Source organism: Arthrobacter sp. LFS091 (genome assembly GCF_047977885.1).
GTDB lineage: Bacteria > Actinomycetota > Actinomycetes > Actinomycetales > Micrococcaceae > Arthrobacter.
On the sequence record NZ_JBFPFP010000003.1, the window covers coordinates 445841 to 527861 of the forward strand.

The following is an 82021-nucleotide window of genomic DNA, read 5'->3' on the forward strand; positions in this document are numbered from 1 at the left end:
AGTGACTACGGAACCTGCTGCCGCGCCCGCTTTGATGACCGCCGCCGTCGAGGGTGGATTGTTTTCCCTGCGGCGCGCCCGCAAGGGCGATCTGCCCCAGATTCTCGCATTGCTCGCCGATGACCGGCTGGGCGCCGCCCGCGAAAGTGCCGACGATCCGGCGCCGTACGAGCGTGCCTTTGACGCGATCGACGCCGACCCTTCCCACCTTCTGGTAGTGGGCGAACTCCAAGGCGACGTCGTGGCCACTTTCCAGCTCAGCTTCCTCCCAGGGCTTTCGCGGAAGGGGTCGTGGCGGGCGCAGATCGAAGCGGTCCGGGTGTCTGATGTCCTGCGTGGCCAGGGTGTTGGTGCGTTGATGATCGAGTGGGCCATTGACCAGGCGCGGGAGCGTGGATGCTCGCTGGTCCAGCTCACCACGGACAAATCACGGGTCGATGCGCACCGTTTCTACGAGCGCCTGGGCTTCGTTGCGAGCCACGAAGGCATGAAGCTCGCGCTCTAGCCACTTGACTATTAGGTACCCTAACTATTAGGCTACCTAAATATGACGAGCACTTCGGATAACGCCCTTACCAACCTCGCGAAGGAATACCGCGAGGCCCTCCGTTTGGGCGTCTACATGTTCCGCCGCCTGGACCCGGAAGGCGAACTCACTGCCGCGCAGCTGAGCCTGCTCTCCATGATCCAGGACGCCGGCCTCAGGGTGGGCGACATCGCCAAGAACCTGGGGATCAAAGTCCCGAGCGCCACGGAGCAGATCATCAAGCTCGAGCGGGCAGGCCTGGTCACCCGCCAGCCCGACCCCGACGATTCCCGGGCCGTCCAAGTGGCCGTCACCCACGCCGGGAAAGCCGCCGTCGAGTCTGCCGACAAGCGGCGCAACGCCATGGTGGCCGAACTGCTACACGGCCTCAGCAGCCAAGAGATTGATCAGCTCGCGGCCGCCCTGCCCGTGATCGCCAAGCTCAACAGCTCATTCCAGAACTAACCAGAATCAACGCACCGACAAGGAGCCATTGAATGTCACGCCAGTTGGCTGACGCTTCAGCAAGCGCCGAAACAACCATCGAAAACACCCTCGAGGCTGAGAAAGCATCCCTCCTCAAACAGCCGAAGGCTGTATGGGCCACCGCGCTCGCGGCAGTTTTCGCGTTCATGGGCATCGGGCTCGTGGACCCGATCCTCCCGGCAATAGCCAAGAACCTCGAGGCGTCCACCAGCGAAGTCTCGTTGCTGTTCACCAGCTACTTCCTGGTGACCGCCGTGGCGATGCTGATCAGTGGTTTCGTGTCCTCCCGCATCGGCGGCAAGAAGACGCTGCTGATCGGTTTGGCGATCATCGTGGTGTTCGCGTCGCTCTCCGGTTTGTCCGGCAGTGTTGAACAGCTGGTGGGCTTCCGCGCCGGCTGGGGACTCGGCAACGCGTTGTTCGTGGCAACTGCCTTGGCTGTGATCGTGGGAGTGGCCAGCGGTGGAACCGGCACAGCCATTATCCTGTACGAAGCAGCCCTCGGCTTGGGCATCTCGCTTGGCCCGCTGCTCGGAGCACTCCTTGGCGGCTGGCAGTGGCGCGCGCCGTTCTTCGGCACGGCAGTCCTCATGGCTGCAGCCTTTATTGCCCTGCTGGCATTGCTGCCTAAAACACCAGCCCCGGCAAAGAAGTCCCGGCTCCGCGACCCGCTCCTGGCGCTTGGGCACAAAGGCCTCCGCACCACTGCGGCCAGCGCACTGTTCTACAACTACGGCTTCTTCACCATCCTGGCCTTCACGCCCTTCATCCTGGGCATGGACGCCTACGGGATCGGGGGAGTTTTCTTCGGGTGGGGCGTCGCTGTGGCCGTTTTCTCCGTGTTCGTTGCTCCGGTGTTGCAGAAGCGCTTCGGTGCCGTCAAGGTCCTGACCGGCACGCTGGCCGCCCTGATGCTCGACCTGATCGGGCTGGGACTGGCCGCGGGGCACTCGGTGACTGCCGTCGTCGTGCTTGTCATCGTGGCCGGTGCCCTGCTGGGCATCAACAACACGGTCTACACCGAGCTGGCCATGGGCGTCTCGGATTCGCCGCGTCCTGTCGCGTCAGCCGGCTACAACTTTGTTCGCTGGATGGGTGGAGCGCTGGCTCCGTTCGCGGCGGCCCAGCTGGGCGAGCACTTCGGCCCGCAGGTGCCGTTCTTCGCTGGGGCGGTGGCCATGGTGATCGCGATCCTCGTAGCCTTCGGAGGCCGCCGTTACCTCAGTTCGCACGAGCCGCACCTGGTGTAACGCTTCCCACCAAGACAACGAGCCCCTCGGTAATCCGCGGGGCTCGTTGTGCGTCTACTTGACTTCGTCCGAGGTGACCGGCAGCGGCGCTACCGGCGCCCCCTTGGGAACGAACAGTGTCTCGGCCTGCTCAAGGGACATGCCGTTCGTCTCGGGAACCTTGAACATCACAAAGAAGAACGACGCCGCCGCGAACGCTGCGTACATGGCGTACGTCAGGGGCAGCGAACCTGCCGCCATGATGGGGAAGCTGAGCGTGATGGCAAAGTTCGCGATCCATTGCGCGGCCGCGGCCAGGCCCAGGGCGCGGGCACGGATACGGGACGGGAAGATCTCGCCCAGCAGGACCCACACCAGCGGACCCCAGGAAGCCCCAAAGCTGACGACGAAGACGTTCGCAGCGACCAAGGCCACGGGTCCCCAAGCGCCGGGCAGCGAGATCTCGGAACCCGTTCCAGTCGCCGAGGAGAACGCCAACGCCATGACAGCCAAGGAGACGGCCATGCCGATCGAACCGGTCAGCAGGATGGGTCGGCGGCCGATGCGGTCCACCAGCGCGATCGCTACCAGTGTCACCAGGATGTTGGTGACTGAGGTAGCGACGGAGATGGTCAGGGAGTCCTTTTCCTGGAACCCGACTGCCTTCCAGAGCGTCGTTGAGTAGTAGAAGATCACGTTGATGCCCACGAACTGCTGCAGGACCGACAGGATGATGCCGATCCACACCACGGGGAGCAGGCCGAACCGGTTGCCGCGGAGGGAGCCCTTCTTGGTGGAAAGCTTTTCCTGCTGGATGGACTCGCGGATCTCACGGATGTGCCGTTCGATGTCGTCGCCCGGGATGAGCCGCTGGAAGATGCCGCGGGCCTGGTCTTCCTTGCCGTTAAGCACCAGGAAGTGCGGGGACTCGGGCAGGCGGAACGCGATCAAACCGTACACGGCAGCCGGGATGGCGCAGGCGATGAACATCCAGCGCCACGCTTCGATGCCCAGCCACAGCATTCCACCGGCACCGCCGGCTGTGTTGGCAAGGACAGCGTCGGACAGGAGAGCCGCGAAGATACCTGTGGTGATGGCCAGCTGCTGAAGTGAAGCGAGGCGCCCGCGCACGTGCCGCGGGGAGATCTCGGAAATGTATGCGGGAGCAATGACGGAGGCCAGTCCGATGCCCAACCCGCCAACCAGCCGCCAGAAGACGAGGTCCCACACGCTGAACGCCAGGCCGGTTCCCACAGCACTCACCAGGAAGAGGAGCGCACCGATTTTCATGGCGGGGATGCGGCCGTAGCGGTCGGCTACTTTGCCGGCCAGGTATGCACCCGCGGCACAGCCCAACAAGGCCACCGCGACTGCGAAGCCCGTTACTGCCTCGCTCATGACGAACTCGTCCGCCATTGCGTCCACGGCGCCGTTAACAACGGACGAATCGAAGCCGAAGAGGAAGCCGCCCACCGCGCCGGCAACGGCCAGGCCGATCACCTTCCGCGAAACTGGGGGTGCGCCTTCGGTGCTGGAACTGGACATGGGACTCCCTTGGGGAATGGTGGTGTGGGATCGCGGTGCGGGACGTCGTCGGCTGTTCCGACGGGGACGCCGGTGCACTCGCGCTACACAGTGTGGCACGGCCCGTCACGCAAGTTCCAGTCAAGGCCTGCCAGATGACCTGTGTTCACTTTCTTAACCCAATAGGGGCTGGCTGTGAGCTGGGTGTTCCCTGATAGCTCCAAAGGGCTTGTTTTCGGGGCTGGAAACTCCTTGTTGGGTCAACTAATTGAACACAAAGCGCGACGGCGGCCCTTGGGTCTGGTGCCAAACCCAAGGCCCGCCGCCGTGGAGAGCTGAATCCGGTGCTAGTGCGCCGGAACGGAATCCTTGGCCGCGGCCTTGGGATCCGTGAGCTTCTTGTTGGGCAATGCGAAGCTGATCAGGAACGCGATGATCATGAGCCCGGCCGCAGTCAGCATGACCACATCGATGGCTTGGGCAAATCCTTCGGTGATGGGCCGGGTGAGCGTGCTGTTGGCCGAATGCAACCAGCTGGTGTCGTTCAGCGAGTCGTTATTGGCGCCGTTCTTGAAGAAATCAAAAAGCTTGGCATTCGCAGGGTCTGAGGCCACGGCTGGATCCCGCATGACGGCTTGGTAGTCAGGGCTGGCCGCGGCCGTCTTCATGCCATCGGCGATCTTGTCAGCTGCCGTGCTGAACAGCATGGAGATGAACACTGCCGTGCCCACTGCGCCACCCATGGAGCGGAAGAACGCAGCCGTGGAAGTACCCACGCCCATATCCTTCGGCGGAACCGAGACCTGCATGGCAAGCGTGAGCGGCTGCATGCAGAAGCCCAAGCCGACACCGAAGAACACCGCAATCAATCCGGGAACCCACAGGCCTGTGTCGACTCCCAGTACGAAGCCCATGACGGTAGCCGCGGCTGCCAGGATCGCGGTTCCCAGGATGGGGAAGATCCGGTAAACGCCGGATGAGGAGATGGTCCGCCCTGCCGAAATGGAACCGAAGAGGATGCCGACGGTGAAAGTGATCATCATCAGGCCTGCCTCAGTGGGGGTGAGGCCCTTCACCAGCTGCAAGTACATGGGCAGCATGGCAATCGCACCGAACATGCCGATACCAATGATGAAGTTCAACAGCGAGGACAAGCCGAAGGTGGTGTTGCTGAAGAGGCGCAACGGGATCAGCGCGTAGTCGCCGGCACGCTTCTCAACCAGCAGGAATGCCACGATGCCGATGACGCCGAGGCCGTAGCAGAGCCACGACCCGCCCGAAGACCATCCCCACGTGCGCCCTTGTTCAGCAACCAGCAGCAACGGAACGATGGCCAAAGTGATGGCCGCCGCGCCCCAATAGTCGATCTTCTGCTTCACATGACGGGCAGGCAGGTGCAGGTACAGGAAGACCACCACAAGCGCAGCAAGGCCGATAGGCAGGTTGATGAAGAACACCCAGCGCCAGCCATCGAAGCCGAGGATGTTGGCTGAGCCGGCGAAAGCGCCACCAATTACTGGGCCAAGAACAGAGGAAATACCGAAGACGGACATGAAATAGCCCTGGTACTTTGCCCTGTCCTTCAGCGCAACGATGTCGCCGATGATGGTCAGCGCCAATGCCAGCAAGCCGCCGGCGCCAAGCCCCTGGATGCCACGGGCAATGGCGAGCTCAGTCATGGAGTGGACCGAGCCCGCGTACAGGGAGCCAGCCAGGAACACCAGGATGGCAGTGAGGTACAGCGGCCGACGGCCAAAGATGTCGCTGAGCTTGCCATAGAGCGGCGTGCTGACGGTCGACGTGATGAGGTAAGCAGTGGTGGCCCATGCCTGGAGGGACAAACCATCCAGGTCGTTGGCGATGGTGTAGATGGACGTGGACACGATGGTTTGGTCCAACGACGACAGGAACATGCCGAGCATGAGTCCCACCATGACGGTGAGCGTCTGACGATGCGTCAGCACCTCACCGGCGGCCCGCACGGGCGTGGATTTGGACATATCTTCTCCAGAGATGGCAGAAAAGGGATTAAGCAGGATAGTTGCTTTCAGTAACTATCCTAATGCCTGTTTGATTCCCGGAGTGAGAATATTTCCTGGGCAGGGTCCGTTGTTGACGGATCCTGCGGCATCAGCGCTCCACCAGGATGCCGTCCGGGTCGCAGTAAATCATCACCCCGGGTCGAACACGAACGCCATCGATGACAAGCTCGACATCTGCCTCGCCTGCACCGGTTTTGCTGCTCTTTCTAGGGTTGCTGCCGAGGGCCTTGACACCCAGGGGCAAACCGGAGATGGCCACGCGGTCCCGGACGGCGCCGTTGATGACCACGCCGGCCCATCCGTTGGCTACGGCGCTCTCAGCGATCATGTCGCCCATGAGTGCCGTTCGCAGGGATCCCTGGCCATCGATCACCAGGACGGCTCCCTCTCCTGGTGACCCGAGCACAGTCTTGACCAAGGCATTGTCCTCGAGGCACCGAATGGTCCGCACGGGCCCACTGAAGTTCGAGCGTCCGCCGAGGTCCAGGAACTGCAGGGATATGGACTCAAGTTCTTCGCCGCGTTCGTCGTAGAGGTCGGCGGTATTGGGGTGCTCGTTCACCATGTTGCTCCTTCGTCGGTTCATGCCACAGTAACCTCCCGCGTTCCCTCCCACCGCGCACTTTTCGGGCATATGTGGATAAAGGTCAGGATGGCGGTCCGGTGTCGTCCCGCCACGCTAGGCTGAATCCAAAGATTGATACGAGGGGGAATCGTCCATGAGCCTGTCCGACCTTCCGGGCCCGGTGCCGGACCCAACCGCCATCCACGGCGGCACCGCCACGGCACTCGCCGAGCCGGTTGATCGGGTCAGGCCGCTTTGGGTCACTGGCGTGGTGCTGGTCAACTTGGGCATCAACGCCGCGTTTTTTGGTCCCCTCCAGGTGCTTCTGGGTCAGCAGGCCGCGCACTTTGACGAGGGCCAGAAGGAAGCGATCCTTGCGCTGGTGACGGGGTGCGGTGCGGCCGTTTCGATGGTGGCCAACCCCTTGTTCGGCGCCTTCAGCGACCGGACTACCTCCCGCTTTGGGCGCCGTGTCCCATGGGTCCTCATGGGTGCCATTCTCGGCGCAGTCGCCCTTGTGGCCTTGGCAGGTGCTCCGAACGTTGCCGTGATGGCGTCCCTGTGGTGCTTGGTGCAGGCCGGCGCCAACGCCATGTACGCCGCAATAACGGCCGCTGTCCCGGACCGCGTTCCTGTGCCCCAGCGTGGAACGGTGGGCGGCCTGGCTGCCATGGGACAAACGGTAGGCATCCTCGTTGGTGCCGTGATCGCGGCCGTCGTGGCCGGAAACTTTGCCGCCGGTTACTGGGTGTGCGCAGCGGCGCTGTTGGCCGGCGTCGTGCTTTACCTGTTCAAGAGCGACGACCAACCACTGCCGCAGCAGGAGCGGCCGCCGTTCAGCCTGTGGCGGTTCGTCGGGGGCTTCTGGGTTTCGCCCAAACGCTATCCGGATTTCGCCTGGGCTTGGCTGACCCGGCTCCTGGTCAGCACCGGTAACCACATGGTCACGCTGTATCTGCTCTTTTTCCTCAGCGATGTCGTCCGGCTTAAGGAAACGGAGGGTATTGAGCCGGAATTTGGCGTGCTTGTCTTGACCGGCCTTTACGCGGTGACCGTCATCATCACCAGCGTTCTGGGCGGGCGCATAAGTGACCGGATGGGAAAGCGGAAGCCCTTGGTCATAGCGTCGTCGGTCATCATTGCCGCGGCATCTCTGATTCTTGCTTTTGCTCCGACGTGGATCGGCGGACTTGCCGGCGCGGCCGTGCTCGGAATCGGTTTTGGGGCCTACCTTGCGGTGGACTTCGCGCTCATTACCCAGGTACTGCCCACTGCTTTGGACCGCGGCCGGGACCTTGGCGTCATCAACATCGCGAATTCCCTTCCTCAAGTGCTCGCCCCGGCGATTGCCTTCCTGTTTGTTGACTCCTTGGGCGGCTACGTTTCGTTGTACATAGCCGCCGCAGTCATCGGGCTTCTGGGCGCCGTGTTCGTGGTGAAGATCAAGAGCGTTGACTAGGCCTGGAAGACAGCCGTTGCGCGGCGGCTCTCGGTGCGGGGTCCCACGAAGCGAAAACTAGAAGAGGTCCGTGAACCCGCCCCAGCCCCAACCAACCACTCCGGAGCCGTTCCAGCCGCCCTTGCCGTTTCCGTAGTAGGCCTTCAGCTGGCCTGATCCGTCGACGGCGAAGACGTCGAAGTTTCCGTCACCGTTGATGTCTCCGGCACTGCCAATTTTGCTCAAGCCGTTCCAACCCTGACCCACAACACTCATGCCGTTCCAGCCGCCGGCGCCGTTGCCGCGGTATAGCTTCAAGGATCCTGCGGAGTCGCGTGCCAGGACGTCGACGTTGGTGTCGCCGTCGAAATCGCCGGGAGTGATGATGGTATTCAGGGCGTTCCAGCCCTGCCCGGCTACGGAACGCGGCAACCACCCTCCATGCCCGTCGCCGGGGTAGAGATAGAGGACGCCGTTGGCATCGCGTGCGAGGACGTCGTTGGTGCCGTCGCTGTTGAAGTCCCCGGGGGAGACCAGCGCCGTGAAGATGTTCCAGCCGGTGCCCACTTTGCGCGGGCCCGTCCAGCCCCCGGCGCCGTCGCCGCTGTACAAGTAGAGGCCCCCGGCGGAGTCCCGGCCGAGCACGTCGTTGTTGCCGTCGCCGTCGAAATCACCCGGGGACAGGACCGTGGGGAAGATGTTCCAGCCGACGCCTACCGTACGTGCGGGCTCCCAGGTGTTGTTGATGCGCGGGTACATCATCAGTGCGCCATCCGAGCGGCGGGCCAGCAGCTCGAAGGCGCTCCGGCTGGTGAAGCCGCTGGGCCGGTGGGACGCGGAGATGGGGGCGGTCTCTTCGCTGGCCACCTCCATGTTTTCGCAGGGGTAGTTTGCGACCAGGTGGGCGGCTATGGTCTTGCCGCGGTCCTCTTCGCCAAGGACGTAGTTGGGCCATGTGGGGTGGTCTGTGGCTACCTCGCCGTCGCGGGTCCAGTAGATGCGTGTGTCGGGACCGGCTCCGGCGCCACAGCCCTTATAGGCGTACGGGTCCCATGAAACTGTGAGTGTCGATCCGACGTAAGGGGCTCCGGTGATAACCGGCGGCTCCGGATCCATGGTTGCCATGGCGGGAGCCGGCGCAAACGTTGCCATGGCAACGACGGCCGCCGCGATCCCAGCCAGTGCCCGGCGCACGCCGAACGCAGGGCGTGATGAAGCACTCATTGTGTCCTCCCCAGACTTTTATGTGGTTAATGGTACCGCGGCTGGGATGTTGCTAGAAGATCGCTGTAAACCACCCGAAGCCTGCGCCGACGGCCTCCGAACCCTTCCAGCCGCTGCGTCCATCGCTGTAGTAGGCAACCAGCCGCCCCTGCTGGTCCACGGCATAAACATCGGGGAAGCCGTCGCCGTTGAAGTCCCCCGCAGCTCCGATCGACTTCAACGCATTCCAGCCGACGCCGATCATCCAGGATCGGGTCCATCCTCCGGAGCCGTTTCCTCCATAGAAGTACAGGTACCCGTTGCGGTCCCGCGCCAGGACGTCCACGGTGCCGTCACCGTTGAAATCTCCCGGGGTCACCAGTGCATCCATCACGTTCCAGCCGGTCCCGACGGCGGTACGCGCCAACCAGCCGCCGGCACCGTTGCCGGGGTAGAGGTAGAGGGCTCCGCCGGGCTCGCGGGCGAGGATGTCGTTGTTCCCGTCGCCGTTGAAGTCGCCCGGGCTGACGATGGAATCGAAGACGTTCCACCCGTTGCCGATGCTTCGGGCGGGCTTCCAGCCACCGGCGCCGTCCCCGCTGAACAGGTAAAGCCCTCCAGCTGTGTCGCGGACGATCACATCGCTTTTGCCGTCCCCGTCGAAGTCGCCGGGGGAGAGGGCCAGGTTAAAGATGTTGAACCCCCAACCCACCGTTTTAGCGGGGTCCCATGCGCCGCCTTTCCGCCCGTACAGCAGCAGTGAGCCATCGTTTGCCCGGGTCAAAAGCTCGAAGCTCCGGCCAGTAAAGCCGGCTGCCCGGTTGACGTCCCCCACTGGCCTTGTCTCCGTACTGTGCAGGGACTCGCCACCGCACGCGGTTTTGCTGGCAGTGACATGCACCGCCATGCGCGCCCCGGTGTCGTCGGGCCCCAGGTCGTAGCTTCGCGCCGTTTCGCCTGCCACCAGGAAACCGTCCCGAGTCCAATAAACAGTGAAGTCCGGCCCCTTGCCGCCTCCGCACCCGTAAAACGTGTACGGGCCAATATCTGCGGTCAGCTTCTGCCCGACGAACGCTGCACCGTTGAGGATGGGATCGGGACCGCTGGGAGCTGCCGACGCCGGTATTGCGCCAAGTGCCATGGCCGCCACAGTGGCGGCCAGCAGAGCTGCTGCCACCCGACGTCGAAATCCCTGCATGTGTTTCCTCCCGTGTACCAGACCTGTTGAGAAGTGTATGTGGGGGCGGCCACAATACGGGGGATCGGCGTGCATGCCGCGGCCTCGGGCCAACTCTCAGGAAACGGTCATTTAGCTCCCGTATCATTGATGCGATCGGCCAGCCGTGGGTCTCAACCCAGCCGGCCGTTTCCTTGTCAGCCTGCCAAGAGATCGCCGGAAATGCCCGTATCAAATTCACTGGAACCGTACTCCCTTGACCTGACCACGGGGTTGCCCCGTATGGCTGCCGCGCCCACCACACCGCGGCAGCAGCTCCGCTATGCCCGGATCCTCAGGACAGCAGCCGGCTTTGCCCAGCGGCAGTTCGATACCTTGAGCCTTTCTGACGTCGCTGCGCGCGCGGACGTGCCACTGGGCACGCTGTACCGGTACTTTCCCTCGACGGCCCACCTCATGCTTGCTGTGTACCGGCAACAGCTGCGTGAGCTCCGGGAGGGCGTCCGGCGTCGGGAAGGCAAGGGGCACGCGCTCGCTGGTTTGATGATGGAGATTTTCCACTTGAGGGTCATGCAGCCCGGCGTGGAGCACTGCCTGATCCGTCCCGCAGGCAAGGATGAGGATACGGCGCAGCTGCTGCGTGAAATCGACGCCCTGTCCGAGGAAGTCGTTGGTTCGCTCAGCAAGGACACCGGTAAGGACACTGTGCGTGCCCGAATTCTGCTGCACCTGGTGAGTGGCCTCGTCCAGGCTGTCCGGTGCCGCCGGTTGTCCCTTTTTGAGGCAGAAAAGGACCTGAAGAAGGCCTGCACGCTGTTGACCGGCGATTAGCAAAGTCACCCGGTGGTCTAGACCGATCCCCTCCGAGAAGCCGCTTTATGGCATGACGTGGCTCACACTTTCGCCTGGTTGAACGTTTTACTCCTGAATCGTCTCTCTTGGTATTGAATCTTGTACCCTTCGCCGTTCCCTAGGCTGGAAGCACCGAAGCGGCTAGCAGCCCCCTTACCTGCAGAAGCAACGCCGGGCCAGCCACCCTTGGCCCGCACAGCAGTTCTGTTCCTGCCCTGACATCGTGCCGTGGGACCACGGCTAGCCTGAGGAGACAACGACGTGTCCATCGAGACAATTGCTACTGACAACGACGCCCTGGTACTGAGCGAAGAAGAGATCTTTGCAGCCCATGAGGGCGGCAAGCTGACCATCTCCAGCACCGTACCCCTGGACAACAAGCGCGATCTTTCCATCGCCTACACCCCCGGAGTTGCGCAGGTCAGCCGCGCAATCCATGCCAACCCGGAGCTCGCCCGCACGCACACCTGGGCAGAGCGCCTTGTTGTGGTTGTCAGCGATGGCACCGCAGTCCTCGGCCTCGGCAACATTGGGCCCAGCGCTTCCCTGCCCGTCATGGAGGGCAAGTCTGCCCTGTTCAAGTCCTTTGGCGATCTCGACTCCATTCCGTTGGTATTGAACACCACCAACGTCGATGAGATCATCGAGACCCTGGTCCGCCTCCGTCCGAGCTTCGGCGCAGTCAACCTCGAGGACATCTCGGCTCCCCGCTGCTTCGAGCTGGAAGAGCGCCTCATCGAAGCACTGGATTGCCCCGTCATGCACGATGACCAGCACGGCACCGCCGTCGTCGTCCTCGCAGCGTTGACCAACGCCGCCAAGGTGACCCAGCGCGAACTCGCCGGCCTCAAGGTGGTTGTTTCCGGCGCCGGTGCCGCAGGCATCGCCATCGCCGAAATCCTGCTGGCGGTTGGCATCAAGGACGTCATCCTGCTCGACTCCAAGGGTGTGGTGAACGCTGAGCGTGCCGACCTCGTGGCTGATCCCGGCAGTGTCAAAGCCCGGATGGCCGCACGCACCAACCCCCGTGGGGTCACGGGCGGCCCGGGCGAAGGCCTCACCGGCGCCGACGTTTTCGTCGGCGTCTCCTCCTCCAAGCTGGACGAAGAGCACCTGAAGCTCATGAACGATCAGTCGATCGTGTTCGCGCTGTCCAACCCGGATCCGGAAGTTCTCCCCGAGGTCGCCCAGCAGTATGCAGCCGTTGTTGCCACCGGCCGCAGCGACTTCCCCAACCAGATCAACAACGTCCTGGCCTTCCCCGGCATCTTCCGCGGCGCATTGGATGCCGGCGCCCGCAGGATCACTCCGGCCATGAAGATCGCCGCAGCCAACGCCATCGCTGAACTGGCCGCTGAGGACCTTTCCGCCGACTACATCGTGCCGAGCCCGCTGGATGCACGCGTGGCACCCGCCGTCACCGCGGCAGTTGCTGCCGCCGTAGCTGAGTAGCGTTCACCAACACAAGACCGACGACGGCGACGCCTCCCGTGCTGGGGAGCGTCGCCGTCGTTCTTTAAGTGGCAGGCTGGGCTGCCGGCCGCACCTAGACTGGGGCCATGAACGCCGAACTCATCGTGACCATCCTGTGCGGCCTGGCCATAGCAGTGGGCGTCGTTGGAACCATCATCCCCGTATTGCCGGGCAGCATCCTGATCGGTGCAAGCCTTTTGGCGTGGGCCATCTGGGGCGGCGCTGGTGGCATGGGATGGGTGATCTTTGCTGTGGGCATGCTGTTTGTGGTGTCCGGAATGGCGGCCAGTGCCGTGCTGACCGGCCGCAAAATGAAGCAGCACGGGATCCCCAACAGATCGGTGCTGATTGGCGTGCTGCTGGGTGTGGTGGGCATGTTCGTTATCCCCGTGGTGGGGCTCTTTGTGGGGTTCGCCCTGGGGCTTCTCCTCAGCGAGGTCCAACGCACGCGGAACTTCAAGACCGCGCTGCGGTCCAGTGGCGCCGCGCTGAAAGCCACCGGCATAGGGATGCTGGTGGAATTCGGACTCGCCTGCGCGGCGGCGACCACATGGATCATCGGGGTCTGGGCCGAGGCGGTCTACGGAGGCCCTTAGGACGGGCGTCTTAAACAGCCAATTCGACGGCTCGCTGCGCATTCGACGGCTCAAACCGTCTATATGGCAGCAAGCCGTCGAATCGGGAAAGCAAAGCCCTACTTCAGCACGATCGTCCTGTTCCCATTGAGGATGATCCGGCCCTCGCAGTGCCAGCGAACGGCGTTGCTGAGTGCCTTGCATTCGGTGTCCCGACCGGCGGCCACCAGGTCCTCGGGTCCAAACGTGTGGTCCACTTCCACCACCTGCTGGGCGATGATGGGCCCTTCGTCCAGCTCCCCGTTCACGTAGTGGGCCGTGGCACCGACGGTTTTCACACCGCGGGCGTAGGCCTGGTGGTATGGCTTGGCACCTTTGAAGCTGGGCAGGAACGAGTGGTGGATGTTGATGGCCCGGCCGTCGAGCTTGCGTGCCAGGTCATCGCTGAGCACCTGCATGTAACGGGCCAGGACAATGAGCTCCACGTCCAGCTCATCGATGATCTCCAACAGGCGACCCTCGGCCTCGGGCTTGGTGGCAGCCGTGACCGGAACGTGGAAGAACGGAATCCCGTGCCACTCCGCCAGGCCCTGGTGATCGGTGTGGTTGGACACCACGCCCACCACGTCGATGGGCAGCTCCCCGATCCTTGCCCGGAACAGCAGGTCGTTCAGGCAGTGCCCGAACTTGGAAACCATGATCAGCACGCGGCGTTTGTAACCCTGGCGTTCCAGCTGCCAGTTCATGGCGTACTTGTCGCCCACCGGCGCAAAAGCTTCCCGCAGGGCATCCACAGTGGAGGCATCGCCGTCGGACGCGAAGTGCACGCGCATGAAGAAGTGACCCTCGGCGCGATCGCCGAACTGTTTGTTGTCGATGATGTCGCAACCGTGTTCCAGCAGGAAGCCGGACACGGCGTGCACGATTCCCGGACCCTCGGGGCAGTCCAGGGTGAGGACGTGTTCCACGGTGGTCTCCGGGCCGGAAGGAACGGCGGTTTCAGCTTGAATGGCAGTCATGGCTAGCACTCCACTACGTTGACGGCGAGGCCCCCACGGGAGGTCTCTTTGTACTTGGATTTCATATCTGCGCCCGTTTCGCGCATGGTCTTGATGGCTTTGTCCAGCGATACCTTGTGGCTGCCATCGCCATGCAGTGCAAGGCGGGCTGCGTTGATCGCCTTGACGCTGGCAATGGCGTTGCGCTCGATGCAGGGGATCTGCACCAGCCCGCCCACGGGATCGCAGGTGAGCCCAAGGTTGTGCTCAATGCCCACCTCGGCCGCATTTTCCACTTGCTCCGGTGTTCCGCCCAGGACTTCGCAGAGCCCGGCAGCGGCCATGGAGCAGGCCGAACCTACCTCGCCCTGGCAGCCAACCTCGGCGCCGGAGATGGAGGCGTTGATCTTGAACAGGATTCCGACTGCGGCCGCCGCCAGCAGGAACCGAACGACACCGTCGTCGTTGGCTCCCGGAACAAACTTGGTGTAATAGTGCAGCACGGCCGGGACAATTCCGGCGGCACCGTTGGTGGGTGCAGTGACAATCCTGCCGCCCGCGGCGTTTTCCTCGTTCACGGCCAGGGCGAACAGGTTCACCCATTCCATGGCCAGGAGGGGGTCGGCTGAATTCGCGCCGTTCAGGTCGGCGTCGGTTTCGGAAAGCTTCTTGAACAACGACGGCGCCCGTCGCCTGACCTTCAGGCCTCCCGGCAGGATTCCCTCGGCAGAGCAGCCGTTGTCCACGCACTCCTGCATGACGGCCCAAATGCCCAGCAGCCGCTCACGAAGTTCGTCCTCGGAGCGCCACACCAGTTCGTTGGCCAACATGACGTCCGAAATGGACATGCCTTCGCGCTCGCAGATCTCCAGGAGTTGGTCCGCCGTGGTGAACGGGTAAGGGAGCACCGTATTGTCAGCCACCACTTTGTCGGCTCCGGAGACGTCGCCGTCCACCACGAAGCCGCCCCCGATGGAGTAGTAGCTGCGCTCCCGCAGGACCGTCCCGGTGTGGTCCAGGGCCCGGAACGTCATGCCGTTGGGATGGGCCGGCAGGGACTTACGGCGGTGCAGGACCACGTCCTCGTCCCAATTGAAGTCAACGCGGTGGTTCCCGCCCAGACGCAGCTCGGCGTCCAAGGCAGCGGCGGCCACCTGGTCATCCGCAGTGTGGGTATCCACAGTTTCGGGAGAGTGGCCCTGCAGTCCCAGCACCACGGCTTTGTCAGAGCCGTGGCCCCGGCCGGTGGCGCCCAGGGAGCCGAAAAGCTCAGCCTGGACGCGCACCGTGGCCGGAAGCTGGCCGGACGATTCAAGACCATCCGTGAACTGCTTTGCCGCACGCATCGGGCCCACCGTGTGTGAGGACGACGGTCCGATGCCAACAGAAAACAGGTCAAGCACACTCAGTGCCATCAGGGAACCTCAGGGGAGGCGTATTCCCTCATGGCGTCCAGGAGCCAACGGCCCAGGAAGTCGGCAAACGAGGCCCGGGGAAAGATCCGGTAGGAGTCCTCCGAAGTCTTCCACAGCATCACTGGGATGTGCGCCAGTTCCGTGGAAACAGCCGTGCCCGGCTTGAAAACGCGGGGGTGCAGGTCCAGTGAGCAGGTCTTCTCCAGGACTGCCCGGGCGTGGCTGCCGGAGAGCTCGAACGTGGTGCGGTTGGCGGACAGGTCCACCACCTGGCCGGCGTCGTTGCCCAAGGCAGTGGTCAGATCGCTGACCAGGGAGCCGCCCAGGGAATCGTGGGCTTCTTCGGGGGCCACCACCAGGAACTCGGTGGGGCCGAGCCACAGGGTGTTCACGGAATCCTTGCCCGTCACCTCGCCGCAAGCGGCAGGTAAGCCGCCGATGACGGACGCAACCCGTGCACCGGCGTCGGACTTTCGGTCAACCCGGATGCCCACCATGGCCTGGTACGGGATCTCGGTGAGCGTCACTGTGCCCGGAACTGAGCCGGACGTGAACGCCTCAGCCAGGTGCTGGGCCGGGCTGCGGCGTGCACGGCTCACGGTTTCTGCGGGGGTTGCTGTTTCAGCCATCTTTGCGGGTCCCTTCAGCATCGAAAAGTACGGTTTCGCCAACAACCACGTCCACCAATTGGTCTCCCAGCGAGGCCACCAGGGTCTCACCGATGCGGTTGCGGCCGTTTTGAATGAGAGCCAGGGCGAAGGAACGGCCCAGCGCGGCGCTGTGGTAGCTGGAGGTCACGAAGCCCTCCATGGGGACGGGTCCGTTGGCCGGGTTGACCGGGATGCCCTTTTCCACCAACTGCGTGCCTTCCGGCAAACGGAGCGAGTGGTCCACGGGGAGGACGCTCACCAGGTGCTTGCGGTCCTCGCGGCTTGCGTCCTGCCGAAGGTAGGAGCGCTTGCCGATGAAGTCCTTGGCTTTGGAAACGATCCAGTCCATGCCGGCGTCCTGCGGGGTGACCGTGCCGTCGGTGTCCTGCCCCACGATCGGGTAGCCCTTTTCGGCGCGGAGCACGTGCATGGTTTCCGTGCCGTACGGGGTGATGTTGAACTCGGCACCTGCGGCAGCAACTGCTTCCCAGGTGTTGAGTCCGTACCAGGACGGGATGTTGATTTCGTAGGCGAGTTCGCCGGAGAAGGAGATGCGGCAAACGCGTGCCTGCACTCCGGACGCCAGCGTGGTTTCGCGGAACGTCATGAACGGGAAGTTCTCGGCCTCCAGGCCACCGTTTTCGGCGAGCTGGGGTGCAACCTTGGCGATCACGGCGCGGGACTTCGGGCCCACGACGGCGATGGTGGTCCACTGCTCGGTGACAGAGGTGCACACCACGTCCAGCTCCGGCCACTCCGTTTGGTGCCACTCTTCCAGCCAGTCCAGCACTTTCGCGGCGCCGCCTGTCGTGGTGGTCATGAAGTAGCGGTCCTCGTCCAGGCGAAGGGTCACGCCGTCGTCGAAGATCATGCCGTCCAGGGTGCACATGACACCGTAGCGGGCGGATCCCGGGGCGAGCTTCTTGAATGCGTTGGTGTACACGCGGTTCAGGAATTCACCGGCGTCCTTTCCGCGGATTTCGATCTTGCCCAGCGTGGTGGCGTCCATGAAACCCACGGAATCGCGGACGGCTGCGCATTCACGCAGGACCGCGGTGTCCATGTCCTCGCTGCCTTGCGGGTAGTACCAAGGGCGCTTCCACTGTCCAACATCTTCAAACAATGCGCCCTGGGCAACGTGCCACGGGTGGATGGAGGTGACGCGGGCGGGGTCGAACAGCTCGCCGCGCTGGCGGCCTGCCAACGCTGCGAAGGCCACGGGTGTGAACGGTGCACGGTATGCGGTGGTGCCGATCTCGCCCACGCCGGGAATGCTCTCGGCGCCGCCGAACTTCAGCGCAGCGGCGATGACGCCGATCGCGTTGACGCCGGACGTCTTGCCCTGGTCGTTCGCGGTGCTGATGGAGGTGTACCGCTTGACGTGTTCTACGGACCGCATGCCGGCACCGGTGGAACGAAGGACGTCGGCCACCGACTGGTCGCGCTGGAAGTCCACGAAGTGGTGGTGCCATTCGCCCGGTTCACCGGTCTGTCCGGGAACCAGCCAGAGTTGGCGGCTCGGTGCGCTGGCCACGGGTTCCTGCAGTTCCACGGGGGTGGTTGCCGACTCGAAGCCGGCGGCAATGGACGCTGCTGCTCCCGCGGAAATGCCCTCAGCAAGGCAGTCCTCGAGTTCAAAGCTGCCACGGCCCGCACCCACCACCTGCTGGTCGCGGACCGGCTTGGTGGGAATGAAAGCTGCGAGCTTGTCGTCCCAACGCAGCTTGCCTTGGCGCTGGCTGTGGAGGTGGACCACCGGGCTCCAACCACCGGAGACTGCGAGCAGATCGGCAGCCAGCTGTTCGACGCCCGAGGTGAGTTCGCCGTCGTCGTTGATGCTGCGGACGGTGACGCCATTCAGGCGGCCGTTCTCATCCGCCGAGGTGTCCGCCACGGCGCTGCCGATCAGGACCCGGATACCGGACTCGACGGCGGCAGCGGCCTTCGCGCTGATCTGCGGACGAGCATCCACGACGGCGGCAATCGCCACGCCTGCTGCCTTCAGGTCCGCGGCAAGCGCGTAGGCGGAGTCGTTGGTGGTGCTGATGACCACCCGCGAACCGGCGGCGACGGCGTACCGGTTGAGGTACGTGCGTGCAGCGGAGGCAAGCATGATGCCCGGACGATCGTTGTTCTCGAAAACCAGGGGACGTTCGTGGGCACCGGGGGCCAGGACAACCTGCTTAGCACGGATGTGCCAAATACGCTGGCGGCTGACTCCCGGGGCTGCCGGAACGCTCAGGTGGTCCGTGCGGTTCTGGGCCGCGATGAAGTAGTTGGAATCGTAGGAGCCGAAAGCGGTGGTGCGGTTCAATACTGTGCATTCCGCGGCCGAGACCAGCTCCGTTTCAACGTCCGCAACCCATTCCAGGGCCGGCTTGCCCTCAACGGTGTCGGCCAGGCCTTCAGCGGTGGAACCCGAAAGCAAGGCGCCGCCGAGCTCGGGCTGGTCGTCGATGAGGATGACGCGGGCGCCGGTGCGGACGGCCTCGCGGGCAGCTGCCAGGCCGGCAATGCCGCCGCCAACTATCAGGACGTCCGTGTGGACGTACTTCTTGTCGTACTCGGCCTTGTCCTCGTTGGGATCAAGCTTGCCCAGGCCGGACAGGAGCTCAATGTTCATGCCGTCCACCAAAGACACTGCCGTGGCGGGAAGCATGGACTCGGCAACGTGGCCCGGGAAGCGCGGGGCGATCTTGACCAAGGCGTTGGACTCTTCCACGCCGGCGGCCATGATGCCGCGCGGGCGGTCCTCGTAAAGGGAGTTGCCGGCGTTGATGTGGCCGTTGGCCAGCAGCGCCGATGCGATGGTGTCACCCGGGTGGCCAGTGAATTCCTGGCCGTCCACGGTGAAGCGCCAGGAGATGCTGCGATCGATGCGTCCGCCGGTGGCGAGGCGTGCGTTCTTGCTGGTCACTTCTAGACTCCTTCCGAGGAGGTGGGTGCGGTGGTAGCGGCGCCGGGGGCCAACCCGGGTTCCTGGCCGAACTCGCCGGCCTGGCTGAACTCACTCGGTTTGTCTGCCTGGAGATCGGGGCGTTGCTGGCCCATCGCGTAGATCGAGTGGATGTCGTAGCTCACGGTGTCGCGGAGCATGTTGAACCACTGCCGGCATCCGGTGCTGTGGACCCAGCGCTCGGCGAAAGTGCCCTTGGTGTTCTCGCGGTAGAAGAGGTACTCGGCCCACTCGCGGTCCGTGAGGTCATTCGGGTTTTCCGGGTAGGCGATGTGCGCCTGTCCGCCGTAGTGGAATTCGGTTTCGTCGCGTGGCCCGCAGTTGGGGCAAGAAATGAGGAGCATGTCTGTCCTGTCCTGGCTAGTGGGCCACGGCTGCGGCGCCGTGTTCGTCGATCAAGGCGCCGGTCTCGAAGCGTTCCAGCGCGAACGGCTTGTTCAGCTTGTGCGGTGCGCCGGTGGCGATGGTGTGCGCGAAAGTCAGGCCGGCTGCAGGGGTTCCCTTGAAGCCACCGGTTCCCCAACCACAGTTGACGAACATGTTCTCCACGGGGGAGAGGCCCACAATCGGTGAGGCGTCCAGGGTGGTGTCCACAATGCCGCCCCAGGTCCGGAGCACGTGGGCCCTGGCGAAGATCGGGAATAGCTCCACGGCTGCTGCCATCTGCTCCTCGATCACGTGGAACGAGCCGCGCTGGCCGTAGCCGTTGTAGGAATCAACGCCGGCGCCCATCACCAGTTCGCCCTTGTGGGCCTGGGACACGTAGACGTGGACGTGGTTGGACATGACCACCGTGGGGTGGACTGGTTCGTGCAGTTCGGACACCAGTGCCTGGAGCGGGTGCGACTGGATCGGCAGGCGGAAACCGGCCATTTCCGCCAGGACCGAGCTGTGGCCAGCGGCGCAGAGGCCTACCTTTTCGGTATTAATGGTGCCGCGGGTGGTTTTGACGCCGGTGACGCGGTTGCCGTCCTTGATGAAGCCGGTGACTTCACAGTTCTGGATGATGTCTACGCCCAGCTCGTCGCACTTGCGGGCAAAGGCCCAGGCCACGTGGTCGTGCTTCGCGATGCCTGCGCGCGGCTGGTACGTGGCGCCCATAACGGGGTAGCGGATGTTGTCGCTGATGTTCAGGATGGGGCAGAGTTCCTTGACCTGCTGCGGGTCGAGCCACTCGGCATCCACGCCATTGAGCCTGTTGGCACCAACGCGGCGAACACTTTCACGGACATCGCCCAAGGTGTGGGCCAGGTTCATCACGCCGCGCTGGCTGAACAGGAAGTCGTACTCCAGCTCTTCCGGAAGGATTTCCCACAGCTTGAGGGCGTGCTCGTAAATGGCGGCGCTCTCGTCCCAGAGGTAGTTGGAACGGATGATCGTGGTGTTGCGGGCCATGTTGCCACCGGCCAGCCAGCCCTTTTCCAGGATGGCGATGTTGGTCATGCCGTGATTCTTGGCCAGGTAATAAGCCGTGGCCAGGCCGTGGCCGCCGCCGCCGACAATGACGGCGTCGTAGCTCTTCTTAGGGTCCGGGTTGCGCCAGAGGAAGTCCGGGTGTTCGGGGAGGTGGTCTGCACTCACTGGGCTGCTCCAATCAGTTCTGCTTCGAGGTTGGCCTTGGCGCCATTGCCGAGGTGTGGGTAAAGGGGAAACTTGTCGGCCAGCGCGGTGACGCGGTTGCGGAGTTCGACGGCGGTGGCATCGTCCAGGGCGACATCACCTTCGGTGCCTGCTTCGGTTCCTGCGGATGTGCCGCTCTTTGCCGCGGCGATCAACGCCGTCGCAATGATGTCCGAGACTTCAGTGAAGTCTTCGGCACCGAATCCGCGTGCGGCGAGGGCCGGGGTGCCGATGCGCAGGCCGGAGGAAACCATGGGCGGGCGGGGGTCGAACGGGACGGCGTTGCGGTTGACCGTGATGCCGATTCGGTGCAGCGTGTCTTCGGCCTGCTGGCCGTTCAGTACTGAGTGGCGGAGGTCTGCGAGCACCAGGTGGACGTCAGTTCCGCCGCTGACAACGGAGATGCCGGCTGCTGCAACGTCGTCCTGGAGGAGGCGCTGGGCAAGGATCTTGGAGCCTTCCAATACGCGGACCTGTCGCTCCTGGAACTCGGGCTCGGCGGCCATCTTGAAAGCTACGGCCTTGGCGGCGATGACGTGCTCCAGCGGGCCACCCTGCTGACCGGGGAACACGGCCGAGTTAACCTTCTTGGCGATGTCGGCGTCGTTGGTCAGAATCACGCCACCCCGCGGTCCGCCCAGAGTCTTGTGGGTGGTGCTGGTGACAATGTGGGCGTGTGGAACGGGGCTGGGGTGCAGTCCCGCTGCCACCAGTCCGGCGAAGTGGGCCATATCAACCATGAGGTAAGCGCCCACCAGATCGGCAATGCGGCGGAATTCAGCGAAATCCAGCTGCCGGGCGTAGGCGGACCAGCCGGCGACGATCAGCTTCGGCTTGTTTTCCAAGGCCAGGCGTTCAACGTCGGCCATGTCCACGGTGTGGGTATCCTCGCGGACGCCGTAGGGAACAACGTTGTACAACTTGCCGGAGAAGTTGATGCGCATGCCGTGGGTGAGGTGGCCGCCGTGGGCCAGGTTTAGGCCCATGATGGTGTCGCCCGGGGTGATGAGCGCGTGCATGGCGGAGGCGTTGGCCTGGGCGCCGGAGTGCGGCTGCACGTTCGCGTACTCGGCGCCGAACAAGGACTTCAAGCGGTCGATGGCCAGCTGTTCGATCACATCAACGTGTTCGCAGCCGCCGTAGTAGCGCTTGCCCGGGTAGCCCTCGGCGTACTTATTGGTCAGCACCGATCCCTGCGCCTGCATGACGGCGGTGGGAGCGAAGTTCTCGGAAGCAATCATTTCCAGCGTGGACTGCTGGCGGATGAGTTCCTGGGCGATCGCCTGATCGACCTCCGGGTCCGCCTGGGACAGCGGGCGGATCAAGGGTTCAACCATGGTGTTCTCCTTCAAAGCTTGTCTGGGTGCCGACTGTTAGGCAACTGATATATTAGAACTGTTGCAATAGTATGTTGGAGATCACATAGTCGTCAACAGGTCAGTGGTAATCCATCCGGCAGACTGGGAATGCGACTAACGGGAGAGAGCAATGAGCGCAGCACTGGAAGCACTGGAATCCGTTCCGCAGGGCACATCCCTCGCGGAGAACGCCTACCTGCTGCTGCGTGATCGACTCATCATGCTGGACATCAAGCCCGGCGACCCCATCAACGACGGGCAAGTCGCCGCCGAACTCGGCATCGGGCGCACCCCCGTCCGCGAAGCCATCAAGCGACTGGAAAGCGATCACCTGGTGGTGTCCTACCCCCGGCGTGGCACGTTTGCCACCGGAGTGGACATCACCCAGCTCGCCGAGGTTTCCGAGATCCGCGAGCTCCTGGAGCCCCTGGCCTCCCGGAAAGCCGCACGAATGGCTGGTCCTGCGATGCGGGAAGAGCTGCGCGCGGTTGCCGCTGCAATCAGCGCGCTGGACGGCCAGGACAATTCCTCGCAGGAGCTCATGCGCTACGACATCCAAGTGCACCGGCTGATCTACAAAGCCTCGGCCAACGCGCACCTGGAAGACGTCCTGATCCGCTACGACAACCTCGCCACCCGCATCTGGTGCCACATGCTGGAAAAAATGCCGTCCGTTTCGGGGCACATCTCCGAGCACGCCGAGCTCCTCACGGCCATTGCCGACGGCGATGAAGAACGCGCCGCCGAACTCGCCCTGCACCACGTCGTCAGCTTCGAAGAGACCATCCGCAAGGTCCTCTAGGGCTTCGCGCCCTGCGGCCCTCCCGCCTTCCGGCGGCGGGCTCATCCTCTGCGCGCTCGGTCGTTCCTCCCTTAGACGCGCGCTGCCGGATACCCCCCTCCCGACGCTCTCTCACATCCCTCCCGTTTGCGGCGGACCGTCTCTCACATCCCTCCCGTTTGCGCCGAACCCCCTCTCACGTCCCTCCCGTTTGGCCCGGACCCCCTCTCACGTTCCGGCGTTCCCCGCTGCTGCACGGCGTCCCCTGAAGAGCAGGCGCCGACGGCGGGTAGACGGTAGCCGCCGTCGTCACGCCTTTTGGGCGTCAGCGGTGAGTGAGGGTTGGGCTGAAGGGGGTGGGTTGTGAGTGAGGGTTGGGGTGAGGGGGGTGGGTTGTGAGTGACGGTTGGGCTTGGAATTCCGTTGATTGCAACCAGAACTCGCTGAGTGCAACAACATGAACAACCCCACCATGGACCTTCAAAAGCTCACCCAGCGCCGAAAAGCACCAATAATCCTTTCAAAAAAGACTCTTGACCGTGACCACCAACACACTTAGTCTGGTGCAACAGTGTTGCGTTGAATGCAACCCCAATGATTTTGGTGGACCATGAGCAATGAATCCTCAGTGGCAGCCGACCAAGGCAGCCCTTACCCCAGCCTCAACCGGACAACCAATCCCAACCATGGAGTCAGCAAGGACACTCGACGGCGAGTGGTCACGGCGAGCTTCATCGGCAACTTTGTCGAGTGGTTCGATTACGCGGTGTACGGATACCTGGCCGGCATCATTTCCTCTGTTTTCTTCCCCGAGTCGGACCGTCAGACGGCCCTGCTCGCAACCTTCGGCGTGTTTGCCATCAGCTTCTTTGTCCGGCCCCTGGGTGGTTTCATCTGGGGCCACATCGGGGACAAGCTGGGCCGCAAGCAAGCACTGAGCCTGTCAATCGTCCTCATGTCCGTGGCGACTTTCTGCATAGCCCTGATTCCCGGTTACGCCACCATTGGCGTGATGGCGCCGATCCTGCTCCTCCTGGTGCGCGTCATTCAGGGCTTCTCCGCAGCCGGGGAGTACGCCGGGGCGTCAGCTTTCCTGGTGGAGTACGCGCCGGCGAATCGACGCGGACTCTATGCCGCCGTCGTGCCTGCCAGTACCGCAGCGGGACTGCTGCTGGGCTCTTTGCTGGCCGCCCTGCTCAGTTCAGCGATGACCCCGGAGCAGCTCAGCGAGTGGGGCTGGCGCCTGCCGTTCCTGCTGGCTGCCCCCATGGGGTTGATCGGCCGGTACATCCGGACCAAGCTCGAGGACACGCCCGCGTTCCGGGAGCTCGCGGCCAAGGACAACGCAGTCAAGGCCCCCGCATTCGCCATGTTCAGGACCTACCGGAAGCAACTCATCATTGCCACCGGCGCAGTGTTGCTGAACGCGGTGGGCTTCTACGTGATCCTCAGCTACATGCCCACGTACCTGTCGGAGGAACTGGGCTTTGGCGCAACGGAGTCGTTCCTTGCCACGACCATCGCCCTGGCCAGCTACATCGGCTTCATCTTCCTGACCGGCATGGCGTCGGACAAGTTTGGCCGCAAGCGGATGCTCATCACGGCGTCGGTCCTTTTCGTGCTGCTGACGGTGCCGGCGTTCATGCTCCTGGATACGGGCAATTTCCTGGTGATCGTCCTGGTGCAGATACTGCTGGGCGGCATGCTCACCCTGAACGACGGAACGTTGCCGAGCTTCCTGGCCGAACTCTTCCCCACGAAGGTCCGCTACACCGGATTCGCAGTCAGCTTCAACCTCTCCAACGCTTTGTTCGGCGGCACCGCGCCGTTCATGGCCACCCTTCTTATCGGCATGACCCACAACCAACTGGCTCCCGGTTGGTACCTCGTGGCTGCCGCCCTGGTTTCCCTCATCGCGGTCCTGTTCGCCGCGGAGTCTTCCAAGAAGCCTCTGCTGCAGGACTAGAACAACCAACCCATCGAAAGGAAATGACCATGACCATCACGCAGAACGAGGCCGTCAACGATGTCGCCAAGCTCGAGCGCACCAAGGTCCTCAACAACGGCGAAAAGGTCTCGCTGACCTTCTCCGACGCGGAATTCGAACGCCGCCTAGCCGGACTCCGGAGCATCATGGCGGAGAAGGAACTCGACGCCGTCATTCTCACCAGCTACCACTCCATCAAGTACTACTCCGATTTCCTCTTCACGTACTTCGGCAGGTCTTACGGGATGGTGGTCACCAAGGATGACGCCGTCACCGTTACGGCAAATATCGACGCCGGTATGCCTTGGCGCCGCAGCTACGGCGAGAACCTCGTGTACACGGACTGGCGCCGTGACAACTACATCCACGCAATCCAGGAGGTCCTTCGGACCCGGGGCATCAACCCGCGGCGCATCGGCGTCGAAGACGATTCCCTGCCGCTGGACAACCGCAACAAGATCCAGACAGCTTTCTCCGGTGCAACTCTGGTGGACGTGGCGCAGGCTGCGATGCGTCAGCGCATGATCAAGTCCGCCGAGGAGATCGCCGTCATTAAGCACGGCGCCCGCATTGGTGACCTTGGCGGCGAGGCCATCCGCAACGCCATCACGGCCGGGATCTCCGAGTACGAGGTTGCACTGATCGGTACCGAGGCCATGGTCCACGAAATTGCCCGGACGTTCCCGGATTCTGAAATCCGCGACACCTGGGTGTGGTTCCAGTCCGGCATCAACACCGATGGTGCGCACAACTGGGCAACCACCCGCAAGATCCAGGAACACGACATCCTGTCCCTGAACTGCTTCCCCATGACCAGCGGCTACTACACCGCCCTGGAGCGCACCCTTTTCTATGGCGAACCGGACGCCCGCTCGCTGGAACTGTGGAACATCAACGTGGAGGTCCACAAGCGCGGACTGGAACTCATCAAGCCGGGTGCCGTGTGCAAGGACATCGCGGCAGAGCTCAACGAGATCTACATCAGCCACGGACTGTTGGCCAACCGGACCTTTGGCTATGGCCACTCCTTCGGTGTGCTGAGCCACTACTACGGACGCGAGGCCGGTCTTGAACTCCGCGAGGACATTGACACCGTCTTGGAGCCCGGCATGGTGGTGTCCATGGAGCCGATGATCACGGTGATGGACGGCCAGCCAGGTGCCGGCGGCTACCGTGAGCACGACATCCTGGTGGTTGGCGAAGACGGCGCCGAGAACATCACCAAGTTCCCGTTCGGCCCCGAGTACAACATCATCGGAGCCTAGTGACCAACCGGTGGGCGCAGTGCACGGCGCCCACCGGCTTCCCAGTGGAAGACCGGACCGAGACCCGAAATATAGTGAACCCATGACTCCCACGGAAACCAGCGAGACTCTTGACACCGGCAACAGCAACGGCGACGGCAAGGGAACCTCTGTCATCGTCAACGCCATCGCTGTGCTGAAAAGCTTCAGCGCGGATGAACCCCTGCTTGGAGTCACCGAGATCGCGGGCCGTGTGGGCCTGCACAAGAGCACCGTCTCCCGCATCCTTGCGACGCTGGAACAGGAGAACCTGGTGGAGCGCGACGTCGATTCGCGCAGGTTCCGCTTGGGGCTCGGAATGATCGCCATGGCGGGCCCGCTCCTGGCCGAACTCGAAGAGCGCCGGGTTGCCTACCCCGTACTGCGCGAACTGACCGAGCGCACGGGGGAGACCAGCGCGCTCATGGTGTGGAACGGCGTCGAATCCATGTGTGTGGAGCAGATTCCCAGCAGGCATCAGGTGAAGCACCTTGCTCCTTTGGGTGCCCGTTACAACGAGGCCCTGAGCTCTTCCGTGCAGGTGTTCCTGGCGGCTGAAAACAGCGACAGGGTGCGGAACCTGCTGCGCAGCAACGCGATCACCTTGCCCGGCCTGGACGACGACTCCGTGGAGGCCTACATGGCCCGGCTGGCGGAAGCGGCGGAACGTGGCTGGTCCGTGAACTTCGGGGAGACGTCCATCGAGGAAGTCGGTGTCGCCTCGCCGGTGTACGACCACCGCGGCGACATCGTGGCAGCCGTTCTGATCCCTGCGCCTAAGTTCCGGGTTTCGCAGGACACTTTGACGAGCCTTGGCGAAGCCTGTGCTGCAGCGGCGGCCAAAGTGACCACCCGGCTGGGTGGGCGCGCCCCGCGCTAGTGTGGGTGTGATTGAGCGTTGGGCGGAAGCCGGTGGGATGTGAGTGAGCGTTGGGGGGGTAGCACAACGGTACGGCGACCGCCCCCTCAAAGGGAGCGGTCGCCGTCGTGGTTCAGGACGTGTGCGGAGGGCTTACATGCTCCTTCGCGCTGTGGTCCTTTCGTCCATGACATCCCGGCCGAGCCAAACGCCCAAACCGATCATGGCAACGCCAAGGATCAGGTGCAGCCAGTTGTCAGCCGTGTTGAACGGGATGAAGTTGGCGCCCGTTTCCTGGTTGATGACCAGGCCGTAGATCCAAAGAACGATGTATACGGCGCCGCCGCCCAGGAGGAACAGGCGGGCCATACGATCGTTCCTTGCCATGGCCAAGCCGGCCGCGCCAAACAGCAGATGGACGATGTTGTGGAGTATGGACACTTGGAAGACTCCAAGCAGCATGGCGCCGGAATCATGTCCCGCAAAGGTCATGGCGCCGTAATTGGTGGTGATTCCCGGGATGAAGCCCAGGACGCCAACCAGCAGAAATACAATGCCAACGCCCATGGCGGTGTTGCGAAGTGTCAACCCCATCATGTGGTGGTGTTCGGCGGGGTGCGAAGCGGTGGTCATCAGTCCTCCCTTTCACGCGGTTACCCGGCTCTTCTCATGGAGAGCCGACCTGCGGCAAGGGTGTGGCAAAACCTTGCCGACGCCGCCATAATACTCCTGAAATGCCTCCGATAGCAGGGGATGTGCCCAGTTCAGCGACGATTAGCATGGTCTTATGAGCCAAGCTCCCCACGGACGCGTGCACACGATCTTCCATGACACGCGGGATTTCACGCCTTTCCGCGATGGCCATGTCCGCACCCCGGTCCGGGGGCTCACGGACGGTGTGGGCGGAGTGCTGTCCGGCGTGCTCACTGGCCGGGACCAGGCGAGGATTTCCGTCGTCGGCAGTGTGCCGCGGCTGAGGATGTTGTCGTCCAAGCCCGCCAAGGCCATGCACGACGCTGTTTTCACCTCCACCGAGCCGGAGCGGCTCCTCGCGCTTGGCCGAATGTACCCGGGGTGGGCCGGGTTGTGCCTTGTGGTGTCGGGTCTGCTGACCTACAAGCATGGGGGCTACCTGCGGGCTTCGGAACTGCTGCAGCGCGGCTTAACAACAAGGATCGACGACGACGCCAGCCAGTTCTCGTCCATCTACCTTGGGCAGGTGGTCACCCGGGTGGAGGTTGCCGAGCGCATTGAAGTTCCGGTTCTGTTCAGCGAGGAGTCGGTGTTCCTGGCGTTGTCCCATTGCCTCCGGGAGATGGGGATGATGGAAGCCGCGCTGGAAGCGGTGGTGGGCCTGCCGCCGTCGTTGCCTTCTGCCTTGGCGCGTTGCACGGCTGCCTATTCGCTGGGCCGCCACCGGGATGTGGTGTTGTGGACCGAGGGCTTGCTCAACACAGACGACCTCTCGGCAGCGTTGCTCCTGATCCGCGCCCGGTCGCAGCGGGCTCGGGGTGACGTGGACTCCGCGCAGGCTGCCCTGAAGGAAGTGCTTCGCCGCCGTAAGACCAGCCTGGTGCTGCGGAACGATGCCATGACCGACAGGGCTTTGCTGGCCTTGGAGCAGGGGCGTCGGACATTGACGCCGTGGGCCAGGAAACCAGCCCCGGCCGAAGAACTGGAAACCCTGGAAGTCATCCGTAAGGATGCCGAGATGCGCCGGCTGTGGGAAAACGACTTCAGGCAGCTGGGCGGCGAGTAAAACCCATTGTGCCCCTTCGGGTAGAGGCGTACTGTTGTAATCAACCTAGAGGTTGATAAAGCCATAGGTTGATTACGAAAGGTTGAGTGGGTATGGACCCGGCAGAACTGGGGCCCGACGCGTTGGACAGGGCCTTCATGGCCTTGGCTGACCCCGTGCGGCGGGCAATCGTGGCCCGCCTTTCCCGCAGTGACGCCACCGTCAATGAACTCGCAGAACCTTTCGCCATTACTAAACAAGCGGTTTCCAAGCACATCCAGGTCCTCGAGCATGCGGGGTTGGTGACGCGTTCACGCGACGCTCAGCGCCGCCCCGTTCACCTCGACGCCGCAGCCCTTGAGCGGTTGACGGCCTGGCTGGACCAGTACCGGCTGATCGCCGAGCGTCGCTTCCGGCTGCTCGACGAACTCCTGGCCAGCGATGGTCCCACGGGAGCTGCGGAGAAATAGGGAAGAGGAACTGACATGAGCAATCCAACTACCATCACCGCTGACGACGGTGTCCCGTTCGTTGACACAGTCCGCGAATTCGATGCCCCGGTCAGCGCGGTCTTCAAGGCCCACGTGGACCCCGACCTCCTGGTCAAATGGCTGGGACCGCGCAGCACCACCATGAACGTCACGGAATACAATGCGGTGACAGGCGGCAGTTGGCGGTACGAGAGCGGCGATGGCAACAACCCGTTTTCCTTCCGGGGTGTCTTCCACAAGGTAGACCCTGACGCGCTGATCATCATGACCTTCGAATTCGACGGCGCCCCGGACCAGGTGGGCATCAGCACCACCACGTTCGAGGAAGTGGATGGGCGGACCCGGATAGTCGCCCACGAGGTCTACCCCTCAGTGGAGGCGCGGGATATGGCGCTGGCAACCGGCATGAATTACGGCGTGATCGAGGGCTATGAGCGGCTCGACGAGTTGCTTTCTGCCTAGGCTGAAGCGCTGGCCCACGCCTGGACCAGCAGGGGAATGAGCTGTTCGGACAATAGCACTGCCCCCAGCCCGATCATGATGATCCCGCTGACCAGGGTGACCACCTTGGCTGCGCCAGGCCGTGACGCCAGCAGCTTCCGGGAGGTCAAGGCAACCGCTGTGTAGACCACTGCAGCAAGGAACACGAAGGTCAGGCCGAGCAGGCCGGACTGGACGGGGACGGGAAGTGCTGCTTCGGGGCTCACGAACTGCGGCACCAGCGCCACGAAGAACAGCAGGCCTTTGGGGTTGATGCCGCTGGTGCCCATTCCCTGCAGGAACGTCCGGAGCGGGTTGGCGGAATGCACGACGCCGGCTTCCGCACTGAAGCTGGCACCTCGCCACGACCGGATGGTTGCGACGCCAAGCCAGAGCAGGTAGGCGGCTCCGGCGACGGTGAGCCAGCCCAGCAGCCCCGGTACACCCGCCAGAAGTGCGGCCAACCCTGCCGCCATCAGCACGGTATGGATGACGTACCCGCTGCACAATCCGGCCACTGCCGGGACAAAGCTGCGCTGGCGCAGGCCGGCGGAAATGGAGTAAGCCCAGTCGACGCCCGGGGTGCAGGCCAGGGTGACCGCAACGAGGATGAAGGCGAGGAACAGCTGCGGATTCACGGTTTTCTCCAAGGGTTGTTGAGCTAGGAAAACTCTAGGCAAATTCGGGCCATAAGTGTTCGCTTATTTAGCTCAGTCGCTCCTGTTCTGAGTAAGATATTTGCGTGATTGACGGAATCGATAGAAGTATTTTGCGCCATCTTCGTGAAGACGGAAGAATGACTGCGACGGCTCTCGCCTCGAAGGTGGGTTTGACCGTGGCGCCATGCCACCGACGTCTCCGGGACCTGGAGTCCTCGGGGGTGATTCGTGGGTATCGTGCGGACATCGATCCCGCGGCGCTGGGGCTGGGGTTTGAGGCTATTGTCTTCGTCACCCTGCGCCAGGTTGAGCGCACCATCATGGCGGAGTTCGAAGAGCGCGTTGCGGCGAGCCCCAACATTGTTGAGGCCCAGCGCCTGTTCGGCTCCCCGGACTATCTGCTGAAAGTCATTGCCGCCGACCTGCCCGCCTACCAGCGCTTTTACGACGACGAACTTGCGGCACTGCCAGCGGTGGAACGGCTGACGTCAACGCTGGTCATGAAGAACCTGAAGACCAACATCGGGCCTCCCGTTTAGGTCTACTCCGACAACAAGCCAGTTGTCCTGTACGGAATCACTTCCCTGAGGAACATGCTGGTGGAGGTGCGCACAATCCCCGGGCACAGCCGGATTTCCTCGGAAACGCGGTACAGATCGTCAGGGCTTTTGGCGACAACCCTGATGATGAGGTCGGTGTCGCCTGCGGGCGCGTGGCATTCCAGGACTTCGGGGATCTTCCGGAGCGCGGCGATGGCTTCGTTCAGGTGGCTTTGATCGAGTTCGGCACTAACCGCGGCCGCAACTCCGCGACCCAGCGCTGATGGAAGGACGCGGCTGCTGTTGGCTCGCAGGGCTCCGGACGCGCTCATCCTTTCCAGCCGGGATTGAACGGTCCCGCGGGCAAGGTGCAACTTTTGGGCAAGCACCATGATGGGGACCCTCGGGTCTTCGTCCAGTGCGGCGAGGATTCGGCGGTCCGTCGCATCCAGTTCCTGCAAAGTGACCACTTCCTGCCGTCTTGTTATCCCCGGACTGGTCAAATCGACCAACCAAGTCACTGTCCGTTGCGCCAACTGTATGCCTTCTGCTGAAATGGTGGCAACGAAGCAGGGATAAGCTACCGCTGATCCCGGCACGGCGCCAAGGCACCCGGAACACCACCCGGAGCCCTGTACAGGTTTCCCGCAAGGAAGCAGCCGCTGATTGACTCTTGTTCACAGCATTGTCATTCACCACTCGCCCGTTCGTTTGGGCAGCAAGTAAGAGCCCCTGAGCCACCGGATCGTTGCGGTAGCTGAGGGGCTCTTGCGTTGCCTGGCCCGGGCGCCCCGCCGCATAGGCTTGGACCATGACTTCCGCTGGACGCTTCGCCCCGAGCCCTTCGGGCGAACTGCACGTGGGCAACCTTCGTACGGCGGTACTTGCATGGCTCTTCGCGAAATCCACTGCCCGGACGTTCCTGCTGCGCGTCGAGGACCTTGACCGCTCGCGGTCCGGTGCGGAGGCTGAGCAGCTCCGCGATCTGGAGGCCATCGGCGTAAGGTGGGCCGCCGCCGTCGTACGCCAGACCGAGCGTACGGCTCTGTACGATGACGCGATCGCCCGGCTGACTGCCGAAGGCCGCACCTACGAGTGCTTCTGCACGCGCCGGGAAATCCAGGAGGCTCCCTCGGCCCCGCACGCTCCGCAGGGCGCGTATCCGGGGACGTGCCGACGGCTGTCGCACGGTGAACGGGAGATCCGCAGGGCGTCGCGTCCGGCGTCCATACGCCTGCGCTCGGACGTTGCGGAATGGGCTGTTGAGGACCAGTTGAACGGGAAATTCGTGGGCATGGTGGACGACTTCGTCCTCCGCCGGAACGATGGCGTCACCGCCTATAACCTGGCCGTTGTGGTGGACGACGCCGAGCAGGGAATCGACCAAGTGGTCCGCGGCGACGACCTCCTCCCGTCCACCCCGCGTCAGGCGTACCTGGCCACGCTGCTAGGCGCGCCGGTACCCGAATATGCCCACGTTCCGTTGGTGGTAAACCACGACGGCGTGAGGCTGGCCAAGCGCGACGGCGCGGTGACGCTGGGCGAGCTCGCCGCCGTCGGAATTCCTGCCGAACGTGTCCGGAATCTGATCCTCGAATCACTCGGTCTCCCGGCGGGCCCGTTGGAGGACGCGCTCCCGTTTTTCGACCCGGAGCGGCTGCCCCGGGAGCCGTGGGTGTGGAAAACTCCCACAGACTGAAACGACGTCCCAGTAGGCTGTCTGGATGCACTCACAAGTGATCGCCCCCGGTTTCGAACCAGTTGCCGAGCTCTTCGGTCGTTTCCTCGACCAGGATCCCGAGTATTCCGCGCAGGTGGCGGCCTACCATCGGGGCGTTAAGGTGCTGGACCTCAGCGGCGGTCCGCACATCCGGCCTGATTCGGTCACCGGAGTCTTCTCCTGTTCAAAAGGCATGGCAGGATTGGTGATCGCGTTGCTGGTGCAGGACGGCGTGCTTGATCTCGACGCGGAGGTGGTCAAGTACTGGCCCGAGTTTGGTGCGCAAGGCAAGGGGTCCATCACCGTCGCGCAGCTGCTGTCCCACCAGGCCGGGCTCCTGGGGGTGGAAGGCGGACTGACTCTGGAGGAGGTCAACAACTCTGAACTCGCCGCGGCCAAGCTGGCAGCGCTTGCTCCGTTATGGAAGCCAGGGGCGGCCTTCGGCTACCACGCACTCACCATCGGGATCTTCATGGAAGAGCTGTGCCGTCGCATCACCGGTTCCACGCTGCAGCAGGTCTTCGAGCAGCGAATCCGGTCTCTTGCGGGTGCGGACTTCTACTTGGGCCTGCCCGAAGCCGACGACGCCAAGTTTGCGCGTTTCCGGTGGGCCGCGGATCCGTCATGGCCGTGGGTGGATCCTGCCAGCCACTTCGGCCTGGCGGCGAATTCTGCAGTGGGCGACATTCTGGACCTGCCGAACATCCCGGAAGTGCGGGCCGCGGGGCTGAGCTCCGCGGCGGGTGTCGCGAGCGCCGATGGTATGGCCAGAATTTATGCTGCCGCGCTGACTGGTTTGGCCGGTCACGGTGACGCCGCAGGGGGTGGCGGCCAGCCCGCCGTCGGCCCCTTCCTGACGGAGGAAACCATCCGTACGGTGACAGCTGAGCAGGTGTTCGGCATCGACCGCGTGTTTGGGGAGACTGGTTGCTTTGCCACTGTTTTCATGAAGTCGCACACCCGGATGCCCTTCGGCAGTTACCGCGCTTTCGGGCACGACGGCGCCAGCGCATCTCTGGGGTTCGCGGACCCTGTGTATGAACTCGGCTTTGGATACGTGCCGCAGCAGGCCGAGCCTGGGGGAGTGGGCTGCCGCAACTTCCTGTTGAGTTCAGCCGTGCGCCAGGCGATCGAGGGACGCGCCGCGTAAAGCTACGGAGTGAGCTTCGCTGCGTGCACGCCGGCTGCCATTCCGGCCCACAGGGTGTCCGTGGTGGCATTGACGATGTCATCCACGGTTGTGCCGTCCAGGTGATTCCCTGCGGCAAGAACGGCCGCTCCGTGCAGGCTGACGAAGCACACCATTGCCAACGTCCCGGGGTCGCCTTCGGCCAGCTCTCCGGCGTTCTGGCCTTCGACGATCATGGCTTGGGCAACATGGATTCCCTGTTCGGCCGTGCTTCTCAGTTCGGCGCTGGAATCCGGATGGTGCTTGCTGGAATACATGACCGTCAGGAGGGCCGGGTGGGCAACAGCGAACTCCACGTACGCCTTTCCGACGCCGACGAAACGGCTCCGAAGCCCGAGGCCGGAGTGCGAGGCGTTACGGATGAGGCTGTTCATCGATTCAAAGCCGGCCAGGGCCAGGGCGTCGATCAGGGCCTGTTTGTCACGGAAATGCTTGGCCGGCGCGCCGTGGCTGACGTTCATCTCCCGCGCCAACTGGCGCAGGGATAAGCCATCCACACCAACGTCCTCGATGGATTCCATGGCGCGCTCCAGCAGGGCCTCGCGGAGCTTTCCGTGATGGTAGGGCTGCTGGGTCATGCTTCAAGTCTAAATGAAAGTAGTCATTGACAACAAAGTAGGCACTGCCTACCATGTAGACACCGACTACTTCAGTAACCCATCCAAACGATCGGAACCCACCATGACCATGACCTACTCAGGCACCACGGCGCTCATCACGGGCGCCAGCTCAGGACTCGGCGCCGAGTTCGCCCGACAGTTTGCTGCCCGGGGTGCCGGCCTCGTCCTGGTCGCGCGACGTGCGGACCGGATGGAAGAGCTGGCAAAGGAACTCCGCGCCAAGCACGGCGTCACGGTCACGGTACTTCCCATGGACCTGGGCCGCCCCGGCGTTGGCAAAGAACTGTTCGAGGAAGTCAGCAGCCGTGGGATCACCGTGGACACGCTGATCAATAACGCAGGCTTCGGAACCCACTCGCCATTCGTCGAGGAAGAGCCGGATGTCATTGCCTCCGAAATAGCCCTCAACGTGGCTGCGCTTGTCGATATCACCCGGTCCTTCCTTCCCGGCTTGCTCGCCTCCGGAACCGGGGCCTTGGTCAACGTGGCCAGCACGGCCGCGTTCCAGCCCATCCCCGGCATGGCAGTGTACGGAGCCACCAAAGCGTTCGTGCTCAGTTTCACGGAAGCCGTTGCCCATGAAACCAAGGATTCCGGGCTCAACGTGCTTGCCCTGTGCCCTGGGGCGACCAGCACGGAGTTCTTCGACGTCGTGGGAAGCCAGTCCGCAGCAGCAGGCCGCATGCAGTCCTCCGAACAGGTCGTTGGAACCGCACTGAAGGCACTTGACCGCAAGGGCACGCCAGGAAGCGTGGTTTCCGGCTGGGCCAACCGCATCGCGGCCGGTTTCGCGCAGCGACTGCCCAGGGCCGTCACCGTTGCCATCGCGGCGCGGGCTGTCCAGGACTGACGCGGGCCCTTCGCAACGGAACCTCCGGTGTCCTCCCTGCGGCGGAGCAGTTAGCCTGAAGACAGGGCCGAGCATCATCGGCACCCCACCACCCGAAGGCCAACATGACCGAACCACGCTTCACCGTAGAGACCGCCCAAGTCCTGGCGGAGGTGGCCCACAACCGGCAGAAGGACAAGCTCAAGCGCCCGTATCGCGAGCATGTCCTGGCCGTTGGCGACGCGCTCGCGGATTTTGACGAGGACATCCAGATCGCCGGCTACCTTCACGACATCGCCGAGGACACGCCCATCACCAGGCAAGCCCTGCTGGACATGGGGGTTTCCGAACGTGCCGTGGACATTATCGAACGGGTCACGCGCCGTTTCCACGACGATCCGGACGATTACGACGCCGGCATACGCTTCGTAGCGGAGGACCACGACGCCACGTTGGTGAAAATCGCCGACAACGCACACAACTCGCTGCCTGAAAGGGTCAGGGCGCTCGCGGAAAAGTGGCCTGACAAGCCGCCCACAACGCGGTACGCCGATGCCCGTCCGGTCCTGTACACGGCCGTTCCCCGGGAGGAAGTGGAGCTGATCCTGCAGCGGATCAACCCGTACCTGCTCCAGGAGCTGGACGAGATCGTTCCCGAATAGGCTTACTTGCCATTGCGAGGCCCGCTCTGCACGCTATGAAGGCGATTTGGGGGTGCAGAGCAGGCCCCGCAACGCGTCAGCCGGCGGCCGCTTCGAGCCGCCGAAGTGCAGCGGCCCGGCCCTTGTGCCCGCGTCGTTCGTCGAACGCGATGGACAGGCCCATCACCGCCATCATTTCCAGCATGCACAGAGGCACGGAAGCCCCAGCTGCGGCCATGGCAATGCTTCCCGCCAAGGCAAGGACTACTACGGCCGTGCTCACCAGCAGGTCGCGGTCACGGCCGAGCATGATGCTGTAGAGCGTGGTGAGTGAAACCTTGAAAAGGATGATCGGGATGGCGATCGATGCCACGGCTCCGGCCGCCGGGACCTGGGCTTCGTGGTCGATGAAGTAGGCCGCAATATGGAGCCCTGCGCCGGTGGCTGCGATGGCCGCGAAAATGATCATGTGCCCGTAGCCGAAGACCCAGGAGCGGTGCCGCTGCAGATGAAGGGCAGGGCCTGCGGGGAGGATGAAGTAGATCCACCACATGGCGAAGGCCAACCCGGTACCGCTGAAACCAACCAGTGCAGCATCCACCGACCAGCCGTGGGTGGCGACGATGGCGCGCAGGGTTTCGATGGCCCCGATCAAGCACTCTCCCAAGGCAATGATGGCCAAGAGCCCGTACCTTTCCGCGATGTGGTGGGCGTGCCAGGGCGTACGGATCTTGCGTTCGGCGAAGTAGGGCGTCGCCATCTCCAGAACAAAGAGGGGAGCAGCCATCAGGAACGTGGTGAGGACATCGGTCTCGATTACCAGGGCAAGGACCCAGCCGATCTGGACAACCGCCAAGTACTTCGCGTAACGGAGGCATGTCTCGCGGCGTTCCGGGTCTTGGCGGGCAGCGCGCAGCCATTGGAAGATCAAGGCCACGCGCATGATGATGTAGCCGATAAGGATGGCCACGTTGTCGACGTGATCCCCGTCGACAATCGAGTGGAACATCGGTTCGATACCCATGGCCAGGATCAAGACGCCCACCATTTGCACCATGGTGACCACGCGGAACACCCAGTCATCCGTGTCGTAGGCGCTGGCGAACCAGGTGAAGTTGATCCAAGCCCAAATCACGGCGAACATCGCGAAGCTGAAACCCAGCAGGCCGGCGCCGAAATGCGCCTCGGCGACGGCATGTGCGAACTGGTTGCCGGCAACACCGAAGGCGATCACAAATGTCAGGTCGAAAAACAGCTCAAGCGGTGTGGCTGTGCGGTGTTTCTCGTGGGGATCGCGGCCGCCCATGGTGGACAGGGCATGGCGAAGTGGGTTTGTGGACATGGCTCAAAGATTACCGTTGCCGCGACCTCAGCGGGTGGCTCGGCCTAGACGCGGCCCAGGGCGTCGATGTCTTCGAGGAAGTCCTGGTGGACCTCGGCGCTGACGGTAGTGCGGGTGTCGGCGATTGCGTCGAGGTAGTCCTGCGTGACAGGTCCTTTCCGTCCGTTCGCCCCACCCGAAGCCGCACCGTCGTCGTACACGGCTTTTTCCAGGGCGCGCTGGGAGGCGCTGCGGGCAGCGAACTCGATGTCCGCGGGCGAGAACCCCTCCGTCCTCGACACCAACAAAGAAATGTCCACCGAATCCACCACCGTGGCTGGGATGAAGCGCTGCCACATGGCTTCCCGGGCGTGCACGTCCGGCAGGCCGATAGGGATGACGTAGTCGAACCGGCCGTGGCGCAGGAACGCGGTGTCCAGGGCACGGATGAAGTTGGTGGCGCACACCAGGAGCCGGCCGGGTTGTTCGCGGAAGGCCGGGATGATTTTGAGCAGTTCGTTGGTGACGCCCTGCAGCGGCGACGGCGGATCGCCGGCACGCTGCGAGGCGATCTCTTCGACCTCGTCGATGAACACGACCGCGTGCTCGAGCTCGGCGATTTCCAGGAACGTTTCGCGCAGTGCCCCGGCCAGGCCTTTGGGGTCGGAGGCCAAACGGGAGGGGAAGACTTCCACGAACGGCCACTCCAGCCGGGAGGCGATGGCCTTGGCGAAGGTAGTCTTGCCGGTGCCCGGCGGACCGAACAGCACCACTGCGCGCGGGGGCACGACGCCGTATTCGTCGGCGAGGTCTGCTTCGGCCAACGGCAGCACCAGCCGGCGCTCCAGGAGTTCCTTCTCCCGCCGCATGCCTGCGACGTTCTCCCAGAGATCACGGGCCAAGATGCGCCCGCCAAGCAGCCCGAGCGCGCCGAGTTCCTGGCGTTGCACCGGGATGGTCCGTTCGAAGTAGCGCAGGTTCTTCTTGACGACGAAGCCGCGGCCCAGGAACGCCTCGACGCGCGTTTCCGTTTCCGGCATCAGTGCGGAGAGCTTGTTGAGCCCGTGCGGGGCCATGCGGTTTTCGACGGCGGACAGCAGCGAGGTGCCGATGCCCCGGCCGCGGAACTCAGTCAGGGTGGCGAGGAAAACGATCCAGCCTTGGTCGTGGGCGGCGCGTCCGACGGCGGCACCCACCACCTGATCGCCCTGCACCGCAACCACTGCGTGGTCCTTTTCGCAGGAGGCGAGGACCTCCGACAGTGCGTACACGGGTTCAACACCGTCAGCTTTGAGCGACTCCCAGAGGTGCAGGATGCCGTCCAGATCGGACGAGTGGAAGTCCCTGATTCGCCAGTTCGTCATGCTCATAACTCCTCGGTGGATCGCCGTTGATTCCTTGGAGTTGAGCATAGGCGAATCACTGCTGCCGAAGGTTGCGCCCCCGTTGCGTTACGAAACGGGATGCAACCGCACTCCTGGGGTGCTGCGTGCCGTGGCTCGGAAGTACTCCTGGCGCTGGCGTCCCAGGCCCTCAATTTCCACCTCCACCACGTCACCGGGCTGGATGAAGGGGAACCGGCCGGACATGGCTACTCCTTCGGGCGTTCCCGTGATGACTACGTCGCCGGGTTCAAGGACCATGTACTGGCTGAGGTGGTGGACGATCGTGGCGGGGTCGAAGATCATGTCCGAGGTGCTGGAGTCCTGGCGGGATTCGCCGTTGACCTCGGTCTGGAGGCGCAGGCTGTCCGGGTCGATGTCGGCGGCGGGGACCAGCCACGGGCCCAGGGGAGTGGAGGCCGGGAGGGATTTGCCCTTGGTCCATTGTCCGGCTGCGCCCGGGATTTGGTAGTCGCGCTCGGAGAGGTCGTTTGCCACTGCGTAGCCTGCGATGCAGCTTTCCGCCTCCTCAGGGGAGGAAAGGTATGACGCTTCCCGGCCGATCACGATTGCCAGCTCCACTTCGTAGTCGTACTTTTCCGACGACGGCGGGATGGGGGCGGCGTCGAAAGGGCCGACTATGGTGTTGCTCGGCTTGAGGAACACCACGGGCTCCTCGGGCGGAGTTGCGCCGGATTCGGCTGCGTGGGCGGTGTAGTTCAGGCCGATGGCCACCACGGAGCCGGGCCGGGCCACGGGTGCACCGACGCGAAGGCCCACCGCAGAGATTTCGGGGAGTTCGACTTTGTTCAGGGCCTTACGGGTGCGTGCGATGCCGTCCGAGGCGAGGAAACCGCCGTCGATGTCGTTGGTCAGGGCCGCGAGGCTGAAGTATTTCTCGGTTCCGTCGGCGTCCTGGGCGATGACTGCCGGTTGTTCGTTTCCGGCTGTGCCCAGCCTGGCGAATTTCAAGGTCATGGCTTCCTCCGTGCGTTCGGGACTAACATCCGAACTCTAGTGTGGTGGGGTCGTCCCTGCTTCGGAAATGTGACCCGTTGACAAGTAATACATCAGATGTTTAGTGTCGGTGGGAATCTGGACGTACCTCAGGAGCCGCATGAGCACCGTGATACTCAGCTTTCCGAACAGCCCTGCATGGAAGGAAACCCGTTGATCCAGCACGCACCATGGTTTGAAGAGGCCCGTTTGGGGATGTTCGTGCACTGGGGACTCTATGCGCTCCCTGCCCGGCATGAGTGGGTGATGAACCGGGAGGAAATCAGTGTTGAAGCCTATGAACAGTACTTCCGGCGCTTTGATCCGGATCTTTACGATCCCCGTGAATGGGCCCGTGTCGCCCGTTCCGCGGGTATGAAGTACGTGGTCCTCACCACCAAGCACCATGACGGCTTTTGCTTATGGGACTCGGCGCTGACCGAGTACAAGGCCACCAACACGCCCGCGGGCCGGGACCTGATCGCCCCGTACGTCGAAGCGCTCAGGGCCGAGGGACTGAAGGTCGGTTTCTACCACTCGCTCATCGATTGGCACCACCCGGACTTCACCATCGACGGGGTGCACCCGCAACGCAACGCACCCGACGTCGAGAGTTTGAACAGCGGACGGGACATGGCCCGCTACCGGGAGTACCTGCATGGTCAAGTGAGGGAGCTCCTGAGCAACTACGGCACTATCGACTACCTGTTTTTCGACTTTTCCTACGCAGGGCTAGGGCAGGAGGAGTTCTGGGGCGGCAAAGGCCGGAAGGACTGGGACTCCGAGGCCCTGCTGGCCATGGTGCGGGAGTTGCAGCCCGGAATCATCGTCAATGACCGGCTGGATATACCGGGAGACTTCATCACGCCGGAACAGTACCAGCCCGCCGGCCCCATGATGCTCGACGGCGTCCCGGTCACCTGGGAGGCGTGCCAGACCCTCAATGGCAGCTGGGGCTACGACCGCGACAACCTCGACTACAAGTCCGTGGATATGCTCATCCGGATGCTCGTTGACGGGGTGTCCAAGGGCGGCAACCTGCTCCTGAACGTCGGCCCGACAGGGAGGGGCGGCATCGATCCCCGGGCATTGGCCTCGCTGGAAGGAATTGGCGAGTGGATGACGTTGCACTCCCGCTCCATCTACGGCGCCGGGGCCTCGGCATTCACAGCCCCGCCGGATGCCCGCTACACGCAGCGCGGTGACCGGCTCTACGTGCACCTCTTCGCGTGGCCGTTCGAGTACGTCCATCTCCCGGGCCTGGCCGGCAAGGTCGAGTACGCGCAGTTGCTGAATGACGCTTCCGAGGTGTTCCTCCGTGAAGTCGATCCCCAGCAGCAGGCAATGAACTTGACCCCTGGCGGCCAGCCTCCCGGAACGTTGACCGTGAAACTCCCGGTCCAGCGGCCCGACGTCGCGGTTCCGGTGATTGAACTGTTCCTGAAGCCGGGTGAGCGGGCGGATCGCGCTTAGCGGTTTGCCCGGGGGAGGATTGGGGTATCCACAAAGTATGGGAGTTGCCTTGACACCACTGAACCTCGGCAAGCTCGGTTTCGGCGGGGCGGGCATCGGTAACCTGTACCGGGCCATCCCGGACGGGGAAGCCCTTGCCACCGTTCTCGCTGCCTGGGACGCGGGCATCCGGTACTTCGATACGGCTCCGCACTACGGCTTGGGCCTCTCGGAGCAACGTTTGGGCGCGGTCCTCCGGGACAAGCCGAGGGACGACTTCGTGATCTCCACCAAGGTGGGCCGGCTGCTCGAGCCGAACGCTGCCGGTGGCCAGGATCCGGAGGGCTTCGACGTTCCAGCTACCGCCAAGCGCGTGTGGGACTTCTCCGAGGCGGGCATTCGCGGCAGCATCGAGGATTCGCTGGACCGGCTGGGCCTCACCCACGTGGACATCGCCTATCTCCACGATGCCGACGTCCACGATCTCCGGGAAGGGATCACGCAGGGGCTGCCGACTTTGGAAAAGCTACGGTCCGAAGGCGTCGTCAAAGCCATCGGCGTTGGCCTCAACTCGGCCGAGGCGGCATTGGAATGCGTCGAGGCCGCCGACCTGGACCTCGTCATGCTCGCTGGCCGCTACACGCTACTGGAGCAGCCCACGGTTCCGCTCCTGGAGCGCTGTGTGGAGCGCCGCACCGGCGTCGTCAATGTTGGCGTCTACAACTCGGGCCTCTTGGCCCGCGCAGACCTCCCGGACGATGCGCACTACAACTACGATCAGGCGCCGCCACACGTATTGGAGCGGGCGCGACGCCTGGCGGAAGTTTGCCGCGACTTCGGGGTGGAACTTCCGACGGCGGCGCTCCAGTTCCCGCTGCGCCATCCGGCCGTGGTGAACGTGACGGCCGGGGCGACCTCTCCCGAACAGGTAGCCTCGAACGCCGCGCGGATGGAGGAGTCTGTTCCCGAAGAGCTGTGGGACGCCCTGGCGGCCGTTGGCGGTGACACCCAGTCCGGCGGTTAGAGCGCCTGGCGCAACCAGTTCTCCACGCCGCTGATGTGCACGGTGGCCAATGCCCGCACCAATTCCGCATCACCGCGCTCCAAAGCGTCCGTGATGGCCCGATGCTCGGACAGGGTGTGGGCGACAGCCTTCTCCTGGGTCAGCCCCCGCCAGATCCTGGCCCGCACCGTGCTGCTCGACAGGGCTTCGAGGAGGCTGCCGAGGTAGTCGTTTCCCGCGGCTGCCGTGATGATGCTGTGGAACTCGAGGTCGTGGGCCACGAGCTCCTCGACGTCCGTGTTCTCGTCGATGCCAGCCATGGTGCCGCGAAGCCTCTTGAGATCTTCGGCGGTGATTTTCCCGGCTGCCAAGTGTGCGGTGGCCGGTTCAAGGATTCGTCGGACCTCGAAGAGCTCAAGGATGGACCGGTCCTGGTGCAGGTCCACCACGAACGCCACGGCCTCGTTGAGGAGTTTGGCGTCGAGGCTGGTCACGTAGGTTCCATCGCCGCGGCGGACGTCCAGCACGCGGATCAGCTCCAGGGCTTTGACCGCTTCGCGCAGTGAACTCCTTGAAAGTCCGAGCCTTTCGCTCAGTTCCTTTTCCGGCGGAAGTCGATCGCCGGCCTTGAGTTCCCCACGGATCAGCATGTCTTTGATCTTGCTGATCGCCTCATCTGTGACAGCCATGGACCAATAGTAGCCACCAATGATCGGATGTCTGCTTACGCCGCGAAGGGCGTTAAGCTACGACGGCGGCACCTGGGTTCCGCTGGTAAGGAACCCGGGTGCCGCCGTCGTGAGTTGGCGTTTGTTACCTGTCGCCGCCCGGGAGGGGGCGGTTGGCGATAACCGGCGCGCTGCCGGTGTAACCATCGCGGGTGGCGGCAAGCTCATGGATCTGCTTGCGGCACAGGAACCAGCCCCAGACCATGAGGCCACAGGCGATTGCGGTGACCAGCATGGTGAGCGGCGACTCGATGAACACCATGACCAGCACGCCGGCAAGGAAGATCAAGGACAGCCAACCCGTGTACGGAGCTCCGAAAAGCCGGAAGGACGGGCGCTTCACCCAGCCCTTGTCGGACCAGCGTTTCAGTTGCATCTGGCACAGGACGATGGTGGCCCAGGTGACGATGATGCCTACGGAGGCGACGTTAAGGACGATTTCGAAGGCGTCGGACGGGACGAGGTAGTTCAGCGGAACACCGAGGAGCGAGACGCCGGCGGTGATGGCGATGCCGCCGTAAGGAACGCCTGCCTTGTTCATGCGCTGTGCGAACTTAGGGGCCGAACCGGCCACCGACATGGAGCGAAGGATGCGGCCCGTGGAGTAGAGCCCGGCGTTCAGTGACGACAGGGCAGCGGTGAGGACCACGAGGTTCATGATGACATCCACGCCCTGGACGCCGATGGACCCGAAGAACGTCACGAACGGGCTGACGCCCTTCTGGTACGAGGTGTACGGGAGAAGCAGGGCGAGCAGGATGACCGAGCCAACGTAGAACACTGCGATACGGAAGACCACGGAGTTGATGGCCTTGGGCATGATCTTCTCAGGGTTGGGCGTTTCACCGGCGGCGGTACCCACGAGCTCGATGGAAGCGTAAGCGAACAGCACACCCTGCATGAGGATGATCATGGGCAGGATGCCGTTCGGGAAGATGCCGCCGTTATCGGAAATGAGGCTGAAACCGACCGTCTGGCCATCAACAGGGGTACCGAAGATGACGAAGTAGGTGCCAACCAGGAGGAAGGCCACCAGCGCGGCCACCTTGATCAGCGCGAACCAGAACTCCATTTCGCCGAAGACCTTCACCGATACCAGGTTGAGGCTAAGGACGACGACCAACGCGATCAGGGCCCAGGCCCACTGTGGAACGGCGCCCATCCACGGGACGTACTTTCCGAAGAAGTTCATGTACAGTGCGGCTGCCGTGATGTCCACAATCGTGGTGGTGGCCCAGTTGATCCAGTAGAACCAGCCCGAGACGAAGGCTGCCTTCTCACCGTAGAACTCACGGGCGTAGGAGACGAAGGATCCCGACGACGGGCGGTGCAGAACGAGTTCACCGAGTGCGCGAAGGATCAGGAAGGCGAAAAAGCCGCAGACTGCGTAGGCGATGACGAGGGACGGGCCAGCTGCGTTGAGCCGGCCGCCGGCGCCCAGGAACAGGCCGGTGCCGATGGCGCCACCGATCGCGATCATTTGGATCTGGCGCGGCTTCAGGTCCTTGTGGTAGCCGGAGTCCTCCTTGTGGAGGGATTTCTCGGTGGCATGCGCTTGGGCCGGGACCGTGTGGTCCGTGATGGGGTTGGTCATTGGAATCCTTAGGGGTGTCCTGTTGGGGTGTCCATGGGAGTGCCCGGTTCGGGATCCGGGCTCGCTGGACAGTGCCGCGTGGGGGTATGCCTCATGGGGCGTAACGGCTGGCGGAAGCCGCTGGGTTTATTGGCCAGTTTGAGCCTATTTGCTCAGATTCGCCAGACGTTCAGGGCTGAGCAGTTCTTCGAGCTGGGACGCGGTCAGCAGACCATGTTCCAGAACGAGCTCTGCAACGCCCTTGCCCGTTGCCAGTGCCTCCTGCGCAATAGCAGTGGCGGAGGCGTAACCGATATGGGGGTTCAATGCCGTGACAAGGCCGATCGACTGCTCCACGGTAAGCCGTAGCCGTTCGGTGTTTGCGGTGATGCCCCGGACACAGCGGGCCGTAAGGGTGCGGCACGCTGCTTCCAGGTGGGAAATGCTCTTGTGCAGGCTGTGCACAATGATCGGCTCGAAGGCGTTCAGCTGAAGCTGGCCCGCCTCCGCGGCCATGGTGACGGTTACATCGTTGCCGATGACCTCGTAAGCCACCTGGCTGACCACTTCCGGGATCACCGGATTGATCTTGCCGGGCATGATCGACGAACCGGACTGCACAGCCGGAAGGTTGATCTCGCCCAAACCCGCACGCGGTCCCGAGGACAGCAAGCGGAGGTCGTTGCAAATCTTGGAAAGCTTCACAGCCACGCGCTTGAGCACACCGGAGAGGTGCACGAAAGCGCCAACATCCTGGGTGGCCTCGATCAGGTCCGCGGCCGTGAGCAAAGGAAGGCCGGTGATCTCTGCCAGGTGGCGGCATGCAGCGTCCGCGTAGCCGGCCGGAGCGTTCAAGCCCGTTCCGATGGCGGTTGCCCCCAGGTTGATCTCGTGGATGAGCATGTGCGACTCGTCCAGGCGGGCCCGGTCCTCGCCGATGGTGACGGCGTAGCCGCCGAATTCCTGGCCCAACGTCATGGGGACTGCATCCTGCAGCTGGGTGCGGCCCATCTTCACCACGGTTCGGAACTCACGGCCCTTTTCGGCGAAGGCCACCTCGAGCTCCTCGAGGGCCTCCAGCAGTTCCTTGACCGAGAAGATCGTGGCCAGGTTCACCGCTGTTGGGTAGACGTCGTTGGTGGACTGGCTCAGGTTGACGTGGTCGTTCGGGTGCAGCTTGGAGTAGTCGCCCTTGGGGTGGCCCAGGATTTCCAGCGCACGGTTGGCGATGACCTCGTTGGCATTCATGTTGGAGCTGGTGCCGGCGCCGCCCTGGATCACGTCCACCATGAACTGGTCCTGCAGCATGCCGTCCATGATGTCCTGGCAGGCTTGCTCAATGGCCCCTGCGCGCTCGGCATCCAGGAGTCCGAGCTCGTGGTTGGTGCGGGCTGCGGCTTGCTTCACAGCGGCCAGGCCCCTGACAAGGTGCTTGTTGGTGGAGAGCGGCTGCCCCGTGATGGGGAAGTTCTCGATGGCGCGGAGGGTATGGACGCCCCAGTAGGCGTCCGCGGGTACATTGCGGTCGCCCAGAAGGTCGTGTTCGGAACGGAGGGGGATCGCCTGATCGACGGTGGTCATAGCTGTCCTTGGTTTAGTTGTTGAAAATTTGGGCTGCACGGAGCTCGCCGACCGGAAGGCCGCCGCCCAGTACAGGTGGGCTTTGAAGCGTGTCCAAGCTGCCACCGTCGACACCCAAGTGGCGGAGGACCTCAACGGTGACGGGCATGCGGGCGCGATCACCGCCGTCGGAAATCTTCACGGCGACGCCCGTGCCGTCGGGGAGTCCCACCAGCTGGAGGCCTTCAAAGCCGTCCTTCGCAAGCAGTCCCGGGACGGCGCGCATCAAAGCCGTGACATCGCGGCCTTCACCGGCGACCATCTCCGGAAAACGGCGCATGGCGTGCGCCACCTTGCCCTCGTTGGTGTCCGCGTCCGCGGCGGCCAGACGACCGTACGCCCGGGCCATTCCGTGCAGCGAGTGGGCAAAAAGCGGTGTTCCGCAGCCGTCAGTGCTGACCGCCGCGGCTTCCTCGCCGGTGAGTTCGGTAATGGTGTCGCGGACCAGGACCTGCAAGGGGTGCTCCGGGTGCAAGTACCCCTCCACAGGCCAGCCATTGATGACGCAAACGGCGGTCATGGACGCGTGCTTACCGGAGCAGTTCTGCGCGATCTGGGTGGGACCGTTGCCGGCGCGAAGCCATTCCTCGCGCTCCTTCACCCCGTACGGAAGGTCGGTGCTGTTGGCCAGGTCCTTTTCGTTAAGGCCATGCAGCTTCAGGATTTCCTGGGCGCCGCTGCGGTGCATTTCTGCCCCCGAGTGGCTTGCTGCCGTGAGCGCCAGAAGGTTCTCCGGGATGTCCAACCCGGCTTTAAGGAGTGCAACCGCCTGGAGCGGCTTCAGGCTTGAACGCGGGTACATCGGCGCATCCGGCTCACCTGCTGATGCTGCTGTGCTGCCGTCTTCGTTCAAGGCGACCAGCGAGCCGTAATGGATGCTCTCCACCAACCCGTCGCGGGTTACCTCGACGAGCGGAACGTGGTTGGGCGCATTCCGCGCCTCGGCCTGATGGGCCCGTGCTGCTGGGACGGTCATGGTGTCCTTTGGGTGGGTCATTTGCTGAGGATCGTGTCCAGGGCGACGCTGACGGCCTGAAGGTGGTCGGCCATTGCCTTGCTGGCGGCTTCGGAGTCGCCGGCTTCGATGGCGTTGAGCACTGCGAGGTGCTCCTCGTCGGAGCGGTGCTGCCGGTCCGCCACAAGGTTGAGGGTTTCGGACTGGTGGGCCAAAGCCTCGCGGATGTCTGAAACAACGCTGGCGAACACCCGGTTTCCGCTGGCGCGGGCTACGGCGGAGTGGAAAGTGGCGTCGAGGTTGACCCAGGCCTCGGGATCGGTCTCGTTGAGCATTTCCTGGACAATGTCCTTGAGGTGCTCGAGTTCCTCGTCGGTCCTCCGTTGAGCCGCGAGCCCGGCGGCCGGGATCTCGATGTGGGGACGTGCTTCGTTAAGATCGCGTGCGCTGTACTGTCCCAAGGTAAGGTCGTTAGCGACCTTGTTGGCCACAATGAACGTGCCCTTGCCGGTTTTGGTCATGGTCAGGCCCAAGGTGTTGCAGGACCTCAAGGCCTCCCGGATGACTGAGCGGCTCACACCGTACTGGGCGGCGAGCGTCGCCTCGGAGCTCAACTTGGTGCCGACGTCGAACTGGCCGCCCTCGATGGCACGCCTCAGGGCCGCGAAGACCGCTTCAGCTGCGGAAATGCGGGAGATCGGGGTGTGCGCAGCGGCATTGCCCGGGAACTCGGGTTGTCCAGCTGTCCGGCTGTCTGACAGGTTCACGCTTTGAATATGGCACGGGTCACAAGGCACTGTCAACGCTGAAAGAACCGCTTCACGGTTTGGTGATAATCCGTGGCCAAGCACAATGGACCATGCTCTTCACCAAAAAGTCCCTCACCGCCGATGGCTTCACCGGGTTCAGGCCGCTCGACGAACTCGATCCCATGCGGATTCCCCAGGGACCCGGCATCTTTGTGGTGCTCCGCCCAGCGGATTTTGAGCCCGCATTCCTTAGCAAGAGCACTGCAGGGACATTCAAGAAGAAGGACCCCTCCCTCAAACGGGAAGCGCTGGAAGCCGAGTGGCTCCCGGAAGCTTCCGTGCTCTACGTGGGCAAAGCCAGCGCCGGCAGCCAGGGCAACCGAGGGCTTCGCAAACAGATCCAGGAGTTCATGGACTACGGCCGTGGGCGTCCGACCGTCGTGTGGGATGCGCGGCTCATCTGGCAGTTGCGGGACGCCCTCGACCTGGTGATCGCCTGGAAGGAACTCCCCGCGTCCGAGGTCAACGCGGCCGAAGCCGCCTATCACGCTGATTTTGTGGCCACTTTTGGCCGGCTTCCGTTTGCCAACCTTGTCCAGGCGCGCTCCAGGAAGTAAGGACCAACGTTCGACGGCGGCGGCTGGCGGGCGCCGCCGTCGGCCTGCCGCTCGCTTCGCATCTGGCGCATAATGTGGTCATGACCGCCAGTGATCCCACCCGCGGCAGACCAGCGGGACCGCGCATTACAGTTGAGGTTCCGGCCCTTCGCGTTGGCGCCGGACTTGCCGACTATGAGGGACTCAACCGCTTTGTCGACTCACTGCGCAAGCCGTCGGGACTGCATATGACACTGTTGCACGTCGGCGTCCTGGACCACTTGGTGGCGGACATTGAGGCTTGGACCAGAGGACTCTCGACGGCGGATAAGGTGCTTCCGGAAATCGTGAGCTGGCTGACCGAACTGCCGGTTCTGGGAGGTTTCCTTGGAAAGTCGGGCCGACTGATCCCCTTGGGCGGCGGGCGGCTGATGGGCCTGGAAGTGGACGTACCCCAAGAAGTCCACGATTATCAGGCCCTTTTGGTTCAGGGGCTCCACGTGCTTCTGGACGATCTTGGCCTCGACAACATCGACGACTTTATTCTCAGCTCACCTGCCTTGGGCTACAGATCACCGCGGTGGCTGCCCCATATTGCCGTCGGCAAGGCAAGATCCCGACACGAAGAGCCTATCGAAATAGCTCCTGTGGCAATTGAGTTTGGTGATTCCCGGATCCGGAACAGGCAGGCGCTGCCCTCGGCAAAATGAATTGTTGTTGGGAGTTGACGCACGGGAAGTTCTACAGCCCGTAGAATATGATGCGTCTCCCGTTTTCTACCTGAGGACTCCCATGCAGCCGCGCACCCTGTTCCGTACCGTCGCTTTTGCCGAGGCCGTGACGTGGACGCTGTTGCTGATTGGGCTCTTCCTTAAGTACGTCACCCGCACCACAGACGTGGGCGTGAGCATCGCTGGCGGCATCCATGGATTCGTGTTCCTTTGCTATGCCGCCACGGCTGCCTTCACCTGGATCAACCAAAAATGGTCCACCCGCACTGGCCTGCTCGCGATCCTCTCGGCAGTCATTCCCTATGCCACGGTCCCCATGGAGAAGTCGCTGGACCGTCGCGGTCTCCTTGCCGGAGGCTGGCGCTTGGTCGCTGGGGGAGAGGACCCGCGCGGTGGTTTGGAAAAGACCCAGGCTTGGGTATTGAGGAATCCGATCCTCGCTGTGCTGGTGACGCTCGTGGCCGTGGGAGTGGTCTTTAGCTTCCTGCTCTTCATGGGCCCTCCAGGTACCTGGTTCTCCTGACCCTTTATCGGCCAAAACGATGAAATCCCGTGTCTTCCTTGGAGGGCCGGACGCAAACGTTGGTCGAGGCCCCATCGGCAGGCTCCGACACCGACGGCGGGACACAGTCCCGGCATGCGCTCAAAAGAAGCACACTTGCCAATGCCACAATGGCCGACTTCACGCGGGTAGAGACCGAAAAACGGGCATTGAAATGTCGTATCATCGCGGGTTCTTCTCCCTAGGGGCTTGTTGGTATGGACGGTCCAAGGACTGGTCTGAAGCTGCCGATTTTGGGCATGACGGCATCAGGTGACCGCCCAGTCGGTAGTGCTGTCCTGCTACTTGGCCGTTTGTGGGCAGCCCCATGATGTGGGGTTTTGGTCGCAGGTGTCGGCGACGAGGGCTTTTTCTGTTTTCCAGACGTGGATGGTTGTGGGTGGTGTGGTGAGGGTGAGGGTTCCGTTGATGGGTAGGGGTGGGCCGTTGTTGACGGAGTAGGTTCCGCTGTAGGTGGTGGTGAGTGTGGTGGGGTAGTTCCCGGTTTGGGTGTAGGTGTGGCTGCTGCGGGTGTTGGTGGTGAGCCATTGGTTTTGGGGGATGGGGTATCCGGCTTGGGGTGTGGGGCCGAGGGTGGTGCCGTCGCCGTAGTTGTAGGTGTAGTTGGTTGGTGTTGCGGTGAGGTGGATGTTTTGGCCGAGGATGGTGATGTCGAAGGTTTGTTGTTTGGGTGTGGTGTAGAAGTTGGTGGGTCCGCCTTTGAGGGTGTTGGGGAAGGGTTGGGCTTGGAGGGTTCCTGGGTAGATGGGTAGTTGGCGGAAGTCGTTGAGGATCCGGGCTGCGATGTTGGCCAGGACGTTTTCGGGTTTGGTGTTGTAGAGGCAGGTTGGTCCGCTGACGGTGGGGTAGTCGGTCCAGACAGGGTTGGTGATTGATTTGGGGGCTTGCCGCCAGATCACTGGTGTGCCTGGTTCGCTGTCGAGTGTTTTCGGTGGGCAGTCCAGGGTGAGGCAGCCTTTGTCCGGGGTGTCCGAACCACCCGAGCGGCAGTGGACATCGGCCATGTACTGGTTCGGGTCCTCGGTGCCCGGAGCCGTGCCGGTGAGGCTGGGCGCCAGCTGTCCTGTTACTGGATCAAGGCTCCATACAGCTCCGAAGTCGACAGTCTTCGCCTGTCTGTTAGCGCTGCCCCAGGTATCAGACGTCTCAGTTGACCGCGCATGTGGGGTCGCGCCCATTATGGTTAGGGCCACAGTGAGAGCTCCCAGTAGGAATCGGGATTTGTCAGCGGATAACACCCGTATCCACCAACTTCCAAGCTGATTGATAGGACGCAACAAAAACGAAGGCATCGTTTGTCGCTTTGTCTGCCGGGCGGCCCATGGTTCCGTCTGCGTTGTAGTAGGAGATTTCGTCCTGTAGAAGTTGGACCTTGGCCAGATGGGAAGTTTCCGTTGGGTCCCATTGCATCTCAATCGTCGGTATGCGAACTCGACCACCAACCATCCAACGACCATCTCTGTAGCTGTCCAGCGGTGCGCGATTCAAACTCGTGCAAACACCGCAGGCAGGATCGCTCAAGGCCTCAAGTTCGGTGATGTCTCCGGTCTCACTCGCGTAATTTGCGACCGCGTAGTAGTACCCGATAAACGCCTCCAATCCCGCCTTCGAGTTCTCCTTCGCGAGCTCCGGCATCACGGGGACAGGCACATTCTGGGCCTTGCCTTTCGCATCAGCCGGCCTGTACGCACCGGAAGAGCTCGAAGCAGCTGAAGCAATGGGGGTGGTCGCGCTCGAGGCGGGTGGCGCCGTCGTCGTGCTTGTGGCGGAGGGTGGCTCGCTGGGAGTTGGGCCGCCCTGGCAGCCGCCCAGCAGCAACACAAGGACGATGCCCACGACGAAAGTCCGGGCATTCGAAGACGAAAAAGTAGCACGTGAAACGCGAGACATGACAGGCTCCCCAGCAGCTGTTCGGCGGTGTGCCGGTCAGTCTAGGCCGGGGCAGGTGAAGGTTTCATGTCAGAAAATGCGGCCTGTGGAAAACCGCCGCAAGAGCTATCCCCGCAGCTTCTCCATGTCCCGGCGGTCCTTCTTGGTGGGCCGGCCAGCGCCGCGATCGCGCTGGGGCAGTCCGAGCTTGGGGGCCACCGGCCGAGGGGGCGTGTGGTCTGTGAAGCAGTGCGAGGCAGCTTCGGCTCCGACACGCTTCGCGATGAGCCGCCGCACCTCAAGGATCCGTTCCCATCCGGATTCACGCACGCGGATGGTGTCGCCGATGATCACGCTTTGCGAAGCTTTTACCGGGTTTCCGTTGATCCGGATGTGCCCGGCGCGGCAGGCGGCAGTAGCGGCGGACCGGGTCTTGTAGGCGCGGATCGCCCAAAGCCAGGCGTCGACGCGGACGTTCGCTGGGGACGACGACGGGATGCTCATCCATGAATTGTCCCCGATGACAGGGATCTGTGCACGGCGGACAAGCCATCTGAGGCCCTACGAGGGCCCACGAGTGATATGACTTGCAGCAATTCAATAATTCATATAGCTGGACAATGAATCCTGCATGGAAGGGCTCTGCGTCCAATTCCAATGCAAGGAGTTATTGCCGCGACGCCTAATAATGCAATCCAGGGGACCTCCGGTTTCGGGCTCAACCCATGTGTTAGCGTGTTTCCCGTACTGACCAGTACATATAGCTGGAGTTCAATTAGTCTTTGATCGAATGGAATAAGTAATTGACAAGAACTATGAGAATTTCCTTACTTCCGTCAGTGCGGCAGCAGCTGGCAGCAAGCTGAGCTGATGTCGAAACAGGTCAGTTCAACGGAGGATACGGCGGCGCCGGGGGCTGCCTCCCACACCATCCTTTCGCCGCGGACGTTCACTTCCTTGGCTGGGACCATGTTCGCAGTCGATCTCCTGAGCGCGGGAAACGGGGCCATTGACCTCGCCTTCGTGGCACCGTTTGGGGTGCTCATGGTGGCCGGCATAGGTCTGGGCGATCTGGTGACCGCACTGTTTATGGCCTTCTTTGCGGGCATCGTCGACGTTTTTGCTGTGAAATTGGCCCGTGCCGAGGGACGCGACGACGCCGGCAAGCTATTGCCCACATTGTTTGCTGGCCTGCTTTTGGTCGCCGCCGTTTGGACTGCTGCCGGTCTGCTGGTCAGCCGGATTGTTCCGCTGATATTCGATGTTGTGGGCTCTGAGCCGACTGTGGCTGCTATTGCGACCGACTACTTGACGGTGCGAATGATTGGCATTCCGTTTACGTTGGCCTTGGCCGCTGTTTCGATCACCCTGCGCATTGTGGGACGACAACGCGCTTCGATAATCCTCATCGCCACAGTATTTGTGCTGAACGCGGCCCTCAATGCGGCTCTGGTTTACGGCCCGCTGAAAGTGCTGGCAGCCAATCCGGTGATGGCAGTGGCCATAGCGACAGTTCTCGCCCAGGTTCTGACTGCTGCCTGCGGGTTTGTCGTCCTCGCCCGGCATTTCTCCCGATCCCGAGGTGAGCGCGCCGCGGGTGCTAAGCAACAGCGGATCCTTCCATTGACCCGGGAGATGTTCACGACGAGCCTTGGCGTCGGACTAAGGCAGATGAATAGCTACGCCGCAGCCGTGGTGCCCTTTATGCTGATCAGCCGTTTGGACGTAGGCACTGTCGCCGCTGCAGCGGTGGCGACGAGAATCTGGACCCTCTACTGCCGGGTACCGCAAGCGACCCTTGGCGCCGTCGGCGTCTTTGTCGGATACTCCCGGGGTCGCAGCCAGCAGGATGCCCACGCCGTAGTGCAACGTTCGCGCAAGTACGTTGTCTGGCCGAGTTTCATCGCCGCTGGAGTCGTGGCAGTGGCCGTCCCGGTCCTTGCCAAGTTTTTGGGCGGTGACCAGGTTGAAGTCGGTCTCGTCTGGACATTGACTGCCGCGTACCTCATCGCGGTTCCCGCCTACGTCGTGGAAAATCTGTGCGGCGAGATCCTGACGGTGGAACAACGGGCTGCATGGCTGTCCTTGCCATCAACGGTCGTCACGTATCTGGTAACCATTCCGATCGCCGTCGTCGGGATCCTGGTCTGGGAATCGGCGCTGGTGGCTGTTGCGTCCGCAGCTGCCGCATCGCTTCTGCTGGCCCTGACGTACAGCATGCGGACCCGGCAGCTCGGGTACCGGCTCATCGGAGGGTCCTGAACTACCGCACCGTCACCTCTACGCGCTGCGCCATGTTGTTCCCGATGCCCTGGTAATTCCACACCTGTTCCGTGGGTTGCAGCGCACCCGACGTATCCATCGCCCGGCACCGCAGTACGTGCTCTCCCGGGCTCGCGACCCACACCATGGACCACGAACGCCACGCAAAATCACCCAGCGCCGGTTCCAAGTGCGCGGGCATCCATTCGCCGTCGATCCCCACTTCGACCCGCTCCACTTCGCCGTGACCGGACCATGCTCGCCCATGCAGCATCACTGGACCGGCGTCCACTACGCGGCGACGCGTGAAGAAATCGGGAATGCCGGGAGGAATCATCAGGGAGCGCACACGGATATGCGTCACAGGCAGGCCCGGCCCGTCGGGTCCCTGCAGGTAGTGATACGCGACCGCCTGCTGGAATCCCATGAACCGCGATGTCACAGCTTGGATCGACGTCAACCACTTCACGCTCGCCATTCCATACCAGCCGGGCACCAGCAACCTCAAGGGGAATCCGTGCTGTAGCGGCAAGGGATTTCCGTTCATGGCATATACCAGCATGACTTCGGGATGCATCGCCTCAGCGATCGAAAGGCTGCGCGCGTATGGCTCTTCGACCCCGCTTTGGATGCCGCTGTCGGCACCGGTAAAGACAAGTTCGACGGCGTCACTCGCCAAACCCGCTTCCTCCAACAGGGGTGCCAAGGGAGTTCCCGTCCACTCCGCGGTACCCACTGCTCCCAGACCCCAGGGCTGGCTTAGGGGACGCGGCTGCAGGAGCGAGCGCCCATTTCCGGCGCACTCCAAGGTAACAGGCATGGTGACGGAGGGCCTGGCTTTGATGTCATCCAGGCTCAACTCAAGGCCGCGTTGGAAAGAACCGTCCAACCGCAAGCGCCAGTTCTCTGCGGACACATGGGGGATGTCGAAGTGGATGAGCAGGTAATGAAGGCCGGCGGGTGTGATGTCGTCGTGCAGGGCCTCCAATGGCATGGAATGGTTCCGTCCGGAGAGCTGCAGCTCTTCGTGGGTCAGCGGACCGTCGGTGGGCTGCCCGGAAGTGGGCTGCCCTGAAGTGGGGGCTTTTTGCTTGACGTGGTGATCGGACATGGGACGGCGGCGTTCTACTGGGAGCTAAACGCTGCGGAGTGCCGCAGCACCTAGGACAAGGATCACGCCGCGGGCAGAACTCCGTCAATAGCTCGTTGCGGGGCCCGCTGATCAGGGAAAATCACCCCAACACCCTGCAGAGCGGGCCCCACAACGGAAAGTGACTACCGGCGTCGTAGTTCCGGGTATTCAAGGTGCGGCGCGACGGTGCCGGCGTCGCGTTCCAGGAAGTTGACGGCGGGCGCCACGATGTCGTCGATTTCATCCAAAACAGACTCGCTCAGGACCACGTCCGCTGCCTTGAGGTAGTCGGTCAGGTGGTCCTCGGTGCGTGGCCCGATAATCACACTGGTCACGGCAGGGTGGTTCAGTGCAAAGGCAACAGCGAGTTGGATCAGGGTCAATCCGTGCCTGGCTGCCAGCTGGGCCAAGGCATCGGCGGCGTGCAGCTTGCCCTGGTTGAACGGAGCGTTAACGTCGAACCGGCCGGGAAGAGCGGAGAATCGCGAACTTTCCGGCTGTCCGGAGCCGACGCGGTAGCCTCCGGCCAGCCACCCGCCGTCGAGCGGTCCGTAACTCAAAACGCCGACGCCGTATTGCTGGGTGATGGGGAAGACGTCGCGTTCGTTGGCACGCACCAACAGAGAGTACGGAACCTGGTCGACCACGGGCGGCGTCAGGTGGTTGGTGTTGGCGATCCACTGGGCCTCAACAAGCTGTGCCGGGCTGAACACAGAGGTGCCGTAGTACAGGATCTTGCCCTGTCGGATGAGGTCGTTGAGTGCGGTGATTGTCTCAAGGAGGTCGGTGTTGTAGTCCGGCCGATGCGCCTGGTAGAGGTCGATGCGGTCGGTATTCAGGCGCCGCAAGCTGTCCTCCACAGCCCGGACTATCCACCTCCGGGAATTGCCGGCGTGCGCAGGGTTGGATCCCATCTGGCCATGGAACTTCGTGGCAAGGAAAACGTCGTCGCGCCGGCTGTGGATAGCTTGGCCCACAACTGTCTCGGCTTCTCCCTGCGAGTAGATGTCGGCTGTGTCGACGCTGGTGATGCCGGCGTCAAGGGCGGCCTTGATGATGCGGATGCTCTCGGCCGGACCCGTAGGTGCGGCGCCGGTGCCGAAGTTCAGGGTGCCCAAGGTGAGGGGGCTGATCAGGGCGCCAGTGCGCCCAAGCGTACGTAGCTCGTTGAGGCTCATGGTGGCTTCCTGTGGAGGGGGTAGTGCTGGGATGTTCAATCGAGGCTACACACGGCCGTCGATGGCATAAACGCAAGCGGTAGAACTTCTTCGTTTTTCGTCTTGCGGAGTAATGGAAGGGGCCATATTCCGCGACATTTCTTGACGCACGGCAACACAAATGTCTTTCGGATCAACAAATATTGCCGTTCTCCTGCACAGGTGAATTATGGGAAGGGAACTCAAGCAACGCACGAAGGGGACAGCGGAATGACACAGACCACAGTGGAAGAAACGGCGGCAATCAAGGCTGCCTTTGCGCAGTTCCCGTCAGGAGTCGCAGCGTTCAGTGCGATGGTGGACTTCACGCCGGAAGCCCTGGTGGCATCGTCCTTTACGGTGGGTGTTTCGCTCGAACCACCGTTGGTGATGTTCGCGGTGCAGAACTCCTCCACAACGTGGCCGAAGCTCAGGCAGGCCCAGCGTCTGGGCGTCTCGGTCCTCGCCGAAGGGCAGGAAGGGGCCGCACTCCAACTGGCCTCGAAGACCCGTGATCGCTTCGCCGGACTCGACACGAGCGTCAGTGACTCAGGCGCAGTCCTGATCGACGGTGCGGTGCTGGGATTCGAATGCGAAGTTGTGTCTGAGACGCCGGCCGGGGACCACGCAATCGTGGTCCTGGAGGTCAAAGCAACCACCATCAACCATGAAACAAAGCCGCTGATCTACCACGGCGCAGCGTTCCGGCAGCTGGCCGCCTAGGCGCCGCTAGGAGTTGCGGCTGGCGCTGCTCAGCGAACCCTTACGGATCGGGCTCGAAGACTTTCCATTCTTGGAAGTGTTCGGGCCTGACTTTTTGGTCCCGTTTCCCGAGCCCGGTTTGCTGGGTGCATCAGACTTGGATGTGCTGCCTGGTGTCTCCGGGGTCTTCGGGGCAGGCGTCTTTCCATTGGGCGAGGGGGCGGGGTCATCCAGATCGCGGACCGTGACCTTAATGGCCGGCGGTTGAGTGGCTTTAGCGCGTTCAGCGGCCCGTCGGTCAGCTTCGGCCACGGCGTCTGCCCAGTCCTTGGCGAGAACAGGTGGTTCCTTGGCGGCAGCCACAACGATCGGATGGTGCGCGGCCTGGTGCTCCACTACGGACTTCACTTCCGCTGGTTTGGGCAGCTTGCGGGGGTCGACTTTAGCCTTCCACGCGCCGTCCTTGACGGCTGCGGACGCACCTGAGAGTCGCCGTCGGACGCTTCCAAGGAGGTCCCGCGAAGGCGCCGCGGGAGAGCCAGGTGCAGTGGCAGGCGCGGGAGCCGGGGCCTCGGAAGACGAAACATTGGCAAGGGCCGATTCCAGGACGTCGGCCTCTTCGGGAGCCGGTACGCGAGCGGGGTGCGGGGGCAAATGAACGATGGGGGTTGTGGCCTTCTTCGGGAAAATTCCCACCAGCGCAAGAAGAATGATCGACAGTAGCCGCCCGACTCCGGCAACAACCAGAGTGATGATAACGATCAACCCGAGACCAAAGAACATCAGGACAGCGAGTCCCAGCGTTCCCAAGTACGTCAGGTTGATGGCGAGTGTTGTCGGATCCTCCACGTAGCCCCCCTGGCTGTCGTTTTGTGATGCGCGCATTGCCCACCTCGCTTGCTTACCTAGCCTAAGGTCCAGCACCGACGGAATCACGCCCCGCCCCACACTCTGGCCGGGTTGTTTCAAAGCTGTTATCTCGCATGGGAAAATATGTTGCCCAGCTCTCATTTAAAGCCTCAGATTGGGACTCCGTGACCCCTGACTTGACCCGCCTCCGCAGCGGAATATGCCCATGTCTCTCCGGGGACCAGTACGACGATTGCTGCGGCCGTTTTCATCGCGGCGAATCCGACGCGCCGACAGCCGTTCAACTCATGCGCTCCCGGTACTCGGCTTTCGTTGTCCTGGATCCGGGATACCTGCTCAGGACCTGGCACGCCTCCACCCGTCCGGGTTCCATGGACCTGGACCCGGACATCCAATGGCGGCGCCTGGACATCCTGGACACATCAAGCGGCGGGCCCCTGGACTCGAAGGGCACCGTGGAGTTCGCTGCCCATTACAGGCTCGACGGCGAACGGGGGCTCCAGCGGGAACTTAGCCGTTTTGTGCGGGAGGGCAAGCGCTGGTTCTACGTGGACGGCGACGTGCGCTGAGCGCGCTCCTTCCCAGTTGCCTCCACATCGCCGGCGGCTATTGAGGAAACTCCGCGGCCTCGCGTGTGGTGCGCACGTTGTTCTGCGCACTAACTGGGAGGGAACGCAGCGGGAAGCCCTCAGCGATACTTTCGGTGCAGGTTCTCCTTGCTGGAAGCGCCCGGCGCCGCATCACCAATCCACGGACCGGTGCCCTCCGACTGGTCCAGCACGCCTTCCTCCATCCAGACGTAGTCACCGGCAAGGACTTTGCGGGAAAGATCGTGGTCCCCGTCGTCGGTGTTCCGCCACAACTGATCGAAGTACTCGTCCACGCGGACCCTGGCCTGTTCGCAGAAAGCATCAGCGAGTTCGAACGCGCCAGCACCCTGCGCCGGGTTGGTTCGGAGGATCATCTCAGCCCGTGAACAGCACGCCGCCATCGCAAACAGCTCCGCACCAATATCAACGATCCTGCCCAGGAACGCCTGCTTGAACTCGAGTTTTGCCTGCCACCTGCCCATCCCGTAGAACGTTTGCCGGGCAAGCCGCCGGGAGGACCGCTCCACGAACCGCAAGTGCTTGCCGAGCCGCCCGAACTCCGCGAAGGATCGCGGGTCCATGCCGGCGCCGGCAACCAGCTTGGGCAACCAGCGCGCATAGAAACCGGAGGCTCCGACGGCGGCCCTCGCCTTGTCCTGCAGGCTTGCGTCCGCCGCGGCAAGGTCGCCCGCCGCGGCAAGGTGGGCATCCACGGCTTCGCGGGCGATCAGGAGTTTCATGATCTCGCTGGAACCTTCAAAGATGCGGTTGATGCGGAGGTCCCGGAGGAGTTGTTCGGCGGGTACCGCACGTTCTCCGCGGGCCTCCAGGGACTCAGCGGTTTCGAAGCCCCTGCCGCCCCGGATCTGTACGAGTTCGTCGGCGATCCGGCAGCTCAGTTCGGTGGACCACAGCTTGGCCAGCGCCGCTTCGATGCGGATGTCCTTCAACCCGGCGTCGGCCATCTCTGCGGACAGTTCAAAGACGGCTTCCAACGCAAAGGTGGTGGCCGCGATGAACGCGATCTTCTTGCCTACGGCTTCGTGCTGACCTACCGGGCGGCCCCACTGGGTCCGGGCGTTGGACCATTCACGCGAGATCTTCAGGCTCCACTTCCCTGCGGCGACACAAAGCCCCGGAATAGAAAGGCGGCCCGTGTTCAGGGTGGTCAGGGCGATCTTCAGTCCTTGGCCCTCCCTGCCCAGGCGGTTCGCCGCGGGCACGCGGACCTGATGGAACCGGGTCACACCGTTTTCAATACCGCGCAGGCCCATGAAGGCGTTCCTGTTTTCCACCGTGATGCCGGGGGAGTCCATCTCAACAACGAAGGCGGAAATGCCGCCCTTGTGCTCCGTCCCATCGGCATCCGTGTGCGCAGGAACCCTGGCCATCACCACCACCAGTTCGGCGATCACGCCGTTGGTGGTCCACAGTTTGACGCCGTCCAGAAGGTAAGAGTCGCCGTCGTCGGCCAGTACGGCAGTGGCGCCCATGCGCGCGGGGTCGCTGCCGACGTCGGGCTCTGTCAGGAGGAACGCCGTGATGGCGCCGGCGGCGCAGCGCGGCAAGTACTCCTTTTTCTGTTCGGGTGTGCCGAATTCCTTGACTGGTTCCGGAACGCCGATGGATTGGTGTGCTGAGATCAGCGCGCCGAGGCTCGGGTGCACGGAACCCAGCAGAGCCAGGGCGCGGCCGTAGTAGACCAAGGACAGTCCCAGGCCGCCGTATTCACGGGGAATCTTCATGCCAAACACGCCCAAATCGGCGAGCCCGGCCAGGTATTCATCCGGGATCCGGGCGTCCCGCTCGATGACCCGGCCGGACATGGTTTTGGCGAACGCGACCAGACGTTCCATGAACTCCTCGCCCCGTTCCACATCTTCCGCCTTGGACTGCGGCCAGGGGTGGATGAGGCTGAGGTCGAAGCTGCCCAAGTAGAGACCCTTTGCGAAGCTGGGCCTCTTCCACTCGGTATCGCGCGCGGCTTCTGCAACGGCGCGCGCTTCTTCAGCGGTGGCGTTGACGCTTGCGGCAGTGAGGCTGTTGTCAGTGGCGGACGTCATGGTTTAACTCCTCTAGCCGGTTGTGCCGGATGGAGCCAGGGTCCGCCTCGGGTGGGAACCCTTCAGCTGTCCCTCAATGCTACCCGCGGGTAGCTCCCCGTGCCAGAGGAAATCTGCGGCTGGAATTCGGCCGGGATTTCCACCTGGCCGGCGTGGTGGACCAGGCTGTCCCACGCAAAGTTGATGCCATGGACAAGGCCTCCCAGCACGCCCTTAACGGTGTACCAGACCATGCCCATTGACCCAATGAGAACGATGGTCGCCATTGCTGCTGCCGCAATGAATGCAGCCAGAAGCACGGCGATCAATAGCGTTCCAAGAACTACGTACGTGCCAGTTTCAATCGCAGTGACATCGAAATCCATGGTTCCCCCCGGGGCGACGGTGCGTGGGTCGGCGCGGCGTGGCTGCGTCGATGCTCTGACATTAGGGGCGGGCGCGCATTCCGGCCAGTGCAGACGCGCGGCGCGGACGCGTTGATACGGGATCGAAACCATACCAGACGGTAGGTTACGGAATGGTTGCGGCGGCGGTCCCCGCGGGTGCTCGGCGGGGGTCCCTGCTGGCGTCCGACGGCGGTACGTCGGTGCCGTCCGACGCCCCTGCGACGCTCTGCCGTAACCTTGTACGGGGCAGTTTCCGCTGCCAGCCAGGTTTCGCAGCAGCTGAAGGAGAGTAATTGTCCCGTTCAGCCATGTCCTCAGCGGACGCCATCAGTGCAAGGCTCCGCGACCTCGAACTGTTAACCAAGGGCCCGGCATGGGCTCTGACGCGGTCCGCGCCTTGGGTGATCGCAGTGCTTCAGGCGTCCTTCACCCGCACCCGGCCGCAGCTTCCGCTCGAAGAGTTCCATGCCGACGTCGATGCTTTCCTTGAGCAGCTCCGCCGCCAGGACCCGGCACTGGGTGGCCAGCAAAACGGCAAACTTTTCGGTGACGAATGGACGCGCAAACAGTTCCTGACGCGTCGTAACCAATCGGGCCAGATCGTCTACGAAGTCACAGAACCGGCTGCCCGCGTGCTGGCATTCCTCGACAGCCTGTCCAGCGAACGGTCCACGCTGAATGGTTCCCGGCTGGGCACCCTGCTGGGGGATGTCGAGAAGCTCGCCAACGAGACCAACCCGGACCAGAGTGCCCGTTTGGAAGCCCTGGAGGAAGAGATCCAGGAACGCCAGCAACTGGTGGAGGACATCAGCTCCGGCGAATTCGATGGCCTCCTTGACGACGAGGAAGCGGTGGAAGCGGCCGGCAACATCCTGGACCTCGCCGCGAGCCTGCCCGCCGACTATAAGAAGATGCGTGACCGCATCGAGGAACTGGTGGGTGAACTCCGCAACCAGATCATCGAAGAGTCCTTGAGCAAGGGTGCCACCATGGCCCAGGTTCTGGAGGCCGACAAACGGCTGCGCCAAAGTCCCGAGGGACGCACCTTCCGCTCCTTCACGGCGTTCCTGGAAGACCCGCAGCAGCAGTCGCGCTTCCGGTCCGCGATCGGCGAAGTGCTGAGCCGGCAGTTTGCGGACGACCTCTCCCCCGAGGATCGCGAAACCCTTAAAAACCTCGTGGCGGAGTTGCGGTATCAACACAGCCAGATCCAGCGGATCTACGGCAAGCTCTCGGAGAGCCTCAACACCTACATCCAAAGCGACGACGTGCGGCAGTCCGTCAGCCTGCGCAAGGTCCTCGCCGAGGCCGAGCAAGCGATCCGCTCGATGCCGTATGAGCGGGACCGGCCCGGCCTGGTTCGCGGGCCCGTCCTGTTCAACGCCGGGTTTGAGTCGCTGTCCATGGTCAAGCTCTTCGATCCCGACGAGTTTGCCACCCCTCCGCGCCTGGCCGATCCCATCGCTTTCAGCGACTCGGACCGGGTTCGCTCGGCCCGCACCGGCAAGGCCAAACCCGCCGTTGTCCGGGCCGCGATGGCAGGATCCGCCACCCTGGCCGAGGCCTGGGAAAACCTTCCCGCCGAGGAACGGCACATCAACACGGTCCGCACCCTGCTCTCCATGGCGCTCCAGGGCGGCGCGGGCTTCGACCGCACCGCCTATGAACACATTGACTTCGAACAAATCGACGGCAGCATCCGCACTGCGTACCTGCCTGTCGTCACGCTGAATGAGGATTCTGATGACTGAGGAAATCACGACGACGGACGTCACCGACGCCGCCGAGGTCACCGTGCCGGACGGGGTCACCGAGGAAGCCAGCCATCCCGATCCCTTCCGGGTCACTCCACGCGACTCCTTCGTTGACGGCGCTGCCCTGTTCCCGGGCGACACCGGGGTGCTCCCGATGAAGGTCCGCCAAGCACTGGTAAAGCTCCTCAAGGGCCCGTACATTGACGGCGGTCGGGAAGAGAAGCTGTGGACCACCCTGCTGGACAACCAGCTGATCCTCCGCAGCCGGCTCTCGGAGCTCTTCCTCACCTTGCAGTTGGACCACGACCGCAAAATCGCCGTCCTCCGCCCCGTCGATCCGGAGCTCATCGGAGCCAGCTCACGCTCCAGCATCCTCCGTCAACAGCGTGCCCTGAGCCGCGTCGAAACCATCGTGCTGTTGAGGCTCCGCCTCCTGCTGGACCGCCATGTCACTGCCCAGACGGACCCGACGATCACCCGCGAGGAGATCTCGGACCTCGTCGCCAATTACACCCCGGCCGGCCAACAGGATGCCCTGCGCGACTCCGACGTGGTCACCCGCACCATCACCAAACTCCTGGCCCGCCAACTGCTCCTCCCCACGCCCCTGGACGACAGTTACACGATCAGCAATGCACTCCCGTTGGCCCTGCCCTTCGAAAACATCGGCGACATCCCGGCCCAAATCGAAGCCCTCGTGGCCGTAGCATCCGACGAATCAGGAACAGAACCCCTCCTGGACCTGGACTCCGATTCGAATCAACCCGCGCCCGCAGAGGAAGATCTGGACGACGAAGCGGAAGATGACGGGCCCACGAAGGCGAGCACCGCCGTCGAGCGTTCTTCGGCAGAAACCGGCGGTGACACAGAACTGAGCGGCGATGCCGGAGACATGCGGCAGCATGCGTCTAAGCGAGGCACGAGCGAGCATGCAGAGCATGTGTCCGGTACCGCCGCGGACGGTACCCGCGCGGACGCAACTACTGAAGGGCAAGCCAAGTGACTATCGCAAGCATGCTCCCCCTCGGCGAACTCACCAATCCCGGCCAAATGCGCCTGGCCCTGGTTCAGGTGGTCAACTGGGGCACCTTCCATGGCGCCCACACCATGCACGTTGACCGCAAGGGCACCCTCCTGACGGGCAACTCGGGCGTCGGCAAGTCCACGCTGTTCGATGCCATGCTCCGTGTGTTCGATGCCCGCCCCCGCTCCAACGAGGCCGCGGCCCAGCGGTCCGGCGGCGCTGTGGAGGACAAGAGGACCACGTTCACCTACATGCGCGGCAAGGTTGGTGATAAGGCGGTGGGCGATAGCTCGGCCAGTGCCTTCCAGCGGCCGGGTGCCACCTGGTCCGCCGTCGCCCTGACGTTCGATAACGCAGCCGGCACGAAGGTGACGGTGTCGGCGCTGTTTGACTTGCCGAAGAACGGCACGGAATCCAGCGTGGGGCGTTTCTACGTCATCGACAGCAAACCCTTGGACCTCGAGGCGATCGAGGGGATTGCCCAGAAGCGCTTCACGAAGGGTGCGCTGGAGGGGATTTTCCCGGACGGCCAGGTGTTCGACGTCCACAAGGCGTTTGCGGAGCGTTTCCGTAGGCTCCTGGGCATCAATTCTGACCAGGCGTTGCCCCTGCTTCGGGTGATCCAGGCCGGAAAAGGCCTGGGCGGCAGCGTGAACACGTTCTTCCGCGAGCAGGTTCTTGACGCGCCGGCTACCTTGTCGGCCGCGGACGATGTGGTGGAAGAATTCAGCAACCTGATGTCCATTCGGCAGCGTCTGGAGGATGTCCGGCAGCAGCGCGACCAACTGGCTCCTGTTCCCGGGTTGAACAAGGAGTACGCACAGGCGTTGCTGGACGCGAACCGCCTCCGGGAGTTGGCTGGCGAGGAGTTCGAGGCCTACAAGCAGCAGCTCGCCGTCACAGTGCACGCCAAGACGCTGGCCCGGTTCAAGGAGCTTGCGCAGTCCAAGGCCCAGGAGCTGGCTGCCGAGCGCGCGGTCCGCGATGCCCTTTCCAAGGAACTCCGCGACCTTGAGCTGGACTACAACAACCGCGGCGGCAACGCCATTTCGGCCATAGAGCAGTCGCTGGAGAACGCCAGGGTTGGCCTGAAGCTGCGTGAACAGGTGGAGGATTCGGCCAGGAAGGCGTTGGCTGATGCCGGCCTGAACCTTGAATGGTCGGCCGAAGGCTGGGATCAGGCGCATGAGCAGGCAGCTGCCCGGTCCGCTGAGTTGAAGGACGATTCGGAGGCCCTGAAGGAGCTCCGTTTCGAGGCTTTTGACGGCCATGCCACGAAGAAACGTGAGCTGGCGGCCGCCCAGCAGGAATTGTTGTCGTTGCGGTCGCGCAAGTCGTTGCTGCCGCCGTCGAGCATTGAGAACCGGGCCGCCATCGCAGCTGCCACCGGTGTCCCGGAAGAGCGCATGCCGTTCGGCGGCGAGCTGATCGACCTCGCCGAAGGGCAGGAGCAGTGGCGCCCCGCCGCCGAGCGCGCCCTGCGGAACCTGGCCACCACGTTGCTGGTTCCGGGCGAACACTTCGCGGCGGTCACCCGGTACTTGAACGACAACACCGTCCGCGGGGCCCTGCGCGCGGTGGACGTGTCCAAACCCCTGGCCGGCGGCGCCCTGGCTGTGGAGGACGTGTCCGACGGCGACCTGTTGACTAAGTTGAGCATCCTCACCTCTGGTGCCAATGCCGACGCCGGGGATTGGATCCGCGAGCGGATCGCCTTGGACTTCGCGTACCCGTGCGTGGAGGACCCGGACGAATTGGCCTCAATGGACAAAGGCCTGAGCCTGGGCGGCGTAGTCAAACGCAACAGGCACACCGTGGAGAAGGACGACCGGTTCACCAGCCGGCAGGATTACGTCCTCGGATTCGACAATGCTTCGAAGCTCGAACTTGTCGCAGCCCGCGTTGGTGAACTCGAAAACGAGTTGGCCAAAGCAGCCGAGTTGGCCCAAAGCCGCGAAGACTCACACCAAGGCATGGCCCGGCAGCTCGAAGCGCTGCGCCGGGTTGCTGAAGACGAGCGGCCGTGGGAACAGGTTTCCGCGGCAGTGGCAGCCGATGAGCTGGCTCGGATCGAACAGCGCCTGGCGGATGCGCTCGCAGCCCAGGCGGACCTTGAACCGCTGCGGGCCACCATCGAAGTCGTGCGCGAAAAGCACCAGTCATCGACGGGTGCGGCCGCTGTGCTGCAGAGCGAATACAAGGCGCTCGACCATCAGATGACCACCGCTGACGGCCTGCTCGATGCGGCGAGGCTGAAGCTTGAGCAGGCACCGCCGTCGGGGTCCACCGTGGCTGTGCTGGAGCCGTACTTCGCGGGCGCCGCGGAGGTGTCGGAGCTGCACGAGCTGGACAAGCTGGCTAACGCAGTCCGGAACACCTTGCTCGATGAGCTGCGCGGCGCGGAGTCGCGCGCCCAGGCGACGGCCGAGCGGCTGACCCGCATGTTCGAGGCGTTCGTCCGCGACTGGGGGAGTGCCATCAGCGCGGATCATGGCACGTCAATCGGGGCCGCCGGCGACTTCGAATCCCGGTACCACGCGATTGTGAGCGATGGTTTGCCCGCCCAGGAGGCCGAGTTCCGGCGGTTCTTCAACCAGCGCACGCACGAGTCGTTCAGCACGCTCCTGCATTTGCTGGATGAGGAACGCCGCAGCATCACCAGCCGCATCCTCCCGCTCAACGGGATCCTCTCCCAAGTGAACTTCCACGAGGGAAGCTACCTGGAACTGGATATCAAGCAGACCCTGCCTCCGACGGCCAAGGTCTTCAAGGACGCCATTCAAAACGCTTTGAAGGCCAAGCACACCCGCCCATCCCGCGGCGCCTCCGCTTCAGTTACGGAGGTGGACGACGACGCCGAGCTCACCGCCCGCTACAAGTCGCTCGAAACCCTGGTTAAGCGGCTCGGTTCGCAGACGCCGGAGGATCGTCGGTGGCGTGCCGAGGTTTTGGATGTCCGCGGGCACTTGTTCATCCAATGCAAGGAACACCGGGAGGTGCCTGCGAAATCGGGCAAGGCTGGGAAGAAGAAAACCGAAGTCTTCATGCATGCGGATACCGGCTCCATGTCCGGCGGTGAGCGCCAACGCTTTACGGCGTTCATCATGGCTGCCGCGCTGAGCTACCAGTTGGGCATTGCAGAGCAGGGTTTCACGACCTACGGCACAGTGATGATGGACGAGGCTTTCGTGCTGGCCTCGGAGGAGTTCGCGGGTGCCGGCATCAAGGCCCTTCACGAGTTCGGCTTCCAATTGCTGTTGGCTGCCCCCGAAAACGTGATCGACCTGTCCCGGCACCTTGGCTCCGTCACTGAAATCCTGAGGGACAAGCGGACCAACCGTTCGGGTGTCCTCACGGCGCCCGTCATCGCCGGACCCGGTGAGCCCGGGGCGTGGCGCTCTGAGGCAAACCCTGTGGACATCGTCCTGCGCTGACATTTGATTGGCCGCCTGCCGGCGAAGCTATCAGATGCTACATTTGTGCAGCCGGAATTAGATTCCGTTTTTACGATTGGGGGAATAGTGGCTGGTATTTACACGGATTTCGGGCACTATAGGGTGCCCGACCGCGCTGAGCTCAAGTCTGCGCTCGAGCAAGCGTCGGTCACGATAGATGCGAACGTCATGCTCGATCTCTACCGAGGCTCCGACGCATACACGTCCAACATGATGGTGGCACTGCGCTGGCTTGATAGTCGACTTTTTGTTACCCACCAAGCCATGAGAGAGTTTTGGCGAAATCGCACGTCAGTGCTGGAGGACAGAACAAAGGCCAAACTCGATATTGATCGGGCTCTTGGGAGCGCCAACCAAACATTGCGTCAAGCGTTCCGGCAGTGGGGTAACCGAACCCAGACATCTGACTCCGAAATTGCCGAGATAGCCAAGTTGTTGGACTCCTTCGTGGAAGGCAGCCGCGACCTTGTCTCGTCTTTTCACGTCGATGACACGGAAAACTACCCGGCCCCGTCTGAGGACCCCATTCTTCAGGAACTGGAATCAGTATTGGAAGGTCGAGTAGCAGGACCACTGGCTGCCGGTGAATGGTCCAAGCGCGTAGCGGAGGGTATCCGGCGGCATGAGGCCGGGATAGCTCCAGGGTTCAAGGAGAAGGCAAGCGACAAGGAGCACTTGCCTGAAAAAGTCGCGGGGGACTACCTTGTCTGGTCTCAAGCATGCGACATAGCCTGTGAATCCGGCACTCCGCTTGTAGTCATCACTCGGGACCAGAAGGAGGACTGGTGGTGGCGTGAGAAGGGCGCGTTCCTGGGACCTAATCGTGACCTCGTAGAGGAATTCAACGGACGTTCCGGTGGTCAGGTTTATCTCATGACCCCACAGGACTTTTTACGTCTATTTGCAGAACTCAACCACACAGAGCTCCCCGAAGACGCATTTGATGCGGGTTCTCAAGACGATGAGCTTGCATCCGCTGATCCTCTCGTTGCTTCGGAACCTGAGCCTGTTGTCGCTGATTCCGGCCGTTCGGAATGGACCCTCGAAGGGTACGAAGCTGTCATTTCCAGTTTGGAGTACGAAGGATCACGGCAGGCTGCGGTAATCGCGGCCGCAGTCGCGAATGATGGCTCTATTTCTCGGGAAGCCGTCTACGAGATCTGCGAGTTCGAACCCACGAGGATGCTTCGCGGGTTCACGAAACCAGTTGCTAGGCACACGCGAATGCTCCAGAAAGCTGGAAAAGTTCCCCATGGCGTGCCGGAGTTGTTGTCGCCCGCCTATGATTTCGGGCCGACAGCCAATCGTTGGGTTGTCCCTGACGAAGTTGTTCGGTTGGTGGGGGCCAGCGAGTAGACGCCTAGGCGATCAAACTTAACAACGGTGGCGGGGGTAGCAGTTTCTGTTAGCTCAGCAACAGCTAACCCCCCCGGGGTTTCTCTAAAGTCCGCGGACCCGGTCCATGAACAGTGCCGTGCGGGATTCCAGCCCGGCGATCTGTCGGAGGACGACGGCGGCCGGGTCTGGGTTGATCTCGTTGACGGGTGGTTCCTTGCGCACATTGGTGCTGCAACCGAACTCAGCGCAAATCAGGGTTCCCACGGTGTTCCCGTCCTTGCCCGATTGCCCGGCTTTCTTGGCGACCCACAGGTAAACGTCGTCTTTGGAGAACACGTCGCGGCACAGTTCGCAGAGGACTACCCGCCTTTTCCCGGAGCCGCCCTCGGGTGCCCGGAGCAGGACGCCTGTGAGCTTCCCCTGGTGCGGCACCACGAGGTAGCCGCGCTGGGGCATCTTCTCGTCACGCCAACCCAGGAACTCGAGGTTGTCCCAGTCGAGGCTGTCAAAGTCCGCGGGAAGGTTGAGTTTTGCAGCCTCGGAACGGCTGGCGTTAATAAAGGACGAACGGACCTGTTGGGCGGTGATTTTTTGCATGGCATTGCTTCCTTGGAAATGGTCGACGTCCGCGCACCATGAATCGGGCGCGGGGTGGCAAAGGACGTCGGTCATCAGCGCGAAGGGCACAGCAACGGGCGCCGGCTAGAAGCCGGGGCGGTCCGTGATGCCTGAATTGCTTAGAAGGATGCCGACGTGTTGGGGGAGTGCCAAGCAGGCCAACGTGGCCACCTCGCTGACTGTGGCAGCAGCAACTGATGCAGTGCGCATGCTCAACCCCTTGTCGTTCTTTGGAAGCGGTAGTCCGCTGACGCTATCCTCCCAAATTCCCGGCGCCGATGTCCACCCGATGTGAGTGGGGGTTGGTGTGAAGGGGTGGGGATGTGAGTGAGGGTTGGCGGGAAGGGGGTGGGGATGTGAGTGAGGGTTGGTGGGAAGGGGCGGGGATGTGAGTGAGGGTTGGTGGGAAGGGGTGGGGATATGAGTGAGGGTTCGACTTCTGTGATCTGCGCCTCAATCGGGAATAGGTGACGTAAATGTTTCTTAATTATCCTCAGGCTAGGCTAGCCTTACTTAGGTTCGCATCACTTACCTAAGGAGTCCCGTGGCTTCCCTTCTCCCACGCCGCGCCCTGCTGAAAACCGCAGGTACCGCGACAGCCGCTTTGGCCGCCGTCGCCCTCACCCTCACCGGCTGCTCCACTGGCCCCGCAACGTCTACGCCGGCGAGTGAGCAGGCTCAGTCCGCAGCATTCCCGGTGACCATCAAGAACGTCTTCGGTGAGACCACCATCAAGGAACAGCCCAAGCGCGTAGTCACCGTCTCGTGGGTCAACGACGACGTCGCGATCGCTTTGGGCGTTGTCCCGGTAGGAGTTCCCAAGAACGAGTGGGGCAACAACGACAAGGGCTCCACCCCTTGGAAGGACGCAGCACTCGAGAAGCTCGGCGCCGGTTTCGGCACCGATAAGGCTCCCGTCCAGTTCTCCGAAGCTGACGGCATCAACTTCACCGAGATCGCGAAGCTCAACCCGGACGTTATCCTGGCTGCCTACTCCGGCTTGGAAGAGGCTGACTACAAGAAGCTCAGCGAAATCGCCCCGGTTGTGGCGCAGCCCGAGCTTGCCTACGGCACGCCGTGGCAGGAAAGCACCACCCTGATCGGCAAGGCGCTGGGCAAGGAAGCCGAAGCCAAGAAACTGATCGAGGACACCCAGGCCAACGTTAAGGACAAGGTTTCCAAGTTCCCGCAGATCAAGGACAAGACCTTCATCTACGGCAACCTCGAACCTGCCAAGGGCGACGGCGCCAACGTTTACACGGCCATCGACAACCGTCCCCGGTTCCTCTCGGAAATCGGCATGAAGCTCGCCCCCGTGGTGGAGCAGAACACCAAGAGCAAGACCGAATTCTTCATCCCGTGGTCCGCTGAAAAGGCGAATGAGCTGGCATCCGATGTCTTCGTCACCTGGGTCCCGGACTCCAGCACGGCAGACGCCATCAAGGCCGACCCGTTGCTCGGCCAGATTCCCGCCGTCAAGAAGGGCGCACTGGTTGCCGACTCGGACCAGACCCTGACGCTCGCCATCTCCGCTTCCTCGCCGCTGAGCCTGCCGTGGGCACTGGACACATTCCTGCCGCAGCTGGGCAGCGCAGCGGACGCAGCAGGCAAGTAACCGCGATGAAATCGAGTACGACGACGGCACTCCAGGTGCGTGGCAACGGCACTTTGGTGTCGGCTGGCCAGGGAGACACTACCCCTGAGGCCGAGGGATCCGGTGCTTCCACCGGTTCCCGCGGCACCACAGCCAAGCGCTCCGCGTGGCTGATGGTGGCCGTCGTCGTACTTGCCGCAGTATGTGCCGCATCCCTGGCGATCGGTGCCCGCGGACTTTCCCTCACCACTGTGTGGGAAGCCCTCACCCACTTCAATCCGGCGGACGGCAACCACGCGGTTGTTATTGCCCGCATTCCCCGGACAGTCCTTGGACTCCTGGCCGGTGCAGCCCTCGGCCTGGCCGGTGCAGCGATGCAGGGTGTGGCCCGCAACCCGTTGGCCGATCCCGGCATCCTGGGCCTGAACGCTGGCGCTGCCCTGGCAGTCGTCCTCGGCATCTACGTCTTTGGCATTGGATCACTCTCCGGCTACATCTGGTTCGCCTTCATCGGCGCCGCAGTGGCCGCCGTCGTGGTTTATGCCATTGCGTCCCGTGGCCGCGACGGCGCGACGCCGGTCAAGCTCGCCTTGGCGGGCGCGGCTTTGAGCGCCGGGCTCTTTTCCCTTATGAACGTGATCCTGGTTTCAAGCCAGGACACCTTCGACCGCTTCCGTTTCTGGCAAGTAGGCAGTATTGGTGGCCGTGACTGGTCCGTGCTCCTGCCCGCGCTGCCATTCCTGGCGATCGGTGCCGTCATAATCCTCGCCGGTGGCAGGGTCTTGAACAGCCTGGCGCTCGGTGACGACATCGCCCGGGGCTTGGGGCAAAATGTCGCACTGTCCCGTGGAATAACCGGACTGGGCATTGTCCTGCTGTGTGGATCCGCTACCGCCTTGGCCGGTCCCATTGGATTCCTGGGACTTGTCATTCCCCACGCCGTCCGCTCCCTGACCGGCCCGGACTACCGCTGGATCCTTCCTTTCTCCGTGGTGACCGCCCCTATCCTGCTGATCACGGCCGACATCATAGGCCGCGTCATCCTGCTTCCGGGCGAAGTACCCGCCGGGATCATGACGGCCCTCATCGGAGCCCCCGTCTTCATCTGGCTCATCCGCCGCGGCAAGGGGGCAGGCCTGTGAGCACCCTCCATAAAGCCCCCGCCGAGGTGGCACCTAATGCCAACAAACACCCTCATCTTTTGCCACTTCGGCGCGTGCTGAGCCCTACGTTCTTCCTTGGCGTGGCCCTCGTGGTTATGTTTGCCGTGTACGTGCTCCTGGGCAGCTACACCGTCACCATCCCGGACTTCTTCACGATCGTCATCAACCACCTGACGGGCGGGGAAAAGATCCCGGGCGCCAGCTTTATCGTCATGGAGCACAAACTGCCCCGCGCGGTTGTCGGAACCATGATCGGCATTGCCTTCGGCCTGGCAGGCGCGCTCTTCCAAACCATGCTGCGGAACCCGCTGGCGAGCCCGGACATCATCGGCATCAGCTACGGTGCCAGCGCGGCAGCCGTGACGGCGATCGTCATTTTTGGGGCCTCCGGTGCTGTTGTCTCCTGGGCAGCATTGGGCGGGGCGCTCGGTGTTGCCGCCATCATCTACGCGATCTCCCGGGGCACCGGCTCTGGCGCTGGGGGCGGCAGCCGGGGCAACGCTGCAGGCAACCGCCTCATCCTCGCAGGCGTGGGAATCGCTGCGGCCCTCCACGCGGTGGTCAACTTCCTCATGACCCGTGCAGATATCCGCACGGCCGCCGACGCCCTCATCTGGCTCAACGGTTCGCTGAACTCAGCCACCTGGGACCGGGCAGGGATCCTTGCGGTTTCCATGCTGGTGCTGGTCCCCGCAGTCATCGCCCTGGCCGGCCCGTTGCGCATCCTCGAACTCGGTGACGACACTGCGGCCGGCCTTGGCATCAAGGTGAACGCAACCCGGCTGGGACTGGTGCTGACCGCCGTCGGATTTGCCGCCGTCGCAACTGCCGCGGCTGGCCCGGTAGCGTTCGTCGCGTTCCTCGCCGGACCGATCTCGCGCCGCGTCGTCCGCAAACCCAGCCTTCCGGCGTCGGCCCTTACCGGTGCGCTGATCGTACTGCTGGCAGATTTCTTCGCTTCCAACATTGCCCCCGTCATCCTCGACGGAACTGTCCTCCCGGTCGGCGTCATCACCGGCGCCCTCGGTGCACCCTTCCTGCTGTGGCTGCTGGTCACGTCGAACCGAAAGGAAGCCTGATATGGCCGTCCTCAATGCCCAGGACCTGACGCTCCAGTACGAGCAACGAAAGGTAGTGGAGGGGCTCTGCACCGAAATCCCCGAAGGAAAGGTGACCATGATCGTGGGCGCCAATGCCTGCGGCAAATCCACGCTCCTTCGCGGACTCTCGCGGCTCCTTAAGCCGGCTGGCGGTGCCGTGACCCTCGATGGCAAGGACATCCACACCCGCCCCGCCCGCGAACTTGCCCGCACGCTCGGCCTGCTTCCGCAGCACCCCACCGCCCCTGACGGCATCACCGTGCGCGACCTCGTGGGCCGCGGGCGGTATCCGCACCAAGGCTTCTTCCGCAGCTGGAGCGCGAGGGACGACCTCGCGGTGCAGCGCGCGCTCGACGCCACCGACACGCTTGGACTCGCTGAGCGAAGCATCGACGAACTGTCCGGCGGGCAGCGCCAGCGCGTCTGGATCGCCATGGCCCTGGCCCAGGAAACCGACGTATTGCTCCTGGACGAACCCACTACCTATCTGGACCTTGCGCACCAGGTTGAAGTCCTGGACCTGATTACCGACCTCAACCGCAGCCGAGGCACCACGGTGGCCATTGTGCTTCACGACCTCAACCTCGCCGCCCGCTACGCAGACCACGTCATCGCCATGAAGGGCGGGTGCATCGTAGCCGAAGGTCCCGCCCCGGAAGTGGTGACCGAGGAACTCGTGTTCAACGTCTTCGGCCTGGAATCCCGAGTGGTTCCGGACCCCATTTCAGGCACACCGCTGATCGTCCCCATCGGACGCCACCACGCACGCCCCGCAGCAACCAAGGAACTGGAGATCGCCTCATGAGTGCACAACCGACACAGGCCGCGGCAAGTGCCGCAGTGGAGCCCATGACCCTCGCCTTCGACGTCACCGTGACGGCGGTGCAGGAATTGAGCCCCAACTTCCGACGCATCACGTTCGGTGGATACTCCCTGCGTGACTTCGGCGTTGCCGGGGACACCCTGGACCTGCGCGTGAAGCTGATGATTCCCTCCTTCGACGCCGCCGGGCAGCAGATTCCGCTGCCTCCCTTCAAGATGGAAGAAGCCGGCTGGTACCGGGAATGGCTGGCCATGGATCCCGCCGTCCGCGGTGACATGCGCACCTATACGGTCCGCTCCGAACGGCTCGACGCCGTGTACCCCGAAATCGACATCGACTTCGTCATGCATTTCGACGACGACGGCCACGGCGGCCCCGCCGCCAACTGGGCCGTTGCCGCGAAGCCGGGTGACGCGATCACCATCATCGGGCCCAACAACCGGGCAGCCCAGTGCACTACAGCCGGGGCCTACGGTGGGATCGAATGGCGTCCGGGCCTTGCCCAACGTGTCCTGCTGGCGGGCGACGAAACCGCGGTGCCGGCCATCAGCGCCATCCTCGAAAGCCTCCCCGCCGACATGACCGGCCACGCGTTCCTCGAAGTACCGTCGGCAGCAGATTTCCAGGACATCTCCACCCCGGCCGACATCGAAATCACGTGGCTGGCCCGGGGCGCTGCCATTGGGCGATCCCGTCCGCACGGCGAGCTCCTCAAGGAAGCCGTGGCCAAAGCGGTTCCCGTGCCCGGCTGGGTAGGCCTCAAGGGCGCTGCGACGGCCGCGGGCCCCGAGCCCGAAGACGTCAATGTGGATCAGGACATCCTCTGGGAAACCCCACAGCGCATGGATGCCGCAGCCATCGAGGCCACCAAGAACCCCACGCTGCCCGCCGGTGCGCTGCCGTTCTACGCCTGGATTGCCGGCGAGGCATTCGTCATCAAGGAGATGCGGCGGTACCTGGTGCGGGATGTGGGTATCGACCGCAAGCAGGTTGCGTTCATGGGGTACTGGCGTCGGGGCAAAGCGGAAGGCTGATCCTCTCCGCTGGGTGGCCGGTTTCGACGCTCAATCACATCCCTCCCACTTCCAGCCGATGCTTAATCACATCCCTCCTGCTTCCGGCCGACGCTCTCTCACATCCCTTTTCCCGAGTTCACTTGGGGTTGGCTCGCACTTAACCGCGCGGCGGTAGCGTCGGGCAGGTGGTGGCTGGGGAGAACGTACGACGGCGGTTTGTCGCCCTGGGGGATTCCTTCACCGAAGGCGTGGGGGACCCAAGCAAGGTCCTGCCCAACGGGGTCCGTGGCTGGGCCGACCGGGTGGCCGAAAAGTTGGCCAAGGCCGAGCCGGGCTGGGAGTACGCCAACCTGGCTGTGCGCAGCAAGAGGCTCCGGCACGTCATCGACGAACAGCTTGAGCCGGCGCTTTCCATGGAACCGACGCTGATCACGCTGTATGCCGGCGGTAACGACATCCTGGATTTTGGAACCGACATGGATGCGCTCCTGAATGACTACGAACTGCTCGTCGCGCGGTTGAGCGGAACCGGCGCTACGTTGGTGCTGTTCACTGGCTTCGATGTGAAGGTGTCCGCCGTCCTGGAGCCCTTCAAGAAGCGCAACACCCTTTATAACCAACGCGTCCGCGACATAGCAGCCAGATACGGAGCCGTCCTGGTGGACTATTGGTGCTTCGACGCCTACAAGGATTCACGGATGTGGGCCCCGGATCGGCTCCACATGTCCAAGGCAGGCCACAAGTACCTGGCCGCCCAGGTCCTGGACCACCTCAACGTGCCGCACAAGATCTCGCTCAAGGAGTGGGATCCACCTACCCGCTTGTCTGTGCGCGAGTGGGAACGCCGGCAGCGCCGTTGGGTCAATGACTGGGTGGTGCCTTTGTTCGGACGCAAACTGCGGGGCATCACGCTGGGGGATACCTTGAACCCGCGTTGGCCGCAACCGGTCCAGGTTCCGCGCAAAGGCGGGTTGAAAAAGCTCATGCAGGACCGGGAGGCAAGGCAGTGAAGGAACAGACCAGGTTCGTGGCCCTCGGCGATTCCTTCACCGAGGGTGTTGGCGACATCGACCTTCGGCTGCCGAACAATTGCCGCGGCTGGGCCGACAGGGTGGCCGAGGAACTCGCCAGGGCCGATGACCGGACAAGATACGCCAACCTGGCCATCCGGGGGCGCCGGCTCCAGCGGATCATCGATGAACAGATCGAGCCCGCGCTGGCCATGCGTCCTACGTTGGTCAGCTTCTACGCGGGCGGGAACGATCTATTGATGGCAAGGCTGAACATGGCCCAGCTCATGCGGGACTATGAGCATGCAGTGCGCCGCCTGAAAGCCAGCGGAGCCACGTTGCTGTTGTTCACGGGCTACAACGTCCCTTTGTCCCCGTTGCTTGAACCCCTCAAGGTCCGCACGGCCATCTATAACCGCAACATTCGGCGGATTGCCGCGAAGTATCAGACGCTCCTGGTCGACTACTGGTGCTTCGAAAAGTTTCAGGATCCCCGCATGTGGGCCCCGGATCGCCTGCATATGGCTTCTCCCGGACACAGCTACATGGCCAAAAAGGTCCTGGAGGTCCTGGGGGCGCCGCACTCGCTCCAGTCACCGGCGCTCGCCGCTCCCCTTCAGCGGTCCCTGGCCAAGAACATCGTCGACGACGTCACCTGGCTGAAGCGCGACGTCGGACCGTGGTTTTCGCGCCGGCTCCGGGGCGTCTCAAGCGGGGACCACCTGGGTGCCCGTTGGCCGGAACTGATGCCCGTGGTGCTCCCCGAACGGCTTGGTACCGCCAGCGCGCGGGAGGATCAGTTGTCGAGCAGGTTTTCGTAACCCTCCGCGACGCTGGTTGCGGTGAATTCGATGATCTCGAAGTCAGCTACGCCATTGCTGTAGAAGGGGTCCTTGGCCAAGGACGCGTCCAGCGTTGCCCGGTCGACTTTGGACAGCAGCACACCTCCCGTGGCTGGGACGCGACGGCCCGACGCGAGGAAGATCCCGCCGTCGAACGCGTCCTTAAGCCAGGCCATGTGGCCTGGGCGGTGAAAGTCGACAATTTCGTCGGGAACCTTGTAGGTCAATGAGACAACGAACATGCGCACAGCCTATCTGTTGGGCCGTCAGGAAGACCTAAGGAAGCTGCGGATTCTCATAAGATGGGTTCATGACTCAACCCCGCTGGCTCAACGCCGACGAACGCCGTGCCTGGCTGGCGCTGCTCAGCATCAACACCTTGCTCCCTTCGGCGTTGGACACCCAGCTGCAGTCGGCCGGCAAGCTCTCCCTTTTCGACTACAACGTGCTGGCCATGCTCTCCGAAACTGAAGGCCGTTACCTTCCCATGAGCGAGCTCGCTGCGCGGACAAGTGCCTCCTTGTCGCGGCTCTCGCATGTGGTCACCAAGTTGCAGAAGCGCGGCTGGGTTGAACGGCAGGCTCACCCCGGCGATGCCCGTGTCACCGTTGCGCACCTGACTGAGGCCGGCATGTCCACCATCGTGTCCCTTGCCCCGGGACACGTGGAAGCCGTGCGCACGCTGATGCTCGATTCGTTGAGCCCGGAGGACGTCGCGGATCTCGCACGCATCGGTGAGAAGATCGTGGCCCGCCTGGACAACAACCACTGGATCCTTCGGGACTCCTAGGCGGACGAATAACCCCGGGCTTTGTGGCCGCAACAGGTGAAGTGGCAAACTGACGGCATGGATTTTTCTGCCCGATATGTTGCCCTGGGGGACTCGTTCACGGAGGGTGTCGGAGACGACGACCCCACCCGCCCCAACGGCGTTCGCGGCTGGGCCGACGTGGTGGCCCAGCAGCTCGCCCACAGCAACGCGGGCTTCGGCTACGCTAATCTCGCCGTCCGCGGGCGGAAACTCCGCCAGATCATGGCAGAGCAAGTGGATGCCGCCGTCGCCATGAACCCAACCTTGGTGACGCTGTACGCGGGGGCCAACGACATCCTGCGGCCCAAGATCGATATTGATGCGCTCTTGGAGGAATACGACGCCGGCATCGCCAAGTTGAGCGCGACGGGCGCCACGGTGGTCCTCTTCACGGGCTTTGACGCGAAAGGCTCAAAAGTCTTCAGCGCCATGCGCGGGCGTACGGCCATTTACAACGAGCTGGTCCGTGAAATCGCGGAAAACCATGGTGCCCTGCTGGTGGACTACTGGCGATTCGACGAATACGACGATTGGCGCATGTGGGGCGAGGACCGGATGCACATGTCCACCGCAGGCCACGTCAATATGGCAAAGCGGGTGCTGGACGTCCTGGAGCATGAGCACGCGATCGAGGTGCCGGAGCTCGCACCGATGAAGCTGGCCAACAGGGTGGAATCCTTGAAGGCCAATGCCCGCTGGGTCAGGGAATCCGCGGCTCCCTGGGTATCGCGCCGCCTGCGGGGAGTCTCATCAGGGGACGGCTTGAGCCCGAAGTACGCCGAACTGGTCAGGCCGCTCTAAGCGGCTTCCCTGAAACCGGGCGTCGAAAGAAGCGTTCCATCCCGGCGGACCGCCAGCACTTCGACGCCCCAATCCTCCACGGCCCGGTCCAGTGCATTCGTACCACCGGCGACGATGGCCGTCGCAAGGACGTCGGCTGTCACGATGTCCGACGCCGCAACGGACACTTGGGCGAATTCGGGCCTGCTCGAACCAACTGCCCAAATATGTTCCCCGCGTTCGGATGATCCCGACGTAGCCAAGGCGCTCAGGGGACCCAAGGGAAAAGCCCCCAGCAACGCCTGCCGATTCAACGGATCCACGATCCCCGCAAGCCACGGTTCACGGGTGTCCGGAGCTGTGTGGCCGGGATCGGGCGACCCACTCACCAGCACGTCACCGCCGGCGTTGACGCACCAGTCTTGCAACCCAATCGCCCTCAACGACAATGCCGCTTCCCGCATGGCATGTGCTTTCACGATCCCTGACAGGTCCAAACCGCCATCCGGCCGCTCTGCCGTGAAGGCTCCTTCCGTGGCGAGCCGCCACTCGGATGCCTCGGAGTAGAGCTCCTTCATTGTGTCCGAGGCGGAGGCCAGGGCCAGCTCGCCGCGGTTCAAACGGCTCGCCTCCGAGCCTGCCCGGTAAAGGCTGAACGTCAGGTCCAGTTGCGTGAAAATGCCTTCAACCACCTCGACGGCGGATTCAACCTCATCGACGGCGGTCTCAGCAGGCGCTGTGCTTGCCACCGTCAGGCTCACCACGGTGCCCATGCTGGCGAACGTACGGGCCCGGAGCCGTTGCGGCTTAGAAGTTCGCTGCATCGAGGGCCGCCTGGAGGGAAGTCAGGTAAGCATCGCTGGTAACAGTCGCGCCTCCGACGGTTTGGACGTTGGCGGACTGGGCCTGCAGGACTTCGGACCTCAGGATGGGAGCTGCCCGGCTGCTGATCTGCGCGGATTTCCGTTCCGCATCCGTGAGCTGGAGTGGCGTGACCTCGGTGATCTTGCCGTCCTGGATGGTGACCCGGACCTGGACTGTACCGAAGCGGGTCTGGACCTGAGTGCCGTCGTAAGTGGCCGCCGTCGTACTTCCTGCACTGCCGCTGCCGCTGCTGGTTCCGGACTTGCCGGTTGTCCCACTGGTTCCGGTACTTCCGGTACTTCCGGTACTTCCGGAATGTCCGTTGCTGGCCGTGCTGCTCAGGCTGGTTGTGGTCGCTGTACCGGTCTCGGCGATATGGGCCCCTGACTGCCAGCCGGCCAGGAGGACGCCTGCCGATGCCACTGCGGTTGCGAGGGCTGCTCGAATTCTCACCAGTCGAACCTTTCGTAGTGGAGTTGTTCCGTGGGGACACCTGCGAGCTCGACGTCCCGGATAACCGACGCTGCCCAAGGGGCGGGGCCGCAAACATAGACGTCGGCATCAGTGATGTTCTGAACGTAGGAGTGGAGTCCAAAGCCGGCCCGAACCGCGTCCTGCGGTAGCCACGGGTGATCGCCCTGGGACCGCGGCCCCGTCAGGTGGAAGAGGGTGGCGCCCCGGGTTTGACACAGGGCCATGATTTCCCGGTCGAGGAAGAGTTCGGTTTCGTCGTGGCCGCGGAGCAGCACAGTTGCGTCGCCGGGCTGGAATGGCGTTGATTCAAGCAACGAGCGCAGGGGAGTAATTCCAATTCCGGCGCCGATCATCACCAATTTGTTGCGGGTCCTGGCGGCCGTGCTGAACATGCCGTAGGGTCCCTCGATGGCCACCCTGGTGCCGGGCTTGATGTGCTCCAGGTTGGCTGTTCCTTTGCCAAGTGCCCGGACGGTGATGCGGAGTTTCCCGGGCTGGTTGCCTTGTCCGGTAAAGGGCTCTGCGGACAGGCTGAACGGATGCGGTTGCCACCATTGCCCTGGCGCCAGGAAGCGCCAGAAGAAGAACCGGCCGCCGGAACCGGCCAGCCGCGCAAGGTTGCGACCCGTCATTTCGATGCTGAAGACGCCCGGGGAAACCCGGACCACCCTGCTCACGGTGATTTGATGCCTGAAAGTAGCCGCGATGGGCTGCCAGATCCGGAACCAGAGCAGGGCCGCGCCGGTACCCACGCAAAGCACCAGCCAGTACCAGCGCTGCCAGGTGCCCTCCGCAAACAGCCCGCCCACGCTGAACTGGTGCGGGATGGCAGTCCCCACCGCCGCGTAGGTGAGCAGGTGTATTGCGTACCAAAATTCGTAGGGGAACTTGCGGCGGACAGCCACCAAGGACGTCACCACCACGGCAATGAACAGCGCCGTTGAGACGAAAGCAAGCCACATGTCCGGAACATTCACCCACAGCGAGACCGACTCACTGACAGGATCCAGTCCCTCCGCAGCGCCGTACCCGACAGCCAGCAGCACACCGTGGGCAAGCAGGAGATAAAGCGCCGGCTTGCCCAAGGTCTTGTGGACCTCCACGGCACGGTCGTGTCCGATGGTGTTGTCAATGAACGGAATCCTGGCGGCCAACAGCAACATCAGCAGGACGATATCCATGCCAATCAAGCCGGCAACGATCCCGAGCGCCGTCATCGTTCCCGCGAAGCTCGAGAAACCGTTCGCCCCGCCGTCGGCCAGCCACAGGGCCACCGACGCTGCACCCGACAACCACGCGAGGCCTCCCAGAAGGTCGGTCCGGGCCAGCCGCCGTCGTGCCTGCGAATGGAAACGTTCGACGGCGGTGGGCCGCTTCCCTTTGGCCCCTTCCGGAGCGCTTTTCACCGGTGAGCCGGAGGTAAGTAGCGAGGTCATGAATCAAGACTCGCCATGATTCCTTTCATTCTGCTGTGAAAGGGCTGGCGAGGGCTTATGATTCCTGATTGGTCTTAATTTGGCCTGACCCGTAGAATAGTTAGGCGCTAGGTAGTGCGGATCGTGTGCAATTGCTCCGGTTGGTGGTGAGTGTCAGTCTGACTGACCTCCCGGTGGCCGGTAGTTAGGGGCTCAAGTTGCGTGCATTCCTGTATTCGCCCGGTATCCCAGGTTCCGATTCAGTGGTTTCCACTGCTCTGTCCTGAGGCCAACCTTCTTCGCCGCAGTTGCTGCGGAAACTACCGAAATGGTTTGGACCGGATGCGGACACTGCCTGTCGCACGGTAACGCAGGAACATCTGCACGCCGTTACATTCAATCTTTGGAGGAGAGTCATGGCAGCACACTGCCAAGTGACCGGAGCCGAGCCGGGCTTTGGACACAGCATTTCGCACTCGCACCGTCGCAACAAGCGTCGGTTCGACCCGAACATTCAGAAGAAGCGCTACTGGGTTCCGTCCCTGCGCCGTAATGTCACGCTGACCCTGTCAGCCCGTGGCATCAAGACCATCGACGTACGCGGCATCGACTCAGTCGTTGCTGACATCCTGGCACGAGGAGTAAAGCTCTAATGGCAAAGGACAAGGACGTACGTCCGATCATCAAGCTGAAGTCCACTGCGGGCACCGGTTACACCTACGTAACCCGCAAGAACCGTCGTAACGACCCTGACCGCCTGGTCTTGAAGAAGTACGACCCCAAGATCCGCCAGCACGTCGAATTCCGAGAGGAGCGCTAAACACATGGCAAAGAAGTCCAAGATTGCTCGCAACGAGCAGCGCAAGGTCATTGTTGAGCGTTACGCTGCCAAGCGTCTCGAACTGAAGAAGACCCTGGTTGACCCCAACGCGACTGACGAAGCACGCGAAGCTGCACGCCTCGGCCTGCAGAAGCTGCCCCGCAACGCCTCCCCGATCCGTCTGCGTAACCGCGACCAGATCGACGGCCGTCCCCGCGGTACGCTCCAGAAGTTCGGTATCTCCCGTGTTCGCTTCCGCGACATGGCTCACCGTGGTGAGCTCCCGGGCATCACCAAGTCTTCCTGGTAATCACGAAGTCCTGAAAAGGCCGGCAACCGTTATGGTTGCCGGCCTTTTTTGTGTTTAAGCCCCGTGGCCTTCGTTTCGGGTGGACGCTCTCTCATGTTCCGCCTGTTTCAGACCGACGCTCTCTCACGTTCCGCCTGTTTGGTGTTGACGCTCCTTCATGTTCGGCCGG

General features: G+C 63.1%; 80 protein-coding genes and 1 pseudogene. 43 read left to right on the top strand and 38 right to left on the bottom strand.

Going from position 1 to position 82021, the window contains the following annotated elements; all coding sequences use genetic code 11:
- The first annotated feature begins 34 nt into the window (after positions 1-34).
- The 3 genes from ACNQOP_RS07815 to ACNQOP_RS07825 are packed head-to-tail and all read left to right on the top strand — an operon-like array spanning position 35 to position 2262.
- Positions 35-505 (top strand): GNAT family N-acetyltransferase, encoded by a 471-nt coding sequence (locus ACNQOP_RS07815; RefSeq protein WP_416404086.1) that lies wholly within the window; start codon positions 35-37, stop codon positions 503-505.
- A gap of 42 nt (positions 506-547) precedes the next feature.
- A complete protein-coding gene (locus tag ACNQOP_RS07820) occupies positions 548-991 on the top strand; it encodes a MarR family winged helix-turn-helix transcriptional regulator (protein ID WP_416403969.1) in 444 nt (147 codons plus the stop codon).
- Between the two features lie 32 nt (positions 992-1023).
- Positions 1024-2262: an MFS transporter gene (locus tag ACNQOP_RS07825; RefSeq protein WP_416403970.1), complete on the top strand. Its 1239-nt coding sequence runs from the start codon at positions 1024-1026 to the stop codon at positions 2260-2262.
- A 54-nt stretch (positions 2263-2316) separates the two neighbouring features.
- On the opposite strand, the gene ACNQOP_RS07830 is transcribed toward ACNQOP_RS07825, so the two are convergent.
- From ACNQOP_RS07830 to rraA, 3 genes are all read right to left on the bottom strand, one after another.
- The gene (locus tag ACNQOP_RS07830) at positions 2317-3786 is read right to left on the bottom strand and encodes a sugar porter family MFS transporter (RefSeq protein WP_416403971.1); all 1470 of its coding nucleotides are present in this window, start codon (positions 3784-3786) and stop codon (positions 2317-2319) included.
- Between the two features lie 326 nt (positions 3787-4112).
- Positions 4113-5765, bottom strand: a complete 1653-nt coding sequence (locus ACNQOP_RS07835; protein ID WP_235521055.1) for an MDR family MFS transporter — start codon at positions 5763-5765, stop codon at positions 4113-4115.
- 130 nt (positions 5766-5895) lie between these two features.
- Positions 5896-6372 carry a ribonuclease E activity regulator RraA gene (rraA, locus tag ACNQOP_RS07840; RefSeq protein ID WP_284986691.1) on the bottom strand — a complete coding sequence of 159 codons (477 nt, stop codon included), beginning with the start codon at positions 6370-6372 and terminating at the stop codon, positions 5896-5898.
- A gap of 154 nt (positions 6373-6526) precedes the next feature.
- Here rraA and ACNQOP_RS07845 point away from each other — a divergent pair, with 154 nt between their 5' ends.
- Complete coding sequence (locus ACNQOP_RS07845; protein ID WP_416403973.1) at positions 6527-7831, top strand: MFS transporter; 1305 nt, start codon at positions 6527-6529, stop codon at positions 7829-7831.
- A gap of 57 nt (positions 7832-7888) precedes the next feature.
- Here ACNQOP_RS07845 and ACNQOP_RS07850 read toward each other — a convergent pair whose 3' ends face one another.
- On the bottom strand, positions 7889-9034 hold the full coding sequence (locus tag ACNQOP_RS07850) for an FG-GAP-like repeat-containing protein (protein ID WP_416403975.1): 1146 nt from the start codon (positions 9032-9034) through the stop codon (positions 7889-7891).
- Positions 9035-9086: 52 nt separating this feature from the next.
- Positions 9087-10211, bottom strand: a complete 1125-nt coding sequence (locus ACNQOP_RS07855; RefSeq protein ID WP_349469219.1) for a VCBS repeat-containing protein — start codon at positions 10209-10211, stop codon at positions 9087-9089.
- Positions 10212-10412: 201 nt separating this feature from the next.
- Between ACNQOP_RS07855 and ACNQOP_RS07860 the strand changes: the two genes are divergently transcribed.
- From ACNQOP_RS07860 to ACNQOP_RS07870, 3 genes are all read left to right on the top strand, one after another.
- Entirely contained in the window at positions 10413-11021 is a 609-nt protein-coding gene (locus ACNQOP_RS07860; protein ID WP_257370788.1) for a TetR/AcrR family transcriptional regulator, read from the top strand.
- A 282-nt stretch (positions 11022-11303) separates the two neighbouring features.
- On the top strand, positions 11304-12494 hold the full coding sequence (locus ACNQOP_RS07865; protein ID WP_235521044.1) for an NAD(P)-dependent malic enzyme: 1191 nt from the start codon (positions 11304-11306) through the stop codon (positions 12492-12494).
- 107 nt (positions 12495-12601) lie between these two features.
- On the top strand, positions 12602-13111 hold the full coding sequence (locus ACNQOP_RS07870) for a DUF456 domain-containing protein (RefSeq protein WP_257370790.1): 510 nt from the start codon (positions 12602-12604) through the stop codon (positions 13109-13111).
- A 98-nt stretch (positions 13112-13209) separates the two neighbouring features.
- Here the strand turns inward: ACNQOP_RS07870 and purU are convergent, their stop codons facing one another.
- From purU to glyA, 7 genes are read right to left on the bottom strand one after another with little or no spacing between them, the layout of a single operon-like run.
- Entirely contained in the window at positions 13210-14109 is a 900-nt protein-coding gene (gene purU / locus ACNQOP_RS07875) for a formyltetrahydrofolate deformylase (protein ID WP_416403978.1), read from the bottom strand.
- A gap of 2 nt (positions 14110-14111) precedes the next feature.
- Entirely contained in the window at positions 14112-15503 is a 1392-nt protein-coding gene (locus tag ACNQOP_RS07880) for an L-serine ammonia-lyase (protein WP_416403980.1), read from the bottom strand.
- Positions 15503-16132, bottom strand: a complete 630-nt coding sequence (locus ACNQOP_RS07885) for a sarcosine oxidase subunit gamma (RefSeq protein WP_416403982.1) — start codon at positions 16130-16132, stop codon at positions 15503-15505. Before ACNQOP_RS07885 ends, ACNQOP_RS07880 begins: the two co-directional genes overlap by 1 nt.
- Positions 16125-19070 (bottom strand): 2Fe-2S iron-sulfur cluster-binding protein, encoded by a 2946-nt coding sequence (locus ACNQOP_RS07890; RefSeq protein WP_416403984.1) that lies wholly within the window; start codon positions 19068-19070, stop codon positions 16125-16127. Before ACNQOP_RS07890 ends, ACNQOP_RS07885 begins: the two co-directional genes overlap by 8 nt.
- Positions 19071-19072: 2 nt before the next feature.
- Positions 19073-19453, bottom strand: a complete 381-nt coding sequence (locus ACNQOP_RS07895; protein ID WP_284986674.1) for a sarcosine oxidase subunit delta — start codon at positions 19451-19453, stop codon at positions 19073-19075.
- Positions 19454-19469: 16 nt separating this feature from the next.
- Positions 19470-20690, bottom strand: a complete 1221-nt coding sequence (locus ACNQOP_RS07900; RefSeq protein ID WP_235521032.1) for a sarcosine oxidase subunit beta family protein — start codon at positions 20688-20690, stop codon at positions 19470-19472.
- Positions 20687-22066: a serine hydroxymethyltransferase gene (gene glyA / locus ACNQOP_RS07905; RefSeq protein WP_284986672.1), complete on the bottom strand. Its 1380-nt coding sequence runs from the start codon at positions 22064-22066 to the stop codon at positions 20687-20689. The genes ACNQOP_RS07900 and glyA overlap by 4 nt, the downstream gene beginning before the upstream one ends.
- 151 nt (positions 22067-22217) lie before the next feature.
- Here glyA and ACNQOP_RS07910 point away from each other — a divergent pair, with 151 nt between their 5' ends.
- The 4 genes from ACNQOP_RS07910 (at position 22218) to ACNQOP_RS07925 (ending at position 27018) form a co-directional block, all read left to right on the top strand.
- A complete protein-coding gene (locus ACNQOP_RS07910) occupies positions 22218-22889 on the top strand; it encodes a GntR family transcriptional regulator (RefSeq protein ID WP_235521027.1) in 672 nt (223 codons plus the stop codon).
- A 589-nt stretch (positions 22890-23478) separates the two neighbouring features.
- On the top strand, positions 23479-24834 hold the full coding sequence (locus ACNQOP_RS07915; RefSeq protein ID WP_416403987.1) for an MFS transporter: 1356 nt from the start codon (positions 23479-23481) through the stop codon (positions 24832-24834).
- 29 nt (positions 24835-24863) lie between these two features.
- The gene (locus ACNQOP_RS07920) at positions 24864-26120 is read left to right on the top strand and encodes an aminopeptidase P family protein (protein ID WP_416403989.1); all 1257 of its coding nucleotides are present in this window, start codon (positions 24864-24866) and stop codon (positions 26118-26120) included.
- Between the two features lie 82 nt (positions 26121-26202).
- Complete coding sequence (locus ACNQOP_RS07925; protein ID WP_416403991.1) at positions 26203-27018, top strand: IclR family transcriptional regulator; 816 nt, start codon at positions 26203-26205, stop codon at positions 27016-27018.
- Positions 27019-27150: 132 nt separating this feature from the next.
- Here the strand turns inward: ACNQOP_RS07925 and ACNQOP_RS07930 are convergent, their stop codons facing one another.
- Positions 27151-27630: a DUF4383 domain-containing protein gene (locus ACNQOP_RS07930; protein WP_235521020.1), complete on the bottom strand. Its 480-nt coding sequence runs from the start codon at positions 27628-27630 to the stop codon at positions 27151-27153.
- Positions 27631-27784: 154 nt separating this feature from the next.
- Between ACNQOP_RS07930 and ACNQOP_RS07935 the strand changes: the two genes are divergently transcribed.
- The 3 genes from ACNQOP_RS07935 (at position 27785) to ACNQOP_RS07945 (ending at position 29688) form a co-directional block, all read left to right on the top strand.
- Entirely contained in the window at positions 27785-28756 is a 972-nt protein-coding gene (locus ACNQOP_RS07935; RefSeq protein WP_416403993.1) for a hypothetical protein, read from the top strand.
- 92 nt (positions 28757-28848) lie between these two features.
- The gene (locus ACNQOP_RS07940; RefSeq protein ID WP_284986663.1) at positions 28849-29205 is read left to right on the top strand and encodes an ArsR/SmtB family transcription factor; all 357 of its coding nucleotides are present in this window, start codon (positions 28849-28851) and stop codon (positions 29203-29205) included.
- A gap of 15 nt (positions 29206-29220) precedes the next feature.
- Positions 29221-29688: an SRPBCC family protein gene (locus ACNQOP_RS07945; protein ID WP_284986662.1), complete on the top strand. Its 468-nt coding sequence runs from the start codon at positions 29221-29223 to the stop codon at positions 29686-29688.
- Here ACNQOP_RS07945 and ACNQOP_RS07950 read toward each other — a convergent pair.
- The gene (locus tag ACNQOP_RS07950) at positions 29685-30344 is read right to left on the bottom strand and encodes a LysE family translocator (RefSeq protein ID WP_349469205.1); all 660 of its coding nucleotides are present in this window, start codon (positions 30342-30344) and stop codon (positions 29685-29687) included. The two genes, ACNQOP_RS07945 and ACNQOP_RS07950, sit on opposite strands and share 4 nt — an antisense overlap.
- A 104-nt stretch (positions 30345-30448) precedes the next feature.
- On the opposite strand from ACNQOP_RS07950, the gene ACNQOP_RS07955 reads away from it, so the two are divergent.
- Positions 30449-30904, top strand: a complete 456-nt coding sequence (locus ACNQOP_RS07955; protein ID WP_235521013.1) for an Lrp/AsnC family transcriptional regulator — start codon at positions 30449-30451, stop codon at positions 30902-30904.
- 2 nt (positions 30905-30906) lie between these two features.
- Here ACNQOP_RS07955 and ACNQOP_RS07960 read toward each other — a convergent pair whose 3' ends face one another.
- The gene (locus tag ACNQOP_RS07960; RefSeq protein WP_257370845.1) at positions 30907-31365 is read right to left on the bottom strand and encodes an Lrp/AsnC family transcriptional regulator; all 459 of its coding nucleotides are present in this window, start codon (positions 31363-31365) and stop codon (positions 30907-30909) included.
- A 350-nt stretch (positions 31366-31715) separates the two neighbouring features.
- Between ACNQOP_RS07960 and gluQRS the strand changes: the two genes are divergently transcribed.
- Entirely contained in the window at positions 31716-32603 is an 888-nt protein-coding gene (gene gluQRS / locus ACNQOP_RS07965) for a tRNA glutamyl-Q(34) synthetase GluQRS (protein WP_416403995.1), read from the top strand.
- Between the two features lie 25 nt (positions 32604-32628).
- Positions 32629-33774 carry a serine hydrolase domain-containing protein gene (locus tag ACNQOP_RS07970; protein WP_416403996.1) on the top strand — a complete coding sequence of 382 codons (1146 nt, stop codon included), beginning with the start codon at positions 32629-32631 and terminating at the stop codon, positions 33772-33774.
- 2 nt (positions 33775-33776) lie between these two features.
- On the opposite strand, the gene ACNQOP_RS07975 is transcribed toward ACNQOP_RS07970, so the two are convergent.
- Positions 33777-34391: a TetR/AcrR family transcriptional regulator gene (locus tag ACNQOP_RS07975; RefSeq protein WP_416403998.1), complete on the bottom strand. Its 615-nt coding sequence runs from the start codon at positions 34389-34391 to the stop codon at positions 33777-33779.
- Between the two features lie 13 nt (positions 34392-34404).
- On the opposite strand from ACNQOP_RS07975, the gene ACNQOP_RS07980 reads away from it, so the two are divergent.
- Both ACNQOP_RS07980 and ACNQOP_RS07985 read left to right on the top strand, forming a co-directional pair.
- Positions 34405-35283 (top strand): SDR family NAD(P)-dependent oxidoreductase, encoded by an 879-nt coding sequence (locus ACNQOP_RS07980; protein WP_416404000.1) that lies wholly within the window; start codon positions 34405-34407, stop codon positions 35281-35283.
- 104 nt (positions 35284-35387) lie between these two features.
- Positions 35388-35924: a phosphohydrolase gene (locus ACNQOP_RS07985; RefSeq protein WP_416404002.1), complete on the top strand. Its 537-nt coding sequence runs from the start codon at positions 35388-35390 to the stop codon at positions 35922-35924.
- Between the two features lie 76 nt (positions 35925-36000).
- Here ACNQOP_RS07985 and ACNQOP_RS07990 read toward each other — a convergent pair whose 3' ends face one another.
- The 3 genes from ACNQOP_RS07990 to ACNQOP_RS08000 all read right to left on the bottom strand — a co-directional run bounded on the left by ACNQOP_RS07990 (position 36001) and on the right by ACNQOP_RS08000 (position 39584).
- Entirely contained in the window at positions 36001-37245 is a 1245-nt protein-coding gene (locus tag ACNQOP_RS07990) for a low temperature requirement protein A (protein ID WP_416404003.1), read from the bottom strand.
- Between the two features lie 44 nt (positions 37246-37289).
- Positions 37290-38588: an ATP-binding protein gene (locus ACNQOP_RS07995; protein WP_284986650.1), complete on the bottom strand. Its 1299-nt coding sequence runs from the start codon at positions 38586-38588 to the stop codon at positions 37290-37292.
- 87 nt (positions 38589-38675) lie between these two features.
- Positions 38676-39584, bottom strand: coding sequence for a fumarylacetoacetate hydrolase family protein (locus ACNQOP_RS08000; RefSeq protein WP_416404005.1), 909 nt, complete (start codon positions 39582-39584; stop codon positions 38676-38678).
- Positions 39585-39776: 192 nt separating this feature from the next.
- Between ACNQOP_RS08000 and ACNQOP_RS08005 the strand changes: the two genes are divergently transcribed.
- Together ACNQOP_RS08005 and ACNQOP_RS08010 are read left to right on the top strand one after the other, a co-directional pair.
- A complete protein-coding gene (locus tag ACNQOP_RS08005) occupies positions 39777-41075 on the top strand; it encodes an alpha-L-fucosidase (RefSeq protein WP_416404007.1) in 1299 nt (432 codons plus the stop codon).
- Between the two features lie 37 nt (positions 41076-41112).
- Entirely contained in the window at positions 41113-42078 is a 966-nt protein-coding gene (locus ACNQOP_RS08010; RefSeq protein WP_416404008.1) for an aldo/keto reductase, read from the top strand.
- On the opposite strand, the gene ACNQOP_RS08015 is transcribed toward ACNQOP_RS08010, so the two are convergent.
- The 5 genes from ACNQOP_RS08015 to ACNQOP_RS08035 all read right to left on the bottom strand — a co-directional run bounded on the left by ACNQOP_RS08015 (position 42075) and on the right by ACNQOP_RS08035 (position 47700).
- Complete coding sequence (locus tag ACNQOP_RS08015; protein WP_416404010.1) at positions 42075-42746, bottom strand: FadR/GntR family transcriptional regulator; 672 nt, start codon at positions 42744-42746, stop codon at positions 42075-42077. The genes ACNQOP_RS08010 and ACNQOP_RS08015 overlap by 4 nt on opposite strands.
- A 124-nt stretch (positions 42747-42870) precedes the next feature.
- A complete protein-coding gene (locus ACNQOP_RS08020; protein ID WP_257370815.1) occupies positions 42871-44379 on the bottom strand; it encodes an amino acid permease in 1509 nt (502 codons plus the stop codon).
- Positions 44380-44523: 144 nt separating this feature from the next.
- Positions 44524-45939 (bottom strand): aspartate ammonia-lyase, encoded by a 1416-nt coding sequence (locus tag ACNQOP_RS08025; protein ID WP_257370816.1) that lies wholly within the window; start codon positions 45937-45939, stop codon positions 44524-44526.
- A 13-nt stretch (positions 45940-45952) separates the two neighbouring features.
- Entirely contained in the window at positions 45953-46975 is a 1023-nt protein-coding gene (locus ACNQOP_RS08030; RefSeq protein WP_416404013.1) for an asparaginase, read from the bottom strand.
- A complete protein-coding gene (locus ACNQOP_RS08035) occupies positions 46972-47700 on the bottom strand; it encodes a FadR/GntR family transcriptional regulator (RefSeq protein WP_257370818.1) in 729 nt (242 codons plus the stop codon). Before ACNQOP_RS08035 ends, ACNQOP_RS08030 begins: the two co-directional genes overlap by 4 nt.
- Before the next feature lie 92 nt (positions 47701-47792).
- Here ACNQOP_RS08035 and ACNQOP_RS08040 point away from each other — a divergent pair, with 92 nt between their 5' ends.
- The 3 genes from ACNQOP_RS08040 (at position 47793) to ACNQOP_RS08050 (ending at position 49532) form a co-directional block, all read left to right on the top strand.
- On the top strand, positions 47793-48299 hold the full coding sequence (locus ACNQOP_RS08040; RefSeq protein WP_416404015.1) for a hypothetical protein: 507 nt from the start codon (positions 47793-47795) through the stop codon (positions 48297-48299).
- 80 nt (positions 48300-48379) lie between these two features.
- On the top strand, positions 48380-48988 hold the full coding sequence (locus ACNQOP_RS08045; RefSeq protein WP_416404017.1) for a hypothetical protein: 609 nt from the start codon (positions 48380-48382) through the stop codon (positions 48986-48988).
- A gap of 82 nt (positions 48989-49070) precedes the next feature.
- Complete coding sequence (locus ACNQOP_RS08050) at positions 49071-49532, top strand: DUF3817 domain-containing protein (protein ID WP_235520971.1); 462 nt, start codon at positions 49071-49073, stop codon at positions 49530-49532.
- A 320-nt stretch (positions 49533-49852) separates the two neighbouring features.
- Here ACNQOP_RS08050 and ACNQOP_RS08055 read toward each other — a convergent pair whose 3' ends face one another.
- From ACNQOP_RS08055 to ACNQOP_RS08065, 3 genes are all read right to left on the bottom strand, one after another.
- On the bottom strand, positions 49853-50749 hold the full coding sequence (locus ACNQOP_RS08055) for a hypothetical protein (protein WP_416404019.1): 897 nt from the start codon (positions 50747-50749) through the stop codon (positions 49853-49855).
- Positions 50750-50795: 46 nt separating this feature from the next.
- Positions 50796-51407, bottom strand: coding sequence for a DUF6318 family protein (locus ACNQOP_RS08060; protein WP_416404021.1), 612 nt, complete (start codon positions 51405-51407; stop codon positions 50796-50798).
- A gap of 159 nt (positions 51408-51566) precedes the next feature.
- Positions 51567-51944: an RNA-binding S4 domain-containing protein gene (locus tag ACNQOP_RS08065; protein WP_018779945.1), complete on the bottom strand. Its 378-nt coding sequence runs from the start codon at positions 51942-51944 to the stop codon at positions 51567-51569.
- Between the two features lie 366 nt (positions 51945-52310).
- On the opposite strand from ACNQOP_RS08065, the gene ACNQOP_RS08070 reads away from it, so the two are divergent.
- On the top strand, positions 52311-53702 hold the full coding sequence (locus ACNQOP_RS08070; RefSeq protein WP_416404024.1) for an MATE family efflux transporter: 1392 nt from the start codon (positions 52311-52313) through the stop codon (positions 53700-53702).
- A 1-nt stretch (position 53703) separates the two neighbouring features.
- On the opposite strand, the gene ACNQOP_RS08075 is transcribed toward ACNQOP_RS08070, so the two are convergent.
- Together ACNQOP_RS08075 and ACNQOP_RS08080 are read right to left on the bottom strand one after the other, a co-directional pair.
- The gene (locus tag ACNQOP_RS08075; RefSeq protein WP_416404026.1) at positions 53704-54813 is read right to left on the bottom strand and encodes a sulfite oxidase; all 1110 of its coding nucleotides are present in this window, start codon (positions 54811-54813) and stop codon (positions 53704-53706) included.
- A 164-nt stretch (positions 54814-54977) separates the two neighbouring features.
- Entirely contained in the window at positions 54978-56012 is a 1035-nt protein-coding gene (locus tag ACNQOP_RS08080) for an aldo/keto reductase (protein WP_235520962.1), read from the bottom strand.
- Between the two features lie 249 nt (positions 56013-56261).
- Between ACNQOP_RS08080 and ACNQOP_RS08085 the strand changes: the two genes are divergently transcribed.
- Positions 56262-56753 carry a flavin reductase family protein gene (locus ACNQOP_RS08085; RefSeq protein WP_235520960.1) on the top strand — a complete coding sequence of 164 codons (492 nt, stop codon included), beginning with the start codon at positions 56262-56264 and terminating at the stop codon, positions 56751-56753.
- A gap of 6 nt (positions 56754-56759) precedes the next feature.
- On the opposite strand, the gene ACNQOP_RS08090 is transcribed toward ACNQOP_RS08085, so the two are convergent.
- On the bottom strand, positions 56760-57617 hold the full coding sequence (locus tag ACNQOP_RS08090; protein ID WP_416404029.1) for a hypothetical protein: 858 nt from the start codon (positions 57615-57617) through the stop codon (positions 56760-56762).
- Between the two features lie 98 nt (positions 57618-57715).
- Here ACNQOP_RS08090 and ACNQOP_RS08095 point away from each other — a divergent pair, with 98 nt between their 5' ends.
- Positions 57716-58171: a YchJ family protein gene (locus ACNQOP_RS08095; protein ID WP_416404031.1), complete on the top strand. Its 456-nt coding sequence runs from the start codon at positions 57716-57718 to the stop codon at positions 58169-58171.
- 119 nt (positions 58172-58290) lie between these two features.
- On the opposite strand, the gene ACNQOP_RS08100 is transcribed toward ACNQOP_RS08095, so the two are convergent.
- Together ACNQOP_RS08100 and ACNQOP_RS08105 are read right to left on the bottom strand one after the other, a co-directional pair.
- The gene (locus ACNQOP_RS08100) at positions 58291-60255 is read right to left on the bottom strand and encodes an acyl-CoA dehydrogenase family protein (RefSeq protein WP_416404033.1); all 1965 of its coding nucleotides are present in this window, start codon (positions 60253-60255) and stop codon (positions 58291-58293) included.
- A 62-nt stretch (positions 60256-60317) separates the two neighbouring features.
- Positions 60318-60620, bottom strand: a complete 303-nt coding sequence (locus ACNQOP_RS08105) for a hypothetical protein (protein ID WP_416404035.1) — start codon at positions 60618-60620, stop codon at positions 60318-60320.
- A gap of 314 nt (positions 60621-60934) precedes the next feature.
- On the opposite strand from ACNQOP_RS08105, the gene ACNQOP_RS08110 reads away from it, so the two are divergent.
- From ACNQOP_RS08110 to ACNQOP_RS08125, 4 genes and pseudogenes are all read left to right on the top strand, one after another.
- Positions 60935-62392, top strand: coding sequence for a DUF3375 family protein (locus ACNQOP_RS08110; protein ID WP_235520954.1), 1458 nt, complete (start codon positions 60935-60937; stop codon positions 62390-62392).
- Positions 62385-63203, top strand: a pseudogene (locus ACNQOP_RS08115) (DUF4194 domain-containing protein); the annotation flags it as partial. The gene ACNQOP_RS08110 and the pseudogene ACNQOP_RS08115, both read left to right, overlap by 8 nt.
- 191 nt (positions 63204-63394) lie before the next feature.
- Positions 63395-66853: an ATP-binding protein gene (locus ACNQOP_RS08120; RefSeq protein WP_416404038.1), complete on the top strand. Its 3459-nt coding sequence runs from the start codon at positions 63395-63397 to the stop codon at positions 66851-66853.
- Between the two features lie 87 nt (positions 66854-66940).
- Positions 66941-68230, top strand: a complete 1290-nt coding sequence (locus tag ACNQOP_RS08125) for a PIN-like domain-containing protein (RefSeq protein WP_416404040.1) — start codon at positions 66941-66943, stop codon at positions 68228-68230.
- 84 nt (positions 68231-68314) lie between these two features.
- Here the strand turns inward: ACNQOP_RS08125 and ACNQOP_RS08130 are convergent, their stop codons facing one another.
- Both ACNQOP_RS08130 and ACNQOP_RS08135 read right to left on the bottom strand, forming a co-directional pair.
- A complete protein-coding gene (locus tag ACNQOP_RS08130; protein ID WP_416404041.1) occupies positions 68315-68809 on the bottom strand; it encodes an FBP domain-containing protein in 495 nt (164 codons plus the stop codon).
- A 105-nt stretch (positions 68810-68914) separates the two neighbouring features.
- Positions 68915-69040, bottom strand: a complete 126-nt coding sequence (locus ACNQOP_RS08135) for a hypothetical protein (RefSeq protein WP_416404043.1) — start codon at positions 69038-69040, stop codon at positions 68915-68917.
- A 334-nt stretch (positions 69041-69374) separates the two neighbouring features.
- Between ACNQOP_RS08135 and ACNQOP_RS08140 the strand changes: the two genes are divergently transcribed.
- From ACNQOP_RS08140 to ACNQOP_RS08170, 7 genes are all read left to right on the top strand, one after another.
- Complete coding sequence (locus ACNQOP_RS08140) at positions 69375-70445, top strand: iron-siderophore ABC transporter substrate-binding protein (RefSeq protein WP_416404045.1); 1071 nt, start codon at positions 69375-69377, stop codon at positions 70443-70445.
- Between the two features lie 5 nt (positions 70446-70450).
- Entirely contained in the window at positions 70451-71566 is a 1116-nt protein-coding gene (locus tag ACNQOP_RS08145) for a FecCD family ABC transporter permease (RefSeq protein WP_416404047.1), read from the top strand.
- Positions 71563-72666 (top strand): FecCD family ABC transporter permease, encoded by a 1104-nt coding sequence (locus ACNQOP_RS08150; protein WP_416404049.1) that lies wholly within the window; start codon positions 71563-71565, stop codon positions 72664-72666. The genes ACNQOP_RS08145 and ACNQOP_RS08150 overlap by 4 nt, the downstream gene beginning before the upstream one ends.
- A gap of 1 nt (position 72667) precedes the next feature.
- Positions 72668-73492, top strand: a complete 825-nt coding sequence (locus ACNQOP_RS08155; RefSeq protein ID WP_416404051.1) for an ABC transporter ATP-binding protein — start codon at positions 72668-72670, stop codon at positions 73490-73492.
- A complete protein-coding gene (locus tag ACNQOP_RS08160; RefSeq protein ID WP_235520939.1) occupies positions 73489-74544 on the top strand; it encodes a siderophore-interacting protein in 1056 nt (351 codons plus the stop codon). The genes ACNQOP_RS08155 and ACNQOP_RS08160 overlap by 4 nt, the downstream gene beginning before the upstream one ends.
- 170 nt (positions 74545-74714) lie before the next feature.
- Entirely contained in the window at positions 74715-75536 is an 822-nt protein-coding gene (locus tag ACNQOP_RS08165) for an SGNH/GDSL hydrolase family protein (protein WP_235520936.1), read from the top strand.
- Positions 75533-76357, top strand: coding sequence for an SGNH/GDSL hydrolase family protein (locus ACNQOP_RS08170; RefSeq protein ID WP_416404054.1), 825 nt, complete (start codon positions 75533-75535; stop codon positions 76355-76357). The genes ACNQOP_RS08165 and ACNQOP_RS08170 overlap by 4 nt, the downstream gene beginning before the upstream one ends.
- Here ACNQOP_RS08170 and ACNQOP_RS08175 read toward each other — a convergent pair.
- The gene (locus ACNQOP_RS08175; RefSeq protein ID WP_235520931.1) at positions 76333-76620 is read right to left on the bottom strand and encodes a YciI family protein; all 288 of its coding nucleotides are present in this window, start codon (positions 76618-76620) and stop codon (positions 76333-76335) included. The genes ACNQOP_RS08170 and ACNQOP_RS08175 overlap by 25 nt on opposite strands.
- 68 nt (positions 76621-76688) lie before the next feature.
- On the opposite strand from ACNQOP_RS08175, the gene ACNQOP_RS08180 reads away from it, so the two are divergent.
- Both ACNQOP_RS08180 and ACNQOP_RS08185 read left to right on the top strand, forming a co-directional pair.
- The gene (locus ACNQOP_RS08180; RefSeq protein ID WP_416404056.1) at positions 76689-77168 is read left to right on the top strand and encodes a MarR family winged helix-turn-helix transcriptional regulator; all 480 of its coding nucleotides are present in this window, start codon (positions 76689-76691) and stop codon (positions 77166-77168) included.
- 57 nt (positions 77169-77225) lie between these two features.
- Positions 77226-77990, top strand: a complete 765-nt coding sequence (locus ACNQOP_RS08185; protein ID WP_416404058.1) for an SGNH/GDSL hydrolase family protein — start codon at positions 77226-77228, stop codon at positions 77988-77990.
- On the opposite strand, the gene ACNQOP_RS08190 is transcribed toward ACNQOP_RS08185, so the two are convergent.
- From ACNQOP_RS08190 to ACNQOP_RS08200, 3 genes are read right to left on the bottom strand one after another with little or no spacing between them, the layout of a single operon-like run.
- On the bottom strand, positions 77987-78793 hold the full coding sequence (locus tag ACNQOP_RS08190; protein ID WP_416404060.1) for an FAD:protein FMN transferase: 807 nt from the start codon (positions 78791-78793) through the stop codon (positions 77987-77989). The genes ACNQOP_RS08185 and ACNQOP_RS08190 overlap by 4 nt on opposite strands.
- The gene (locus ACNQOP_RS08195; protein ID WP_416404062.1) at positions 78777-79286 is read right to left on the bottom strand and encodes an FMN-binding protein; all 510 of its coding nucleotides are present in this window, start codon (positions 79284-79286) and stop codon (positions 78777-78779) included. The genes ACNQOP_RS08190 and ACNQOP_RS08195 overlap by 17 nt, the downstream gene beginning before the upstream one ends.
- Positions 79283-80743: a ferric reductase-like transmembrane domain-containing protein gene (locus ACNQOP_RS08200; RefSeq protein ID WP_416404064.1), complete on the bottom strand. Its 1461-nt coding sequence runs from the start codon at positions 80741-80743 to the stop codon at positions 79283-79285. Before ACNQOP_RS08200 ends, ACNQOP_RS08195 begins: the two co-directional genes overlap by 4 nt.
- A 395-nt stretch (positions 80744-81138) precedes the next feature.
- Here ACNQOP_RS08200 and rpmB point away from each other — a divergent pair, with 395 nt between their 5' ends.
- The 3 genes from rpmB to rpsN are packed head-to-tail and all read left to right on the top strand — an operon-like array spanning position 81139 to position 81852.
- The gene (gene rpmB / locus ACNQOP_RS08205; RefSeq protein ID WP_011776361.1) at positions 81139-81375 is read left to right on the top strand and encodes a 50S ribosomal protein L28; all 237 of its coding nucleotides are present in this window, start codon (positions 81139-81141) and stop codon (positions 81373-81375) included.
- A complete protein-coding gene (gene rpmG / locus ACNQOP_RS08210) occupies positions 81375-81542 on the top strand; it encodes a 50S ribosomal protein L33 (protein WP_003798558.1) in 168 nt (55 codons plus the stop codon). The genes rpmB and rpmG overlap by 1 nt, the downstream gene beginning before the upstream one ends.
- 4 nt (positions 81543-81546) lie before the next feature.
- Positions 81547-81852 (top strand): 30S ribosomal protein S14, encoded by a 306-nt coding sequence (gene rpsN / locus ACNQOP_RS08215; protein ID WP_011776360.1) that lies wholly within the window; start codon positions 81547-81549, stop codon positions 81850-81852.
- The last annotated feature ends 169 nt before the right edge of the window (positions 81853-82021 follow it).

Bases quoted from the DNA above. Each gene is read 5' to 3' on its own strand.
- ACNQOP_RS07825 (WP_416403970.1), top strand. From the start codon at position 1,024: ATGTCACGCCAGTTGGCTGACGCTTCAGCAAGCGCCGAAACAACCATC.
- ACNQOP_RS08085 (WP_235520960.1), top strand. From the start codon at position 56,262: ATGACACAGACCACAGTGGAAGAAACGGCGGCAATCAAGGCTGCCTTT.
- ACNQOP_RS08045 (WP_416404017.1), top strand. From the start codon at position 48,380: ATGACCGCCAGTGATCCCACCCGCGGCAGACCAGCGGGACCGCGCATT.
- ACNQOP_RS08105 (WP_416404035.1), bottom strand. From the start codon at position 60,620: ATGGATTTCGATGTCACTGCGATTGAAACTGGCACGTACGTAGTTCTT.
- ACNQOP_RS08090 (WP_416404029.1), bottom strand. From the start codon at position 57,617: ATGCGCGCATCACAAAACGACAGCCAGGGGGGCTACGTGGAGGATCCG.
- ACNQOP_RS08050 (WP_235520971.1), top strand. From the start codon at position 49,071: ATGCAGCCGCGCACCCTGTTCCGTACCGTCGCTTTTGCCGAGGCCGTG.
- ACNQOP_RS07935 (WP_416403993.1), top strand. From the start codon at position 27,785: ATGAGCCAAGCTCCCCACGGACGCGTGCACACGATCTTCCATGACACG.
- ACNQOP_RS08095 (WP_416404031.1), top strand. From the start codon at position 57,716: ATGGGAAAATATGTTGCCCAGCTCTCATTTAAAGCCTCAGATTGGGAC.
- ACNQOP_RS08020 (WP_257370815.1), bottom strand. From the start codon at position 44,379: ATGACCAACCCCATCACGGACCACACGGTCCCGGCCCAAGCGCATGCC.
- ACNQOP_RS07815 (WP_416404086.1), top strand. From the start codon at position 35: ATGACCGCCGCCGTCGAGGGTGGATTGTTTTCCCTGCGGCGCGCCCGC.
- ACNQOP_RS08075 (WP_416404026.1), bottom strand. From the start codon at position 54,813: ATGTCCGATCACCACGTCAAGCAAAAAGCCCCCACTTCAGGGCAGCCC.
- ACNQOP_RS08040 (WP_416404015.1), top strand. From the start codon at position 47,793: ATGCTCTTCACCAAAAAGTCCCTCACCGCCGATGGCTTCACCGGGTTC.
- ACNQOP_RS08015 (WP_416404010.1), bottom strand. From the start codon at position 42,746: ATGGCTGTCACAGATGAGGCGATCAGCAAGATCAAAGACATGCTGATC.
- ACNQOP_RS07860 (WP_257370788.1), top strand. From the start codon at position 10,413: ATGCCCGTATCAAATTCACTGGAACCGTACTCCCTTGACCTGACCACG.
- ACNQOP_RS08135 (WP_416404043.1), bottom strand. From the start codon at position 69,040: ATGCGCACTGCATCAGTTGCTGCTGCCACAGTCAGCGAGGTGGCCACG.
- ACNQOP_RS08200 (WP_416404064.1), bottom strand. From the start codon at position 80,743: ATGACCTCGCTACTTACCTCCGGCTCACCGGTGAAAAGCGCTCCGGAA.
- ACNQOP_RS08010 (WP_416404008.1), top strand. From the start codon at position 41,113: ATGGGAGTTGCCTTGACACCACTGAACCTCGGCAAGCTCGGTTTCGGC.
- ACNQOP_RS07915 (WP_416403987.1), top strand. From the start codon at position 23,479: ATGAGCAATGAATCCTCAGTGGCAGCCGACCAAGGCAGCCCTTACCCC.
- rpsN (WP_011776360.1), top strand. From the start codon at position 81,547: ATGGCAAAGAAGTCCAAGATTGCTCGCAACGAGCAGCGCAAGGTCATT.
- ACNQOP_RS08055 (WP_416404019.1), bottom strand. From the start codon at position 50,749: ATGGGCGCGACCCCACATGCGCGGTCAACTGAGACGTCTGATACCTGG.
- ACNQOP_RS07820 (WP_416403969.1), top strand. From the start codon at position 548: ATGACGAGCACTTCGGATAACGCCCTTACCAACCTCGCGAAGGAATAC.
- rraA (WP_284986691.1), bottom strand. From the start codon at position 6,372: ATGGTGAACGAGCACCCCAATACCGCCGACCTCTACGACGAACGCGGC.
- ACNQOP_RS07925 (WP_416403991.1), top strand. From the start codon at position 26,203: ATGACTCCCACGGAAACCAGCGAGACTCTTGACACCGGCAACAGCAAC.
- ACNQOP_RS08180 (WP_416404056.1), top strand. From the start codon at position 76,689: ATGACTCAACCCCGCTGGCTCAACGCCGACGAACGCCGTGCCTGGCTG.
- ACNQOP_RS08130 (WP_416404041.1), bottom strand. From the start codon at position 68,809: ATGCAAAAAATCACCGCCCAACAGGTCCGTTCGTCCTTTATTAACGCC.
- ACNQOP_RS07970 (WP_416403996.1), top strand. From the start codon at position 32,629: ATGCACTCACAAGTGATCGCCCCCGGTTTCGAACCAGTTGCCGAGCTC.
- ACNQOP_RS08000 (WP_416404005.1), bottom strand. From the start codon at position 39,584: ATGACCTTGAAATTCGCCAGGCTGGGCACAGCCGGAAACGAACAACCG.
- ACNQOP_RS07995 (WP_284986650.1), bottom strand. From the start codon at position 38,588: ATGACGAACTGGCGAATCAGGGACTTCCACTCGTCCGATCTGGACGGC.
- rpmG (WP_003798558.1), top strand. From the start codon at position 81,375: ATGGCAAAGGACAAGGACGTACGTCCGATCATCAAGCTGAAGTCCACT.
- ACNQOP_RS07940 (WP_284986663.1), top strand. From the start codon at position 28,849: ATGGACCCGGCAGAACTGGGGCCCGACGCGTTGGACAGGGCCTTCATG.
- glyA (WP_284986672.1), bottom strand. From the start codon at position 22,066: ATGGTTGAACCCTTGATCCGCCCGCTGTCCCAGGCGGACCCGGAGGTC.
- ACNQOP_RS08065 (WP_018779945.1), bottom strand. From the start codon at position 51,944: ATGAGCATCCCGTCGTCGTCCCCAGCGAACGTCCGCGTCGACGCCTGG.
- ACNQOP_RS07980 (WP_416404000.1), top strand. From the start codon at position 34,405: ATGAAAGTAGTCATTGACAACAAAGTAGGCACTGCCTACCATGTAGAC.
- ACNQOP_RS07855 (WP_349469219.1), bottom strand. From the start codon at position 10,211: ATGCAGGGATTTCGACGTCGGGTGGCAGCAGCTCTGCTGGCCGCCACT.
- ACNQOP_RS07870 (WP_257370790.1), top strand. From the start codon at position 12,602: ATGAACGCCGAACTCATCGTGACCATCCTGTGCGGCCTGGCCATAGCA.
- ACNQOP_RS08175 (WP_235520931.1), bottom strand. From the start codon at position 76,620: ATGTTCGTTGTCTCATTGACCTACAAGGTTCCCGACGAAATTGTCGAC.
- ACNQOP_RS08145 (WP_416404047.1), top strand. From the start codon at position 70,451: ATGAAATCGAGTACGACGACGGCACTCCAGGTGCGTGGCAACGGCACT.
- ACNQOP_RS07990 (WP_416404003.1), bottom strand. From the start codon at position 37,245: ATGTCCACAAACCCACTTCGCCATGCCCTGTCCACCATGGGCGGCCGC.
- ACNQOP_RS08025 (WP_257370816.1), bottom strand. From the start codon at position 45,939: ATGACCACCGTCGATCAGGCGATCCCCCTCCGTTCCGAACACGACCTT.
- ACNQOP_RS08070 (WP_416404024.1), top strand. From the start codon at position 52,311: ATGTCGAAACAGGTCAGTTCAACGGAGGATACGGCGGCGCCGGGGGCT.
- ACNQOP_RS07895 (WP_284986674.1), bottom strand. From the start codon at position 19,453: ATGCTCCTCATTTCTTGCCCCAACTGCGGGCCACGCGACGAAACCGAA.
- ACNQOP_RS07910 (WP_235521027.1), top strand. From the start codon at position 22,218: ATGAGCGCAGCACTGGAAGCACTGGAATCCGTTCCGCAGGGCACATCC.
- gluQRS (WP_416403995.1), top strand. From the start codon at position 31,716: ATGACTTCCGCTGGACGCTTCGCCCCGAGCCCTTCGGGCGAACTGCAC.
- ACNQOP_RS07830 (WP_416403971.1), bottom strand. From the start codon at position 3,786: ATGTCCAGTTCCAGCACCGAAGGCGCACCCCCAGTTTCGCGGAAGGTG.
- ACNQOP_RS07920 (WP_416403989.1), top strand. From the start codon at position 24,864: ATGACCATCACGCAGAACGAGGCCGTCAACGATGTCGCCAAGCTCGAG.
- ACNQOP_RS07835 (WP_235521055.1), bottom strand. From the start codon at position 5,765: ATGTCCAAATCCACGCCCGTGCGGGCCGCCGGTGAGGTGCTGACGCAT.
- ACNQOP_RS08190 (WP_416404060.1), bottom strand. From the start codon at position 78,793: ATGCAGCGAACTTCTAAGCCGCAACGGCTCCGGGCCCGTACGTTCGCC.
- ACNQOP_RS07930 (WP_235521020.1), bottom strand. From the start codon at position 27,630: ATGACCACCGCTTCGCACCCCGCCGAACACCACCACATGATGGGGTTG.
- rpmB (WP_011776361.1), top strand. From the start codon at position 81,139: ATGGCAGCACACTGCCAAGTGACCGGAGCCGAGCCGGGCTTTGGACAC.
- purU (WP_416403978.1), bottom strand. From the start codon at position 14,109: ATGACTGCCATTCAAGCTGAAACCGCCGTTCCTTCCGGCCCGGAGACC.
- ACNQOP_RS07945 (WP_284986662.1), top strand. From the start codon at position 29,221: ATGAGCAATCCAACTACCATCACCGCTGACGACGGTGTCCCGTTCGTT.
- ACNQOP_RS08030 (WP_416404013.1), bottom strand. From the start codon at position 46,975: ATGACCCACCCAAAGGACACCATGACCGTCCCAGCAGCACGGGCCCAT.
- ACNQOP_RS07885 (WP_416403982.1), bottom strand. From the start codon at position 16,132: ATGGCTGAAACAGCAACCCCCGCAGAAACCGTGAGCCGTGCACGCCGC.
- ACNQOP_RS07975 (WP_416403998.1), bottom strand. From the start codon at position 34,391: ATGACCCAGCAGCCCTACCATCACGGAAAGCTCCGCGAGGCCCTGCTG.
- ACNQOP_RS07845 (WP_416403973.1), top strand. From the start codon at position 6,527: ATGAGCCTGTCCGACCTTCCGGGCCCGGTGCCGGACCCAACCGCCATC.
- ACNQOP_RS08185 (WP_416404058.1), top strand. From the start codon at position 77,226: ATGGATTTTTCTGCCCGATATGTTGCCCTGGGGGACTCGTTCACGGAG.
- ACNQOP_RS08080 (WP_235520962.1), bottom strand. From the start codon at position 56,012: ATGAGCCTCAACGAGCTACGTACGCTTGGGCGCACTGGCGCCCTGATC.
- ACNQOP_RS07985 (WP_416404002.1), top strand. From the start codon at position 35,388: ATGACCGAACCACGCTTCACCGTAGAGACCGCCCAAGTCCTGGCGGAG.
- ACNQOP_RS08155 (WP_416404051.1), top strand. From the start codon at position 72,668: ATGGCCGTCCTCAATGCCCAGGACCTGACGCTCCAGTACGAGCAACGA.
- ACNQOP_RS08100 (WP_416404033.1), bottom strand. From the start codon at position 60,255: ATGACGTCCGCCACTGACAACAGCCTCACTGCCGCAAGCGTCAACGCC.
- ACNQOP_RS07850 (WP_416403975.1), bottom strand. From the start codon at position 9,034: ATGAGTGCTTCATCACGCCCTGCGTTCGGCGTGCGCCGGGCACTGGCT.
- ACNQOP_RS08160 (WP_235520939.1), top strand. From the start codon at position 73,489: ATGAGTGCACAACCGACACAGGCCGCGGCAAGTGCCGCAGTGGAGCCC.
- ACNQOP_RS07880 (WP_416403980.1), bottom strand. From the start codon at position 15,503: ATGGCACTGAGTGTGCTTGACCTGTTTTCTGTTGGCATCGGACCGTCG.